Source organism: Chitinophagales bacterium, from assembly GCA_017303415.1.
Taxonomy (GTDB): Bacteria; Bacteroidota; Bacteroidia; order Chitinophagales; family Chitinophagaceae; genus SpSt-398.
Genome location: JAFLBJ010000001.1, coordinates 230,686 through 346,028 on the forward strand (window position 1 = coordinate 230,686; position 115,343 = coordinate 346,028).

95 protein-coding genes and 1 tRNA gene (2 of these 96 only partly in view) are annotated in these 115,343 nt (G+C 46.1%); 34 read left to right on the plus strand and 62 right to left on the minus strand.

The annotated features are described in order from the left end of the window. Positions 1–876 carry the 5' portion of a hypothetical protein gene (locus J0M30_00950; protein MBN8666037.1) on the minus strand. 384 nt of this gene lie to the left of the window's left edge, so the window shows 876 of its 1,260 coding nt (coding positions 1–876); it begins with the start codon at positions 874–876; its stop codon lies off the left edge, out of view. A gap of 4 nt (positions 877–880) precedes the next feature. Next, positions 881–2,221, minus strand: a complete 1,341-nt coding sequence (locus J0M30_00955) for a DUF4270 family protein (protein MBN8666038.1) — start codon at positions 2,219–2,221, stop codon at positions 881–883. A gap of 391 nt (positions 2,222–2,612) precedes the next feature. On the opposite strand from J0M30_00955, the gene J0M30_00960 reads away from it, so the two are divergent. The 5 genes from J0M30_00960 to J0M30_00980 all read left to right on the plus strand — a co-directional run bounded on the left by J0M30_00960 (position 2,613) and on the right by J0M30_00980 (position 8,495). Beyond that, complete coding sequence (locus J0M30_00960; GenBank protein MBN8666039.1) at positions 2,613–3,635, plus strand: hypothetical protein; 1,023 nt, start codon at positions 2,613–2,615, stop codon at positions 3,633–3,635. After that, positions 3,619–3,954, plus strand: coding sequence for a DUF4907 domain-containing protein (locus J0M30_00965; GenBank protein ID MBN8666040.1), 336 nt, complete (start codon positions 3,619–3,621; stop codon positions 3,952–3,954). Before J0M30_00960 ends, J0M30_00965 begins: the two co-directional genes overlap by 17 nt. Positions 3,955–4,070: 116 nt before the next feature. Beyond that, positions 4,071–5,060: a GTPase ObgE gene (obgE, locus tag J0M30_00970; GenBank protein ID MBN8666041.1), complete on the plus strand. Its 990-nt coding sequence runs from the start codon at positions 4,071–4,073 to the stop codon at positions 5,058–5,060. Between the two features lie 56 nt (positions 5,061–5,116). Further along, entirely contained in the window at positions 5,117–7,285 is a 2,169-nt protein-coding gene (locus tag J0M30_00975) for a S46 family peptidase (GenBank protein ID MBN8666042.1), read from the plus strand. A 103-nt stretch (positions 7,286–7,388) separates the two neighbouring features. Beyond that, positions 7,389–8,495, plus strand: a complete 1,107-nt coding sequence (locus J0M30_00980; GenBank protein MBN8666043.1) for a dipeptide epimerase — start codon at positions 7,389–7,391, stop codon at positions 8,493–8,495. Between the two features lie 85 nt (positions 8,496–8,580). On the opposite strand, the gene J0M30_00985 is transcribed toward J0M30_00980, so the two are convergent. The 11 genes from J0M30_00985 to rlmD form a co-directional block, all read right to left on the minus strand. Further along, a complete protein-coding gene (locus J0M30_00985; GenBank protein ID MBN8666044.1) occupies positions 8,581–9,180 on the minus strand; it encodes a DNA-3-methyladenine glycosylase 2 family protein in 600 nt (199 codons plus the stop codon). 6 nt (positions 9,181–9,186) lie between these two features. Then, on the minus strand, positions 9,187–12,432 hold the full coding sequence (locus J0M30_00990) for a T9SS type A sorting domain-containing protein (protein MBN8666045.1): 3,246 nt from the start codon (positions 12,430–12,432) through the stop codon (positions 9,187–9,189). A gap of 39 nt (positions 12,433–12,471) precedes the next feature. Further along, positions 12,472–13,236: a response regulator transcription factor gene (locus J0M30_00995; GenBank protein MBN8666046.1), complete on the minus strand. Its 765-nt coding sequence runs from the start codon at positions 13,234–13,236 to the stop codon at positions 12,472–12,474. A gap of 5 nt (positions 13,237–13,241) precedes the next feature. Continuing rightward, positions 13,242–14,270 (minus strand): histidine kinase, encoded by a 1,029-nt coding sequence (locus tag J0M30_01000; protein ID MBN8666047.1) that lies wholly within the window; start codon positions 14,268–14,270, stop codon positions 13,242–13,244. 78 nt (positions 14,271–14,348) lie between these two features. Next, a complete protein-coding gene (locus J0M30_01005) occupies positions 14,349–15,308 on the minus strand; it encodes a fasciclin domain-containing protein (protein MBN8666048.1) in 960 nt (319 codons plus the stop codon). Positions 15,309–15,434: 126 nt separating this feature from the next. After that, a complete protein-coding gene (locus tag J0M30_01010; protein MBN8666049.1) occupies positions 15,435–16,931 on the minus strand; it encodes a cysteine--tRNA ligase in 1,497 nt (498 codons plus the stop codon). A gap of 268 nt (positions 16,932–17,199) precedes the next feature. Further along, the gene (locus J0M30_01015; GenBank protein MBN8666050.1) at positions 17,200–18,309 is read right to left on the minus strand and encodes an endonuclease/exonuclease/phosphatase family protein; all 1,110 of its coding nucleotides are present in this window, start codon (positions 18,307–18,309) and stop codon (positions 17,200–17,202) included. 17 nt (positions 18,310–18,326) lie between these two features. Continuing rightward, positions 18,327–19,445: an endonuclease/exonuclease/phosphatase family protein gene (locus J0M30_01020; protein ID MBN8666051.1), complete on the minus strand. Its 1,119-nt coding sequence runs from the start codon at positions 19,443–19,445 to the stop codon at positions 18,327–18,329. 8 nt (positions 19,446–19,453) lie between these two features. Next, entirely contained in the window at positions 19,454–20,392 is a 939-nt protein-coding gene (locus J0M30_01025; protein MBN8666052.1) for a rhomboid family intramembrane serine protease, read from the minus strand. Positions 20,393–20,454: 62 nt separating this feature from the next. Continuing rightward, the gene (locus J0M30_01030) at positions 20,455–21,162 is read right to left on the minus strand and encodes a rhomboid family intramembrane serine protease (GenBank protein MBN8666053.1); all 708 of its coding nucleotides are present in this window, start codon (positions 21,160–21,162) and stop codon (positions 20,455–20,457) included. Then, complete coding sequence (gene rlmD / locus J0M30_01035) at positions 21,155–22,576, minus strand: 23S rRNA (uracil(1939)-C(5))-methyltransferase RlmD (protein ID MBN8666054.1); 1,422 nt, start codon at positions 22,574–22,576, stop codon at positions 21,155–21,157. The genes J0M30_01030 and rlmD overlap by 8 nt, the downstream gene beginning before the upstream one ends. Positions 22,577–22,671: 95 nt before the next feature. Between rlmD and J0M30_01040 the strand changes: the two genes are divergently transcribed. Both J0M30_01040 and J0M30_01045 read left to right on the plus strand, forming a co-directional pair. Then, entirely contained in the window at positions 22,672–24,111 is a 1,440-nt protein-coding gene (locus J0M30_01040; GenBank protein MBN8666055.1) for a DUF5106 domain-containing protein, read from the plus strand. 21 nt (positions 24,112–24,132) lie between these two features. After that, complete coding sequence (locus J0M30_01045) at positions 24,133–26,064, plus strand: peptidylprolyl isomerase (GenBank protein MBN8666056.1); 1,932 nt, start codon at positions 24,133–24,135, stop codon at positions 26,062–26,064. 8 nt (positions 26,065–26,072) lie between these two features. On the opposite strand, the gene J0M30_01050 is transcribed toward J0M30_01045, so the two are convergent. Further along, positions 26,073–27,158, minus strand: coding sequence for an Omp28-related outer membrane protein (locus J0M30_01050; protein MBN8666057.1), 1,086 nt, complete (start codon positions 27,156–27,158; stop codon positions 26,073–26,075). A 94-nt stretch (positions 27,159–27,252) separates the two neighbouring features. Between J0M30_01050 and J0M30_01055 the strand changes: the two genes are divergently transcribed. Further along, positions 27,253–29,256 carry a TlpA family protein disulfide reductase gene (locus J0M30_01055; GenBank protein MBN8666058.1) on the plus strand — a complete coding sequence of 668 codons (2,004 nt, stop codon included), beginning with the start codon at positions 27,253–27,255 and terminating at the stop codon, positions 29,254–29,256. Here the strand turns inward: J0M30_01055 and metF are convergent, their stop codons facing one another. Further along, the gene (metF, locus tag J0M30_01060) at positions 29,257–30,210 is read right to left on the minus strand and encodes a methylenetetrahydrofolate reductase [NAD(P)H] (protein ID MBN8666059.1); all 954 of its coding nucleotides are present in this window, start codon (positions 30,208–30,210) and stop codon (positions 29,257–29,259) included. A gap of 82 nt (positions 30,211–30,292) precedes the next feature. Here metF and lptB point away from each other — a divergent pair, with 82 nt between their 5' ends. Beyond that, positions 30,293–31,069 (plus strand): LPS export ABC transporter ATP-binding protein, encoded by a 777-nt coding sequence (gene lptB, locus J0M30_01065; protein MBN8666060.1) that lies wholly within the window; start codon positions 30,293–30,295, stop codon positions 31,067–31,069. Between the two features lie 265 nt (positions 31,070–31,334). Here the strand turns inward: lptB and tnpA are convergent, their stop codons facing one another. After that, positions 31,335–31,796: an IS200/IS605 family transposase gene (gene tnpA / locus J0M30_01070; GenBank protein ID MBN8666061.1), complete on the minus strand. Its 462-nt coding sequence runs from the start codon at positions 31,794–31,796 to the stop codon at positions 31,335–31,337. Between the two features lie 93 nt (positions 31,797–31,889). On the opposite strand from tnpA, the gene J0M30_01075 reads away from it, so the two are divergent. Continuing rightward, positions 31,890–33,413, plus strand: coding sequence for a GH3 auxin-responsive promoter family protein (locus J0M30_01075; GenBank protein ID MBN8666062.1), 1,524 nt, complete (start codon positions 31,890–31,892; stop codon positions 33,411–33,413). A gap of 60 nt (positions 33,414–33,473) precedes the next feature. Next, positions 33,474–34,229, plus strand: a complete 756-nt coding sequence (fabG, locus tag J0M30_01080) for a 3-oxoacyl-[acyl-carrier-protein] reductase (GenBank protein MBN8666063.1) — start codon at positions 33,474–33,476, stop codon at positions 34,227–34,229. A gap of 8 nt (positions 34,230–34,237) precedes the next feature. Here the strand turns inward: fabG and J0M30_01085 are convergent, their stop codons facing one another. The 3 genes from J0M30_01085 to paaZ all read right to left on the minus strand — a co-directional run bounded on the left by J0M30_01085 (position 34,238) and on the right by paaZ (position 37,903). Next, positions 34,238–34,873 (minus strand): DNA-3-methyladenine glycosylase 2 family protein, encoded by a 636-nt coding sequence (locus J0M30_01085; GenBank protein ID MBN8666064.1) that lies wholly within the window; start codon positions 34,871–34,873, stop codon positions 34,238–34,240. Positions 34,874–34,967: 94 nt separating this feature from the next. Then, positions 34,968–35,729 carry an enoyl-CoA hydratase/isomerase family protein gene (locus J0M30_01090; protein ID MBN8666065.1) on the minus strand — a complete coding sequence of 254 codons (762 nt, stop codon included), beginning with the start codon at positions 35,727–35,729 and terminating at the stop codon, positions 34,968–34,970. A 101-nt stretch (positions 35,730–35,830) separates the two neighbouring features. Further along, a complete protein-coding gene (gene paaZ / locus J0M30_01095) occupies positions 35,831–37,903 on the minus strand; it encodes a phenylacetic acid degradation bifunctional protein PaaZ (GenBank protein MBN8666066.1) in 2,073 nt (690 codons plus the stop codon). Between the two features lie 109 nt (positions 37,904–38,012). Here paaZ and J0M30_01100 point away from each other — a divergent pair, with 109 nt between their 5' ends. The 7 genes from J0M30_01100 (at position 38,013) to J0M30_01130 (ending at position 42,871) form a co-directional block, all read left to right on the plus strand. Next, positions 38,013–38,387, plus strand: coding sequence for a hypothetical protein (locus J0M30_01100; GenBank protein ID MBN8666067.1), 375 nt, complete (start codon positions 38,013–38,015; stop codon positions 38,385–38,387). A gap of 108 nt (positions 38,388–38,495) precedes the next feature. Then, positions 38,496–39,299, plus strand: a complete 804-nt coding sequence (locus tag J0M30_01105) for a hypothetical protein (GenBank protein MBN8666068.1) — start codon at positions 38,496–38,498, stop codon at positions 39,297–39,299. A gap of 70 nt (positions 39,300–39,369) precedes the next feature. Next, positions 39,370–40,413, plus strand: coding sequence for a c-type cytochrome (locus tag J0M30_01110; protein MBN8666069.1), 1,044 nt, complete (start codon positions 39,370–39,372; stop codon positions 40,411–40,413). Positions 40,414–40,440: 27 nt separating this feature from the next. Beyond that, entirely contained in the window at positions 40,441–40,815 is a 375-nt protein-coding gene (locus J0M30_01115) for a hypothetical protein (GenBank protein ID MBN8666070.1), read from the plus strand. Between the two features lie 13 nt (positions 40,816–40,828). After that, positions 40,829–41,449 (plus strand): DUF2911 domain-containing protein, encoded by a 621-nt coding sequence (locus tag J0M30_01120; GenBank protein ID MBN8666071.1) that lies wholly within the window; start codon positions 40,829–40,831, stop codon positions 41,447–41,449. Positions 41,450–41,451: 2 nt separating this feature from the next. Beyond that, positions 41,452–42,372, plus strand: coding sequence for a hypothetical protein (locus J0M30_01125; protein ID MBN8666072.1), 921 nt, complete (start codon positions 41,452–41,454; stop codon positions 42,370–42,372). A gap of 19 nt (positions 42,373–42,391) precedes the next feature. After that, entirely contained in the window at positions 42,392–42,871 is a 480-nt protein-coding gene (locus tag J0M30_01130) for a hypothetical protein (GenBank protein ID MBN8666073.1), read from the plus strand. A 57-nt stretch (positions 42,872–42,928) separates the two neighbouring features. Here J0M30_01130 and J0M30_01135 read toward each other — a convergent pair whose 3' ends face one another. Beyond that, complete coding sequence (locus tag J0M30_01135; GenBank protein MBN8666074.1) at positions 42,929–43,522, minus strand: adenylate kinase; 594 nt, start codon at positions 43,520–43,522, stop codon at positions 42,929–42,931. Positions 43,523–43,614: 92 nt separating this feature from the next. Between J0M30_01135 and msrB the strand changes: the two genes are divergently transcribed. From msrB to J0M30_01150, 3 genes are all read left to right on the plus strand, one after another. Next, the gene (gene msrB, locus J0M30_01140) at positions 43,615–44,187 is read left to right on the plus strand and encodes a peptide-methionine (R)-S-oxide reductase MsrB (GenBank protein MBN8666075.1); all 573 of its coding nucleotides are present in this window, start codon (positions 43,615–43,617) and stop codon (positions 44,185–44,187) included. 368 nt (positions 44,188–44,555) lie between these two features. Further along, the gene (locus tag J0M30_01145) at positions 44,556–47,801 is read left to right on the plus strand and encodes a hypothetical protein (GenBank protein MBN8666076.1); all 3,246 of its coding nucleotides are present in this window, start codon (positions 44,556–44,558) and stop codon (positions 47,799–47,801) included. A gap of 274 nt (positions 47,802–48,075) precedes the next feature. Further along, a complete protein-coding gene (locus J0M30_01150) occupies positions 48,076–49,332 on the plus strand; it encodes an aminotransferase class I/II-fold pyridoxal phosphate-dependent enzyme (protein MBN8666077.1) in 1,257 nt (418 codons plus the stop codon). A gap of 24 nt (positions 49,333–49,356) precedes the next feature. On the opposite strand, the gene J0M30_01155 is transcribed toward J0M30_01150, so the two are convergent. Further along, entirely contained in the window at positions 49,357–49,599 is a 243-nt protein-coding gene (locus J0M30_01155; protein ID MBN8666078.1) for a hypothetical protein, read from the minus strand. A 21-nt stretch (positions 49,600–49,620) separates the two neighbouring features. Continuing rightward, positions 49,621–49,764, minus strand: coding sequence for a hypothetical protein (locus J0M30_01160; GenBank protein MBN8666079.1), 144 nt, complete (start codon positions 49,762–49,764; stop codon positions 49,621–49,623). Positions 49,765–49,818: 54 nt separating this feature from the next. On the opposite strand from J0M30_01160, the gene J0M30_01165 reads away from it, so the two are divergent. Further along, on the plus strand, positions 49,819–50,856 hold the full coding sequence (locus tag J0M30_01165; protein MBN8666080.1) for a glycosyl transferase family 28: 1,038 nt from the start codon (positions 49,819–49,821) through the stop codon (positions 50,854–50,856). On the opposite strand, the gene J0M30_01170 is transcribed toward J0M30_01165, so the two are convergent. The 33 genes from J0M30_01170 to J0M30_01330 all read right to left on the minus strand — a co-directional run bounded on the left by J0M30_01170 (position 50,845) and on the right by J0M30_01330 (position 99,805). Further along, positions 50,845–51,339: a histidine phosphatase family protein gene (locus J0M30_01170; GenBank protein ID MBN8666081.1), complete on the minus strand. Its 495-nt coding sequence runs from the start codon at positions 51,337–51,339 to the stop codon at positions 50,845–50,847. The genes J0M30_01165 and J0M30_01170 overlap by 12 nt on opposite strands. A 13-nt stretch (positions 51,340–51,352) precedes the next feature. Next, positions 51,353–53,200, minus strand: a complete 1,848-nt coding sequence (locus J0M30_01175; GenBank protein MBN8666082.1) for an amidophosphoribosyltransferase — start codon at positions 53,198–53,200, stop codon at positions 51,353–51,355. A gap of 40 nt (positions 53,201–53,240) precedes the next feature. Beyond that, the gene (locus J0M30_01180; GenBank protein MBN8666083.1) at positions 53,241–54,605 is read right to left on the minus strand and encodes a peptidylprolyl isomerase; all 1,365 of its coding nucleotides are present in this window, start codon (positions 54,603–54,605) and stop codon (positions 53,241–53,243) included. Positions 54,606–54,794: 189 nt separating this feature from the next. Continuing rightward, positions 54,795–57,626 (minus strand): translation initiation factor IF-2, encoded by a 2,832-nt coding sequence (gene infB, locus J0M30_01185; protein ID MBN8666084.1) that lies wholly within the window; start codon positions 57,624–57,626, stop codon positions 54,795–54,797. 49 nt (positions 57,627–57,675) lie between these two features. Continuing rightward, positions 57,676–58,923 (minus strand): transcription termination/antitermination protein NusA, encoded by a 1,248-nt coding sequence (nusA, locus tag J0M30_01190; GenBank protein ID MBN8666085.1) that lies wholly within the window; start codon positions 58,921–58,923, stop codon positions 57,676–57,678. Between the two features lie 25 nt (positions 58,924–58,948). Next, positions 58,949–59,437, minus strand: a complete 489-nt coding sequence (locus tag J0M30_01195) for a ribosome maturation factor (protein ID MBN8666086.1) — start codon at positions 59,435–59,437, stop codon at positions 58,949–58,951. A 260-nt stretch (positions 59,438–59,697) separates the two neighbouring features. Then, the gene (locus J0M30_01200) at positions 59,698–61,935 is read right to left on the minus strand and encodes a glycoside hydrolase family 3 C-terminal domain-containing protein (protein ID MBN8666087.1); all 2,238 of its coding nucleotides are present in this window, start codon (positions 61,933–61,935) and stop codon (positions 59,698–59,700) included. Between the two features lie 143 nt (positions 61,936–62,078). Then, positions 62,079–64,367 carry a beta-glucosidase BglX gene (bglX, locus tag J0M30_01205; protein MBN8666088.1) on the minus strand — a complete coding sequence of 763 codons (2,289 nt, stop codon included), beginning with the start codon at positions 64,365–64,367 and terminating at the stop codon, positions 62,079–62,081. An 18-nt stretch (positions 64,368–64,385) separates the two neighbouring features. Beyond that, positions 64,386–65,441, minus strand: coding sequence for an alkaline phosphatase family protein (locus J0M30_01210; GenBank protein ID MBN8666089.1), 1,056 nt, complete (start codon positions 65,439–65,441; stop codon positions 64,386–64,388). A gap of 5 nt (positions 65,442–65,446) precedes the next feature. Next, the gene (locus J0M30_01215) at positions 65,447–66,106 is read right to left on the minus strand and encodes a G-D-S-L family lipolytic protein (GenBank protein MBN8666090.1); all 660 of its coding nucleotides are present in this window, start codon (positions 66,104–66,106) and stop codon (positions 65,447–65,449) included. 126 nt (positions 66,107–66,232) lie between these two features. Next, entirely contained in the window at positions 66,233–68,014 is a 1,782-nt protein-coding gene (locus J0M30_01220) for a family 43 glycosylhydrolase (GenBank protein ID MBN8666091.1), read from the minus strand. Positions 68,015–68,178: 164 nt separating this feature from the next. Further along, complete coding sequence (locus J0M30_01225) at positions 68,179–70,380, minus strand: hypothetical protein (protein ID MBN8666092.1); 2,202 nt, start codon at positions 70,378–70,380, stop codon at positions 68,179–68,181. 50 nt (positions 70,381–70,430) lie between these two features. Continuing rightward, complete coding sequence (locus J0M30_01230) at positions 70,431–70,847, minus strand: DoxX family protein (GenBank protein ID MBN8666093.1); 417 nt, start codon at positions 70,845–70,847, stop codon at positions 70,431–70,433. Between the two features lie 5 nt (positions 70,848–70,852). Further along, positions 70,853–71,701, minus strand: coding sequence for an MBL fold metallo-hydrolase (locus J0M30_01235; protein ID MBN8666094.1), 849 nt, complete (start codon positions 71,699–71,701; stop codon positions 70,853–70,855). A 6-nt stretch (positions 71,702–71,707) separates the two neighbouring features. Next, the gene (locus J0M30_01240; GenBank protein MBN8666095.1) at positions 71,708–72,436 is read right to left on the minus strand and encodes a glucosamine-6-phosphate deaminase; all 729 of its coding nucleotides are present in this window, start codon (positions 72,434–72,436) and stop codon (positions 71,708–71,710) included. Positions 72,437–72,512: 76 nt separating this feature from the next. Further along, positions 72,513–73,586 carry a hypothetical protein gene (locus J0M30_01245; GenBank protein ID MBN8666096.1) on the minus strand — a complete coding sequence of 358 codons (1,074 nt, stop codon included), beginning with the start codon at positions 73,584–73,586 and terminating at the stop codon, positions 72,513–72,515. A gap of 102 nt (positions 73,587–73,688) precedes the next feature. Continuing rightward, positions 73,689–74,465 carry an SIS domain-containing protein gene (locus J0M30_01250; GenBank protein MBN8666097.1) on the minus strand — a complete coding sequence of 259 codons (777 nt, stop codon included), beginning with the start codon at positions 74,463–74,465 and terminating at the stop codon, positions 73,689–73,691. An 82-nt stretch (positions 74,466–74,547) separates the two neighbouring features. Then, entirely contained in the window at positions 74,548–75,432 is an 885-nt protein-coding gene (locus J0M30_01255; GenBank protein MBN8666098.1) for an ROK family protein, read from the minus strand. Positions 75,433–75,597: 165 nt separating this feature from the next. Next, complete coding sequence (locus J0M30_01260; protein MBN8666099.1) at positions 75,598–76,371, minus strand: SDR family oxidoreductase; 774 nt, start codon at positions 76,369–76,371, stop codon at positions 75,598–75,600. Between the two features lie 18 nt (positions 76,372–76,389). Then, complete coding sequence (locus J0M30_01265; GenBank protein MBN8666100.1) at positions 76,390–77,559, minus strand: Gfo/Idh/MocA family oxidoreductase; 1,170 nt, start codon at positions 77,557–77,559, stop codon at positions 76,390–76,392. Positions 77,560–77,650: 91 nt separating this feature from the next. Beyond that, the gene (locus tag J0M30_01270; GenBank protein MBN8666101.1) at positions 77,651–79,036 is read right to left on the minus strand and encodes a beta-glucosidase; all 1,386 of its coding nucleotides are present in this window, start codon (positions 79,034–79,036) and stop codon (positions 77,651–77,653) included. Between the two features lie 125 nt (positions 79,037–79,161). Further along, on the minus strand, positions 79,162–80,493 hold the full coding sequence (locus tag J0M30_01275) for a beta-glucosidase (GenBank protein ID MBN8666102.1): 1,332 nt from the start codon (positions 80,491–80,493) through the stop codon (positions 79,162–79,164). Between the two features lie 65 nt (positions 80,494–80,558). Beyond that, positions 80,559–82,553, minus strand: coding sequence for a gliding motility-associated C-terminal domain-containing protein (locus tag J0M30_01280; GenBank protein ID MBN8666103.1), 1,995 nt, complete (start codon positions 82,551–82,553; stop codon positions 80,559–80,561). 25 nt (positions 82,554–82,578) lie between these two features. Beyond that, the gene (locus J0M30_01285) at positions 82,579–84,144 is read right to left on the minus strand and encodes an Ig-like domain-containing protein (GenBank protein MBN8666104.1); all 1,566 of its coding nucleotides are present in this window, start codon (positions 84,142–84,144) and stop codon (positions 82,579–82,581) included. Between the two features lie 239 nt (positions 84,145–84,383). Further along, the gene (locus J0M30_01290) at positions 84,384–85,844 is read right to left on the minus strand and encodes a glycoside hydrolase family 30 protein (GenBank protein MBN8666105.1); all 1,461 of its coding nucleotides are present in this window, start codon (positions 85,842–85,844) and stop codon (positions 84,384–84,386) included. A 22-nt stretch (positions 85,845–85,866) separates the two neighbouring features. Further along, positions 85,867–87,324 carry a glucosylceramidase gene (locus tag J0M30_01295; GenBank protein ID MBN8666106.1) on the minus strand — a complete coding sequence of 486 codons (1,458 nt, stop codon included), beginning with the start codon at positions 87,322–87,324 and terminating at the stop codon, positions 85,867–85,869. A gap of 71 nt (positions 87,325–87,395) precedes the next feature. Continuing rightward, on the minus strand, positions 87,396–90,683 hold the full coding sequence (locus J0M30_01300; GenBank protein MBN8666107.1) for a VCBS repeat-containing protein: 3,288 nt from the start codon (positions 90,681–90,683) through the stop codon (positions 87,396–87,398). A gap of 5 nt (positions 90,684–90,688) precedes the next feature. Continuing rightward, positions 90,689–91,918: a hypothetical protein gene (locus J0M30_01305; GenBank protein ID MBN8666108.1), complete on the minus strand. Its 1,230-nt coding sequence runs from the start codon at positions 91,916–91,918 to the stop codon at positions 90,689–90,691. 90 nt (positions 91,919–92,008) lie between these two features. Further along, positions 92,009–92,878 carry a LamG domain-containing protein gene (locus J0M30_01310; GenBank protein MBN8666109.1) on the minus strand — a complete coding sequence of 290 codons (870 nt, stop codon included), beginning with the start codon at positions 92,876–92,878 and terminating at the stop codon, positions 92,009–92,011. 33 nt (positions 92,879–92,911) lie between these two features. After that, positions 92,912–94,468, minus strand: a complete 1,557-nt coding sequence (locus J0M30_01315; GenBank protein ID MBN8666110.1) for a RagB/SusD family nutrient uptake outer membrane protein — start codon at positions 94,466–94,468, stop codon at positions 92,912–92,914. A gap of 25 nt (positions 94,469–94,493) precedes the next feature. Next, the gene (locus J0M30_01320; GenBank protein MBN8666111.1) at positions 94,494–97,850 is read right to left on the minus strand and encodes a TonB-dependent receptor; all 3,357 of its coding nucleotides are present in this window, start codon (positions 97,848–97,850) and stop codon (positions 94,494–94,496) included. Between the two features lie 192 nt (positions 97,851–98,042). Further along, on the minus strand, positions 98,043–99,149 hold the full coding sequence (locus J0M30_01325) for a FecR domain-containing protein (protein MBN8666112.1): 1,107 nt from the start codon (positions 99,147–99,149) through the stop codon (positions 98,043–98,045). 65 nt (positions 99,150–99,214) lie between these two features. Continuing rightward, positions 99,215–99,805: an RNA polymerase sigma-70 factor gene (locus J0M30_01330; protein ID MBN8666113.1), complete on the minus strand. Its 591-nt coding sequence runs from the start codon at positions 99,803–99,805 to the stop codon at positions 99,215–99,217. A gap of 147 nt (positions 99,806–99,952) precedes the next feature. Here J0M30_01330 and J0M30_01335 point away from each other — a divergent pair. Next, positions 99,953–100,026, plus strand: a tRNA-Ile gene (locus J0M30_01335). A gap of 88 nt (positions 100,027–100,114) precedes the next feature. On the opposite strand, the gene J0M30_01340 is transcribed toward J0M30_01335, so the two are convergent. Then, the gene (locus tag J0M30_01340) at positions 100,115–100,714 is read right to left on the minus strand and encodes a hypothetical protein (protein MBN8666114.1); all 600 of its coding nucleotides are present in this window, start codon (positions 100,712–100,714) and stop codon (positions 100,115–100,117) included. Positions 100,715–100,795: 81 nt separating this feature from the next. Here J0M30_01340 and J0M30_01345 point away from each other — a divergent pair, with 81 nt between their 5' ends. After that, complete coding sequence (locus J0M30_01345; protein MBN8666115.1) at positions 100,796–101,017, plus strand: helix-turn-helix transcriptional regulator; 222 nt, start codon at positions 100,796–100,798, stop codon at positions 101,015–101,017. 9 nt (positions 101,018–101,026) lie between these two features. Here J0M30_01345 and J0M30_01350 read toward each other — a convergent pair whose 3' ends face one another. The 6 genes from J0M30_01350 to J0M30_01375 form a co-directional block, all read right to left on the minus strand. Then, positions 101,027–102,043 carry a hypothetical protein gene (locus J0M30_01350; GenBank protein MBN8666116.1) on the minus strand — a complete coding sequence of 339 codons (1,017 nt, stop codon included), beginning with the start codon at positions 102,041–102,043 and terminating at the stop codon, positions 101,027–101,029. 166 nt (positions 102,044–102,209) lie between these two features. Further along, positions 102,210–102,662: a JAB domain-containing protein gene (locus tag J0M30_01355; GenBank protein MBN8666117.1), complete on the minus strand. Its 453-nt coding sequence runs from the start codon at positions 102,660–102,662 to the stop codon at positions 102,210–102,212. Positions 102,663–102,714: 52 nt separating this feature from the next. Next, entirely contained in the window at positions 102,715–103,509 is a 795-nt protein-coding gene (locus J0M30_01360) for an AAA family ATPase (protein ID MBN8666118.1), read from the minus strand. 178 nt (positions 103,510–103,687) lie between these two features. Then, complete coding sequence (locus tag J0M30_01365) at positions 103,688–105,334, minus strand: hypothetical protein (GenBank protein ID MBN8666119.1); 1,647 nt, start codon at positions 105,332–105,334, stop codon at positions 103,688–103,690. A 3-nt stretch (positions 105,335–105,337) separates the two neighbouring features. Continuing rightward, a complete protein-coding gene (locus tag J0M30_01370; protein ID MBN8666120.1) occupies positions 105,338–105,553 on the minus strand; it encodes a helix-turn-helix domain-containing protein in 216 nt (71 codons plus the stop codon). A gap of 199 nt (positions 105,554–105,752) precedes the next feature. Continuing rightward, complete coding sequence (locus tag J0M30_01375) at positions 105,753–106,745, minus strand: hypothetical protein (protein MBN8666121.1); 993 nt, start codon at positions 106,743–106,745, stop codon at positions 105,753–105,755. A 482-nt stretch (positions 106,746–107,227) separates the two neighbouring features. Here J0M30_01375 and J0M30_01380 point away from each other — a divergent pair, with 482 nt between their 5' ends. The 10 genes from J0M30_01380 to J0M30_01425 form a co-directional block, all read left to right on the plus strand. Further along, the gene (locus tag J0M30_01380) at positions 107,228–107,788 is read left to right on the plus strand and encodes a hypothetical protein (protein MBN8666122.1); all 561 of its coding nucleotides are present in this window, start codon (positions 107,228–107,230) and stop codon (positions 107,786–107,788) included. 232 nt (positions 107,789–108,020) lie between these two features. Further along, positions 108,021–108,668 carry a hypothetical protein gene (locus J0M30_01385; protein ID MBN8666123.1) on the plus strand — a complete coding sequence of 216 codons (648 nt, stop codon included), beginning with the start codon at positions 108,021–108,023 and terminating at the stop codon, positions 108,666–108,668. Positions 108,669–108,914: 246 nt separating this feature from the next. Continuing rightward, positions 108,915–109,460 (plus strand): restriction endonuclease, encoded by a 546-nt coding sequence (locus tag J0M30_01390; GenBank protein ID MBN8666124.1) that lies wholly within the window; start codon positions 108,915–108,917, stop codon positions 109,458–109,460. Positions 109,461–109,749: 289 nt separating this feature from the next. Further along, positions 109,750–110,310, plus strand: coding sequence for a hypothetical protein (locus J0M30_01395; protein MBN8666125.1), 561 nt, complete (start codon positions 109,750–109,752; stop codon positions 110,308–110,310). Positions 110,311–110,597: 287 nt separating this feature from the next. Beyond that, entirely contained in the window at positions 110,598–111,116 is a 519-nt protein-coding gene (locus J0M30_01400; protein ID MBN8666126.1) for a hypothetical protein, read from the plus strand. A gap of 214 nt (positions 111,117–111,330) precedes the next feature. Beyond that, positions 111,331–111,780, plus strand: a complete 450-nt coding sequence (locus J0M30_01405) for a hypothetical protein (GenBank protein MBN8666127.1) — start codon at positions 111,331–111,333, stop codon at positions 111,778–111,780. A 160-nt stretch (positions 111,781–111,940) separates the two neighbouring features. Continuing rightward, positions 111,941–112,702, plus strand: coding sequence for a hypothetical protein (locus J0M30_01410; protein ID MBN8666128.1), 762 nt, complete (start codon positions 111,941–111,943; stop codon positions 112,700–112,702). Next, complete coding sequence (locus J0M30_01415) at positions 112,699–112,977, plus strand: hypothetical protein (GenBank protein ID MBN8666129.1); 279 nt, start codon at positions 112,699–112,701, stop codon at positions 112,975–112,977. The genes J0M30_01410 and J0M30_01415 overlap by 4 nt, the downstream gene beginning before the upstream one ends. 225 nt (positions 112,978–113,202) lie before the next feature. Continuing rightward, entirely contained in the window at positions 113,203–114,261 is a 1,059-nt protein-coding gene (locus tag J0M30_01420; GenBank protein MBN8666130.1) for a hypothetical protein, read from the plus strand. Between the two features lie 232 nt (positions 114,262–114,493). After that, positions 114,494–115,343, plus strand: the 5' portion of a protein-coding gene (locus tag J0M30_01425; protein ID MBN8666131.1) for a type I restriction enzyme HsdR N-terminal domain-containing protein. Its footprint extends 29 nt past the window's final position; only the first 850 of its 879 coding nucleotides appear in the window; it begins with the start codon at positions 114,494–114,496; its stop codon lies beyond the right edge, outside the window.

The window sequence follows — 115,343 nt, forward strand, 5'->3', positions numbered from 1 at the left end:
GGCAAAAGTGTACCGTTTGTCCTTTACCAGGGCCATTCCAATACCCGCTGTAGTGGGTAGTGTAAACCGGTCACGATCGATCAGTTCATCGTCCACGATCACGGTTCCATTCTCTTCCACCGTCAGTGTTCGTTCAGATGCCAGTCTTGTTTGAGGAATATATTTTGCGCCTATTGACCAATCCCATTTTTTACTCAAAGCCGTTTTATATATTGCCCCAGCTTCCACTCTGAACTGACTGTAATAATCCTGCTGTTTGGTGGCAATGGTTGTGGCCAGCGAATTACCATACAAGGTTTCCTCCTGATTGATCGCCCCGGAAAGCAACGAGGTTTTTAAACCAATGGAAAATTTCTTGCCCAACGAAAAAGCATTGGCCCAATAGTATTCATTGATACCTCCATGCCCTTCATAGAGTGTAGCATAACTATCCTGAGTACCTTCAATAAAGCGGCTCCCCACCAGCGAATAACTGACCCGGCTAAATGGTTTTAACCCAACCCCACTGGCCCATGAATTATTGAGCTTTACATGTATCGAAGCCTCCCGTATCCACATATCGCGGTTATTGCTGTTATCTGCCGTAACAGGAGTGCCTGAATACCGTGAAAACTTTCCCGCCCCATTTAATTGAACCACAAAAAAACTCCGCTCCAACCCGGTGATCGATGCCACATTGTTATTGATTAGCAGATCCGAAGTGGAAGGGATGGCCAATCCCGCCCCGCCCATTCCACTTGTGCGGTTAACCGCTGCGCGGTCAATGTCGCCAATACCATAAATGGAATATGGGCTATTGATGGACTGGGAAAATATAGTTCCGGATAGGATAACCCCAAAGGGCAGCAGCGCCATTTTAATTGTGCGTTTTCTCATGCAATTAATTATTTATTGTGACCACGGATAGAACCAACTCTGATCTGAACTCATGCGAGACATTTCCAAATACCGCCCGGTGAAGGCTGAACTGGTTAGAAGGATTTTTTTGTAAAATAAAAAAGCCATCATCAGTAGCTCCTGAATTGGCCAGCATAGCTTTGATATAATTCGTAACCTCAAACCGGTAATAAGTATTGACACCATAGAGTTGATCGATCACCGGATAGGCATACTGCACATCTGTACCCGATGAATCAGCCACGGCATTCCCCGCCACATTTGACCCATCCGTTTGCACCATATATAAGGTATCGGGCAAAGGGAATCGCGCATCATCATAGGAAGATTTGACCGGACGTAAGAACAACTCAGCCTTTAACAGCCGAAGCGTTTCCTCCCGTTGCAAAATATTTCGCAGAGAAGGGAATATTACTTTTGAGTATATCCCTGCATTGCTCTGCATAAAAGACAGGTTGCCCGAAGCAGAAGAGGAAAGCTCACTTAAACCATTTGAAGAGGCAGGCCCATTCGCCAGAAAAGTGCCGCTTCGGTCAGTCTTAATTTGATTAAAGGCATAGTTATCATTAACCGATAAAAAATCCACTTGCTTTGACTCCGGATAAGGTACCGTGTGATGGTAGAACAACCGAATGGCGAGGCTTCCACTGCTGGATAAAATACCAAAAAGTACAGATTCGTCGGGATCAGAAGCAGACAACCGTAATCCACGCAGGTATTGTTGAAAGGCATCTGTGCTGGCCAGCTCAGATGCTACATTGTAAATTTTATTATACAGATCAAGCCCCCTGGCATCATCCAACCGGATCAGGAGCGAATCATCATAGGTAGGCCGGATGGTCAATGTGCGGCTGCCGAGCGCCTGTGGTTTTACCAAAAAATTGGTGGTGTTATACATATAGGTAGAAAAAGGGTATTGGAGTTCCTCCGCCAGTTCATGTACCTGGATGGTTAATGGTTGAGTGGTATCGCCCAGATAATATTCATTCAACCGAAGTACAAGACATATGGAATCATATACCGCTGTTACAGGTATCTCGGGAAGCGTTGCCGGTTTATCCATCTTAAAAAAACTGGCGGTACGGATCAAACCCAGGTAAGGATCCCGCAGGTTTCCAGCAAAAAAAGAGGCCGGGTTATTGGTGGTAAATGAATCAAGGAGGATAGTGGACAAAACAGGTTCCACACTATCGATGGCTATCAGCCGGGTGTACTCGTTTTCAGGCTGTGTACCAAACTGAATGGTGTTCTTATAACAGGAGAAAAGGCCTACTACAAAAAGTACAGGTAATATGATCTTGAATGAGGTAACATTTTTCATCATGCCGCAAATTATCCAGCCACCTTGCAGGCATTTTGTTAAGGTAGACCAATCGGGAAAATGTATCGGCGAAAGAGGCGGGAGGCGTGAGGCGGGAGGCGTGAATAGTGAATAGTGAATAGTGAATGAAAAGTAACTAATAGTTTGTAACTTAGTATTTAAAGAAATTTCACTATTCACTATTCACTATTCACTATTCACTATTCACTATTCACTATTCACTATTCACTATTCACTATTCACGTCTCACGCCTCACGTCTCACGTCTCACGCCTCACGCCTCACGCCTCCCGCCTCACGTCTCACATTGTCCGTCGGTTAATTCTCACGATTCATCTATTTTATGATACCCTTTGGAGACCCCCCGGGTACTTTTAACCCCAAAATTAATAGTATGCGAAAAGTGAACGTTTATGTTTGGGGTAGTATCATGCTCCTGGGGGCTGTGGTCCTGGGAATTGGTTGTGGTAAAACAAGTGACAGTACAGAAGATCTGGTTGGCAACTGGAGCCGTGCTTCGGATTTTGATGGCTATGCCCGAAGTGAATCCGTAAGTTTTGTGATCGGGAATTATGTGTATCTCTCAACGGGTATTACGGACCGTGACCGTTTCAATGACCTATGGGAATACAGCCATGCGCGAAAGTACTGGACCCAACGCGCCGATCTTCCGGGAACCGCCCGTAACTCAGCCGTGGCCTTTGCCATTGATGGTAAAGGTTACCTCGGCACCGGGTATGATGGCACGAACAAGCTCAATGATTTTTGGCAATATGATCCATCCTCTAATAGCTGGACACAAAAAGCCTCCTTTACAGGAAGTGCGCGGTATGATGCAGTTGGCTTTGCCCTGTCGGGTAAAGGATATATCTCGAGTGGATATGATGGAAATTATTTGAAAGACCTGTGGCAGTACGATCCGTTGACCGACAGTTGGACCCAGAAGGCCAGCATAGGTGGATCCAAACGAATGGCTGCCACCAGTTTTGTGATCAACGATAAAGCCTATGTGGTAAGTGGTGCCAATAATGGATCGGCCCTGAATGACCTTTGGGCCTATGACCCTGCTACAGATTCCTGGGATGAAAAAAGAAAGATCTCCAATGTTAGCGATGATGAATACGATGATGACTACTCCTCCATTGCCCGGTACAATGGCGTTGCCTTTCAAATGGGAAGTTATATTTACTTCACCGGTGGAGAGAACGGCAGTTTACTAAGCACGACCTGGGAATACAATGCAGCTACAGATATCTGGACACAACGTACCGGATTTGAAGGCACTGCCCGCACAGGTGCCATTGCCTTTTCACTGGGTGACCGGGGATTTGTACTGACAGGTCGCAGCGGCTCGCTGTCCTTTGACAATATGTATGAGTTTGACCCAACTGCGGAGCAAGATGACGATGACAACTAGGACCAGGATACTGGGGATATTTGGGATTGTATCGATTGGATTATTCGTTTTGATTCGATGGTACAACAGACCTGAAATTGATTACAGGGTCATAGAAATAGATAGAGCCTGGGGGTATGAGATCCTGGTGGATGACCGGGTGGTCATTCACCAGGAAACCATCCCGGCCATAGATAGCCTGATGGGTTTCCCCACCAAAGAAGCCGCCGAAAGAACCGCGAGCTATTTGGTAAAAAAAATAGAGAAAAAGGAAACGCCCCGGTTAACCTTAACGGAATTGGAAAAACTCGGTCTTATTCCACAGCACACGCATAGATAAGTGACTTAGTTGCAGATATCAGGTCACAACACTCTATCTTTGACCTGGATTTGAGGATTTTTAGAATAATTCCTGAAAATCAATCCCTTAAATCCTGGAAATCCTATAATCAAGGTATGAGTTTTGTTGACCAGATACGCATCTTCTGTAAAACCGGCCATGGTGGCGCAGGCAGCCGGCATTTTGCCCGAACCAAATTTAACCCCAAGGCAGGTCCCGATGGCGGAGACGGAGGCCGGGGAGGGAATATCATTTTACGTGGAAACCGTAATCTCTGGACCCTTTTGCACCTTCGTTATCAAAAGAATATTGCCGCCGACGACGGGGACAATGGTTTGAAAAATAATATGACCGGCCGCGATGGAAAGGACATCATCATTGAAGTACCCCTGGGTACGATCGCTTTTGATGAAACAACCGGCGCGAAAGAGATCGAGATCCTGGAAGATGGTCAACAGGAAATATGGCTCAAAGGCGGTAGAGGTGGTTTGGGAAATGCGCATTTTGCCACCCCCACCAATCAGGCTCCTGATTATGCCCAACCGGGCGAACCCGGAGTGGAAGGCTGGAAGGTACTGGAGCTTAAAGTACTCGCGGATGTAGGTCTTGTGGGATTCCCCAATGCCGGTAAATCGACCCTGTTGTCCGTCATCACCGCAGCCAAACCCAAGATCGCCGATTATGCCTTTACAACCCTGAACCCGCAATTAGGTATTGTGGAATACCGTGATGGGAAAAGTTTCTGCGTTGCCGACCTTCCCGGAATCATTGAAGGGGCCGCAGAAGGAAAAGGACTTGGACATCGTTTTCTCCGGCATATTGAACGTAACTCCATCCTGCTCTTTGTGATACCCGCCGACAGCAAGGACCACAAGGAAGAATTTGACATCCTGCTGAATGAATTAAAGGAATTCAATCCCGAACTGCTCGATAAAAAAATGCTCCTGGCCATTACAAAAAGCGATATGCTTGATGAGGAACTGACCCAGGCCATTAAAAAAGAACTCCCCACTACCCTCCCCCATGTATTCATTTCTTCACTGACCGGGCAGGGACTTACCTCGCTCAAGGATATCATGTGGCAAGCACTGACCAATGATCAATAATTTATAATGAAGAAGCAAGAATCTTAGTAGGTTTGCCTTTACAAAAAAGGCACTATATGAAAAAATTCTTTCTATCGTTCGTATTAGTGGTCGGTCTCTTTCTTCGCTCCATAGCGGATGAAGGTATGTGGCTACCGCTGTTATTGGGTCAGCAAGTGTACAATGACATGGTGAAAAGAGGGTTGAAACTGACCAAAGAACAACTCTACAGCATCAATAAAGCTTCGATCAAAGATGCCATCGTGATCTTCGGGGGTGGATGTACGGGTGAGATCGTGAGTTCACAAGGATTGATCTTTACCAATCACCACTGCGGATATGATGTGATCGCTTCAAGCAGTACACTGGAACACAACTACCTGCGGGATGGCTTTTATGCAAAGAATTTTGGGGAAGAGATACCCGGCGGACAACTTTCCGTCCAGTTCCTGCTGCGTATTGAAGATGTAACTGCAACAGTACTTGATTCCCTGAAAGGATTGAAAGGCGCCGAACGTGCCCAGGCTCAAACCCGGGTGATCAATGCGCTGAATGCAAAATACTCCGATGCCGCCAATGATATTGAGGCCCGTATCAGTCCGCTTTTTAAAGGAAACCAGTTCCTGGTTTTTGTTTACCAGCGTTACCGTGATGTAAGACTGGTAGGCGCTCCACCGGAAAGTGTAGGAAAGTTTGGCGGTGATACCGACAACTGGGAATGGCCCCGACATACAGGCGACTTCTCTGTATTTCGTGTGTACATGAGCAAAGAAGGCAAGCCCGCTTCTTACAGCGCCGACAATGTTCCCCTGAAACCAAAATGGTTCCTGCCTGTTTCGATCAAAGGTATCCGTGATGGTGATTATGCCATGATCTATGGCTATCCCGGTGGTACCAACCGGTATGAAACCTCCTATGGCATCAAACAAAAGATCGATATTGACAACCCCACACTCGTGAACCTGCGTGACATTCGTCTCAAGTTCATGTTTGAGGAAATGAAAAAAGATGCTGCGGTTAAACTCCAGCTGGCTTCGGATTATGCCGGTATTGCGAACTACTGGAAATTCTTTGATGGCGAAAGCAAACAACTGATCAAGTACGATGTATATGGGCAAAAGAAAAAAGCCGAAGAAGCCTTTATCCAATGGGCCAAAGGAAAACCTGAATACGAAAGCCTGATGAAGGATTGGGAAAAGGCCTATGCCGACTGGCGGCCCTATTCCAAAAACCGGGTATTCCTGATCGAAGGCATCATGGGTTCGCCGCTGCTTGCGTTTGCATCAAGCCTGCAACAGGTAGAAGCCGCCCTGGTTACACCAGGTAAAACCCCGGCCGACGCCAAAAAAGCCATCGAAGCAGCTTCTGAACAAAGGGCTGAATTCCTCAAAGGAGAGAATATTCCATCCGACCGCAATATCCTCGCGGCCGTAACCATGATGTATTATCAACAAGTGGAAAAAGACCAGCACCCTTCCGGTTTTTATTATAACCTGAAGGATAAGTATGGATCCCTGGATGATGAGGCCACTTTTAAAAAATACGCGGCCGATGTAATTGCCAACACGATGATACTGGATGATGCCAAATGGAAGGCCTTTACCGAAAACCCAAATGCAAATGCCCTGCAAAGCGACCCGGCTTATGCCCAGGCCAATGCCTTTGTTACCAATTATACCAGCAAATACCTGCTAAAATACCGCGCCTTTACCACCGCCAATGCAGAATTAGGTCGTCTGTACCTGAAAGGCATCATGGAAATGGATCCGGTAAAAGCGAAAAAAATGTACCCCGACGCCACCTTCACCATGCGTGTCAGCTTTGGGAATGTGAAGTCATATCGCCCGCGTGATGCAGTGTTCTATGATTATGTAACCACTTCAAAAGGCTTATTGGAAAAATATAAGGCCGGTGATTATGAATTTGACCTGCCGACCAGACAGATCGAACTGCTCAAGAAAAAGGATTTTGGCCAATATGCCGACCCGGTACGCAAAGACCTGGTGATCGGTTTCATCACCACCAATGACATCACAGGTGGTAACTCCGGATCGCCCGTGCTGGATGCCAGTGGTAACCTGATCGGTCTGGCCTTTGATGGCAACTATGAGGCCCTGAGCCATAAGATCGCTTTTGATAAAGACCTGAACCGGACGATCTGCGTAGATGTACGCTATGTGCTCTGGTGTATTGATAAATTAGGAGGCGCAAGCCACCTGATCAAGGAATTGAAATTAGTGAAATAAGACAATCGCATATTCCGTGCCTTCGGTGTATTCTGTGAAAGAAAAATAGCACGCAGAAAACACCGAAGGCACGGAATTTTTTTTACATTGGCCCATGAATAACATGGCCACGATCATTCAGACGGAAGTCTATAAATTCAACGTCCCGCTCAAAGCTCCTTTTATCACCGCATTTGGAAAGGAAGAGAATGCAGAGAATATCGTAGTTGTCATTCGCACCGACAAAGGTATCAGTGGATTTGGCGAGTGTAACCCCTTTCTGCCGATCAATGGCGAAAGCATTGATACCTGCTACTCCGTGGCCCGCTATTTCGCCACCTTGCTCAAAGGCGCCAATGCCCTGAAGATCGAAGACTGTCTGGCGAAGATGGACCATTTTATATACGCCAATCAAAGCATCAAAAGTGCTTTTGACATGGCGCTTCATGATATTGCTTCCCAATGGGCGGGTCTACCGCTGTATAAATTTTTGGGTGGCAAAAAGAATAAAGACCTCTATACTGACTATACCGTAAGCATCGGTGAAGTAAAAAAAATGGTTTATGATGCCATCAAGATAAAATCAGATGGCTATCCGGCCATCAAGATCAAAGTGGGTGAAGGTGCTGACCCAGATATTGAACGGGTAAAAGCCATTCGCGCCGCCGTTGGCAAGGATATCCCCCTCCGGCTCGATGCCAACCAGGGTTGGACCCCCGAAGATGCAAAAACGATATTAAAAGCATTGAAAAAAGAGGGTATCCAGTATTGTGAGGAGCCGATCGCCCGAAAACATTTTCATGAATTAAAGAAACTCAGAAAGAATTCTCCCATCCCGATCATGGCAGATGAAAGCTGCTGTGATCATCTTGATGCCCGTATGCTCATTGAGATGGAAGCCTGTGATAAATTCAATATCAAGGTTGGGAAAGCGGGTAGCCTGCAAATTGCCCGTAAGATCCTTAAGCAGGCCGAAAAAGCGGGAATGGAATGTCAGATCGGTGCCTTTATGGAATCCCGGTTAGGCATGACCGCCTTTGGACACCTGGCCTTGAGCAGCTCAGCGGTAAAATATTGTGATTTTGATACTCCGCTCATGCACGCCGAAGATTATGTCACCGGCGGAATTAACTATCATGAAAACGGACGCATGACCATGCCGGAAACACCGGGCCTTGGAGCAAGTATTGAAATAGAGATTTTGAAAAAAATGGAAGGGTTTGTGGCATGAACGGAAATAAGGAATAAGGATGTTATGGATGTTTAACCACAAATCGGGATGTCTATTATAACACGATCTATCACTTCCTTATCTCTTATTCCCCGTCTTTCCAACGCCACAAATACAAACACGCATACGTTCTGTAAGGCGCCCATTTTTGCGCTATTCGCTCAATCTCCCCTTTCAATTTTTTTCTATCCGACCCATCCAGTTTATACAGATCGATCATGGCGTTCTGCAAACCCAGGTCATCCAATGCAAAAAGGTCTTCCCGTCCCAACGAAAACATCAGTAACATCTCCACCGTCCATCTTCCTACTCCCTTAATTTCGGTCAGGTATTCAATGACCTCCTCATTACTCATTTTGTTCAACCGGGTATGTGACATTCCTTTTTCCAGTTCAAACCGGGCCACATTCTGGATATAGAGTGTTTTGGCATTGCTCAACCCAATACCCCGCAAAGTTTCAAATGGCGTATCTACAATAGCCTGCGCACTGGGCGATTTTCCGCCATAAAGTTTAATAAAGCGGTCCTGCAACACTGCCGCCACCCGGGTGGAGAGCTGTTGACTCATGATGGAGTAACAGAGGTGCAGATAGATATTTCTACGCCTGGTGGGGGCCAGTGGACCATAGGTATTGATTAATCTCTTAAGCTTCCGGTCTTTTGAAAGATGTGCGATTGCCTCCATTAATAACTATTGATTACTGATCATCTTTCGCAATTGCTCATTTGTTTTCTTATCCCGGATCACGATCACATAGGCCCCGCGTGCCCAGCCACGTGTATCAATATCAATTCGGCTGGTAAAGTTCATCGGTCCACTCACAGCCATCCCATTCAGGGCATATACCCGCAGTTCCATCGGATGTGTGTTATTTTGATACGTAATAAAAAGATCATTGACAGCCGGATTGGGCCAGATTTTAATATTTCGTTCGAGCACTGGTGAATTGATGGCCGTGATGAGGAAATTAAAATCACTAGACATGGGACTGGTACACCCATTGCTGGTCACTTGTACAGAAAAATTACCCGAAGCAGGGGGCGTATAGGTTTGACCTGTAGCGCCAGCGATCGGGTTACCATTGGTGTACCACTGGTTACCACTGGCTGAAGAAGATTGCAGCGAAGTGCCCACCTGTGTTATAGTGGGTTGTGTCGGAACAGCATTGACCGTAATAGCCATCGCATTGGAAACAGGTGAAAAACATGTACCTGCATTTACCCTGACGGTATAGGAACCCCCATTGGTTACCGTAAGACTGGTATTGGTGGCACCCGTGATCACCACATTATCCCTGTACCATTGGTTTCCGGTGGCGGAAGAAGAATTGAGCGTAAGGGATCCTCCCTGACAGAAATTCGTAGCCCCTGTAAACGAAATGGTGGGTGTAGGTGGCAAAGCAGTTACCTGAACATAGAGGGGTGAAGAGGCATAACTGGTCACACTGTTCACCGTGGTTTTTACCGTATAGTATCCGGTCTCTGTTGCCTGGTAAGTATTGGCAGTGGCGCCTGCAATCACTGACCCATTTTTATACCATTGATTTCCCGAAGAAGCCGAGGAGGTCAGCGTTATCGTTCCTCCCTGACAAAAAATAGCTGAGCCCGTTGTTGTTACTACAGGTGCGGCAGGCAGGGCATTGCTGAGTTTAAAATCCCAAATCCCCATACCATAGGTACCAAAGCGAACCGTATTGCTGGACTGGATATACTCTACCGTAACATAGGACTGAGTGGGATTTATCGCACTTGTCATGGAGTACCATTGATTATCGGCCACCACATATACATAGGGACCGGCTTCAGTAGCCGCAAAAAGTAAGGTCTCATCGGGATTGGCTACGATCTCATACACCAGGGTAGAAGGCAGGCCTGTGCTGATGGAAGTAAAACTTTGTCCTCCGTTTGTTGACTTATACACGGGCGGATTGGAGTATCCACTACCTGCCAACCAAACCAGGTTTGGGTTAAACCGGGAAGAATAAATACTTGAACCATACAGGTACCAGGGAGTGGGTCCATTGAAAGAGGCAGTCTTTGTCCATGATCCGCCTGCATCCGATGTGGTGAAAAAGGCGCCATCTTCGGTAGCAACGTAAATTCGGTTGGGATCGATACGAGACGCTTCAACGGCGGTAATGCCTCCGTTTCCGGTATTTGAATTGGCGCGGAAATTATAGGCCAACTGCGTAGCATTGATGGCAAAAGGCGCGCTTGTGGAAGCTTTGAGTTTGGATAAATAGGAACCCGTACCTCCGGATGTATTTCCACCGGCCATCCATACTTCATTTTCCGTTTCTGAAAAAGCTGTATTCACTACCGGTATCATCCAGCCATAATTGGGGAGTTGACTTCCGGGCATGGTCCAGGTGGAAGATAATCCCCCGGTTGGGTTATCATAATAGTATAGTGCGCCTCCCGGGTATTGTGTCCATAAGTGATGAGGCGTTCCCGTCAAAGCGAGATATCCATAGTCGCCACTGATTACCTGGGTAAATTCAAGTACACCAGGTGTGGTAGCGGTAAGGTTTCGTTGAAAGCCCTGGTCCTGCGAACCGGCAAACAACCGATTGGGTTGACGCTGATCGGTGATCACATCATAATATTGGGCCGTACGCAATCCAGACATGCTCAGGTTGGTATTGGTCACCATGCCATCGGTCGACACATAACATCCACCATGATTATTGATGATCAAAAACGAGCTGCCTCCTGCCTTGCGGAAATGAGCGATCTCCATGATATCTGCATGCAATTTGCTCTGTGGGTTGGCATAATACTCCGACCATACATTCACCTTGGTAAAACTCAATCCACCATTCAAACTCCGGTAGGCATCAACTCCGCCATAATATACTTTCTGGGGATCCTCATTGGAAACCTCCAACCTGTCCCAGGCCGTTTCGGTAAGCGTGCTTTGCAGGGTCCAGGTAGCACCATCATTGATGGACTGATACAACCGCTTGTTTTCAAACAACGCATAAAACACTGCCGCACCACCGGCATAGGTCGCTTTGAGGATACATTTTTTACCTGATTCACTATTGGGTACAGAATTGATGGTAGTGACCGTAGCACCATTCACGGTAGAGAGAACAATATTTCCGGTTACGGATTTGCCATCCAGAAAATAAACCTGGTTGGTGTTATACATCTTGGTCATCGATAACTGACCATCGGTACCATGATCAAAGGTGTGGATCTTGGTAAATGTTTGTCCAAGATCTGTAGAGCGGTACAACCAGTACCGGGGCGCCCAGGGAACATTGTCCCATAAATAGGCCAGACAATAAATACTTTTATTGGCATCATTCACCGCAGTCATGGCTACGATGGTATTTCCGCCCCAGGCTACAGGGAAACTGATTCCCGTTGAGGCGTTCATGGTCAATCCTTCATTATCGGTATAATAGACCTGGTTGTTCGCAAAAAGAAGAAGCCGTTCTGAATTATCGGGTTTGTGTACCAGGTTGATCACGGCATCACGAAAACGGAAAATATTGTTTTGCAGGGTCCAGCTGCCATTGGTCAGGGTCCGTTTCCACAAACTTCCTCCTGCACTCACCACATAGAGATTATCAGTCAAGGAATCATAGGCAACGGCTTTTACATTCCCCGCCTGGTTATCACTCCCTCTTTCTTCCCAGTTACCTTGTACCTGGCCATTGGCAAATACATCATCATTGACACGAGCACCACGATTGCTCAGGTATGTTTGCCGCCATGCCCTGCTCTCCTGGTCATTTGACTGTTCGATCATACGCCAGTCAGTACCCGGTGCGGCACGATGGATCAACTCAAAATACTTTTCTCTTTTCTTTTGATTCTCATCCCCCTCGGTAGGTGCGGGAGGCAGCTGCCTGGCAGGGTTTTTAAAAAATGAAAATCCGGCTAAAAGGATAAGGCCGATCAGAATGGATGGTAAATATTTTCTCATGATGTGGTTCCCTAAAATTAAGAGAAAAACATCAGACGATCAGCATTGACCGGCGGCCCAATTTCTAAATTCAGCCACACGTTCGCGACTGATAACCAGGTCCTCTGACCGATCTTCCCCATTTCCTTTCACCGCTACTTTCAAGCGGTTATTGTAATAGGGCTTTACATGCTCAATGGCGGAGATTCGCACAATAACGCGACGGCTTAACCGAAAGAACTGGCGGGGATCCAGTTCATCCTGCAATTTGTCAAGCGTATGGTTGACAATGAATTTGTTACCCTTTTTATCCACGAGGTAAACGATCTTGTTGTCTGCCTGAAAATAGGCCACTTCATCCGCTTCAATGAAATAGAGTTTAGACCCGGATTTACCCAGAAATCGGTCTTTGTAATTTGGCTTCTTCAACGCTTCCACCAGACGGGCATAATCAGGAGAGGCCTGAACACCCGTGATCGTCCTGAATTTTTGAATGGCCCTTGCCAGGGATTCGCGACTTACAGGCTTTAGAATATAATCGATACTGAAAACCTTAAAGGCTTCCAGCGCATATTGATCAAAAGCGGTAGTGAAAATAACGGGACCGGTATAATTGATGCGGCGGAAAATCTCAAAACTATGCCCGTCAGACAAATGAATGTCAAGCAACAACAGATCCGGGTGTGGGTGTACCTTCAACCATTGCACCAGATCTTCTACACTATCCAGCGATGCTACGATCTGAATCGTGGGATCAAAGTCCTTTATCAGCGTATGCAAACGCTCTACCGCCGGTAACTCATCTTCGGCTATGACCACTCGCATAAGGGCTAATTTAAATTCAGCAATGGAAGTTCCACCTCGAAATACTCTTCGGTTCTCCGAACGATAACGTCATTCTGACCGATAAGTTCATAGCGTTTGATAATATTCTGCAGCCCGATCTGGTTGGAAGAGGCAGGCTCCTGCCTGGGTTGTAAATTATTTCTTACGACCAAAGTTTGTTTCCCATTGGCATGCAATTCGATACGCAGTGGTTTATTTCTTGATACAATGTTATGTTTTACGGCATTCTCGATCAGCATTTGCAAAGCCACGGGCACCACATAATAGCTATTATATTTTTCCGGAATATTTATCTCCACCTCCAATGCCGAGGCAAATCGTTGCTGAAGCAGAAATATATAGGGCTCAATAAACTCCAGTTCAGATCGAAGCTCAACCACTTCTTTTTCGTGATTATTGAGTACATAGCGGTAAACCTTTGAAAATTCCTCAATGAAGCGGTTGGCATCCGGGTTATCCTTCATCACCATATTGGACAACACATTGAGGCTATTGAAAAGAAAATGCGGGTTGATCTGGCTTTTCACCAGTTGGATCTCGGCCTGGCTTCGGGCCTTTCTCAATTCTTCCGACTCGGCCCATTGTTTCTTATACGCCTTAAAAAATAAGAAGATCGCATGAAGCAGGTGAAAAAAGAGATTGATCAGGCCGGCATAGATCAGGTTTAATTTCAGCGGATTGGCATTTTGCGCCCAGGTATAACCGTGAATCACATTTCCCACCAGGTACACAACGAGGAAGGTTGCAATGCTGGAAAGAAAAAGACCTGTCCCAAACAGGGAGCTAAGAAATACCCAACGATTCGCGTGTACCGGAAATTTTTTCCTCACCAGAGGTTCTGCCAATCGATTGAGTTCCCAGGAAAAAAAAGTAATCGCTCCAATGGTCAGGAAGGCATAGTACCACTCGATATCGATTTGAAAATAGTGATACACATCGCACAAAACCGTATTCAGGAATGTGTACGAGGCCAGTAGCAATATGAACAGATATCGGTGTTTATGCTGGAACATGTTAGTTTCGAATTAAGTCAGTCCCGCCAATGGCGGGACTGACTGGTTTTCCACAGGGGTATATAATGGACCGCCCAATTATGACGGGATCAGAACACGGTCGATCAGGTGTACAACACCGTTGCGACATACAATGTTCGTGGCGGTAATATTCGAACCATTACCTCCGTTTCCGCTACCAGTTACGGTAGGTCCACCCCCTGTACCATTGGTCAGGTTGATAGTGGTATTGCCACCGGCCAGCATGCCGAGGTTGCCATTGGCCAGATCGGAAGAGAAAGCCCTTCCAGCCACCACATGGTAACGTAATACAGCCAACAAGGTAGGCATGGGGATATCATTGATATTGGTGAGCGACAGAGCACCAAGCAGTTGTGTAAAGGCTGCATTGGTAGGAGCAAATACGGTCAGGGTAGCCGTGCTAAGGGTACCTGCCAGGGTAGGATCTCCACCGGGGCCATTGGTAGCACGCAGTACAGCTTTCACCAGGGAATCCAGTCCGGAAGCAACCGCGGTTTCCACGATATTTCCCACCGGGGGATTCAATACACGGCCAATGCTGTGGATCACACCATTATCGGCGTCAATATCAGCGGTTTGCACCTTAATACCGTTGATGTATACACCAGAGGCATTCCGGGTAACGAATACAGAGTCGCCACTGGCAGTGGTTACTTTGGCATTGGGTCCGGCAGGCACACTGGCAGCCTTGATCTCGGAACCCAGGGTATGATAAAGCAGGAGGGTCTGCAACTGGGTCGGTGTAAGTGCCGTGATGGCGGCTGCGTTAATACCCGAGGCAGCAAAGGCGGCATCATCGGGTGCAAATACGGTAAATGGTCCGGTTCCACTCAGCGTAGCAGCAAGATTGGCTCTTACCACAGCTTGCTCCAGCAAACTGTAATTGGCATTACTTACTACAATATCCGCAATGGTGTTGGAGGCAGGGGTTTCATCATCTTTATCACAGCTGGTAAGGATAAAGGCGCTCCCCAGCAGGATTAAACCGGCGCGGAGGAAATGCTTTTTCAGATTCATAGTTGTTGATTTTTTTGTTTAATCTATCAACAACAGCCAAAAGAAAAAGGACGGCTACAAGGAGTGAGCCGTCCATATAAGGTGTGAACTGTCAGTATGGGGGAGTGAATCTGTGGAAGCAGGTTCTCAGGATTCGATGGAAAAAGAGGTTCCACCGTCCTTTTCATCCTTCAAAAGGATACCTACCTCAGACAATTGGTTCCGGATCTTGTCCGACATGGTAAAATCCTTTCGCCCTTTGGCCTCCTTGCGAATATCCATCAGCAACTGCAATACCTTTTCCAACTTGTCATTGTCCGAGCCGGAAATTGACTGTAAACCAAGGATGTCTTCCAGATAAAGCCTGAGCTGAACCTTTAACCGCTGAAAACTTTCAGGAGAAATCACCCCGGTCGAAATGGTCTTATCTTTCATTGAATTGATCAGAGGTACCAGTTCAAATATATTGGCCAACACCTTGGCGGTATTAAAATCATCATTCATGAAATCATCCAGCTCATCCAATAAGCGGTTGATGCGTTTGTCCTGTTCGGCATCGGAACCAGTCTCCGTTTTTTCGTAGGTCAGCCCCTGTAATTTTTCGTAAGCGTCCCACAACCGTCGCAGTCCCTTTTCAGCAGCCTGCAGGGCTTCATTGCTAAAGTCCAACGTACTGCGGTATTGGGTTTGCAGGATAAAAAAGCGGATCACCATGGGGTGATAGGCTTTTTCAAGCGCCGGATGGTCGCCGCTAAACAATTCGGTCAGCTTGATCACGTTGTTATAACTCTTCCCCATCTTCTTACCGTCGATGGTGATCATATTATTGTGCATCCAATAACGAACAGGATTGGCATGATTGCAAATGGTACTTTGTGCGATCTCGCTTTCATGGTGGGGAAACTGAAGATCCATCCCGCCACCATGAATATCAAATTGAACACCCAGGTATTTGGTGGCCATGGCCGAGCATTCAATATGCCAGCCGGGAAAACCAACACCCCAGGGGCTTTGCCAGCGCATGATGTGTTCGGGGGCTGCCTTTTTCCATAAGGCAAAATCCGCTTTATTGCGTTTCTCCTCCTGGCCTTCCAGGATCCGGGTAGTCTCCAGCAGGTCATCCATCACACGGCCACTCAGTTTGCCATAGTCGTAGGAAGAAGCGTATTTGCTCACATCAAAATAAACAGAGCCATTTGATTCATAGGCATACCCTTCCGCAATGATCTTTTTGATCATTTCTATCTGCTCTACAATATGACCGGTGGCGGTTGGCTCAATACTGGGTTCAATATTATTGAAACGCTTCATGGCCCAATGAAACAGATTGGTATATTTCTGTACCAGCTCCATGGGTTCCAGTTTTTCCAAAACAGCCTTCTTAGAGATCTTGTCTTCAGCCTCCCTTCCCTCCTCCTCAAAATGACCGGCATCGGTAATGTTGCGTACATACCGCACTTTGTACCCCAGGTAATTGAGATAGCGGTAAACCACATCAAACGTTATATATGGGCGGGCATGACCCAGATGGCTTTCTCCACTCACCGTGGGTCCGCACACATACATCCCCACATGACCAGGCACCAGGGATTCAAATGGTTCTTTAGTACGGGAATAGGAATTATATATTTTAAGCGAGGACATACAAAAATGGATTCAGGTGAAAAATCGAGTGCAAAAATAGAAAAGAATGGGGGTTCGGGGTTGTTTTAACAACAACAACATCCGTTAGCGAAGGAGCGGTGTAAATGATAAGTGATGCCCATGCATCAAATATAGGAATTTTTCTCTTTGTGCCCTTTGTGCCTCCTTTGTGTCCTTCGTGTCCTCCTACGCCAGACCTGCGTAGGAGGACACGAAGGACACAAAGGAGGCACAAAGGGCACAAAGGGTGCACAAAGGGCACAAAGGATTATTTTAATTTCAGATCGGCGACAAGGCCATAGTGATCTGACAACCGCTGTTTGAGCCGGTACACCCTGTTTACTTCAAATGCCGGATCGGCGAAAATATGGTCGATACGCAGGGTGGGCGATATCCGGGTAAAGGTCCTGCCCAGGCCCTTGCCCTTTGCCAAAAATGCGTCGATCCTGTCCTGGCGAACAGTAAAATAGGTATTTGAAGCGGGTACATCATTCAGGTCTCCGCAAAAGATCGTGGGATAAGGGCTTTTCTTCATTTCATCCCGTATCATCCGGGCCTGGATACCGCGGTGCTCAGTGGCCCATTTGACCTTCCTGATCAACCTGACCTTCTTCACCGAGCCCTTTTTTGCCTGATTAATGTCTTCATAATCGCTGGAACTAAAGCGAAATGACTCAAGATGCCCGGTATAAACGCGAAAGGTATCCTTCCCTTTTTGGATATCGGCATAGATCAGGCTTTGCGGGGTGGTGGGAGCGGGAAATCTTATCCGGGCCGAATCAAGTATTGGGAACCGGGAAAAAATAACCACCCCTTGATGGATAGTTCCATCAAACCATTCAAAGTCGGGAGCAAAAACCATATAGGGATAGCCGGCCGAATCCTTCATATAGGGCAGGATGGAAAAAGCCGTATGGGCTGCGCCGTTTACAAATTCCTGCAGACAGATCACATCCGGTTGCTGGGACAAAATAAGCTTCAGGGCCTTTTGCTTGGTCTGGTTCTTTTCTTCCTGGCTTCCTTCTATTCCTACCATTCGCATCACATTCCAGGTAAGTACCCGTATGGATGAACTATCGCGTTCGGTAGTGGGTGCATCGCTGCCTCCAAAGGCATAGATTGAAAAAAGACTTTTCCACCCAAACAGCAGCACCAGCAACCCGGCAAGAGCCGGTATCTTTCTTTTTAACAACAACCAGTATACCACAAAACAAAGGAGGAGCAGCGTTAAAAAAGGAAAGCCGTAGGTAAGTAAAGAAGGAAACCACCAATAATCGCCCAGATAGGCCACCAGCAAAGTGGCAATATAGAGGAGCAGGACAATTCCATACCCCAGCAGGGCAAGCCACTTGAACAGGTTTCGGATTCGCTGAAACATGATACAAGATACGGAGATCAGTCCTTTTGCAAAACCAGGTCGGCCCTTAGCATGTAATGATCAGAAGTGGGTTTGATCAATCGCTGTACCTGTTTTACTTCAAATTGTTTATCGGCCAGGATATAGTCAATACGTAAAGTGGGTGACAGGGAGGAATAGGTACGCCCGATCCCCCTCCCTTTTTCCAAAAAGGCATCCTGCATTTCACCACGTATGGTATGATAGGTAAATGAATTAGGTATATCATTGAAATCGCCACAGATCACCGAAGGATATGGACTATTATCCATGATGCTGCGGGCCACTCGGGCCTGACTGCTCCGCAATACCAGGGCCTTCTTAACTTTCCCCAATACGGTTCGGCTATAGAGTAAAAGACTGTCCTCCACCTGGGTTACTTTTTCTATGGCCTCATAATCATTTCTCCGAAATTGAACGGATTGCAGATGGGTGGTAAAAACGCGTATGGTATCCGCGCCGGTTTTTACATCCACATATAACAAAGCTTCGGGCATGGATGGCCTGAAATACCGAACCAATCCAGAATCCACGATCGGGTATTTGGAAAATACCACACACCCGATATATTGTCTCCAACCATCGGGGTCATAGGAAAAATAATGATAGGGATAACCCATTTCACGTATCTCAGAAATATTATCGTAATACATGGAATCGGGGGAATGAAAAAACTCCTGCAGGCAAACAATATCTCCACCGTATTGCTTTATTTGATCCAGTATCTTCAATCGTTGCTGACTGCCTTTGTTATTGTTTCTTTTCCATTCAGTAAACCTTGCCACATTCCAGCTGACAACCCTTACCGAGGCAGGCTCCTTATTTTCCTGAAAGGCCCCGGATGAATGAAAGGCAATACTCACCCCGACACTTTTCCAACTCAGCAGTAAGGCCACCAAACCCACCCAGGCAACTCGTTTGCGAAGCAGGGCCCAGAATAAAGTGGCGAGAAACACCATGGCAAAGAGGATTGGAAACGCAAGTCCAAGGACACCTATAACCCAATATTTGGAAGGATTAGAAACTGGCGCCAGAATGGAAAGCAGGAAAAGCAGCAATAAAATGAAGTAAAGCAGGTAGAGTATGCGCTTAACCGACTTGCGGAGAAAAGGGGCCATAGGTAAAGTTACAAATCTTCTTTACTGGCGCGCTTGAGCAATTCCTTTTCTTCGTTGGTAAGTGAATCATATCCCTTTTGATGGATCTTCTCCAGAATTTCATCCACCCGTTGCTGGGTAAGGTTCAGGGTTTTGGAATAGGGAGCAGAACCAGATTTGTAAAATAACTGCTCTTTCATTGGTTTCGCCTTACGGGAAGGTTTATCGGGGTTAAACAGATTGAGAACCCAGTCATACAGATTATTCATCCACACACTTCCATCATATCCCCTTCGGTAAAATACCATGAACAAATAACCGGTAAGGGCACCACCAATATGCGCAATGTGGCCCCCATGGTTATTACGCGGCAACATGGCCAGGTCGATTACGATAAAGATGAGGGTGATAACCCAGAGAGGAATCCCCCCGTTGATGAATGTAAACAAGCGATATCCGGGGGCTATGACCGTGATGGCAATAGCGATGGCCATGACACCGGCGGATGCGCCAACCATATTCACATTCCCGATCCCTTCCCCATAAAGGGCCGGGATGAAATTATAGGTGAGCATAAAAGCCAACGCGCCACCCAGTCCGCCATAAATAAAAATGGGAATGACCTTTCTGTTTCCGGTAAGGTCATGAAGTAAATAGCCAAAAACCCAAAGCCAGATCAGGTTGCCGATCAGGTGCCACACTTCAAAATGATAGAGCATGTAGGAGATCAGGGTCCAGGGCTTACGGATAAACTCCCCAAAGGAAGCGGGCAAAGCCAGGTTTACATAAATATCGTTATAGAAATGAACCCGGGCTTCAGACACCGGATAGGAAAAGAAATAAAAAATATTCACCATACTAAACATCACGAACACCACCAACAGGATGCTGATTAGCATGATCAGTGAATTATTCCCCAGGTCACCCATAAACCGGCTACGCCGGCTCTTTTGCTCGTAATAGTTCATGCGTTCGATTTTCCAGCTACAAATTTAGAAATTCGGGAGTGCTTCCCTGGTAAATTCTTTCTTTAGTATAACGTATTGCGATTGGTTTTGTTCCAGTAAAGGACAATGATAAAACCCGCAACCGCCCCACCCAGGTGGGCCCAGTGGGCGATATTGTCTCCGGGAACCCGGTAAATACCCCCAAACAGGTCGATCGCCACCAAGCCGGGGATAAAATACTTGGCCTTGATGGGTACAGGAAAGAAGAGCAACATGAGTTCTGTATTAGGAAACAGATAGCCAAAAACCACCAATACCCCCATTACCGCCCCTGAAGCGCCCACCGCAGGTGCAACGGGGCCCAGGATGGACCTGATCTGGTCGATCTGGGTTTCGGGGTCATACTGAACAGCCTGAGCCCAAAGCGCATCAAAATCATAGACAAAATACTGGATTCCGAGGTGCAGGGCCGCTGCCGACAGTCCGGAAATGATATAAAGTGTCAAGAACTTCTTGGAGCCTACATAGGTTTCAATCACCCGTCCAAACATCCACAACGAAAGCATATTGAAAAGGATATGCATAAAGTCATGTGCATGCACAAACATGTGGGTCACCACCTGATAGATCCGGAAATAAGGTGACTCGATGGGATGGAGGGCCAGGAGTTGGGTCAGACTTCCATCCTTATCATAGATCATTTGCGCAACATAGAACAGAATGTTGATGATGATCAGATTTTTCACCACGGGCGGAAAGGCCTCCGGACGTGTATATCGAAAATTACTCATTGGCTAAAAGGCTTTTCAGTTTTAATTGTACCACATTTTCAATATGATGGGTATGGGGAAACATATCCACCGGTTGCACTTTGGTAACTGCATATTTCTCATCCAACCATTGCAGGTCGCGAGCCTGCGTGGCCGGGTTACAACTTACATAAACCACTAAAGGGGCCTCCATATCCAGGATCTTACGCACCAGTTTTTCATGCATACCGGCACGGGGAGGGTCAGTTATGATCACATCCGGCCGGCCATGGGCAGCAAAAAAAGCATCATCACAAACTTTGATCACATCCCCGGCAAAAAATTTCGCATGGGCGATACCGTTTATTTCCGCATTGATACGCGCATCCACAATGGCTTCTTCCACTACTTCAACACCGATCACCTGCGCTGCGCCCTGACTGACAAAGATGCCGATGCTTCCGGTACCACAATAAAGATCATATACCGTTTCCTTTCCGGTAAGTTCGGCAAATTCACGCGTTACCTGATAAAGTCTTTCCCCCTGTCGTGTATTTGTTTGAAAGAAGGATTTAGGACCGATACGAAACTGAAAATTTTCCAGCGTTTCGATGATATGTCCTTCTCCTGTATACACCTGTGGGTACAGGTCATAGATGCTGTCGTTGAACTTGGTATTGATAGTAAACAGCAGGGTGTTGATCGCCGGTACTTTTTCCAGCAGATAGTCGAGCAGTCCGGTCCGGATGGAAACGTCTTCATAACCCAAAACCAGATTGACCATCACCTGACCTGTGCGGGTGATGCGCACCATCACATTCCGGAGTAAACCTGTATGCGCTTTGAAATCATAGAAGGTCAACCCATGCTGTTTGGCATATCCCTCAATGGCTTTGCGAATTTCATTGGTAGGCTCGGGTTGCAGGTGACAGGTATCAATCTCTACCACCTTATCAAAAAAACCACGGGCATGAAAACCCGCAGCGCCTGTTACCGATTGTTCCGCATCGGGATCAAAATCTGGCCCGGGAACATATCGCCGGGTGCTAAAAGTATATTCGAGTTTATTGCGGTAATAACGGGTATCCGCGGCACCAACAATCGGCATTAAAGCAGGTATTTCCACCTTCCCGATTCGGCGCAAGGCCTGCTCTACCTGCTGTTGTTTGTAGGCCAGCTGCCGCTCATAGGGGAGCATTTGCCATTGGCATCCACCACAAACCCCAAAATGCGTACAAAAAGGCTCCACCCGGTCGGGGGAGTAAGCATGAAACCGGAGTGGGTGGGCTTCCGCCCAATCTTTCTTGTTCTTACCCAACCGGATATCCACGATATCGCCGGGCACAACCCGCTCTATAAAGATCACTTTCCCCTCCACCCTGGCCAGGGATTTACCCTCCGCCGCATAATCCTCTACCAATACCTTTTCCAGGACAATATTCTTTCTTTTTTTCACCCGGCAAAGCTACACTTTTCGCCCCAAGCCCATACAACCCTTCCCGGCTAATTCTCATCTTTTTGAATATCTTTACCCGTTCAGAATCAAACCCCATGCAACGACTCGTTACGCTCTTATCTCTGTTCCTTTTAACACTCGCTGTGCAGGCCCAAGGCCCGGCCTATGAGATCACGATCACGATCAAGCCCTTTCAAAATCAATATATCTATCTCGGTTATTATTACGGTAAAACAAAACCCATTGTCGATTCTGTACGGCTCGATGAGAAAGGGACCGGGGTATTTAAAGGAAATAAAAAACTCGATCAGGGGCTGTACCTGATCGGTTATCCAGATAAGACCAATTATTTTGAATTGATGGTAGGGGCTGAACAGAAATTCAGCGTCATCACCGATACAGCTAACCTGGTCAATTCGATCCAATTCATCGGCTCTCCAGAGAACCAACGGTTCAATGCTTACCAAAAATTCACCAACGAAAAAGGGATGGCCATGGACAAGGCCAAACGGGATCTGGCCGCTGCCACAAATAAGGCAGATTCCACCCGTTTGACTCAATTCATCAACGAAACCAATACAGCCATTCAGGATTACCGGTTAAAATATGTAAAGGATAATCCCAAAGACCTGTTGACCCTGCTCTTTCATGTGATGAAAGAACCCACCGTGCCGCCGGCCGATCAACATCCCGGAGGGAAATACGATTCAACCTTTGCCTTCAATTATTTCAAAGACCATTTTTGGGATGATGTTTACTTCTTTGATGACCGCGTAGTGCGCACCCCCGTATTTGAACCCAAACTGGATAAGTATTTTGATCAGCTGATCTACCCCAATCCCGATTCGGTCATCAAAGAGATCGACTGGATGCTTGGTTACGCTTCTGCCAATGCAGAGATGAAGAAGTTTCTGCTGGTCAAATTTGTCAACCGCTATCTCAACCAGAAATATATGTGGGAGGACAAGGTATTTGTCCATTTATTTGAAAAACATTTCTCCCAACAGAATTACTCCTGGCTGACCGAACGTGGTCGCAAAACGATCTTCGATCGCGCCTATAGCCTGATGGCCAATTTGCTTGGCAATCCCGCACCCGGTGTCGAATTACCCGATACAGCCGGAAAACTCCGGCCCTTACAGGAAGTCAACAGCCCTTATACGGTGGTTGTATTCTGGGACCCTACCTGCAGCCATTGTAAGGAAACCCTGCCCCGACTGGATTCCATTTACCAGGCCAAATGGAAAAAGAACCAGGTGGCCATGTATGCCATTGCCAAGGAATCGGAAGGCACAAAGAAAGATTGGATGGAGTTTATCAAAGGACACAATCTTTGGGACTGGACCCATGTTTACTACTCCAAACAAGAGGAAAACAACCGTGTGAGCGCGGGAATACCCGGCTATTCTCAGTTATTTGACATCATCACCGTGCCCACCCTCTACCTCCTTGACAAAGACAAACGGATTCTGGCCAAGAAAATACCGCTCGAACAGATTGATGAAGTACTTGCGTTTAAGTTAAAAGGTCAGTAATTTTCGCCTTTGAAAATATTTATGAAAACTATCCTCCTATCCCTGGCGACACTATTGATCGTGTCCAATACAGGGGCACAGACCTTATTCACCTATGGCCCCTACTCCGTAGACGCCAAAGAATTTCTGGCCGCTTATAAAAAGAACAATACCGGTCCGGTAACGGACAAGGCCAAATCCATGCGTCACTACCTCGATCTGTTTATTCAATCCAAGATCAAAGTACGCGATGCCTACGACCGTCACCTGGATACAATGCCCGCCTTTACAGAGGAATTGGGTACCCTTCGCAGCCAGGTGATCCAAAACTATCTGACCGATCCGGAAAGCTTCAATAAACTGATGAACGAAGCCTTTACACGCAGTCGTAAGGATATCCGGACCGCCCATATCTTTTTGCCCAGAAATGGTAAGCAGGATACAGATTCGAACTGGAGAAAGATCCAGGAAGCCTATAAGATGTTACAAAAAGGCCAGCCATTTGCAAGCGTGGCCAAATTGTATTCCGCCGATCCAAGCGTGGTAAACAATGGCGGGGATATTGGTTATCTCACGGCTTTTTCCCTGCCCTACTCCCTGGAGAATGTACTGTATGGCACGCCGGTAGGTAAGTATTCAGTTCCCTTTGTCTCTGCCTCGGGGTATCATATTTTCAAAAACCTTGGAGAACGCAAAGCCGTTGGACGTATCCGTACCGCTCAAATACTACTCGCCTTCCCTCCCGGAGCCGATGCCAGTACTAAAAAACGGATCGCTGCGCTGGCCGACTCTTTATATCAACGGATCATAAAAGGCGCGGAATTTAGTGATCTGGCCAAACAGTACAGTAATGATTATCTCTCTGCAGCCATGGGTGGGCAAATGACCGAATTTGGCCTGGGCACCTATGACCCCGTTTTTGAAAATGCTGCCTTTTCACTGGCAAAAGACGGCGCCGTGAGCAAACCGGTATTGACAGCACATGGCTATCACATCATAAAAAGAATTTCCAAATCGGAAGTGCCTGCCTCTTTTGCCGACAAAACATACGCCGAGAACCTTAAGTACCGCGTGCAGAATGACAACCGGATTGAACAAACCAAGGAACTCCTCTATAACAAGATCGTTGCCAAAGCAGGACTGAAAGATGCCGCATTCGATATGACCGATCTGGGTCTCTATACCGATAGCTTACTGGATGGAAGACTTTCAGGTAAACACCTTTCGGTTCAATCGGAAACACCACTCTTTAAGATCGGTAACCGAATGATCACCGCGCTGGATTTTATGGGCTATGCCCAAACCAACAGGCACAAGCGTGATGGTTCCGGACTGAAAACCTACCCGGAGATCTTACAGGATTTCAAGCGCTTTGCAGCGATGGAATATTATAAAGAGAACCTGGAACAATTCAATCCTGAATTCCGTCAGCAAATGAATGAATTCAAAGATGGCAACTTGTTCTTTGAAGTGATGATGCAGAAGATATGGACGCCTGCCCAAACGGATACAGCCGGACAAGCGCAATACTATGCCCTTCATAAAAAGGACTATGTATGGAAGGAAAGCGCCGGAGGTATTATCTTTTACTGCGGAGATAGCAAGACCGCGGAAGAAGTTCGTACCGCCATTGTCAGGAACCCTTCAGACTACGAAAACATATTGAAACAGTTTGGTGACCGCATTACAGCAGAAACCGGACGCTACGAATATGGACAGATTCCCCGGGCAAAGAACGAGGTCATAAAACCCAATATGGTAACCTCTATTGAAAAGAATGCCGCTGATGAAAGCGCTTCTTTTGCCTACATAAAGAAAATTTTCGCCCCGAACGAACCAAAGTCATTTGAAGACGCCAAAGGCGCGGTCATCAACGACTTTCAGGCCGAACTGGATGCCAACTGGGTGAAAGAATTGAAGAAGAAATACCCGGTTAAGGTGGACGAAGCAGTGTTTGCGAAAATCAGCAAGTGATTTGCAAATCAATCAAAGTCCTTATTACTACCTACGGCTACACTTTGTATATTCGACACTCCTTTCTTTTGAAGGAAGTTGCCGTCTCCGTAAACCACAAAGGCAACAACCCGAAGCTTGGAAGTATTGTACCCGGCGCCGGTAATTGAGATCGTTTGTGATTTTTCGTAAGTGGTACCTTTTACCTGTTTGCTTTTATCGATGGCATCACCATACACATCGGTAATGGTTTTGCGCAGCACCGCATTATGTACGTAGTTGTTGATGGGGCTTCCGGTAAATCCATTATAATTGTAGCCATAGTTTACCTGGGGATAGACCAGACCATCCTCCAATAAGTAAACAATCAGTTTCAGGTCAATCGAGGTGGTCACATCAAATTTCACCTTGGTGTTGACAGTGATATCATTTCCATTCAGGCTTGTGTTCAGGGCAAGACCCAGCGGTGCCCGTTTCGCGAATTCAAGGTCAAGCTGACTATTGTTCTCATTCCAAAAAGAAACACGGCTCAACAATGCACCCGGGTAACCAGGAAGCTGAAACGCACTGGCCATACTGGAATGGTACTGGAAAAGATAGGGATCGGCTGTACCCTGTCCGCCATGGTTGGCAACCACGATACAATTGGGTTTGGTCGCCGTATATTCTTCCAGTTTTATACCGACACGGGGACAATAGCCACACCAGGTACCGGTAAAATCTTCCACCAATATTTTTTGACTAAATGCTGAATTACCCGGATCTACCGCTGTTATGGTTACTTCGGGAGAAATGATGGTCCCTTTCTGGGCTTTTACCTTATAGGTGCCAGGGGTTTCTGTCCAGAATCGTTTGGCAGGACGATTCATATCATTGACAAACACAGAAGCACTGGCTGTTACATCCGCGCCATTCTGGTCTTTTACTGTTACCACCACATCTTCAAAGCCATCGGCATTGATGGTGGTTTTATCCAGCACAACGGTCAGTGTTTGATCAGGTGGAGGAGGATTGCCACCAGTATCGGTGCCACCACTACCACCTTTGGAACAGGAAATTAAAGTCAGGGAGAGCAGGACGAATGTCCAGGCAGACAGGTTGAAGTATTTTCTCATGTTTCAGCAGTATGAGGGTCTAAATTATTGAATTTTTGATGTGTTTCCATTTCTTCTTCGGATAATTGCACATATTTTATAGATACAACGGGTTATGAGAAAGATCTGTCTGCTTATGTTACTGGCCCTTCCTGTGTTGGGCCTTTTTGGTCAGAATGAATTACCGGATGTACGAGTTCGTGACCTTCGGGGTGAAGAGTTTCCCTTCCAAAGTCTTGTTTCTTATGGAGATACGGCTGTCATTGTCAGCCTCTGGGCCACCTGGTGCGTGCCTTGTATTCAGGAACTGGAAGCCATTCATGATCAGTATGCGGACCTGCAAAAAAAGCAGCCCTTCAAGTTGATCGCCATTTCGGTAGATGATGCCCGCACAACTGCCCGGGTAAAACCCTTTGTGGCCGGACGTGGATGGCCTTTTTTAGTTTATCTCGATCCCAATCAGGACCTGAAGCGTGCGCTCAATGTCAATGATATCCCTCATGTATTGGTGATCCGCCAGGGAAAGATCGTGTATCAACGAAATGGTTATCTGCCTGGAAGTGAGGCCGATCTTTTTGCTCATCTGAACGAAGAAAAGACCGACAAGATGGTCGGGCAACTGAGTGGAAGTTTTGAAACCATCACCCAGTTTTACCAAAAGGACAACAAGATCGGTGCAGTTTTACCAGCAGACAGGGTAGGCTCGAATAATTATCTCAAACTGGATTATTCCTATAAACAATTTACCGCCGGGGTACAATTTGAATCCTATCTCCCTTCCCTGCCCCAGTTCTTTGATCAATTCACCATTCTGCAGGAAAGCAAATTGGTAAATAAGTACTTCCGTTACCAAAATCAAACCTTTGGGGTAATGGTGGGTAATTTCTATGAACAATTCGGAAGCGGACTGATCTTCCGATCCTGGGAGAACCGGCAGATCGGCATCAACAACGCCCTCGAAGGCGCAGCCTTTTATCTGCAACCCCTTCCCTTTATTCACCTGAAAGGGGTGTATGGCAAACCAAGAAAACTCTTTCAGCAAGCCAATGGCATTGTTCGGGGAATAGATGGAACCATTGACCTGACCGGTACAGGTACGGAGAAAAAAACCCGTGTTTCGATTGGCGGAAGCTATGTTTCCCGCTATCAGGAATACACGGGCCCTGATCCGGATTTTCCTGCTACCGTTAAATCAGGTGCCGCCCGGTTGGAGATCGCCGGGGCCTCTGCCTCCCTGAATGTGGAATACGTTGGAAAAGGAAGTGACCCTCATTTGCTCAATGGATATGATAAGGCAAAAGGAAAGGCTCTATTGATCAATGGAAACTGGACCCGGAAAAACATTGGCCTCAGCCTCACTTACCGTGGTATTCAAAACATGGATTTCCGCGGCGAACGCGAAGCAAGCGGTTCTCTGTTGCCGGTCAATTTCATTCCCGCCCTTACCAAACAACATGACTACCTTACTACCAATATTTATGTGTACAATGCCCAGTCACTGGGTGAAACAGGAGGTCAGTTTGAACTCTTCTTTCTACTACCCGAAGGGTCTGCACTTGGTGGTAAATCAGGAGGGCGATTGAGCCTGAATTTCTCCCATTACCAGGGATTGAACAGTGATGGCAGTCTCTTTGCTGGTGGCGGCGAAAAATATTTTCAGGATATGAGTATAGAATGGAAAAAGAAATGGAGCAGCCGTTTTCACAGTACCTTATCCCTGCATAAACTGTTTTACAATAAATCGGTCATTGAAGGAGGTATAGATCCCGATATCAATGCGGCCATGGTGGTATGGAACAGTACCTATCAATTTGCCCCACAGAAAGCCCTTCGGTTTGAGTTGCAACATTTGTTTACCAAAAATGACCGGGGTAATTGGGCGGCTGCGGTAACGGAATTCAGTTTTGCCCCTAAATGGATCTTCTTTTTATCCGATCTATATAATTATGATGTAACCGATATTCATTACCCCACCATCGGTGGTGTGTACACCAAAGGAGGAACCCGGTTAGGGGTTACCTATGGTCGTCAGCGTGCTGGCTTGTTCTGTGTGGGTGGTGTTTGTCGCTCGGTACCCGCAACGAGTGGGGCAACGGTTACGCTAAGCACGAGGTTTTAATTAAAACACCCCTTTCACTACATCTACTACCACCTGGGCCTTGCCCAGTGTATAATAGTGAAGTACGGGGACACCGTATTTTTTTAATTCTTTGGATTGCTGGATCAGCCATTCCACCCCGACCTTGGTTACTTCATCATCCTTTTTACATTCTGCAATAGCACTGGAGAGGTCATCGGGTATATCTACATGAAATGTTTTGGGTAAAACAGTCAGGTGCTTCTTGGACGTTATGGCTTTTAGTCCTGGAATGATCGGCACATTGATACCGGCTGCTTTGCAACGATCCACAAAGTCAAAATACTTTTTGTTGTCGAAGAACATCTGTGTCACGATGTACTCGGCGCCTTCATCTACTTTGGCCTTCAGGTAGCGCAGATCGGCATCCAGATTGGGTGCCTCAAAGTGTTTTTCGGGATAACCTGCCACGCCTGCGCAGAATTTGGTGTAAACGGCACTTTTCAGGTCCTCTTCCAAATACTGGCCCCGGTTCATGCTCATTACCTGTTTCAGCAGGTCGATCGCATATTTGTGTCCATGGGGATCAGGTTCAAAAAAACTCATGTTTTTGGGGGCATCGCCTCTAAGTACCAGCACATTATCTATCCCGAGGAAGTTCAGGTCGATCAATGCGTCTTCGGTCTCCTGGCGGCTAAAACCTCCACAGATCAGGTGGGCAACGGCATCGATCTTATACCGGTTCATGATAGCCGCGCAAATACCAACGGTTCCGGGGCGCTTGCGGATCTCCACCTGCTCAAATGTGCCATCCGGTTTCTTTTTAAACATGCTTTCGCTCCGGTGGTAGGTAACATTGATAAAAGAAGGCTTGAATTCCATCAAAGGGTCCAGGTGGTCGTAAAGGGCCTGGATGCCTTTTCCTTTCAAAGGGGGTAGGACCTCAAATGAAACAATGGTTCCTTTGGCTTGCTGTATATGGTCGGTGACTTTCATTCTTTGTTAAAAAATTGAATGCAAAGCTAATCAGGAGCGGGGATTAGTCAAATACTGAGGCAAAGTTTTTAATTTGCAGGCTATGAAAGTCACTATTCGCACTCAGGACCTTGTGAAACGCTACCGGAACAGGACCGTGGTCGACCATGTGTCCGTATCGGTAAGCCAGGGAGAGATCGTGGGATTGCTGGGCCCGAATGGTGCGGGGAAGACGACCACCTTCTACCAGGTGGTGGGCCTGATACGCCCGGATGAGGGGAATGTGTACCTGGATGACCTGAATATCACCAAATTGCCCATGTATAAGCGGGCAAAAATGGGAATAGGTTACCTGCCACAGGAAGCTTCGGTATTTCGTAAGCTGAGTGTGGAAGATAATATCTCCGCGATCCTGGAAATGACCAAACTCACCCGGCAACAACAAAAGGAAAGACTGGAATCGCTTTTAAGCGAATTCAGGCTAACCCATGTACGCAAGAACAATGGGGATGTATTAAGCGGTGGTGAAAGACGCAGAACCGAGATTGCCCGCGCCCTGGCGGTAGATCCAAAATTCATTTTACTGGATGAACCCTTTGCCGGTATCGACCCGATCGCGGTAGAGGATATTCAGACCATTGTAGCCAAACTCAAGTTTAAGAATATCGGTATCCTCATCACGGATCATAATGTTACCGAGACCCTCTCTATTTGTGACCGCGCCTATCTCCTTATCGAAGGCAAGATCTTCAAACATGGCAAAGCCGAAGAACTCGCCGAAGACGAACAAGTCCGCCGCCTCTACCTTGGCCGAAACTTTGAGTTAAAACGCAAGGACTACCTGTACGATGAGATACAGCAGGAAGAGGGAGAAAGGTAAGGCCTCAAAACGCAGTTCCCCCAAACCGAGGCTGTTTGACCAAAAACTGAAAACCGCTCACCCTGCGCTCCTACGGAGCGCAAATGCAATTTCGATTTCGTGGGCTACCGGCCCGGTGCTCCTAGGGAGCACATTTGAATTCTTGCATGCCAATTTTCAACATTAAATAACGAATGAGCATCAACAAATCCCTTTCACCGACCCACGAAGACCTTTTTTCCAGTGCTCCGTAGGAGCACAGGGTAGGAAGCACAAGGTCGATGCCCTAATCAGGTTTTGTGAATAAATATTTCTGCTCGTAGTCAATGCCTCTCTTTTGAAGTATTCGCTCAAACTCCGCGTTAAAGTTCACTTTCGAGTGGTGCGCTTCCTGATTGATAATATAATTGATCACTCTATTTAGTTGTGATTTTGAATAGCTAAATGCCCCAAATCCCTCCTGCCAAGCGAATCGGTCTTCACAGAACCCATTATCTTTAATCCATACCGTGCTTCTTGTCTTGATCAATTTAACCAAATCAGAAAGAGATTGGTTCGGGCGCAACCCTATCAGGATATGTATATGATCGGGCATGCTATTCACCTGAATAACCTTATGCCCACTTTGTCGGATAATACCGGAGATATATTCATGCAACCTCTCTTTCCACTCGGTTGCAATCATCGCTCGACGATATTTCACCGCAAAAACCAAATGCACATGCAATTGTGTAAAGGTATTGGCCATTAGTTCAAAAATAATAATGAACCTGCTTGAAGCCTGTGTATTCCCCCCACTCATTTCACGTTTTTTTCCCAAATAATTCTATCTTTCCACCACATGAAATTGCTTAGCCCCGCGATATCTTCCCTGGCCCGTATGCGCATGTGGCGTATTGAAGCCTGGATGAATAATCCCATCAACGCGCAACGGGATGTATTGCAGGGATTGGTTACCCAGGCCCAATACACAGAATTCGGACGACAGTACAATTTCCCTTCCCTTTTCTCGATCAGTGAATTCAAAAAAACTGTCCCGATCCATGAATACACTGACCTTAAGCCGCAAATCCAACGGATCATGGAAGGGGAACAAAATATTCTCTGGGATACACCGGTCTTCTGGTTTGCCAAAAGCAGCGGCACCACCAGCGAAAAAAGTAAATTCATCCCCGTCAGCGATGAAAGCCTGAATGACTGCCATTACAAAGCAGCCAAAGATGTGCTGACCATTTACTATAATTCAAATCCCGATTCTGAATTATTAACCGGTAAAGGACTGGTCATCGGCGGCAGCCATACCATTAATCCCATGAACAGCGATGCCCAGTATGGTGACCTTAGCGCTGTGCTACTCCAAAATTCTCCTTTCTGGGGACATTGGCTCCGGACCCCTGACCTAAGTATCGCACTCATGGAAGAATGGGAAAGTAAGATCGAATACCTGGCACACAACACCATCAATGAGGTGGTGACCTCCATATCGGGTGTACCTACCTGGACCCTGGTGCTTTTCAAACGCATTCTGGAGATCACCGGTAAACATACCATCAGCGAAGTGTGGCCCCATCTGGAATTATACATGCATGGTGGCGTATCCTTCACTCCCTATCGTGAACAATTCCGAAAGATCATTGGAAAAGAAATTCACTACCTGGAAATGTACAATGCCAGCGAAGGGTTCTTTGCTGCTCAGGATATTCCGGGTGATGAAGGCATGCTCCTTTTCCTGGATCATGGCATATTTTATGAATTCATGCCTGTGGGGGAATACGGCAAAGAAAACCCGGAAACCATTGGCCTTGACCATGTGGAGATCGGTCGGCATTACGCCCCGGTGATCAGCACCAACGGCGGCCTCTGGCGTTACCTGGTAGGAGATACTATTCAATTCACCTCTACATATCCATTCAGGATCAAAGTAAGCGGGCGGCTCAAACATTTTATCAATGCGTTTGGCGAAGAAGTGATCGTAGATAATACCGATCACGCCATTGCCGAAGCCTGTAAAAAAACGGGGGCAGTGATCAGTGATTATACAGCAGGACCCGTTTATTTCTCCGATCAGCACAATGGTTGCCATGAATGGCTGATTGAATTTGAGAAAGAACCCGCAGACCTGCATCAATTCACCATCGAAATGGACGCTTCCCTCAAAAAGATCAATAGCGATTACGAAGCCAAGCGCTACCGGGATATCGCCCTTGAACTTCCCCTGGTTAAATCGATTCCCGTGGGCACCTTCAAGGAATGGCTAAAAATAAAAGAGAAATTAGGCGGCCAACATAAAGTGCCAAGACTGAGCAATGACCGGAAAATCCTTGAGGAAATCCTCGCTTTAACCAATAACTTCGCGCATCCGTGAAATCCGTGTAATCCCCTGGATTATTGGATTCCACGGATCAATTAGATTAAAATTCGAAAAATGAAACTGCTCTCTGGAAAAACAGCCATCGTTACTGGTGCCGCCCGTGGAATCGGCGAAGCCGTTGCCCTGAAATTTGCCGAACATGGCGCCAACATCGCTTTTACCTATGTAAGTGATAGCAGCCGCGACCGGGCCGCCCAATTAGAAGCCCGTCTAACCACCCTGGGCGTAAAGGCCAAAGCCTACCAAAGCAATGCCGGTGATGCCGCCCAATGTGAATCACTGGTCAATGAAGTGATCAAAGAATTTGGTACGGTTGATATCCTGGTCAATAATGCCGGTATATCCAAAGACAATCTTCTTCTTCGCCTCACCCCCGATCAATGGGATGAGGTGATCCGTGTGAACCTGAATAGCGTATTCTACATGACCAAACAGGTGATACGACCCATGATGAAGGCCCGCTCAGGTTCCATCATCAATATGAGCTCCGTGATCGGCGAAATGGGAAATGCCGGCCAAACCAGCTATGCTGCGTCCAAAGCAGGTATTCTTGGTTTTACAAAAAGTGTAGCCAAAGAATTGGGAAGCCGTAACGTACGGTGCAATGCCATTGCCCCGGGTTTTGTTGAAACCGATATGACCAGCTACCTGAAAGAAGGTGAAGCAGGTGAAAAATACAAGGCCGGCATTCCGCTTGGACGGTTCGCCTCCGGGGAAGATATTGCGAATACCGCGCTTTATCTGGCCAGCGATATGTCATCCTATGTCACCGGACAAACGATCAGTGTTTGCGGAGGGCTGAATATTTAATTCTAAAATTATCCCTCAATTCGCAACCCTTTCCGATTGATATAATGATGCCAGAATAGCATCGTGGCAATGGTGCGATAAGGTTTCCATGCCTGACTAATGTCCTCCAGCTCATTTTTTGTGGTATGCGGAGCCAATGCTTTTACATGCTTGATGCTGTTCACCAGGGCAATATCTCCCAATGGAAAAATATCGGGGCGTTGTAAAACATGAATAAGGTAAATGTCAACGGTCCAGTCGCCAATCCCTTTAAGTGATTTCAGCCGTTCGCGAATGGAAGCTTCATCCTGCGTTGCCAGTTTACGCAACGAAAGCGCGCCTGAATCAATCTCCTGTGCCAGGCCTCTGACATACCCGATCTTTTGCCGGCTGAAATAACAAGCCCTCAATTCTTCATCAGTCAGGGATAAAATCTTTCCGGGAGTTACGCGGCCTGTTTTTTCTTTTAATTTTTTATACGCCGCATAAGCAGCAGCTAAGGAAACCTGTTGCTCAAGAATAGTAAGTACAAGCGTTTGAAAAGTATTGGGGCGCGACCACATGGGTGGGTAGCCATAAGTATCCAGGATCAATTGCAAATGTGCATCCTTTCGGGCGAGCTTGCGACATAGGGCGTGAAAATTGGCGGCAGAGAAAGGAGACATAGCGTATGAAATTAGGAATAAAAAATGAAAAATCAGGAATAAGGAAACCGATTAGAAATGTTCTCTCAGTTCCTTATTCCTGATTTTTTATTCCTTAGCTTTTACTCTTCACGGCTGCAATCGCTTTTCGGGTATGCTCGCTCAATACTAATTTGCCGCTGATCATCGCTCTTTCCAACAGAAGTTTGTCCCAATGTTCTGTCCCCTTCCAAAAAACCTTTTTCAATTCCGCCATCGCTTCAGGGTTCGAATGAACCAGCTTATCCGTTAACCGACGTACAGACTCATCCAGATTTTCCACCGTGCTATGCACTTCGCTATATAATCCTCTTTTTCTGGCCCACTCCGCATTACGCCACATAGTGGCATCAATGGCCAATTGAGAATAGGCAGAAACGCCGATCTTTCTTTCTACCACAGGTCCAACCACAAAAGGTCCTATTCCCAATGCCAACTCACTCAATTTTACTTCTGCGGTATCAAGGGCAATGGCATAATCCACCGCCGCGGCAATACCCACTCCTCCTCCGGCACAACGGCCATGTATGCGCCCGATCACAAACTGAGGCACGATGCGGATGGCATTGATCACATGCGCAAACCCACTGAAAAACCGGTATCCTGATTCCGCATCATCAATGGCCATCAATTCATCAAAACTGGCTCCCGCGCAAAAAGCTTTATTCCCTCCGCTTTTTAAAACAATCACTTTGGTGTCCTCATCGTTCCCTGCTCCATGGATGGTTTGTGCCAGTTTCTCCAATACGGCTCCCGGCAGGGAATTACTCTGCGGATGAAAGAACTCTATGGTGGTTACCCCACCATGAAACGTGGAGTGTACATATGCTTCTGACATGGTATTAAATATTAGTAATTTGTTTTTTAATTTACCGCCATGGCGCAAAGAAACGCAAGGTCTTAGCACTCCCTTGCGGCTTGGTGTCCTGGGGGTTAAGCCTACGCCTTTCGTGCGACCATCGTCAATATCGTTCCAACGCCTGTCACCTCCCCTTCTCCATCCAGCATTTCCACCAACCATTTCACAATACCCTTTTCAATATCATCACCTCTTCGGGCATCTTCCGGATTATTGACCACCCGTTTGTCAACCGGAACTTTCTCCTTACAAGTAAACCGTACCTGCATTTCGGCGCCGGGATATACGGGTTTGGTAAACCGAAGTTCATCAATTCCATAATTCAGCAATACCGGGTTCTTCTCGTAGCTGTCAACAAACAAACCCGCAGCACGGCTCATCAGCAAATACCCATGCGCCACCTGTTTTTCAAACATCGTGCCTTCAAAATCGGTGGTATCAATATGCGCATAAAAATGATCGCCACTCAGGTCGGCGAAGCGGTCAATATCTTCCGATGTGATCAGTATTTTTTCAGTAAGTATCTGATCCCCGATCTGCAATTCCTCGTAATATTTCTTAAACGGATGTTTGCCCGGATCTTTCCCGGGGGCATTGGTCTGATATACATTCGTGATGGCCGTGATCATCGCCGGTGATCCCTGAAGCGCTGTACGCTGCATATAATGCTTTACCCCACGTATACCACCCATTTCTTCTCCACCACCAGCACGGCCAGGGCCACCATGCACGAGCAAGGGCAGTGGTGAACCATGCCCGGTATTTTCCTGCGCACAATCACCATTCAACACCAGGATACGTCCATGGTGAGAGGCTGCACCAACTACATAATCCCGCGCAATCTTTTCATCATTGGTTACGATGGTAGTTACCAGCGAACCCCTACCCAGTTTGCTCAGGGCAATGGCTTCTTCGGTGGTCTTATACTGCATCAGGGTGCTGACAGGCCCAAAGGCTTCCACTTCATGCACCACCGTTGTATCCATAGGGCTTTCGTTCAGTAAAAGCATAGGAGAAACAAAAGCGCCCTTCTCTGCATCCGCATCAATCAGCTCCACCGTGTCCAATGAACCATAGATCATTCTTGTTTCGCTCAGTAATTTCTGCACCTGAAAACCTAATTCCTCCCGCTGCGATTGCCCGGCCAGTGAACCCATCCGAACTTTTTCATGAGCTGGATTACCGATCGTGGTTTTTGACAAGGCACCGATCAATGCCGTTGCCACATCTTCCAATTTATTCTCCGGAACAAATATGCGTCTGACACCCGTACAACGCTGCCCGGCCTTGAGGGTCATTTCCCTTCGTACTTCTTTTACAAAGGCTTCCCATTCGGGCATACCGGGTTCTACATCGGTACCCAATACAATACAGTTCAGTGAATCTGCCTCCATATTGAATGGCACATTGTTCTCCAGAATAGCCGGTGTCTTTTTCAACATCAATCCGGTAGAGGCCGAACCGGTAAAGGTCACCACATCCTGCGACTCCACCCGGTCGAGTATATCGCCTGCAGAGCCACAAAGAAGTTGCAGGGCTCCTTCGGGTAACAATCCGGAAGCAATGATCTCTTTGACCACCGCTTCAGCCAGGTAGGAGGTGACGGTGGCCGGTTTTACAATGGCCGGCATACCCGCCAACCAGTTCACGGCACATTTTTCGAGCATTCCCCATACCGGGAAATTGTACGCATTGATATGGACAGCCACTCCTTCTTTTGGGACCAGAATATGGGTGCCCATAAAGGTGTTCATCTTACCAAAGGGATGCGATTCGCCATCCACACAAAATGTTTCATCCGGAAATTTCCGTCGCAAGGAAGAATTAGTGAACAGGTTTCCCAACCCGCCTTCCAGGTCTACCCAACTATCATTTCTGGTAGCCCCAGTTTGCGCAGATACAATATAAAAATGAGGCAAATGTTTTTGCAAATGCAAAGCCAGGGCCTTGAGCATGCGGCCGCGTTCATGAAAGGTCATTTTGCGTAAGGCGGGATTGCCCACATTCCGGGCATAGTCTAAAACTTCCTGAAAATCAATCCCTTTTGTGGATGCAGTGGCAATGGGCTCCCCCGTCACCGCATTGAATAACCATTGACCTTCCCCTTCCCCATATACCCACTGACCGGTGATATAATTCGATAACTTTTGCATAAGACAAAGCTAACGATTGTTCAGCATTGATACATTTTGACGAGTGACGAAAATCAGGTGAGGTTTCTCACGATGAAACAACTCCCCGCCTATATCTTTGCGGCTCCGAATGTCGTTTATCAAAAAAATAACTGCCTTTATACTCTTGTTGGCTTTTATGGCCAATACCTTTAACCAGGCCAGCCTGGTATTGGGCTACCATTTGAATAAAGCGGCATATATTAAGAATTGCGAGAATAAGTACAGACCTGAATTGAAGTGTAATGGCCAGTGCCAGTTGATGAAGAAACTGGAACAGCAGCGAAAAGAAGAACAGAAGTTTCCTGAATTAAAATTGGAGAACAAAACGGAAGTGGTTTGTTTCCATACCGCATTTCCGGAGAGCCTTTCCATAAACACAGGTACTACACCTGAATATTTTACCTTATCTGACACCCGTACATTCGATCAACCTTCCCTTGTATTCCATCCTCCGGGATGCTAAGGCATTCCCCAAGCCCAATCTATTTTATTGTCTATTTCTTTTTAACCGGAACAAGATCGGTGTCCCTTAATGGGATCTGACTGTCCCTATCTCAAATTATTTTAATCCATGAAGATGTTTTATTCCTTGCTTATAACACTCGTGACTTTTACCTCAGCCTGTAAAAAAGAGGCTCAGCCTGAATTCCTACCCGGAGATAAAGGAGAGCTGGTACTCGAGTTTGATAATATCGTTGGTGGAACAGACCTGCAACTGAATACCGGAGTATATACCAATGCTGCCGGAGAAGAATTTAAAATAAGCATGCTGAACTATTATATCAGCAACATTGTACTCACCAACGAAGATGGAACTACCTATACCATGCCCCGCGATAGTAGTTATTTTCTGATCAAAGAAGAGAACCCAAGCCGGGAGATCGAACTGGGCAATGTGCCTGCTGGTAACTATACCGGCATCTCCTTTCTGCTGGGTATTGACAGCACCAAGAATACAGCACCAGTGGGCGAACGTACTGGTTGTCTTGACCCCGCTGGTGATGGCGCGGGTATGTACTGGACATGGAATAGCGGTTATATCTTCCTGAAAATGGAAGGTCCCGCCGATGCGGCCACCAGTGCGGATAAAAAATTCCGCTACCACATCGGTGGCTTTGGTGGTTATTCTTCCACAACCATCAATAATATCAAGAAATTCAACCTCGCTGTACCTGCCGGATCCAGGGCAGAAGTGAGAAAGGACAAAGCCCACGGACCAGTTATCCATATCCTGGCCGATGCCGCAAAAGTGATGAATGGTTCAACCAATGTTAGCATTGCCGCCAATACCACGGTCATGTTCAGTCCCTATTCGGTGAATATCGCCAATAACTACGCGGGCATGTTTAGTGTGGATCACGTGCACAATGATTGATCTTATTCGTGCCCCGTCCCGTTATCTGACGAGACGGGGCTATTTAAAAATTTCTATCATGAGACCGATCATTCAATCAAGGATATTTCAGGTGCTGACCATATTGGTGGGGTTGGTATTAATGGGAGCTGCCTGTAGCAAGAACGGCACCGAGGCCCTGACGCCCATGCCCCTGAAGATTCCTTCCAATTTTCCGGCTGCCACCTATGCACTTGACCGAAACCCGATCACAAAAGAAGGCTTTGAATTGGGCAGAAAACTTTTCTATGATGGCCTGCTCTCCCGCGATGGCACCATCAGTTGCGGAAATTGTCATATTCAGGGAAGTGCCTTTACCCACCATGGACATGATGTGAGCCACGGTATTGATGATCGCCTGGGTGTACGGAACTCACCGGCCATCATGAACCTGGCCTGGAACCGTTTCTTTTTTTGGGACGGCGGCGTATTCGACCTCGACCTTCAACCACTCGGTCCGATCGAAAACCCGGTAGAAATGGATGAACATATGCCCAATGTGATCACTAAGCTGAAACAACACAAGGACTATCCGGCCCTTTTCAACCGCGTATTTGGTCCAGGGGAAATTAATGCGGAAAAAATGCTAAAGGCTCTTTCGCAATTCATGTTGCAATGTGTGAGCGCAGAGTCAAAATACGATAGGTATATCCGCAATGAAGGCGTACAGTTGACAACGGATGAACTGGCCGGACTAACCATTTTTAAACAAAAATGCGCCACCTGTCACAGCACCGATCTCTTTACAGATAATGCCTTTCACAACAATGGCCTTATACCTGCCTGGCTCAACGATAGTGGCCGTTTTCGGGTTACCCTGCAACCACAGGATATGCACCTCTTTAAAACACCGAGCCTGCGCAATGTGGCCAAGACCGCACCTTATATGCATGACGGACGATTTCTGAATCTCCAGGCAGTGCTCGATCATTATAGCAGTGGCATACAAAACAGCCCAACACTCGACCCGTTATTGAAACCCAATGGCCTTCCCGGCTTACCTTTGTCGGATACGGAAAAAGCGCAACTGATCGCCTTTCTTCAAACGCTGACAGATGATGCTTTTCTCCGCAACCCAACATTGGCTGAACAATAATTTTTTTAAAAACAAAAAAGAACACACATGAAAAAAGCCCTTTTGCTGATCGCTGCCTTTGGATTTGTTTTACTTGCCCAGGCTCAGAAAGCTACCTGGAAAGAAATGGAAGATTTTCACCATGTCATGAGCCCAACCTTCCACCCTGCGGAAGAGAATAACCTGGAGCCCTTGAAGAAAAATTCCGCCGACCTGCTGGCAAAAGCACAAGCCTGGCAAAATTCCACTGTTCCTGCTGGTTTTAAAGCCGATGTTACCAAACCGATCTTGAAACGATTGGTAAAACAATGCAAACTCGTCAACAAATCAGTAAAAGCCGGTAAATCCGATGCTGAACTGAAAACATTGATCACCACCGCCCATGACATTTTCCATGAGATCACGGAAAAATGCAGGGAGTAATTAAATTATTAAAATGAAAAAAATCACGTTCATTCTCTTCCTCGGTATGGCATTTGGCTGCAACAATGCCGATAAGCCCGCCATGAAGGAAGACCATTCCAAACATAACATGGCCAGCCAGAACCTGGACGGCTATGCGGATAGTGTAAATGCCGGGTTGATCACCGATGACACCCTGAAGGGAAGCCCTCACCGGGTAGTGATGAAAAATATCGCCGGTTCACATGTACATGTGGAATATGGCTCACCGGGTGTTAAAGGAAGAATCATCTGGGGTGGATTGATTCCATTTGATCAGGTTTGGGTCACCGGGGCACACTCCGCCACCCAGATCAGCTTTAGCAAGGATGTCCTTTGGGGTGGTTCTCCTGTTCCGGCAGGTACCTATGCATTCTTTACCATCCCGGGCAAAGAAGAATGGACCGTGATATTGAATAAAAATTTTGAACAACACCTCGCCGATGAATACAGTGAGCAGGAGGACCTGCTCCGTATCAAGGTAAAACCCACCACCTTGACGGAACAGGTACCCCGGCTCACGTATTCGTTGGAAGCAGATGGCCCGGAGAGCGGAGAACTGATCATGGCCTGGGAAAAAATAGCGATCCATGTCCCTATAAATAAGAAAGGATAGCTATGAAAAAATGGTTCGTGCTCGCTGTCCTTCTTTTTATACTAAATGAGGCCAGCGCCTGTGAAATATGTGGCTGTTCTGGTAATGGATATCACCTCGGTATCCTTCCTCAATTCAAAAAGCATTTTATCGGGCTGAGAAATACCTATCGGGTGTTCAATTCCCAACACCTGATATCGGAACAGCTACATATACTGGGTAAAAAATCGGTGGAATATTTCAATACCACCGAAATATGGGGGCGTTACCAGGTTGGTAAAAAGACGCAACTTTTTGTGCTGGTTCCCTATAATTCATTTACCCAAAAAGAAGAAGGATTACCCGCGCAAAAAGTACAAGGATTGGGAGATATCAGTATTCTGGCCAACCGCATCCTGTTGACCAAAAATGCAGGGAAGATGGATAAACTCCAGCAGACCTGGCAGGCCGGCGGAGGAGTTAAACTACCTACCGGAAAATATGATTCCGACAACAGCGATGACCTCAATGCCAGCATGAATGCCGGCACCGGAAGTCTCGATATTCTGCTGAATACGATCTATACCATTCGGTACAATCATTTTGGGTTAAATGCAGATGTGGGGTATCGCATCAACACAGCCAATACCGATGAATTTCGCTATGGCAACCGGATCACAACCGGGGCCAGGCTTTTTTACTGGAAAAACCTGGGCCGCGCCATGAAATGGTCCATTCTTCCCAATGCAGGTATCCTGTATGACCGGTCGGCGAAAGACTACCACCATCAGGAGGAACAAACCTATAGCGGTGGAAGCATTACCAACTTAGTTGCAGGTACAGAGATCTATGCCGGAAAATGGACACTGGGCGCTTCCTGGTTTCATCCGCTGAAACAGGAACTGTCAAAAGGTTTGGTAAAAATGAAATCACAGGTTACGATAAATATGGCCTGGGTATTTTAAAAAAATAAAAACAAAAACGATGATTAAAAAGATAGCATACACCATCATGGCCTCCTGGCTATTCATTGCCTGCAATAATGGAACAGATCATTCCGGACACGAAGGGCACAATACCAGTATGGAACCAAAAACAAAAGAAGATTCGCTGTACAAAGATGTCATGGATGGCCACAATGAAGTAATGCCAAAAACAGGTAAGGTAAAAGGATATATTGCTCTGGCTCAACAACAATTGGATTCGCTTAATAAATTGCCCGAAAAGGCCAAAGCCGCTGCATCAGGTTACAAAGCAACCCTTGATAGCCTGATCGCCGAACTGACCACCGCCAACCAATCCATGACACAATGGATGGATGAATTTGTTCCGGATTCATTGTCGGAAGAAGTGGAAAAAAGGATCGGCTATCTCGAATCAGAAAAAGTGAAGGTGGAAAAAGTGAAGTCGAATATCCTGGGAAGTTTGGAGAAGGCGGAGAAGCTATTTGGAAAGAAAGAATAACTAGTTCACCGCAGAGAACATGAGAAAGCTGCTTTCTCTTGTTCTCTGCGGTGAATATCACTCCTCCTCAATCGCCGCCATCGCATGATCGATAGCCTGACGTAAGGCAGCAAAGATCTCATCTACAGATCCCTCACCCTGAATGGGTTTGAATTTCTTGTGTTTTTTATAATATTCAGCTACGGGCGTAGTTTCATTGCTGTACACGGCAAAGCGTTTCCGGATCACGGCTTCATCACTATCATCACTCCGGCCAGAGGTTTTACCTCGGTTAAGGAGACGGGACACCAATTCTTCTTCAGTTACCTCCAGCGCGAGTACCTGCCGGATATTTGTCTTGCGCAGGTCAAGCAGTCTGTCAAGGGCCTGTGCCTGGGCAACAGTACGCGGAAACCCATCAAACAAAAAGCCGGGAGCGTCTTTGTGTTTATCAAAAAAGGAGTCGACCATACCGATCACTACTTCATCGGGAACGAGCTGGCCATTGTCCATGAACTTCTTGGCCTCAAGACCAAGCGGGGTCTTTTCCCTGATCTCCTCGCGGAGGAGATTGCCAGTGGAGAGATGGATAAATCCATACTTTTCTACAAGTCTTTCAGATTGAGTGCCTTTGCCACTGCCCGGAGGGCCAAATAAAACCAAATTAAACATATGCGGTTGCCTGGTTGCGTGAACGACAAATATAACGGTCGAGGAGGAGAAAACCAATCGAACCCTATTTACGTACATTTGTTAAACATTACATGAAGCCGATACGGACATACTTTTTACTTTTTTTGCTGACCCCTTTTTTTCAGCAATGCAGTTATTCTCAATCATCCACCGCGAAAACCCCTACCATGGACAGCACTGATAAAAAAAACCCGGCCTATTCCCGTACCGATACCAGCAAAGTGACCATCAGCGATGAAGAATGGCAGAAAATGCTCCCTAAAGAGGTTTATTACGTAGCCCGGCAAAAGGGCACCGAAAGACCCTGGACCAGCAAGTTTGAAAAGTTCAGCGAAATTGGCACCTACTATTGTGCCGTTTGTGGCAATGCCCTTTTTAAAAGCGATACCAAATTTGAAAGCGGTTGCGGATGGCCCAGCTTCTACGAACCCATCAGCAAAGGCAGCATCATTTATACCCCCGATCACTCACACGGTATGACACGCACCGAGGTACAATGCGGTCGTTGCAAATCTCACCTCGGACATGTTTTTGAAGATGGTCCTCCCCCTACCGGATTGCGGTATTGTATCAACGGCGTAGTTCTCGACTTTGAAAAAGCAAAAGAAGCGGAGAAAAATTATTCGGAGAAGAAGGAGCAGTGAGTGGGTGTTGGATGACAGATGACGGATGACAGATGACAGAGGCTTGCTGTGCGAGACCTCTGGTCTCGCACCATTCTCCCGTCGCCTCTGGCGACAGGCATTTAAGCGCTAATTCAAATATTAAATGAACTAAACTCGAGTCGCCAGAGGCGACAAGACAATCGTGCGAGACCAGAGGTCTCGCACAGCAACCTCCCCCATCCAACATCCAACATCCAACATCCCTCCTCCGTCATCTGTCATCCGTCATCTGTCATCCAACACCCAACATCCAACATCCGTCATCTGTCCCCCCACCCCCCACCCATAAAACTCTTTTCCCCCAATCCCCTATTTTAAGTAAGTTTAAGACCCAAAACTACCAAGCAATGAGAAAGATCCTATCGATCCTGACCATCTCCCTTTTTGTTATTTCTACTACCCAGGCGCAAAAAATAAGCCTGGCTGATTTTAAAGGCTGGAAACCCCGCAATATCGGGCCTGCCGGTATGAGCGGTCGTATTACCGCCATCGATGCCGTAGCCAACGATCCCGAAACAATTTATCTGGGTGCCGCCTCCGGTGGTGTGTGGAAGACCACCAATGCCGGAGCCAACTGGACCCCTGTATTTGATGACCAACCCATGCTGAATATCGGTTCCGTCGCCATTCAACAATCCAATCCCAATGTGATATGGGTGGGAACCGGGGAGGGAAACCCCCGCAACTCCATGAACCTGGGTGGGGGTATTTACCGTTCGCTGGACGCCGGTAAAACCTGGAAAATGATGGGCCTGGAAAAAACCATCTGTATCCACCGGATCGTGATCGACCCCAATAACCCCAATGTAGTATATGCCGGTGCTATCGGTAACCCCTATGCCCCTCACCCGGAAAAAGGGGTATGGAAAACCACTGATGGTGGAGATACCTGGAGCCAGATCCTGAAAGTGAATGACAGCACGGGTTGCGCAGACCTCGTGATCGACCCCTCCAATCCCAATAAACTCATTGCCAATATGTGGCAGTTTTACCGGACACCCTACAGCTCAAAAAGTGGAGGCCCCGGTAGCGCCTTGTATATCACGGTAGATGGTGGCCGTAACTGGAAAAAACTCACTAGCAAGGAAGGCCTGCCCACAGGTGACCTTGGACGAATCGGTATCGCCTTCGCCCGCAGCCTGCCCGATCGTGTGTATGCAAAAATCGAAGCATCTAAAAATGGTTTTTATAAAAGTGATGATGGCGGGTTCACCTGGCAGCTCGTCAATAGCAATGCCACGGAGGTGACCGACCGCCCCTTTTATTACCAGGAAATCTATGTGGACCCCAAGAATGAAAACCGCATTTATGATATTCACTCCACAGTCACCCTGAGTGAGGATGGAGGAAAATCCTTTTCTACCCTCATCCCTTATAGCGGCATTCACCCCGATCACCATGCCTGGTGGATCAATCCCAATGACCCTAACTTTATCGTTGAGGGAAATGACGGCGGTATTGGTATCTCCCGTGATCGGGGCAAGACCTGGATCTTTGATGAAAAAATTCCCGTTGGTCAATTCTATCATGTGAATGTAGATAACCAGACCCCCTATCGGGTCATGGGTGGTATGCAGGACAATGGTAGCTGGCATGGACCCGGCTATAGCTGGAGCTCGGGTGGTATTCGCAACTATGATTGGGAGAATGTAGGCGGTGGCGACGGATTTGATGTTATGCCCGACGCGGAAGATCCAAGCTGGGTGTACAGCATGAGCCAGCAGGGAAATGTGGGCCGCCGCAACTGGAAAACCGGTGAAAGCTGGTATATCCGTCCGGTGGCTGCCGATACCTCCATCAAACTTCGTTTTAACTGGAACTCGGCAATCGCTCAGGATCCATTTGATAAAAAGACCATCTACTTTGGCAGCCAGTTCGTACACAAAAGCACCAACAAAGGAGCTGCCTGGGAAATGATCTCCCCCGATCTGACCACCGACAACAAAGAACAACAGAAACAAAACGAAAACGGAGGTTTGACACTCGACATCACCGGTGCTGAAAATTATAATACCATCCTGGCCATTGAACCCTCTCCCGCTGAAAAAGGCGTGATCTGGGTGGGAACCGATGATGGAAATGTTCAACTGACTCGTGATGGCGGTAAGACCTGGACCAATTTCCGGGGAAAGATCCCCGGAATGCCCGTCGGTGCCTGGGTCCCTCAGGTAAAAGCCTCGCGTACCAATGGCGGCGAAGTATTCGTCGTAGCCAATGATTACCGCCGGGGTGATTTCAAACCCTATATCTTCCGTACGACCGATTATGGTAAGACCTGGACCAGATTGGTAGATGAGAAAAAAGTAAAAGGCTATGCGCTCTGCGTATTGCAAGACCCCACAGAGAAGAACCTGATCTTTGTTGGCACAGAACATGGGCTCTGGATCAGTTTTGATAATGGGGCCAGTTTTGAACAATGGAAAAACGGATACCCCTCTGTTTCTACCTATGATCTCGCCATACAGGAAGCCGAGGCCGACCTGGTGATCGCCACGTTTGGACGCTCACTCTGGGTGCTGGACGATATTCGTCCGCTCCGCAAATTGGCAGCCAACAATGGCAACAAACCCACAGCCCCCATTACCGCTTTTGCCGCACCCATAGGCTGGCAGGCATTTTATAAATCACCCGCCGGATATGAGTGGAGTGTGGATGGAATCTGGGATGCAGAAAATAAAGCCCGTGGAGCCGCCATTTCTTTTTATCTCAATAAACCAACCCGGACGACCCCGGCAGCGGCACCTGCCACAGAAGCAGCTCCCACAGCACCCATGATGCGCCAGGGAGGCGGTGGAGGAGGTGGACGCGGACAGTTTGGTGGTGGTGGTGGCCGAGGTGGAAACCGCGGCGATACCGTGATGGTGCGGATTTATAACGCAAAAAATGAATTGGTACGCAACCTGCGTTGGATGGCTGATTCGGGCTTTAACCGGATGTATTGGGGTATGGAAGAAAAAGGGTTCCGTCAACCCGGTGGACCCAAACCTGCACCAGGCTCTCCCGAACCCGGAGGTATGTCCGTTGATCCCGGAACCTACAAAGTAGTGTTGAACTATGCCCGCACATCGGATAGTGTATGGGTGGAGGTTAAAGCTGACCCACGTGCAGACAGAGATCCATCTGTTATTGCAGCTCAAAAGCAAATGTTTACCCGTCTTCAAAAATCATCCGACAAACTCAATGATGTATTGGACCGGATGACAGAAGCGGATGAGGCCTGTAATAAAATGAATGCCCAATTGAAGGACGTAAAGGGCAAGGAAGCGGATACACTCCGTAAAGCAACCAGTGCCATTCAAAAAGAGATCACGGCCTTACGCGAGCGTATTTCAGGTAAAACAGATTCCCGTCAGGGATTGACCCGCTCATCAGATGTAACAGTCCTGAATATGTTGCGGAGCGCACGCCAATACATCGCCGCCAAACCCGTAGCACCAGGAAGCACCGAAGAAGCACTGACCGTAGCCGCTGAAAATGCTGTCAACACGATCGTAAGAGATGCCAATACGCTGTTTACTGGCAAATGGAAAGAATACAAAAAACTGGTGGAAGAAACCAAGATCGAATTGGTGAAGGAGTATAGGGAGTTGTAGTTTGTGGGATGTTGGATGACAGATGACGGATGACGGATGACGGATGACGGATGACGGAGGTTGGATGATGGATGTTGGATGTTGGATGTTGGATGACAGATGACCGATAATGATTGTCTTAAGGCTAATGAATTTAAGCCGGACTTCCGACCCCGGACCTCCGTCATCCGTCATCTGTCATCTGTCATCCGTCATCCAACATCCGTCATCCGTCATCTGTCATCTGTCATCCAACAACCAACCTCCAAACCCCCAAATCGGCTATCTTTGCCGCATGAAACTATCTCAATTAGCCGAAACACTGATCGGGTCGGAGATTGTGAAGCTGGGAGGAGAAATCCGCGAGAAGATCAGACAGGGAGAAAAGATCTATAATTTCACGGTGGGTGATTTTGACCCCTCCATTTTTCCTATTCCAACGGAATTAGAAGAAGCGATCATTGATTCCTATCGCAAGCATTTTACCAACTACCCCGCTGCCGATGGCAACCTCGACCTGCGGGAAGCTATTTCGGCATTTAGCCGGGAAAGACAAAAACTGGATTATTCCCCCAAGGAAATATTAGTCTCCGGAGGCGGACGCCCACTGATCTATGCAGTGTACCGCTCCGTTTGCGATGCCGGCGAAAAAGTGATCTATCCGGTGCCTTCCTGGAACAATAACCACTATACGCATTTTGTACAAGGCAATCATACGGTGATCGAAACCTCGGCCGAAACGAATTTCATGCCTACGGCCTCCGCCATTCGCCCTCACCTGGATGGAGCCACCCTGATCGCCCTTTGTTCACCCCAAAACCCTACCGGGACCACCTTTCGTAAAAAGGAACTGGAGGATATCTGTGACATGGTACTGGAGGAAAATGCCAAAAGAGGCGATGATGAAAAAAAGCTCTTTCTGATGTATGATCAGATGTACTGGCACCTTACCTATGGAGATATCCGTCACTATGACCCGGTATCACTGCGCCCGGCGATGCGGGAATACACCATTTTTATTGATGCGATCAGTAAGGTATTTGCCTCTACCGGTGTGCGGGTAGGTTGGGCCATGGGTCCCGAAAAGGTTATGGCCAAAATGCGCGCCATCCTCACCCATGTGGGTGCCTGGGCACCAATGGCTGAACAAAAGGCCGTAGCAAAATTCCTTCCCAATGCAGGGGCCATTGACAAATTTCTCCAGCATTTCCGTACCGAACTATTGGAAAGGCTGCATCGTATTCACGCCCATTTTATCGCCATGAAAAAAGCGGGGCTCCCGGTAGATGCCATAGCCCCCGAAGCAGGGATCTATCTCACTATACAGATCGATGCGGCCGGCAAAACAACCCGCGATGGAAGTCTGCTCGCCACCCAGGCCGATGTTACCGCCTACCTGCTAAACCAGGCGCGGCTGGCCGTGGTCCCCTTCTATGCCTTTGGCGCCAGCAATACATCCTCCTGGTACCGGTTAAGTGTTGGCACCTGTAAAAAAGAAGAAATTGATGAAATGGCGGGAAAATTAGAGCAGGCGTTAAGGGAGCTATCCTGATAAAAAGTTAATAGCAAACAGCTATTAATTCTTATTCAACAGAAAATAAAACGGCTTTAATTCAGACTGGCGGCGGACGCGTAAGATCTTGCTTTTACGTTGAGTGATGCGGGTATTGGCCACTAACTCATGGGCCTTGCAGAAACGATCATCGTGAAAGGAGTATTTCAATAACCGATTGATACCGGCTACTTCCAGTTCCAGTTCCTCTTTGCTCATTAAAGCTGTACGCAAGAGGACAAGCAGTTCCCTGTTTACTCTTTTCATTGGTTCGTTACAATCGATGTTTCAATATCCAACCATGCCCTTTTTATTGGGGCATCCGCAATCACTACCCTTCGCTTTGGATGTGTAATAATTGCGTTGACAGCCTGATGCTATGATCATTCCCATCAATAACACGATTAACCAGATATTGTTTCTTCGCATCATACTAAGATTTCTAAATTAAACTATTTTCGGTTCAAATTAGTATGTTTTTGACCGATGGATGAAAAATTTAACTCCGATCAAAGGGGCACAAAAACCGTGCTGGTCGCCCCGCTCGACTGGGGCCTCGGTCATACTACCCGTTGTATCCCAATTATTAATGATTTATTGAATAGTGGAAACCGGGTAATCCTTGCGGGAAACCCCGTACAACAGCAAATTTTCGCTACCGAATTTCCCGGCCTGGACTGTATCCCACTGGAAGGCTATGGAATCCGTTATGGCCGGGGTAAATGGAACACCATATTCAGACTTATCACCCAATTGCCAAAACTAACCCGCGCGATAAGCCGGGAAAATGCCTGGCTTAAAGAGCAGGTAAAAAATAAAGGGATTGATATGGTCATTTCCGACAATCGGTATGGCCTGTATAACCCGGCCATTCATTCCGTGATACTCACTCACCAATTAGCGATTAGGCCTCCCTGGGGAAAGTTGGGAATGGGTTTGTTGCAAAAATGGAATTACCGTCACCTGGAAAAGTTCAACGCATGTTGGGTGCCTGATTGGGAGGAGGAAATGGCATGTCTGGCCGGTGAACTCTCGCACCCGCAAAAACTACCCGCGATTCCCCTGCGGTACATCGGCCCGCTCTCGCGGTTTACATACAATGCGGCGGTACCTGAAACCAATCGCCTGCTCATCATCCTGAGTGGACCAGAGCCTGGTCGTACAATATGGGAAGAAAAGTTAATGCGTGAAATCGCAGCCTATACGCATCCCATCACCTTGATCAGGGGTTTACCTCGGGGAGGAAAACCGCTAACCTCATTTCCCCACTTAGAGGTGTTTGACCATTTGCCTGCGCATCAATTACAAACAGCGATCGAAAAAGCGGAGTGGATAATTGCCCGGGCAGGGTATAGCACCATCATGGACCTGACAACCTTGCAAAAAAAAGCGATCCTTATTCCTACCCCGGGACAAAGTGAACAGGAATATCTGGCAAACTATTTACAGAAGAAAGGAATTTTTTTTAGCGAAAGGGAAAACTCATTTTCACTAAAAGACTTCTTTAATAAATCAGTCCGCTAGTTTGGGGTAATCGAAGAAAAGGAATTCTTTCTCCGCCTTCTGATATTCCTTCCATTTCTCCGTGTGTATCTTCACGGCAAAGATGCCACAGGTGGGCATGTTGTCGAGTCTTGTGCGTGTAAGGGAATTGACAAAATCGGTAATACCAGGGTTATGGGAAAACAATGCAATTGTTGAGAACTCATCCGGACATTCATCTACCACTCTCCGGAAAACATCCGGCGTGGCATGATAGAGATCGGGTTCTTTGATTATTTTTTCGGGTTCCAGATCAAAGGCCCGGGCAAAGAATTCTGCCGTGGTAAATGCCCTTTTAGCCGTACTTGAAATAAAAGCATCAATCGGCATCTGACGCTTCTTCAACCGCTCTGCCATACGCGGGGCGTCTTTCAATCCCCGCTCATTCAAGGCACGATGAAAATCCCCCAGACTGGGAACCGACCAATCGCTTTTGGCATGCCGTATAAGCAGAAGCGTTTTCAAATTTCTTATTTCTTTAATACCCTCTCACATCCTTACCCTCATAATAATTCATAAAGGCTTTATTCACCACCTTATTCCCACCCGGAGTAGGATAATCACCGGTAAAATACCAATCACCCAAATTGCCAGGGCAAGCTGCGTGCAACGACTCAATGGTTTGGAAAATAACCTGTACCGGAATGGTAAGTCCGACAGGAGTGATCAATTGCGCGATCTTATTGGTGATCTCTTCGACAGTAAACAGCGAATAGATGCGCTTTACGAGATTTTCTTCATGGAGTTTATTGCTGCGCAAACGTTCGCGACATTCATCATATGTACGTTTCATCTGGTCTTCCATTCCTCTTTCTTTGATCAGGGAAACGACAGCCTGAAAAGCGACAAAATCACCCATTTTACTCATATCGATCCCATAGCAATCCGGAAACCGTATCTGGGGGGCGGAAGAAACAATGATGATCTTCTTGGGTTGCAGGCGGGCCAGCATACGTACAATGCTTTCCTTGAGGGTAGTTCCGCGTACGATAGAGTCATCCATCACCACCAGGGTATCCACGCCAGGTCTTACGGTGCCATAGGTGATATCATACACGTGCTGCACCATTTCATTCCGGCTACTGTCCTCGGTAATAAAGGTCCGCATCTTCACATCCTTGATGGCGATCTTCTCCACCCGGATACGACGCGTGATCATCTCCGTAAGTTTCTCCTCATCATACTCTCCTTTCCAACTAAGTATCCGTTCAACCTTTACTTTATTGAGAAAGAATTCCAATCCTTTTTGCAAACCGAGAAACGCCGTTTCCGCGGTATTGGGAATAAAGGAGAAAATGGTATTCCGCAGGTCATTATTTACCGCAGAAAGTACCTGTTCGCTCAGGTTATACCCCAGCGCCTTTCTCTCTTTGTAAATCTTTTCGTCACTGCCGCGTGAAAAGTAGATCCGCTCAAAACTGCAGGCCTTTCTTTCCTTTGGCTCAAGTATTTGAGTAACCACCGCATTTCCGAGGGGATCAACGATGAGTGCCTGACCAGGCATAAGCTCCTTTACGACATTCTCCCCCACATTGAAAGCGGTGCGAATGGCTGCCCTCTCCGAAGCTGCTACTACCACCTCATCATCCATATAGTAATACGAAGGCCGGATACCATGGGCATCACGGAAAACAAATCCGGTGCCATCACCGGTCATGCCACCCACGTGAAACCCTCCGTCAAATAAAGGGACCGCCTTCTTTAATACATTCTTTATATCAGGGGCAGCGGGTGATTCCTCATCCGCCTTGCACAAAAACGTGTACATCACTTCGATCATCGCCGCCAGATCACTGAACCGCTCTGTTTCATTGGGTTGTTTACCTATAATGGCAAACAACTCATCGGTATTGACAAGATTGAAGTTTCCCGCCAGTGCCAGGTTGCGGGAAGGAATTGTATCGCGGTTGATAAAGGGATGACAGTATTCGAGTTTATTCTTTCCCTGGGTACCATAGCGAAGATGGCCCAACAGGATCTCTCCCAGAAAACGAACATGGCCTTTCATCAGACCGGGATGGTTGCGTATATCGGGGTGGTAACGTTCCAGTTCCTGTATCTCTTCGCCGATTTGGCGAAACAGATCGGCTATGGGCTGATTGGCATTGGACCGAATTCGGTGAAGAAAGGGGTAACCAGGTTCTGTATTGAGTTTGACCGCCGCGATCCCCGCCCCATCCTGCCCGCGGTTATGCTGTTTCTCCATCAGGAGGTAGAGCTTGTTAAGGCCCCAGGTTACGGTGCCATACTTTTGCTTATAGTACGGGAAGGACTTGCGTAATCGAATGAATGCCAAGCCGCATTCGTGCTTGATGGAATCGCTCATTATTTTGCCCCTTGTAAAGGAACGGCGAAGTTACGGAATTTTAAAACGCTTTTTTGGCTGAAGCTTCGGCCCATTTTTTCACCTGGTCACAACCCTTCATGTCATCGGCGATCATGAGATAGTAGGTGGGAATTCGCTTCATCAGCCATTTCTCCAATTCGAGTTGTTTCTTTTCTTCCAAGGCGGCCTGTGAGATACGGCTATAATCATCCCGCAGGTTAAGTACGTGCGGTTCAGTGCGGGATTTATAATAAACAATGCGTACAGCTTTCTTTCCATTCTCCTCATACACAACCGGCTGTGAATATTCCCCCACTTTCATCTTGCTCAGCATCAATACCAGGTCTTTATCCAACTGGTCAATGGTCACAAAAGAAGATCCATCACGACCAAGGATACAAGGCCCCTGAAACTTAGCCGACTCATCTTCGGTATTCTTGATCGCTGCTTCGGAGAAACTGCTTGTACCGGCAAGGATACGGGCACGGATCGTGTCTAATTTATTGACGGTTTGTTTGATCTCTTCATCGGTGGGAATTGGAATCCGAAGGATATGACGCACAATGGCATCATCTCCATTTCGCTCTACCAATTGCATGATATGGTAGCCAAATTTGGATTTAAAGGGCTGACTGATCTCTCCTGGTTTCAGGCGAAAGGCCATGGCCATAAAGGACGGATCCCAGGCTCCTTTTTCATTTCTGTTCAGTTGATACTCCCCTGCTCTGTCCTTACTTCCGGGGTCTTCAGAATAACGGCGGGCCAGGGTTTCAAATGTGGCCATCCGGGTCTCAAGCTGCCGCTTGTAGTTATTCAATTCATCAATGATGTATTTCTCCAGGTCACGGTTCGCACGGGGGTACTGAATGATCTGGCAGATCTCCAGTTCGGATTCAAAATAAGGCAGACTGTCCTTGGGAATACGGTCATAATAGGCTTTCACCTCATTGGGTGTAATGTGCACATTCTCCACGATCTTCCGTTGCATGGCCTCCGCCAGTTTGTTCTCGCGTACAGATTCACGGGCCTCGTCTTTGATCTGATAAATCGTTTTACCCGCGATCTCTTCCAATACCTGCTGTGAACCATACTGACGGATGAACATCCGCACCCGCTGATCCAGATCGGCTTCCACATCTTCATCACTCACGGGCAAAGAATCCTTCTCCGCCTGTAACATCAATACTTTAGATATAAGGGCCTGCTCCATGATCGAACATTCCGCACCGGCAGGAATTTCACGACCCTGACGCTTGGCATCGTCAATGGTGTTCTTGATATCCGAATACAGGATGACCCTGTCTCCCACTACCCCAAGAATCTTATCCGCCACAACTTTGTATTGCTGCGAAAAGGAAACCAGCGTAACACACACAGTAACCAATAACAAAAGGGTCTTTTTCATGAATCAACTATTTTACCAAAATCAAAAGTAAAGGCCTGCTTTTCGAGAGAGGCTTTTATGGGGGATTTTTAACAAAGAATTAGTTTTAACGTGAGACGTGAATCGTGAGACGTGAGACGTGAGTAAGAAATTACTTATACTCACGATTCACGACTGACCTCTCACGTCTCACGACTGACGCCTCACGTCTCACAACGTCCTCTTCACTTCCTCCTCCTCATACGCTTCCACCACATCGCCTACTTTCACGTCATGGTAGTTTTTGATGGTCAAACCACATTCCATACCTGACAGTACTTCTTTCACATCATCCTTAAAGCGTTTGAGCGAAGCGAGTTCGGCGCTGGCGCCTTCGCCAATGGGGTAGACCACGATACCATCGCGGATCAGGCGGACCTTGGAATCGCGTTTGATCTTTCCATCGCGTACAAAACAACCGGCCACAACGGCCTTGTCGAATTTGAACACTTCGCGTATTTCCACATTGGCCACGATCTTTTCTTTGACGGTAGGTTCCAACATCCCTTCCATCGCGCTCTTGATCTCTTCGATGGCGTTATAGATCACCGAATAGGTCTTGATCTCAATGGCTTCCTGATCGGCCAGTCGGGCCGCTTGCAGAGAAGGTCTTACATTAAATCCAAGGATGATGGCATCGGAGGCGTTGGCAAGGGTCACATCGGTTTCGTTGATCTGACCAACGGCCTTATGGATCACTTTTACCACGATCTCTTCGGTGCTCAATTTCTGCAAGCTATCACTCAGGGCTTCCACAGAACCGTCCACGTCACCTTTGATGATCACGTTCAATTCTTTGAAATTACCCAGGGCCAGGCGGCGACCGATCTCATCCAGGGTGATATGTTTCTTGGTCCGCATACCCTGCTCACGCAGGATCTGCGCACGGCGGTTGGCCACTTCTTTGGCCTCGGACTCGTCTTCGTACACTTTGAATTTCTCACCGGCCTGTGGGGCACCGTTCAAACCCAGGATCAGGGCAGGAGCAGAAGGGCCAGCTACATCGAGCTTTTTGTTACGCTCATTGAACATTGCTTTCACGCGTCCATAGTACTGACCGGAAACGATCAGGTCACCAACTTCCAATGTACCATTCTGTACCAGGAGTGTGGCCACATAACCACGGCCTTTATCAAGGGTGGCTTCAATGATCGTACCGCTGGCTTCCCGGTCGGGATTGGCTTTCAGGTCGAGCATTTCAGCTTCCAGCAATATTTTTTCCAATAAAAGATCTACGTTCAGTCCCTTCTTGGCGGATAATTCCTGACTTTGGAACTTACCTCCCCATTCTTCTACAAGAATGTTCATGCCGGAGAGCTGTTCATAAATCTTCTGCGGATTGGCACCATCCTTATCGATCTTGTTCACGGCAAAGATCATGGGAACACCTGCCGCCTGCGCGTGGCTGATGGCCTCGCGGGTTTGGGGCATCACCGCATCATCGGCTGCTACAACGATCACCGCAATATCCGTCACCTTCGCACCACGTGCACGCATCGCCGTAAAGGCCTCGTGACCGGGTGTATCAAGGAAGGTGATCTCTTTTCCATTGGGCAATTTTACCTGGTAGGCTCCAATGTGCTGGGTGATACCTCCGGCCTCACCGGCAACCACATTGGCACTCCGGATATAGTCAAGCAAAGAGGTCTTACCATGGTCAACGTGACCCATGATGGTCACGATCGGGGAACGGAACTGGAGCTCATCTTCTGTATCCTCCTCATCATCCTCCTCCATTTCCATTTGTTTCTCCATATCGATGAACTCTACCTGGAAGCCAAATTCTCCGGCTACCAGCTCGATCACTTCCGCATCCAGTCGCTGGTTGATGGATACCATGATACCCAATCCCATACACTTGCTGATCACTTCGGCAAAGCTTACATCCATCAGGTTGGCCAATTCGCTCACGCTGATGAACTCCGTTACCTGCAGGCGATGATCATCCTCCATTTCTCCCATGGACTCGGCCATTTCCTCACGCTTCGCCTTGCGGTATTTTGCTTTCAGGCTCTTGCCACGCCCACCGGCGCCGGCCAGTTTAGCCTGAGTCTGCTTGATTTTTTCCTGGATCTCTTTCTCGTCGATCTCTTTTACTTCCCGGCGACGGTCACGGCGTCCGCCAGAAGTGGCCCCACCACCATGTTGTCCGGGACGTGTACCGCCTTTATTATCCACCCCGGTGCGGCCAAAACGACCATCTTTCCGGTCCTGACCTTCGTCTTTCTTCCCTTCATCCTTCTTCTCAATGGGGATACGTTTGCGTTTGCGTTTTTCGTCTTTCTTCGGACGTGTATCGCTGTCCACCGGCAGATCGATCTTACCCAATACTTTGGGTCCTTCGATCTTTTGTGCGCGGATATTTTCTACAACAGGAGGTTGATCAGATACGGGCTCTTCTTTTTCTACCGGCTTCTCGGCCACCGGCTCTGCTTTCTCTGTCTTCTTCTTCGTAACAGGTTTCTCGGGCTTTTCTTCTTCTTTTTTCTTGATCCCTTTCTTTGGACGTGTTGAAGAGTCGATCGTAGAAAGATCGATCTTGTCCACCACTTTGGGGCCTTCGATGCTTTCGGCCTCCGCCTTCACTACTTCTTTCTCTACAGGGGGTTCTTCGATCTTTACTTCGGGTTGTGGTTCTACCTTCTCTACCGGTTTTTCCTCTACGATCTCCACGGGTTTCTCCACCACAGGCTCTGCTACTTTCTTCTCTTTAACAGGCTTCGCCTCTTCTTTCTTGATCGAGAGGTCTTCTTCCTCCCGCTTCTTCCGGCCTTCGGCACTGCTGCCCTTCGGAAGATCGATCTGATCGCTCTTCAGCTTGGCTACCTTATCGCTTTGGAACTCCTGTTGCAAAGCACGGTACATGTCCTCCGTAAGTTTAGCGGTAGGCTTCAGTTCATTTTTGTCAAATCCCTTCCCCACCAAAAAGTCCACCAGCGTGTCCTTACCGATGTTGAACTCTTTGGCCGCGGCCATTAACCTGGGTGTTGTTGTTTCTGCCATTCCAATTTTTTGTTTATCAAAGATGAAGCCTACTTTGTACTACATAGGCTTATTCTTTATCAAATTCTTCTTTCAATACCTTGCGTACTTCCTCAATGGTTTCACGCTCAAGGTCGGTTCTTCTTTCCAGTTCTTCCATGGTCAGATCGAGTACACTCCGCGCGGTATCACAACCTACGCGTTTGAACTCATCGATGACCCATGTTTCGATCTCATCACTAAATTCATCCAGATCGATATCAAATTCTTCAACTTCGCCTTCATTATCGCGGAACACATCCAGTTCATATCCGGTGAGTTCGCAGGCCAGTTTGATGTTCACCCCGCGGCGACCGATGGCCAGGGATACCTGGTCAGGCTTCAGATACACATTGGCATGTTTGCCCTCATTGTCGAGGTCCATGCTGGTGATCTTGGCCGGCGTAAGCGAACGCTGGATCAGAAGTTGAATATTATTGGTCCAGTTGATAACGTCGATATTCTCATTCTTCAACTCACGTACAATACCATGGATACGGCTTCCTTTCATACCCACGCAGGCACCTACGGGGTCGATACGGTCGTCGTATGATTCCACGGCTACTTTGGCACGCTCTCCCGGATCGCGAACGATCTTCTTGATGACGATCAGGCCGTCAAAGATCTCCGGCACCTCGATCTCCAGCAGTTTAGCCAGGAATTCGGGGGAGGTACGGGAAAGGATGATCACCGGGCTGTTGTTCTTCATGTCCACTTTCTTCACCACCGCACGGATACTCTCTCCTTTTTTGAAATAATCCTGCGGGATCTGCTCGCTCTTGGGAAGGATCAATTCATTGCCTTCCTCATCGAGTAAGAGAATCTCTTTTTTCCAAACCTGGTAAACTTCTGCGCTGATGATCTCACCCACACGTTCACCATATTTTTTAGCCAGTGCATTCTTTTTCAGGTCGCTGATACGGCTGGCCAGGGTCTGCTTGGCTGCCAGGATCGCGCGACGTCCAAAATCATACATATCCACCTCTTCATATAATTCTTCACCAACCTCAAAGTCAGGTTCAATTTTCACAGCATCCGTATAGGCGATCTGTGCCAGGGGGTCTTCCACTTGTCCATCTTCTACAATGGTCCGGCGGCGCATGATCTCCAGGTCACCCTGCTCGGCGTTTACAATGACGTCGAAATTCTCATCGCTCCCGTATTTTTTACGAAGGAGGGTCTTAAATACGTCTTCTACCACCTTCATCATCGTCGGGCGATCGATGTTTTCCGCATCCTTGAATTCCTGGAATGCCTCAATTAGATTTATACTTGCCATACTGCATACTGTTTACGTGAAAAGGTTAAAATGTAACTTGAATTTTTGTTGTTTTTATATCAGAAAATAAAATGCTGTGCCGTTTCAACTCCTTCCCGGCCTTGGGACTTTTTCCGGGCTTTTTAGCCGGCTGTTCCTCCAAAACCACCCCGTCTTCCCCTACCTCCACCAAATTGCCGGTCACAATGCGACCGTCCGTCAACACCACTTCGGCCAACCGCCCCTTGTTCTTGGTATATTGACGGTACATTTTGAGGGGTTCATCCACACCGGGAGAGGATACCTCAAGCGAAAAATCATCGCCGGGAAACAAACCCGATTCTTCCACTTTTTTATAGAGCGAGCGGTTGATGGAGGCAAGTCTGCCAATTCCAACTCCTTGATCTCCATCTATATATACTCTCACATTATTGGTGGGCTTAATACGTACGCTGACCAGGAAAAGGTCCGTTTCGGAGCCGATCAGCTCACCCACCATTGTCTCTAAAGTCTTTATTTGTTCGTCCAAAGTCATAGTTCCGGGAAAAGAAGAAGGGAACGAATCCGTTCCCTTCTGTTTGTCTTTACGCTGGGGCAAATGTAAGGAAAAATATATCACAAAAAAAGAAAAACGTCAGCCGTGAAACGTGAGACGTCAATCGTCAGTCGTGAGAGGTGAGACGTCAATCGTGAGGCGGGAATCGTCAGTCGTGAGACGTGAATCGTGAGATGGGCCCTCACGACTTACGATTCACGTCTCACGCCTCACCTCTCACGCCTCACGTCTCTCACCCCCTACTTCATGCCGAACCCCACTTCCTTCACATTCCGTGAATCTGTTCCGATAAACAAGGTAAACTCCCCGGGTTCAGAAATGTACCGCAATTGATCGTCGTAAAAACGAAGATCCTTTTCAGTAATCGTAAACTTCACTTCGCGTGATTCACCAGGCTGAAGATGTATTTGCTGAAACCCTTTTAATTCCTTCACCGGACGTACAACCGAACCCACCAGGTCACGGATATACAACTGAACCGTTTCGGTACCCGCCACATTCCCGGTATTGGTTACGGTGATGGTAGCTGTAAGTGAGCCGGTTTTTGTAAAGGAAGGGGCGCTGAGTTTAATTTCGCTGTACGCAAACTTTGTATAACTCAATCCATAGCCAAACGGATAGGCCGGATAAAGAGAAAGATCGGTATAGGCGGAACGATAAAACCGATCGCTGTCATTCTTCGCCGGACGGCCGGTATTATAATAATTATAGTAAATGGGAATCTGCCCTTCAGAAAGCGGAAAGGTCATGGGCAATTTGCCTGAAGGATTATAATCGCCAAACAATACATCGGCAATGGCATCACCCGCTGTAGTACCCAGCCACCAGGTATAAAGAATGGCGGGCACATGCTCACGGGTCCAGTTGAAAACAAGCGGACGACCGGCACTGATCAATACCACCATGGGTTTACCGGTGGCATGCAGGACTTTGACCAATTCTTCCTGTACACCGGGCAGGTGAATATTGCTCCGGCTCTTGGCTTCACCGGTCATGTCGCGTGCTTCCCCAATACTAAGGACAATAACATCTGATCGTTGTGCAATGGCAATGGCTTCGGCAAACCCGGCAGTAGAACTGTCGGTGATACCACAACCCTGTGCATATAATAATTGGGTAGCGGGTTTGTCGATCTTTCTTTCAACAGCCTCCCATATGGAAGAAATGCGGGTACTATCATCCGGCCAATCATAACTCCAGAAACCCAAATGATCACTTTTGGCTTTGATAAAGGGCCCGATCATAGCGATCCGTCTGATCTCACTATCCTTATGGCTTTGTTTTGCCAAGGGGAGTACATTCTCATTTTTTAATAACACTATACTCTTGCGTGCCATATCAAGGGCCGCCTGGATATGATCGGGATTATTCCACTGCTCTTTCTCCCGTTCTTCACTGGAAAAACGATAGGGATCATTAAACAACCCCATCTCAAACTTCTTCCGCAGAATTCGGCGAACCGCATCATCCACCACTGTCATCTTCACCTTTCCTTCGCGTACCGCTTTGGCCAGGTATTGAATATAGCTCCGGCTTTCCATATCCATATCGCTACCGGCATTGGAGGCCAGTATGGCGGCATGAGCATTATCACGGGCATAGCCGTGGGGAATCATTTCCCCGATACTACCCCAGTCACTCACCACAAAACCTTTGAACTTCCATTGTCCTTTGAGGATATCACGTTGCAATAACTTACTTGCAGAAGCCGGTATGCCGTTGATATCATTGAATGAATTCATATAGGTGGCCACCCCTGCTTCAGCAGCCGCCTTAAAGGGAGGGAGATATACTTCGTGTAATTGCCGCAGGCTCATGTCCACGCTATTGTAATCGCGCCCCCCAACAGCCGCTCCATAGGCGGCAAAATGTTTGGCGCAGGCCATTACCGCATCGGTATGACCAAGGCCTTTCCCCTGAAACCCTTTTACCCTCGCCACTGCGATCTTTGAACCCAGCCAGGGATCTTCACCAGCGCCTTCCATTACCCGTCCCCATCTGGGATCACGGGCAATATCTACCATGGGGGCAAAGGTCCAATGAACACCCGCAGCGGATGACTCAATAGCCGCTATACGGGCCGAACGCTCGATGGCAGCCAGGTCCCAACTGGCGGCTTCAGCAATGGGTAAAGGGAAAATAGTGCGGTAGCCATGTACTACATCCTGTCCAAAAAGCAAAGGGATCTTTAACCTGGATTTGAGCGCCAGTTCCTGCAACTCGCGGGTGCGTTTGGCCCCGGTTACATTGAGCATGGAACCCACCTTGCCTTCTTTTACCTGATCGAGGAGTTTATCATCATTCGTCAGCGGACCCGTCGCTCCCCAGGGACCATTGTACTGGTTCATCTGACCTACCTTTTCATCGAGGGTCATCAACCTGAGGACAGAATCTACTTTTTGGTCAATGGTCTTGGTTTGCGCAAGGCCCACAAAAGGAAGAAAGGCTACAGAAATGAAAAAAATACACTTATTCATTGTGCTAATGTTTTAAAACCACAGAGGCACAGAGAAACAGAGTTGGTTTTTTCAGTTGATCCATATCATCCCTGATAGCAATGAATGGGTCCTCAAAATTCTCTGTGTCTCTGCGCCTCTGTGGTTAATCTTCTTAGATATTTTTACTTCACCCAATTCACACTCTTCATCTTCACCTCCTTCGAATTCCCACCAATCATGATCTGAAACTCACCCGGCTCCCAATCATATTTTAAAATATAGTTGTAGAACTTCAGGTCTTCCGGAGTAATGGTAAACGTAACTGTTTTGCTTTCTCCTGCTTTTAATTCAACTTTTTGGAATCCTTTCAGCTCTTTCATGGGCCGTGTCACTGAACCTACCACATCGCGGATATAAAGCTGCACCACCTCTTTTCCATCCAATTTGCCACTATTGGTCACCGTTACACTGGCTGTCAGCTTCTGGTTGCCCTTCAGGTTGGTGCTGCTTACCGTAACATCGCTATAGGTAAATTGTGTATAGCTAAGTCCGTATCCAAAAGGATATACGGGATCATTGGAAACATCCAGGTAATTGGAACGGAATTTGGAAAACCAGCCCCCTTCAGCAAGTGGACGACCGGTATTCTTGTGATTATAGAAAATAGGAACCTGTCCTACATTCTGCGGGAAGGTCATATTCAATTTTCCCGAAGGGTTTACATCACCAAACAATACATCGGCAATGGCATACCCTGCTTCGCTACCGGGGAACCATACATTTAAAATAGCCGGTACATTTTCCGATTCCCATTTGATGGCCAGGGGACGACCAGTGAACAATACCAACACCACTGGTTTACCGGTTTTTAATAAGGCCATCAACAATTGGCGTTGTGATTCGGGGATTTCAATATTGCTACGGCTGCTGCTCTCACCACTCATTTCAGATGCTTCACCCAGGGCGGCAACGATCACATCGGCTTTGGCAGCTACATCAAGTGCCTCTTTGATGATCTCTTCAGCCGGACGGTTATCACGCTGGAGGTTTTTACCAAACATACCCGCTCTTTCTTCAAACTTGGGATCATGATCCAGGTTGGAGCCTTTGGCATAAAGTATATTGACCTTATCCCCTACTACTTCTTTCAAACCCGCCAGAATGGATGTGGCTTTGGAAAAATTGGCGGCTACACTCCAGGTACCGGGCATATTTTCTTTGCTGTCGGCCAGAGGTCCTACCAGTGCGATGGTACCTGATTTTTTAAGGGGAAGAATATTGCCCTGGTTGCGAAGCAACACAAAACTTTGGGCGGCAATGCTACGGGCTTCTTTACGATGGGCATCAGTGAAGATCTCGGTTTGGGCACGTGTATCATCACAATATTTGTATGGATCCTGAAACAATCCCAGTTTGTATTTGGCTTCCAGAATGCGGCGACAGGCCAGATCGATCTGGGCCAGGGTCACTTTTCCTTCTTTCAGCGATTGCTTGGTGGTGGTCAACAATCCTTCGCCCACCATATCCATATCAATACCGGCCATCAGGGCGCGGGCAGATACGGTTTTCAGGTCACCAATACCATGGTCTACCATTTCATTGATGCCTGTATAGTCGGTCACGACGAATCCATTGAAACCCCATTGTTTTCTCAATACATCCGTAAGCAGCCATTTATTTCCTGTGGCAGGAACTCCGTCAATTTCATTGAAACTCGCCATTACCGAACCTACCCCGGCTTTAACGGCTGCCTGATAGGGAGGAAAATACTCGTTGTACATCCGGATACGGCTCATGTCAACCGTGTTGTAATCGCGACCGGCTTCACCGGCACCATACAAGGCATAGTGTTTTACACAGCTCATGATGGTATTGTTCTTTGACAGGTCTGAACCCTGATAGCCTTTAACCATGGCCGCGGCGATCTGTGATCCGAGATAGGCATCCTCACCGGCGCCTTCAGCGGTACGACCCCAACGGGGGTCACGCGAAATATCCACCATCGGGGAGAAGGTCCAGTTAATGCCATCGGCACTGGCTTCAATGGCGGCAATACGCGCACTGCGTTCCACCAGGCTCATATCCCAGGTGGCGCTTAAACCCAGAGGAATAGGAAATACCGTTTCGTATCCGTGGATCACATCCATACCAAAGATCAGGGGGATCTTTAATCGGGATTCTTCCACCGCTACTTTTTGTACATCACGGATCTTGGCGGCGGATTTAATATTAAAAAGTCCACCCACTTTTCCTTCTCTGATCTTACGACCGATATCGGAGCTTTGGGCCTGGCCTGTTACAATATCCCCACTACCAGGAAGGTTGAGCTGACCGATCTTTTCGTCAAGGGTCATTTTCTTCATCAGGGCATCGATGAAGGTTTTCATTTTGGCATCAGTGGCCGACTGGGCCATTACACGCTGGCTGTTGATCATCAGAAAGGCCAAAAAGAAAAAGACTGCTTTTTTCATCTGCTTATGTTTAAACGATTATTTATTAAAACGTATATCACTCTGGTGGATCGTGTACTCGATCCGCTGGTTTTTATATTTATCAATGATCTCCATTTTGATCTCGGGGTCCTTCTTCCATTCCACCGTCAGTAAACCAAAATGATTATCCATGATCGGACCTTCGATCCGGTTTTCATTTAGCGTAGCAAAATCCCAGGTAGAGGTGATACCACTGGCGGTAACATCATAGATGGGATAGCCATCCGGCACTTTCATTCTGGATATCTCGGCATAATGAACATCACCGGTCAGAAAGATAACGCCACTGGCCTGTGTGGACTTGATCAGATCAAGCATGCGTTTTTGTTCATGTGGAAAATTGGCCCAGGCTTCATAGCCATTGTACTCAATACTGAATTGGGAACCGCTGCACACAAGGCGCAGATCGGCGGGTTTTTTTAATTCTTCTTCCAGCCATTTCCATTGGGCTTCGCCTAAAAGTGTGCTATCTGTGCTGGTATGCGGAACATAATCCGGGCGATAGAAATAGTGCCCGCGGGGCAATTTGGCGCTGCTGTCAAATAATAAAAGGTCATTTCTGAATGTGCGCACATCCAGCAATAATAACTGGATGGTCTTACCTCCCGTTCTCAGGTATTCGGTATGATAAATACCTTCGTGTTGCCGGCGGGGGCTGTTCTCCGGTTCACGGAAAAAGGAAAGAAAGATCTCTTTGGATTCTGCCTTAAACGGATAGTGCTTGCCTGCATCGTTACGGCCAAAATCGTGATCATCCCAGATAGCGAATAATTTGGTGCTGTTGCGCAGCAATTGAAATTCTGGTTTAGCCGCCAGCCGGTTGTACTTGGCCCGCAGGGTATCCATTTCATCCGTATCGCCATAAATATTGTCACCCAGGAAAATAAAGGCATCCGGTTTCTGTTCCGCTGCGAGGGCCAACACAGGCTGAGGTTCGTCCTCATGTCCACAGGAACCAAATGCGATCCTGGTAACGGGTGCCTTTTCTTCCTGGCAGGAATAGAGCAGAAGCGCCAGAAAAGGCAGGCAGGCGAATCGGGCAAGTGATCTCATGTATGTTATTTAATAAGTAAAGGGTTCAAAATTCCTTTCCAGATAGCATAGCCTTTGGCATTCATGTGCAGCCGGTCTCCGACAAAAATATCATCCATCGGGCTGCCATCTGCTTTTAACATAGCACTATATACATCGGCAAAGGAAGTATTTTTTTGTTCACTCAAATATGATTTTATCTGGTCGTTGGCTGACTTGTAATTGGTCATCAGGTGGGCACGGGAGGGACTTGGTTTCATGGAAACATAGAGAAAGGGCACCTGGGGATAGCGGGCGCGGATCAGGGCAAAAAGTGCCTTGAATCTCCCCACTACGGTCTCCACCGTCACCGTATCACTGGCTGCAAAATCGTTCTCCCCACAATACATCACGATCTGCTTGGGTTGATAGGGAAAGATCACCTCGTACCGGTACCGGGTCAGGTCAACCAGGGTGGACCCGCCAAAAGCCCGGTTCAGGATGGGTTTACCGGGAAAATAATCCTGCGCATCCTTCCATAAGGTAAAAGAAGAACTGCCAATAAACAATATCTGCTTCTTTGCCGGAAAGGAAACACTGTCCGCTTTCTTGAATTGCTGAATATCGTTCCAATACGGAAACGGCTCCTGCCCTTGCGCTATACATGAAAGCAGAACCACCCAAAAGAAAAACACCAATTTTTTCATACAACACTCATTTTAATAAAATCAAAAAAGGTTAACAACTCACTATTCACCATTCACTATTCACCATTCACTATTCACCTCTCACGCCTCACGCCTCACGCCTCACGTCTCACGTCTCCCGCCTCCCTACTCCACCTTCATCACCTCCGTCCTTTCACTCGTACCATTCTCATTCACCGCCTCAATGCTGAAATAATAAGGTTTCAACAGGTCCATGCTCTTCATCCAGTATTCATTATTGGCATGTACCATGATGCTGGTATAGAGTTTATCGGGAGCAGTTCCGTAATAAATATTATAAGCAAAGGCATTGTCCACCGGTTTCCACTTGATAAAGGCGCTTCGTTTGTCCTTTTGGGTACGGAGTACGATAAAGCCTTCCACCTTATCCGGTTTGGCCCCATTGCCATTTCCAAATACGCGAAACCCACTGATGGCAAATTTGCCGGTAGGCATTTGAATATTTTCCAGTTTGATATAACGGGCCTGCACAGGTTTGGTCAATTCTACGTAATCGTGAGGCACATCGGTTTTATTCTGACTCTTATCCACCAACAAGGTCCATTTCTTTCCATCCAGTGAGGAATAGAGTTTGTACTGATGATAAAGGCCGAGCGATTTACCTAAAAAGATCGTATCCATTTCTTTGGGAAAACTCACATCCTGATCAGCATAGTTCAGTTGGATGGCATTAACGGTGGATACATTGCCCAGATCGGTTTGAATCCATTCACCTTTGTTTCCTGTTTTGGCGCTCCAATAGGTTTTGGCCAGTTCATCCACCGCATGATTGGGCACATAATTTCCAAGTGTGGAAGATACCTGTACGGGTTTATTATAGTTCAGGAGCATCCATCCGGTAAAGTATTCGGAATGTCCTCCATTACCATAATTATTTCCTTTAAAACCTGGTCCGGGTATAAAATGTGGGTAGTCACCAAATGTGGTGTTGCAAAACATCTGGTCATCTTTATCAAATCCGGTGGGCCAGATACCCAGGCGGCGCTCAAAGGTGTTTTTAACTGAAATCACCGTGGTGGAGATATGCCAATATTGCCCATAGAGGTCCTGGAAAGTAGCACCATGTCCGGCGCCTCTGACAAACCCACCGAGTTTCATGCTTAGTGGGTCCGACTGGGCTTCAAAGGGCCCCAATGGACTTTTTCCGATAATCAAACCATCAGCATAGCCACTGAACTCAGTCCCGGGCGCACCATACTGCAGGTAATATTTATCCTTGTATTTGGTCATGTGTGATCCTTCGATAAAAGGATCAAGAAACGTATTGTCCATGTGTTCGCCAAAGCGTTGCCAGCCAAAACGCCAGGGTTCCAGCAGGTACATTTCTTCGCGGGTACCGATGGGGTCCATGGTCTTCCGGTTGAGCTCAATACCATACATGGGAAAACGGTTGCTGCTTCCGTTGTACATATATAACCGTCCATCGTCATCGGTAAAGAAACTTGGGTCCCAACCACCGATCTCAAAGGAATCCACCAATGGTTTCCATTCGTTGGCCTTGGGGTTCGTGCTCATCCAGATACTAAACTGGCGGGTATAGGTAGAGCCAAACACGATCATGGTATCGCCAATGATGCCGACGGCAGGTGCACAGAGTTCGTCATATGCCTTATTCCAGGGGCGGAGAAACTTGCGGGAATGAAAGGTCCAGTTAAGCATATCGGGGCTGGTCCAATATCCCCATTGGTTGGTGCTAAAAAGGTAATAATCCCCTTTAAAGGTGACCACTACCGGATCGGCAGTGGCGCGATGGCGACCCCAGGTGCTAAAGTTGGGAATAGGAGAATAGCCATAATCAATATTGATGGGGTTGCAATAGGTTCTCTGTTGCGCTCCGGATACAAAGGCACTCATACTGAACAGAAAGAAAAACAGAATTTTTTTCATCGCCTTTTTTTAAAGTTTATTGATCAACCACAGAGACACAGAGGCACAGTGTATTTTGTTTCTCGCAGCGCTCGCTGCGTTAATCGCTGCGGCCGCTGCGAGAAACTGTAAATCGATAACTCAATAAATTTTCTGTGCCTCTGTGTCTCTGTGGTCATATTCATTTATTTATAATAATCGATCAATGCTAAAATATACGCCCCCGAACCATATCCCACCATGGGTATCGCACCTTTAAAGATACCCATATCATTGCTCAATATCTCCGGTACCTGGTTGTGGTTTCGGCTGGCATAGATCGTCACCCGATCGATCAGTTTCTTTGCTTCAATACGGCTGCCTAGTTTTGTTTGTGCCACGGCTACACGCAACCCGGCAAAGGGCCATTCCTGATTCTCATAACTGTCACTGCTATTGAAACGGATATATCCTCTGTTGGGATCGCCAACCGCCCGGTTATGTTTGTTATACTCCGCCATATGTGAAAGGAAAAGTGTGCGGTCACTCACCAACCCGCCGGCAAATAATTCAAAGGTGGCGGCATCAAAGTAATGATGATCGGTGGGTGATTGTTCAGTGGCATTCCCTTTGATGTATTTTCCATTGACCAGCGCATTCATCATCATGCCCCGGTACAAACGGGTAGCTGTTTCGCTGGTTTCTTTATAGGGTAACCCGTATGTTCGCTCCAGGGAAGCAAGTAATTGTAAACCCAGTGCGCAGGTGCCGGTTGACCACATGAATTCTTTCCCGGGTAAATGATGTTCCCAGGGACCACTATCCCGGCGCAGGATATCCTTCTCATTCATATTATGCGCGATAGCACGGGCAATGGTTTGTAGTTCCGTATGATGAGCGCGGAAAAAGGCACTATCGCCGCTCTGCTTGACATAATGGTAAAAGGCGGTGAGAAATAAACCGAGTCCGTCCAATTCAATATTAGGGCCACCATCCGAAGTATAATCACATTCTTCACGCCCATTGCCAAAATAGCGGGTCATGGAAATGATATACGGTACACCCAGGCCATAATCTTTCCCATCGGTATGGATATAGTGAATGAATTGATCGGTGGGTTTGGCATTTAACATAAAGAGTAGGGCTTTCCTGGCTTCTTCATACATCCCTACCTTGCTCATAGCTTCAATTGCAAAGGCTCCATCGCGTACCCAACAAATGGCCCATACACCCGGACGAAGAGAAGCCATCACCTGACCGTGCGAAAGCGGGAATATCTCCTTATCCCCCACCTGACTCATTTTAAGAATGGAAATACCTTGCTCAAATACGTTCTTCTCCAGCGGTGTCAACCCTTTTGGATATACGCTGCGCGCAAATACTTTCTTCATAAACCCTGCTTCCGTTTCCACTGTAGGCAGATCGGTAAGGGCGTGGTTTAAATCCGGCATAGCATGAAGCGTATCGGAGAATCCAAACAACACATAGCGGGTGGTTTGTCCGTTCAACGTTTTGCTTTGCTCCTTCATAGATATCGTGCCGGCACCTGTTGTAAAATGAAACCGGAGCGCCTTTACCTTATCCGTTTTCCCTTTTAGTACTGCATAGAGGATCTTATTTGCTTTGGTAAAAGAGGCAAAATAATAGATATGATAGGAAGGGTATTTGACATCAATAACATGGGTATTGGATAAATAGCCAACCGATAGAGGTTTTTCTCCACCCGAAGCGCCGATCTCACGGGCTACGGCCTGTACCACCTGTCCTGAATCATAATAGGAAAAAATATGCGGGAAGAAGTTTTCGATATGGCCTGTCTGTTCATTATATACAGCAGCGATCAGGCCATTGGAACTCGTGAGTTGATAATACGATTTCTTGCTTTTGATCTGCTCGGCGACCTGTTGATCATAAGCGGCCTTGGTCATGATCATAACCCGTCCGCCATATAGTCCTCCATCACCCACCCCGTTATACACCCGAATAGCCAGCAGGTTATTCTTCTTTACAAGTGTCTTGGGAATTGTGTACTTCCGCTCAACATCCCAGGCCGATTCATCACCGGGGGGAAATTTTCCTGTGGCGCCAATTTGTTGGCCATTAAAAAAACAAATATCCGCGTCATCAATGGTCCCGGCGATCAGGACCAGATCCTTGCCCACCATATTATCAGGTACCTGGATGTTGGTGCGATACCAACCCACCGCTCGCTCTTTTAATACCCCGAGTTTGGTCCAACCGGATGGAACGGTTACCGTGGCCCAGTCCTTATCATCCAGGTTTACCTGTGAAAATGAAGGATCATCCTGCATATTGAATTTCCACTGCCCGGCAATAGAAATATGCTGTGCAGCCACAAGCATGGTGCAAACTAATCCTGCCAATAACCCAAATACTCTTTTTTTCATCATCGTATATTTTACCGCAATGGCGCCTTGAAATCTTTGCGCCCTCGCGGTTAATTTTTCCCTCTTAAAGAATCTACACTCCATTTACCAGCACCCAAAAACCAATACAATACACAAAACACCACAAACAAAAACGGATGCTGGTCGCCATGAAAGATCTTGCCCTTATCTCCCAATAAAAAAATAATCCCCAAAAAGGCCATGGCTGCAATTACACAGGCCCACCGAAACATGAATCCCAATACAAACCCGATACCCGCTACCAGCTCGGCGATCTTACCGGCATAGGCCCAAGCCGCAGGATAGGAATATTGCTTTCCGATGAACCAACCCGTATACATGTTCATCTTCTCCGGTTCAAATACTTCGCTTCCATGTACTACCATCATGACCCCGATCAGGATCCGGACCAGGGCGATAACGGCAGGCGCATGGCCCTGGGTAGTGATCGTTGCTTTTGTTTGCACAGGCATTATTTTTTAAAAGTGAATAAACTACCTCCGGAAAGCACGGCATGCTCCTGTCCCAGATCGGTTGCTGCTTTCACAAAGTCCTTTACATCGGCCGTATTAAAGGTGAACATATCATAATGACAAGGAATAACAGTTGTTGCCCCTAAAGCCTTTCCCATTTCTGCTGCTTCTTTTACATTCAGGTTGCCCGCTACCTTACGGGCCGGGTCATTTCCATTGATGGGTAACAGGGCCAGGTCAACCGAAAAAGGCCTTACCTGATCAATAATGTCATCCAGCCAGAGGGTATCCCCACTGTGGTAGATGCTGTATCCCCCAAATTGAATGACATATCCCATATACCGGCAATTCCCTTTCTCATCGCGGTCCACTTCATTGTGTTTGGCCGGCACACCCGTGATCCGGAATCCATCTATCTCCAGTGACTGTTTTTCATTGAGCCCATCCGGAAAACCAGGCGTACAGCCTACGCGTTCCGCAACAAATGCCCTGTTTGCTTCGGGTATGACAAACCGGATATCGGGGTTATGCTTCAGAATGGGGACCAGGGTCTCCGCATCCAAATGATCGGTATGGTTGTGGCTGGAAGTAACAAACTGAATGTCCCTGAACGCCGCAGGATCGATCACTAATTCACTCATCCGGGTGTGGGGCTTATCGGTTCGCAGGTATTTCTTTGTAAGCGAATCGGAGAGATAGGGATCCAGCAGGAACTTTTTACCCTGCCACTGCACCAGGTAACCGCTCTGCCCCAGCCACCAAAGCTGAAAACCCTCAGGCTCCGCCCGGTGGGCTTCCACAGAGGCCAGGAGTTCTTCACTTTTTCTTTCCGCTTTGATGAGGTTCATTGCCAATCAATTTTTGAGTAAAGAGGCTGCTGCTTCATCGAGCATCACAATCCCATCGGTATGTTGCCTGATCAAACTGATCGGCACCTGGTTACTGATCGTTCCTTCTAAGGCAGTTTGTATGATGCCGGCCTTTTTCTCTCCGTTGGCCATGGCCAATAAGGTTCGGGCACCCATCACCTGTTTCAATCCCAATGTCATCCCTTTTTGTATAGGCGTTTTGCCATCAAAATATTTTTGTCCTACCTGCAGCGTCACGGGCTCAAGCTGGGCCACATGCGCTTCGTTCTCCAGGGAGGCTCCAGGTTCATTAAATCCAATATGGCCATTCATACCAACACCAACCACCATCAGGTCTATTCCGCCTTTGGCGGAGAGCACTTGATTCATTTGCTGGCAGTCAGCCTCGGCTGTTTCTCCGGCAGACTTGAAGAGATGGTATTGTGACGCTGACAGTTTCAACGGCGAAAAAATATACTGGTGCAGGAAAAAATGACAACTACCCGGATTGGTGGGCGGTACATCTACCCATTCATCCAATCCGGTAAAGAATGCCTGGCTGATATCAATCCTATGCTGGATCACCTTTTCTACAAAAAGCTGATAGGCGCGTTTGGGTGAATCGCCGGTAGCTAATGTGATCACCGCCCCGGGTTTGTTAATGATGGTTTCGATCATCAACTCGGCCGCGGAGTTGGATTGCTCTTCGTGGTTATGGTAAACTTCGAGTTGCATAATAATTAAGCTTTTGGCTATTAGGTATTAGCGATTAGCAGCTAAACGCTAATGGCTAACGGCTGGAGACTTACGATCACAAGCCTTCCCGAACTTGTTTCGCGCCGGCAACCATATTGATCAATTTCTTGCGCGCGGCCCAACGGGCGGTTTGACTTAACCCACAATCGGGGGCTACACTTAATTTTTCCGCCGGAACATATTTCAAACAACGTTTGATCCGCTCCACCACATCCTCCACTGTCTCTATATAGTAGTTCTTTACATCGATCACCCCTACGGCCACATGCATTTTTTCGGCAAAGGGTTGAAGTAATTCGATCTCAGCAAACTCTCGGTTCGCCATTTCAATATGTATCTCATCCACCGTCATATCCAGAAAATCGGGCAACATGGGTTTGATGCTGCGATATCCCACTGGTCGGCCTTTGAAATTACCAAAGCATAAATGCGTACTGAGATTGCATTTTCCAACAATGGGTTTTACGGTGCGGTTGAAAATGTCCACAAACCGTTTGGTATCTTCTTTGTACGCATAACAACTCATTGAAGGTTCATCTACCGTGATCTCGGTGCAACCTGCCGCCACCAGTGCTTCCAGCTCTTTGCTGATGATGGGTAATAAGGCCTCTGTGATATCAAAGCGGTTCTTGTATTTATCATTGGGTAATAAACGTCCGCTCAGGGTATAAGGCCCTGGGATACTGGCTTTGAGTACCGGACCGGCAGGGGCTAATTTTTTTAACCGTAAATATTCTTTCACTGCACCCAGTCCGTTCGGGGCCTTTAGTTCACCGGTGATATTGTTCTTTCCACGCTGGTCGTGGGCAGGCGGACCAAACTTTCGGGTCTCGGTCTCGTTGTTTTCAATATTCTCAATATATCCGTAAAAGGAAAGATTGAAATCAAGACGGGTTTGCTCCCCATCGGTGATGACATCAAGTCCGGCGGTTACCTGATCATGGATCGCGGCGATGACCGCGTCTTCGATCATTTCTTCAATATCGGCTGCGCCAAATTGATTCATATTCCGGGAGCCAAACTCAAGCCAGCCGGGAAAGGGATAGGAACCTACAACTGTGGTGCGAATGGGGTGCATGGGGGTGCTTTTGGTTTTAGGAAGGGGCTGTTTGCTTTTAGCTGTTAGCATTTAGCCATTAGTTTTTTAGATTATTAAAATATATTTTAGAATTCAAACCTGTCTTTATTGTTCATTTCAAAATCAAAACTTCAATGTCACTCAAGTTGAGAGCTAATAGCTAATAGCTAATAGCTGGCCAAGCCGTCTTCCGTGCTCATCATACGCCGCTTCAAACAATGCCGTTGCCTTCTCTGCACCTACCACCGATGCAGCGGTAAGCACTTTAGGTGGCTGACCGGCGGCAGTAAGCAAGCGCGCCACTTCGGCCTTGATGCAATTCACGATCATGGCGCCACCTACGGTAGAACCTGGTGATACTGGTGTCTCCAATCCATCTACATATACCATGGAATCACCGGATGGTGCCCCTGTATCAAGTACGAGATCGGCAAAATCACTCAGCTTCTTTCCATCCTTTCTTTTGCTGGTACTGGTTTTCAAATGATCCGTGGTGACCAGGGCCACGACCTTGATCTTTTTTTGCTGAAACAATTCAGCTATTTCAACCGGAACAATATTGCACCCACTGGAAGAGACCACCAGGGCGCAATCTTTTTCATCTAATGAAAAATTTCGGAGGATACGTTCGGCCAATCCGGATACATTCTCCAGGAACATGGCCTGGCGCTGTCCATTTGCCCCCACCACATTGTTGTGATAAGTAAGCGATAACTCCACAATAGGATTAAACCCGGGAAAGGAACCATACCGTGGCCACATTTCCTCGACCATGATGCGGCTGTGGCCCGAACCAAAGGTGTGTACAACCCGCCCGGCGAGTATGCTATCGGCAAACCACCTGGCGGCCTGCTGAATTTGATCTTGTTGCGCGCGTATCTTTTCGAGGATCGTTACGCAGTGATCTAAATATTGTATTGTTGGTGTCATAGTTATTTTTATTTCTCGCAGCGGGCACAAAGATTGAGGCGGCCGCTGCGAGCGTCTGATTCTTTGCGCTCGTTGCGTGAAATCAAGGTTGTTGAGATGCAAAATAGCCTGCCCCGATCGCACCGGCCATATCCCCAAATCCTGCCTGCACAATTTTCGCGCTATGTCCCCCTGCCCTCCACTCGTATGTGGCCATAAACTTTTCCAATGGTTCAAAAAGATCAGCACCGGCGGTAGTGATGCCTCCACCCAATACGATCAACTCGGGTGAGAGGATATTTGTCACCGAGGCCAATCCGATCGCCAGTTGTTTGATCGACCGCAACCACACTTCTTTTGCCCACTCATCTCCGGCCCGATAGGCTTCCACCAATTGTGCGGTAGAACTAAATTTTCCCTTACTTCTTTTCTCTACGGTGCAATTACCGATACAGTCTTCCAGACTCCCGGGCATACCGGTTACATCACAATCACCTTCGTCATCAATAACCATGTGCCCAATATGTCCGGCTTTGCCAAATGCTCCCTGGTAAGGACGGCCATCAATCAAAATGGCGCCACCAACACCTGTACCCAGGGTCAGCATCACCACATGTTTTTTTCCCTTGGCCACTCCAAAACCCGCCTCAGCCATCATAGCCGCTACAGCATCATTCAATACCCACGCAGGTGATTGCAGATGTTGGCTCCAGTTAAATCCTTCCAACCCATCCATACGTCCGGGCATATGCGCGATAGCCGTATTGTCGGCATTGGGCAGTCCTGGCGCGGAGATACCAACGGGTATATCCTTTTCGCCTACGACAGCCTTTAGTTCTGCGACCGTTTCTTTTACCACCTGCTTCCACACCGCATCAGCTCCATCACGTGTTTCGGCATAGCGCTGATGCAGGAGCTTTCCCTCCCGATCAATGACCACCGCTTTGATGCGGGTGCCGCCTAAGTCTATGCCGATAGTTGTGTGCATATAGTAATCTTGTGTTAAGGTGAATTGTGAATGGTGAATAGTGAATAAGAAATGTCCTATTCCAGATAAATAGTTCTTTACTCACAATTCACCATTCACAATTCACCATTCACTATTCACCATTCACTATTCACTATTCACCATTCACCATTCACTATTCACCATTCACCCCCCAATCCCCCAGCCTCCATCCACCGCCACCACCTGACCTGTAGTAAACTTTGAATACTCACTCATAAAATACACCGCCAATCCATCCAGGTCCTCTGGTTGTCCGATACGTCCTCCATCGAGGGGTTGTTTATTTTTTATAAAATCCAATATCGCTTCATCATTGGCTGCCCGCTGCGCCATCGGTGTTTCCACCAAAGCCGGGGCAATTACATTCACCCGGATATTTTGATGGGCATAATAGGCCGCAATGGATTTACTAAATCCAATGATGGCCGATTTGGCCGCGGCATAAGCATGCGTTGAAAAAAACTGGGGGGAAGGCGAATATCCCAGTACCGATCCCATATTGAGTATCGTTCCTCCACGTCCCTGTTGTAAAAAGGCACGTACCGCCGCCTGGTTTGACAACATAAGGGAAGTGAGGTTCAACTCAAGTGTTTTGTTCCAACCTTCCAGCGTAAGTTCATGCAAAGGCCCATCCCCCATTTTGCGGCCACTTCCTCCGGCTACATGATAGAGTCCGTCAAACCCGCCAAAGCTTTGTTCGCAGAGCGCGATGGCCTGTTCAGCCGTATCGGAATGGGTAGCGTCTGCGGCTAATCCTTTGGCATGCGCACCCAATGCGGCAAGCGCCTCTTTTACACTTTCCTCTTTTCTGCCTACTACGACCAGGTGGGCACCCTGTGCCGCAAAGGCACGGGCTGCTGACAAACCAATACCGGTAGTGCCCCCAATGATGACGATATTCTTATTCTTAAGTTGCATATAGATTCTTACCCCGGCCTATACCATGGGCCATTTGAATTTACTCTTAAGATTGATCCGGGTACCGGTCGCTGACGATTTTCTCGCTGCTTCTATCACTTCCAGTACATGCAGGGTATGTTCTACATTGATCCGGGGTTCGATGCCTGTTAAAATGGATTCACCTACTTTGGTCGCTCCTTCCTGCCATACATATCCTTCTGAATCCACCTGGTGGATTTTGGCAGGCTCGTCCCAGGAATCATCGAGATACACACCATTAGTTTCCCAATCATATCCGATCAATCGCAGGTTTCCATAATCCCCATAGATCTGTACGGAATGAAGTTTCTGATCCTTGCCCACATGCCCATGTGGATCAAAATAACAGAACCCGCACATCACATGACTGATCACATTCTTATCATGCATCATCAGGATATGCGCATTGTCCTCCGCCACTACCTTGATCTTTCCTTTATCATCCACGGTTCTCTCCGGGTTTACGATACTGGTCATGGACATTACTGATCGGGCAGGTCCAAGTAACCCGGTCAATGTGGCGATATTGTACACCCCGAGATCGGGCATGCTTCCACCATCTTTCTCATAAAAAAATGCACTCCAACCCGGACCGGTATGTCCATACTGTCCGTGGGCGCTGGATACACGGCCGAGTTTACCTTCCTGAATACATTTACTCATAAAGGCGAATTGTGGACTATTCACCACAGCCGGGGCTCCCCACAATTTGAGTTTTTTGCTACGCGCCAGATCAAGCAGGGCTTTGCCTTCGGCATAGGTATTGGCCATCGGCTTTTCACTCCATACATGTTTACCGGCCATCAGGGCCTTACGGTTGAGTTGACCGTGTTGCTGCATATCGGTCAGGGTGACCATCATGTCAAATGGCACACCTTTGAGCAGGGCATCGATATGCGGATATACCTGGGCGCCCACTTTGTACTCCTCATTCCGTGATACCGCCCGCTCGGGTTTGATATCACAAAGGCTGACGATCTCAATATGTGGTGATGACTGCAAGTGGGGAATATACCGGCCACTTACACTACCGCAACCAATGATGGCTACGCGAAGTTTTTTATCGGGTCGGCTCTGGGCAAAACCCTCGAGGGAGGACAAGAGTACAGCAGCACCTGCCATGGCGGTTTGCTGAAGGAATTTTTGGCGAGAGATCGTTGGGGACATGATGGTAATATTTGAGTGTTGATGATTTTGAGATGTTGGATGTCGGATGTTGGATGTTGGATGCAAACCACCAACATCCAACATCCAACATCTATTTTATCCACGGACTGGAAAACCCTAACCGCTTCAATCCATTCTGCACATCCGGGATCTTCATGAATAATTTCCACAGCATCTGTGTACGGTGGTTCTCGATCATGGTAATGATAGGCCCCTGATCGATGGCCAGGTGGCTCTTGGCATACCAGTTATGGTGAATACTATACCCATCTACAAATCCATACTTGCTCCATATCTTAGAACCGAGTTCTTCATAGAAATAACGCAAAGCCTCCATACTTTCTTTGGGCGTATAGGGCATGGAGGAAATGGCGGCCGTGGGTTGTATCACGCCAAAATCTACTTCGGGACAATGCGCCACATAGCCTTTATAACTGTCTCCCGCTGTCAGCCCCCATCCTTTTTCACTATATCCCTTATACTGCTTGGGGTTTTCGATGCAATAGGCCCTATTGATCAGGGTATGATTTTTCCCCTGCTCAAAATAATTGATTCCAAGTGAATCGACGAGGCCATTGGGGTCAATTCCCTGAAAAGTATATTGAACAAAAAAGAGCGGGCCCCCTTTGTCAAAATTCCCCAGGGGAAGTTTCATGCCATAATATTCTTTGCCATTCTTGAAACCAAAACTCCCAGCCCAGCTACCATCGTAGACGGCTTTGGAAATAGGATGCCGGGGAGAAGCCGCGGCCATGATATAGGTAATGAGACATTCATTCCAGCCCCATACCGGGAAGTTCATATCAAACCCATTGTTGGGGCTCCAGTGCCAGTACAGTTTATTTTCGCCATTGGAATGCCAGTTCCAGTTTGCCGCACCCCACATCTGGTCAACGCGTTTGCGGAGATACACTTCGCGGGGCGTGTTACCGTTAAAATACTCGCGGGCACAGAGAAATCCCATCAGCAGATAGGAGGTCTCTACAATATCAGCCCCATCATCCAACCGATCGAATTTGATGGTCTTCCCCGTACGGCCATTCATAAAATGCGGATAGATGCCATGATAACAATCAGCATTGATCAGAAAATCCGCGATCTGAATCAGCCGGCGCACCGCAGTGTCCTTTCCTATCCATCCCCTTTCTACGGCAACAATGGTACTCATGATGCCAAATCCGGTACCCCCGATAGCACCCGCATCCGGGCCAAATTTGGTCTTGCTGAAATTGGGTTCATCCCAGGCTTCATTGATATAATCCCAGTAATGCTCAGCCAAAACGGTATTGCTTCTCTCCAGAGCCAATCCGCTTACCGGATGTGCCCCATGCCAGAAGAACCGGAAGGTTTGCCGTTGTACTGTTTCCAGCAAGGCATCATCACTCAATCCCTTAATTACCCCCACAGGGGCTATGCTATCGGGACCATCGCCGTATTTGCCTTTTGTAAGGGAACGGGATTTGGTTTGAGCACTCATAACGACTGTAGCAAGTACCCAAAAACCAAAAAACATTACTTTTTTAATCATAATTTTGTTTTTTCTCTGTGCCTCTGCGCCTCTGTGGTTTTTTGACACTACAGAGGCACAGAGACGCAGATGAATTATTTATAGTAAGGGCTCGTAAAGCCAAGCCGGCCCAACGAACTTTTTATCTCCGGACAGCTCATGAATAATTTCCACAACAACCCACTTCGATGGTTTTCAATCATCACAATGATCGGCCCCTGGTCAATCGCCAGGTGGCTTTTCGCATACCAATTTTTTGTTTCATTAAAAGCATCAATAAATCCGTATTCTGACCAGAGCTTATCGCCCAGGTCAAAATAAAAATGTTTCAGTGCCTGCATGCTGTATTCAGGTGTATAGGGAAAAGCACTCAGGGCCGCGGTCGGGGATATCGTCCCCAGGTCTTCCGTAGGTGAATGTGCCGCGTATCCATTATAGGTATCACTGGCGGTAAGTCCCCAATTATTCGCCCCATAGCCTTTAAACCCATTGGGGTTGCGAATACAATGTTCTCTGTTGATCAATGTATGGTTGCGATTCTGCTCCCAGTAATCAGCATAGCGGTCTTTCAATCCATGGGGATCAAGCCCGAGAAAGGAATAATGCGAAAAGAACAATGGCCCGCCATAATCAAATCCCAGAGGAAGTTTTATACCATAAAATTCTTTCCCGTTCTTAAAGAAACTGCTTTGTACCCACCCATTGTGATAAACATCGGGACTGACGGGATACTGTTCTGTATCCGATAAGGCCAGTATATACATGATCAGGCACTCATTAAATCCCCGTACAGGAAAATTCATTGCCCAGCCATTGTTGGGGCTCCAGTGCCAGTATAGCACTTCCTGGTTATTGGTAAACCAGTTCCACTCGATCCCCTTCCATAACCATTGTATCCGTTGACGAAGTTCCCTTTCTACCCGATCGCTTGTATTAAAATACTGTCGGGCACAAAGCAGTCCCTGGAAGAGATAAGAGGTCTCTACCAGATCAGCGCCATCATCTTTGCGGCTGAAGGGAATGGTCTTCCCTGTTTCCCCGTTCATCCAATGGGGAAATACACCATGATAGGCATCAGCTTTAAGCAGGAAGTTGACCATCTTTAATAAAAACTTAGCCGCTGTATCCCGGGTGATCCATTTGCGTTCCGCCGCTACAATTACACTCATCACACCAAAACCGGTTCCACCAATGGTACAGGTCTCCGAGCCATATCCATAGCTAACATTGCTCCGCTCGCGTGATAATCCACTCACCGGGTGGGCAAAGTCCCAGAAATACCGAAAGGTTTGCTTCTGCACCAGATCAAGCAGCGCTGAATCCGACAAGTCCTTCGGCCGCTTGGTCGGGTCAAATCCAACCGGGGCTTTCTGGGCATGTATACCCAGAGAAAATAAAAGTGCAAATAATAAAATCCACTTTTTCATATACCGTCCATTTAATTCCGTGCTTTCTGTGTCCCGAAGCTTCGGGACACAGAAAGCACAGAAGTTTATCTGATCAAAAGAACCGTCCCTCGCTGAAGGATACGTTTCCCTAAAGTATCTGTATACGTTAACAACCAAACAAACACTCCTGTATTTTGCTCCTGCCCTCCTACCCGGCCATCCCAACGTTGTGCATAATCACGGCTTTCAAATACTTTCTGTCCTGCCCTGTTGTAAACCGTGAAGGTCAGGTCCCTGGCCTTAAAGGCATTGGTAGGGCCAAGCAGGTCATTCTTTCCATCTCCATTGGGTGTAAAGGCACTGGGCACAGCGATATAACAATTATCATGTACTTCCAGGGAATGATAGGCTGTATCCACACAACCGGCGGTATCCTGTACAGCCAATCGCACGATCCGATCGGGTTCACCGGGGTAGGTAGAATAATATTGCATCGCGGGTTTGGCCAGGGTATCTGTTTGGCCATTGCCAAAATCCCACCAGCGTTTGGTGATCACTCCACTGCTTTTATCTTCAAAGGATGCTGAATCGTAGGTAATACACAGGTGGCTTATTCCATCGATCGCCGCTTTAAGGGTAACGGCATTGCGTACCCGAATTTGAACTTGCGCCGTATCCTGACAGCCGTCGGCACTCGTGACCGTTACGGTATACAGGGTACTGCTTTCAGGACGCGCAATGGGTTGGCGGGTAAAAGAGGAACTCAGCCCGGTGGAAGGGCTCCATTCATACCGGGCCCCTGCAGCGGCAAATAGCGGAACAGGCTCTCCTTTACAGATCACTGTATCGGGGCCTGCATCGACATCGATACCATTGATACGTACCCGTACACTATCTTCGCCCCAGCATCCACCCAATGAAACAGCTTCTACCCGATAAACCCCGCTATCGCGCAGGGATGAAAAATAGATATGCGGTTGTGCGATATTATCATAGAACCCATTTGGCCCCGTCCAGGTATAGGAAACGGCCCCTTCAGCCTTGAATTGCAAGGGCGATCCGGCGCATACGGGTGAATTGGATTGCACCGTAAAAACAGGCGGGCCGTCCACATTTACCCGGATCACATTGGATACAACGCGGCAGGCAGGGTTGGCGATATTGAAGGTTTCTCCAGCACTCAACCGGTACAGGAATGAATCAGGCGCTGTGTAAACCGTACTGTACTGAAGGGCTGTGGCCCCGGGAATATCACTCCAGGTCAAACCGGAATCCACACTCTGTTGCCATTGATAAGAGGTGTTGCCGTAGTAGGCGCCCACCATACCCGACATCGGAACTGAACCATTTTCCTGATAACACAAGGATTTTATAAAGGTGGTGGGAGGTTCGTTGTCGTACCAGATTGAAGCCGTTGGTCCCACCGCAGAAATGAAAACCCGGTCAAAAGCAAAATCATCGCCACAACGGGCAAGTGTAGGATCCAGCTCAATGGACAATTGAATCTTATCCACCCCGGCAGGTACAACAAAATCCATCCAATATCTCGCCAGTCGGTATCCTTGATCAGGGGGAGCAACAGGGCCGTAATTTATTTGCGGAGTTACTGCATGCCGAATGAGGTTTCCATTACGGTCCATGATATTCATGTGGAAAATCGGCAGGTCCACCGAATTCGGACAAACCTCAAGTGGATTATCCAGGTTATATGTGGCAAATCCAAACCGATAGGTAGTACCCGGACATACGGAAGCGGCCACCGTGTCGGCATACACGATCTTTTTTGTGGTACTGGCTATGCTGTTCACGATCATCATATTCCCAAAATCCATATCATAATCGTCATCACGTCGTATATCGATCCACTCATTATTGAAACAACTGTTGACATTCGTTCTTCTCGCCAGGCAATAGGAACCCGGAGGCGGGCATAACTGATCGCTATAGGTATATGAGGTGAGTCCGGCAGCCAGGGGTGGCCCGGGCAGGACGGCAGTACCGATCCCCTGCCCAAAATTTTGCAGGTAAACCGGCGCCCCCAGCTGGGCATTGGCTGTGTAGACAAAACTCATCAACAACGCTATGACGATTCGTTTCATTTATTAATTAAACCACATCCCTGCTCTATAGATAGGGTGCGATAAATCCAAGGTTCAACATCCCTGATTTTACTTCGGGACAACTGGTAAACAGATCCCATAACAACCCTGTCCGATGATTCTCGATCATCACAATGATCGGTCCCTGGTCAATCGCCAAGAACGATGGCGCAAACCAGGGCTCCTGAACGGAAAAGGCATCCACAAACCCATATTCCTTCCAGATCTTATTTCCCAGTACATAATAGAAAAACTTCAAGGCCTTCATGGACTCGGTCGGTGTGTACGGAAAAGAGGACAGCGCCGCCGTAGGCGCAATCACGCCAATATCATTCGTGGGCGAGCTGGCTGTATATCCCGCCGGGATATCACTGGCCGTCAATCCCCAGCAACTGTCACTATACCCCTGCCATCCTTTGGGGTTGGTTTTACAATATTGATAATTGATCAGGGTATGGTTCTTAGTCTGTGTGGCATAATTGGCATATACATCACTCAATCCATTCGGGTTGATCCCCATAAAGGAATAATGTTCAAAGAACAGGGGGCCACCCTGGCTTGGCCCAAGCGGAAGGGTGTATCCGTAATAACTATTTCCATTGATAAACCCGGTGCCTCCTGCCCAGCCGCCTGTGTAAACTGCTTTTGGAATCCCATGCGTAGGCGAAGAAGCAGCCAATACATAGGTGATCAGACATTCATTCCAACCACGTATGGGCATGTTCATGATCCATCCCTTGTCGGGGCTGTAATGCCAGTACAATACATTCTGATTGCTGTTCCGAAACCAATCCCACTCCACATTCTCATACAACGTATTGATATCTGCCCGAAGACTGATCTCGGCCGCATTGGTTCCATCAAAATACTGCCGGGCCGTGAGCAGACCCATGATGAGATAAGAGGTTTCCACCAGATCGGCGCCATTGTCATTCGTACTAAAAGGAATGATGGCCCCGGTGGCGCCATTCAGCCAATGGGGATAGGCCCCTTTTACTTTAACGGCTGTATTGGTTAAAAAACCAACGATCTTTTGCATACGGGCCAATCCTTCCGCACGGGTAATAAACCCTCTTTCAATGGCAACAGGTATGGTCATGATGCCAAAACCCGATCCACCAGAGGTAACGAGATCACCCGAGGTATTGCGCTCGCGGGCCAGTCCACTTACAGGGTGGCCAAAATCCCAGAAATATTTAAAGGTTTGTTTTTGTACCAGCGTCATCAATGAATCTTCCGTGATCGCCGGAAACTTGCGGGAAGAATCAATACCCGTCATAAAGTTGCGCGGAACGGGTGCATAAAGCGCCCCACCTGTGGAAGATTTTACGGCCGTGCTCACCGTTACCCGGTATTTGGATAAAAAAAGCAATGGCGTACTCACCTGTACCTGTATAACCGAATCCTGATTGGTAAGCGTACTGGTTATCGCTGCCGTACTGCCGCTCACCGACTCTGTTAATGAAACGGCATTGGCGATCGTTGCCGGATCCAGTGGCTCACTAAACTTGATCCGGATCACCGGCTGTGAGCGCACATTGTACACCACCTCACTCCCCGCTACAACATTATCAATCGTCACCTCCCGCATCAGCGGCACTTTCGGATTGGGCGGTGTGCTGCCTTTGTCGCTGCAGGAACCAACCAGGAGGGTTATTGCGAAGAATAGGGCTTTATAATTTGATTTCATATTTATATTTTTTCGTGAGACGTGAGACGTCAGTCGTGAGCTGTTAACTCACGTTTCACGTCTCACGTCTCTCACGTCTCTCTCGCCTCACGTCTCTCACGTTTCACGCCTCACGCCTCACGTCTCTCCCGCCTCACGTCTCAAAACACCACCGTCGCTATCGACCTCGCCATCGCTTTCACTTCCACAGCCTTTCCCTTCACCCAAACAAAATAAGACGCAGGCTTATCCGACTGGTTCATCACCACGGTCACGATCTTGCCATTGGGGTTTTGGAAAGCAGTCGCCAGCAACTGGCTCCGGCTCGGTGCGGCTGCAATACGCTTGGCTCCTGGCTGAATGAATTTGGAAAAATGACCAATATAGTAATAGGCATTCGTGTAAATTAATTGGCCGGAACGGGTATCGCCATGTACCGGTGCAAAACAGAAATTCTGTACATGGTTGGGACCGCCTGTTTCATCCAACAGAATATTCCAATCGGTAAAGCCTACCATGCCATTGTTGAAATCATTGATCATGGAACGGCCATACTCTTCACCTAAAACCCAGGCATTGTACCGGGTGCTGTCAAAACTCTCGGCACAACCTTCAGTAAAGAAAATGTTCTTGTCAGGGAAGGATTCATACACCCGACGTACATTATCATACATCGGCGTCCCACCACTCCAGTCTTCATACCAGTGAAAACCGATACCCCAGGCATACTTGGCCGCTTCAGGGTCGCTGAAATAGGTCTGTGCACGCTGGTACATCAGGTCGCGGTTATGATCCCACACGATGATCTTCTTTTCTTTCAACCCTTCGCGTTCCATCACCGGACCAAGATGATTCTTTAAAAAATCTCTTTCTTCTTCGGCTGTATAGATACAGCTTTCCCAACGTTGCGTGGCCATGGGTTCATTTTGAACGGATATGCCCCACACGGGTACACCATCCGCTTCATAAGCCTTGATGAACTTGGTATAATACATGGCCCAGGTATCATAGAAATCCTGCTTGAGTTTGCCACCCTGCAGCATATTATTGTTGTTCTTCATCCAGGCTGGAGGACTCCAGGGACTCGCAAACAGATTGAGCGAACCTCCGGCTGCCTTCATGGCTTCTTTGATAAAGGGGATCTTGTATTTCTTGTCATGGGAAATATCAAAGCTTGCCAGCTCTTTATCATCCTTTTTTACATAGGTGTACATATCGCTGCTGAAATCGCAACTGTTGATATTGGTACGCGCCACAGTATAGCCGATGCCTTTTTCCTTATCAAAATAGGCCCGCAGCAATTCTTCCTGTTTGTCTTTAGGAAGTTTGTAAAAAGTTTCTGCCGATGCATCGGTCAGTGCCGCACCAATACCAAAATAGGTTTGGTAGGTTTTATCGGGATCCACAAACACACAGATCTGTGTTTCGAAAGGTTGGCCCATATCCTTGAACGAAAGTGAATCGGTCAGGGATAAACGAAGGGAACTGCTGTCGGCTGTGGCATATACATACGCTGTTTTGCCATCAACGGAATAGTCAGATGCAACAGGGGTCTTGCTTTTTTGCTGCTCGCTGCAGCCTGCAAAAATGACCACGCCGAGGATCAATAATCTATATTTCATAATTGGTTGTTTTTGGGTTTGATCAATTCCACAAATAGGTACCTACCGCTCCCTTGGTGAGCGAGGCTTGTACCGTGCTGCCTTTATACTTGATCACAAAAGTGGTGTTGGAGGCATTATCATTCACCGCTACCAGCACTTTCTTACCATCCGGACGAACAAAGGCCGCCGTATAAATCCCTCCCGCATCATTACTGCCAATACGCACCGACCCCATAGGTACAAATTTGGAGGCATGCGCTATGATGTAGTAACTCACATTACGGGTAAAATTGGTGGTCGTAGCAGTGATCGCGCCTTTACACTCACTGCAACCACCGGGTGTATGTGGATCGTAATTGGGGTCGCTGGCCAGGTTCCATTCAATGATGGCTTTGGCATGATTGCGCGCAGAACCAACGAGCACATTCTTTACATGCCATTGCAGATCACCGGAAAAACTACTATTAGCACCCGTCCATTGCTCCGTGAAATAAAGGTTCTTATCAGGATGGGCATTCTTTACTGTTGACAGGGCAGAAATATCTCCCCCGTACAGGTGAAAAGCGGTTCCATCAATATAGGCCTTCGCTGCAGGATCACTCAGGATCGTAATGGGATAATTGGGGTTGTCACAGTTATGGTCCCAGATGATGATCTTGGCCGTAACCCCGGCTGCCTGAAATGCGGGCCCTAAATGATTTTTCACAAAATCACCCTGCTGACCGGCGCTCATCACCATGCTGGGATTATTCCCTCCGTGCTGGGGTTCATTCTGTACAGTTATGGCATCGATCGTAATGCCCTTTGCCTTCATGGCCTGAAGGTATTTGACAAAATACTGGGCATAGACCGAATAATACTGGGTTTGTAAACTTCCCCCAATGGAACTGCCATTATCCTTCATCCAGACCGGAGCACTCCAGGGAGATGCCATGATCTTGATAGAAGGATTAATGAGAAGAATTTCCTTTAATAAAGGAATCAGGTCCACCGTATCTTTTGACAAACTGAATTGGGCCAAAGTGGGATCGGTTTGCCCGGTAGGAAGATCATTGTAACTAAATACTTCGGGGCTCAGGTCGGAAGCACCGATACTGATCCGCAAATAACTCACCGAAATGGAATTGGCAGCAGTACCAAACAACTCCTGTAACAAACTGGCCTTTTGCGGAGCCGGAAGTTTATTGATCACATAGGCACTGCTTCCTGTCAAAGCAAATCCAAACCCATCCATTGTTTGGTATCGGCTCGCCGAATCCACATCAATCGTGGGCATACCGGCCGTCACTGTACCCGAAACCAAATTACCCTGCTTCTCAACCAATGCGGTCTGGTCACCTCGCGTCACCCAATTCTCCAGGGTGATCGTGGTGGCTACCGGATCGGGTGGATCTCCACCATTTCCACCACTACCCTTCTTACAATTCGAGTTGATCGACACAGCTCCTGTGATCAATAACAGGTACATCATACGCTGCACCCCGCCTTTTCCCTTCATCATAACAGTATATTTATAATTTAAAAAAGCATCATAAAAACAAATCCAAAAATTCAATCCCAAAATCCCGGTTAATCTTTGTTAATCCTGGTCAAGACAGCCATCCTTTCATTATTCCTCCCCACCATCAACTCCTCCACGCCTCCTCTTTTAATCCATTGCAAATCCCGCACTTCTCCTTTTACCGGCGTAACTGAGCCAATGACAAAGGTTTCCTTTTTATTATCATAGTAAAACCGGGTTGGCAACAACGCGTCATATTTTCCTTCATAAGGCAACACGCCATAAAAATTCCCCCCGGCTATATAGGTCGGTTGCTTGGCCGACGGATCCTGCAAGATGGCCATCATCGGTGCCAATTGCAGTTCTCCCGGCAGATCGATGCGGCGGAAACCTCCTTTGCCATCTCCCAGAAAACAGGAAGACCCCAACACTTCCGCTGTTGCTTCTGTATAATTCTTGAACAGGTCATAGAACACGTACTTCACATCCTTACCGGCTACTTCGCTGTACGAGAGGTAGGCCTTTTTCAAAACAGGCAAGGCCCTTTCCAATTCATCCTTGGCCAGAAAGGTGTATTGCTTATCATTGATGGTATAACACATGATCTGCTCAAAAGAACCATTGTTATCATAATCCCGGGTGTAGAGTTTCACAGGACCATTCTTACCGGTCCAGAGTTTACTATTATGTCCCCAGTTACCAGCGAGAAAATCCATATTACCATCGCCATTCACATCGGTCATCAGCAAACGTTGCCAGATGCCTGAACTTCCGGGAAGATCAGTGGTTTCAAATATCCCCTTATTATTCATGTACACTTTAATGGGCATGAACTCACCTGCCACCACCAGGTCGGGCCAGCCATCTTTATTCAGATCTGTAAACTGTGCGTCGGTAACCATACCGATCTTGAGCAGGTTCATTGTGGGTGTAGGTGCCACCTTGAATTTACCCTTGCCATCATTCAGATAGAGATATGAACTCTGCGGCATCCCGTATTTACGTATGTCCGACAAAAACCCAACAAACACATCCAGGTCACCATCCTTATCAATATCGGCCGTCGTTACACAGGATTTATTCTCGGTCATGAATGGTAGGGCTCCCGAAGCAATCTTGAAATGCCCGGTCCCATCATTAAGGTAAAGATGATCGGCTGACGCGTTTTCATTGGCTGGCATTTCATTGCCGCCGCTTACAGTCCAAAGATCAAGGTATCCATCTCCATTGGCATCAAAGAATTCAGCATCTACTTCTTCGCAAACGGCAAAAACTTTGAACAAGGTAGTATCTATGGCCACAAATCGGCCTCCCGCTTGCTGAAGCATCATAGCGCCGGGTTGTCCCTTGGCACCACAAACATAAAAATCATCCAACCCGTCTTTATTCACATCGGCCACGGCTATGCGCGGACCACGTGTACTTTGTTTATGGGGAATGAGGTATTGAATATTAAAATCCACAAATCCATTCTCCTTATGCCGCCAATCCAGGGCCACTTCATCTGTCACGTCTTTGAAGGGAACTTCGTGTGGAGTAAAATAGGTGCTGGCATCAAATATACCTGTAGCATTCTTCTGCTCCAGGTTCAACCGCTGATTGACCGCTACATTTCGCAAAACTTCAAAACGTTGATCAGGCCACACCACAAGAAGGCTATCCACAGTGGTAAGTGAATCCAAGCCAAAATGAAGCCTCGTATCAGAAGAAGATTGAAACCCACGGGTCAGCATCAACTGCTGATACTGCATCCCGTTTTTGGTAAATAGCCAGGTCTTCGCACCAATACCTGTTGTATTTAAGCTATCTCCTTTCAGGGTGAGCGAAAGAAAACTCTTTTTCGCCATCTTGTTCTCCATTACAAAACTGGTGGCATTCAGTACATTGATCACCATGTCCAGGTCACCATCATTGTCGAGGTCGGCATAGGCAGAGCCATTATAAAAACCTTTAAGGCCGCCCGTTCCCCATTCTTTGCTTACTTCGGTAAAACTCAGTTTTCCATCCCCTTTAAAAAAGAATGGGTGTATCGCTCCATCGGGCATGGCCTTGATGGCTTCATCATCAAATTTATCAGTAGCATCCATCCCCTTGGCTTTGAGATCGGAAGCAAAGCGAACATAGTCGAGGTCAACCGGCCGCTTTACGATACCACTGGAAATAAACAGGTCTTTATTTCCATCATTGTCAAAATCCGCCATCAGCGGACACCAGCTCCAGTCGGTAGCGTGCATACCGGCTTGTAAAGCGATATCGCTAAAATAGGCGCCGTTGTTATGGTTTAATTGTAAACAGTTGCGCGACACCTGGTCCTGATAACCATTACCGGTCAGTTTCAGATTGTAGATGTCGTAATTCTCATCGCTACCATAGGTCTTCATGGTCTTCTCATCCGGCGGAAGCATGTCCACCGTAACAATATCGATCATGCCGTCGTTGTTGAAATCGGCGGCATCATTTCCCATGCTAAAGCGGCTGTAATGCCCAAAATGTTGGGCGCCTTCATCCACATATTTGCCATTTTGCTGGTTGATATAGTAGTAATCGTTTTCGTGAAAATCATTTCCCACATAGATATCTTCCCATCCATCATTATTAAAGTCTGCGATACTAATACCGAGACCATAGCCCAGGTTACCCTGATAAATTCCGGCTTCTGCCGATACATCGGTGAATTTTCCTGTTGTCTTCAGATCATTACGATATAACCGGTCCCCCGCCAGTGAATCAGTACGGGTACGATTGGCCGCGGGAACGATATTCGCGTTGGGTTGATGCGATTGATTGAGGATATAACAATCCAGATCGCCATCGTGGTCATAATCAAAAAATGCAGACTGCGTAGTAAAAGCGGATACATTCAATCCGTACGCAATACTTTTATCGGTAAATGTATTGTCCTTGTTATTGATGAAAAGTTGGTTATGACCGGTTAAACCATATTTGTTATTCACCGATGATACATAGATGTCAAGCCAGCCATCGCCATTCACATCGGCCATGGTGGAACCGCTACACCAATCGGAAACACCTTTCACACCTGCTTTCTCACTGATATCTTCAAAGACCATATTGCCTTTGTTGAGATAGAGTTTATTATTCCCTTTCGTATTGGCGGTAAAATAAATATCCGGCAATCCGTCGTTGTTGATATCGCCGGTAGATACACCTCCACCATTATAATAATAGAGATAATATAAAATGCTAAAAAGGTGTTTGTTCTCGAGCTTATTGGTAAAGTCGATCTTTGTTTGCGACGCAGGAAGAATATTGAAAAGTGCAGGTTTTTGTTTACAGGAACTGATCCAGATAAAAATCAATAGAACAGGAAGTATCAGTCTCAAGTGTCGTTTCATAAAATTTATTTGTTACCCAAAACCTTATCGGTCAATTCCGGATAGATCGAGATAAAATGTGTATGCATTCCAGCCTTGGTTGGCACTTGTTCGCCTTGTCGTATCACCATAATGGAGCCCGAAGGCAACTCCGGCATATGACAGCTGGAGCAATTGCTTAAAATTACGGAACCTTTAGTGGCTTTTAGCTTACATTCATTGACATGTAATGTATTATGACAACTTTGACAACGTTGCGCATAAACGGCTGTGTTACCCTTTTCTTTGTCATGCGGAGCATGACAACTCCCACAGGTCATCTGGCTCTTGATAAAACAGGGACTGGCCGCCATCATTCCGTACTGGTTGCCATGTACATCAATATCTGCCACCGTTTTATGTATAGTATCTAAACTAAAGTGATCCCCTAATTTATCCCCTGCTAAAAAGGAAAAGGAGGGGCTGGTCTGTTTCAATTTGCCACCATGACAAACGGCGCAGAGGTCCAACTGCTGCTGTCGGCTAAAGCGGGCGGGATTCAGGGTGAATTTTCCAGCTGTATCCCCTGGATTGCTTTGGTGGTACTCTACATGTTTCAGCGAAGGGCCATGGCATTTCTCACAATCCACTCCGTAAATGATCTCCTTTTTATCAAACAGGTCTATTTTGGCACCCATCCCTGTGGTCACGGTAGCAAAGGTGGAATGACATTCCAGGCATCGCGCGGTCACCGGGCGGCCAAACCTCACCCGGTTGGAATAACCAGGGCTGTTTGTCCATTCATGTACAGAGGTAAAATAGGAGATCGGTAATTGGGCCAGGGTATCTTCCCACCAATACAGATAGGTTTGTCCACGCGTGCCTGAGCCCACCGAAATATCAAAACGACGGGCTCTTTTTTCTACGCCGTGAACGTATTCAACCTGATAGAAGCCATCTTTTCGCTCCTCCATTTTGACCTGGATTAAAGGATTGAAGGAGAAAGAATTGGTCCCCTCTTTGAAGGAGCCAAGGATTGATTGCGGGGATGCCTCGGCGCTGGTTTTAAAATGGGCCGTGTTTATATGCGCGTCATGTATATCGGCATGACAGGACTTACAGGCAGCAGATCCGGCAAAATCGGAATATGCCACCCGGGATTCTTTCTCTTTTTCTTTTGATCCACCCGGTATACAACGGGTTAGCAGAAATACACCGGAGATCATCAAAAAAAGCAAGACATAACGACGACGAAAAGTGGGCAAGCCGGTACTCATGAAAGCGTTCAGGGTTAAGAAAAAAAAGGGCTGACATAATAAATATGTTCAGCCCTTAGCACTGCTTATGCTGCTTGCTTGAAAAAAACGTTACAGTTTGTTCGTATAAAGAGCCAACACCTCAGCATCACTCAGAGCCTTATTGTACAAACGGAACTGGTCGAGACTTCCTTTCCAGGAGGCCATCCAGCTATCCTGGGGACCAGGAAGCGATACGTGCTTGTTCATACCACCCACCACTGCATTGAATACGCTGGAGGGGGTTACTTTGAACTGGCCGTGACCGGTCCACTCAAGGGCTTTGTACAATACACCATCACGATAGATGCTCATGGTCGAAGTGGTTTCGCTATATGCGAAAGCCAGGTGGTGCCAGTTACCATCATAGATGTTAGGCATCCGGTTGGCACCTACAAGCTCAAACCATTTGTCACCGCTGTTATCATTCACATAGAATTTCACAACAGCCGAGTCGGTGGTAGCACCAGAACCCGTGTGGTCAAACAGGATGAACATACAGGTATTGGACCAGTAGTCTTTGTTTGGCAGGGTAAAGGCAAACTGTGCGTTTCCGCCAGTAGGTACCGAGTTCTTTTCCCAAAAGGCAACCGTAAAGCTGGTAGCTGATGAAAAGTCATTTGCACTCAGGTAGTTCAGGGCCGCACCATCAGCACCTTTCAAACCCGTACCGCGCACACCAGGTGTAATACCCAGGGAACTGTTGGGGAAGAAGGAGGGATAACCAGAGATACTATCCTTAAACCGGATATTGATCTGCTTGTCATCCGCTGTGGTTGAATCAAAGCTGGCATAGAAACGCAACGGCGTGGTTGGCGTCACCGGAACATCCTCCGGATAGTCTCCCAGGGCCGGGCGCGAAAACTTCTGACAACCCACCAGCGATACAAAGGGTATCCCGATGAGGAGGAGTTGTGCTATCTTTTTTGTGTTAAGTCGCATATGGACAAGTTTTATGAGTAACGATTAAAGGATTTACCATAAGGGGTTTTGAACCAGAACACCGCCAGACAGATCGATCGCTTTTTGAGGGATCGGATAGTAGTTACAACGAGCGGTATATCCCAGAGGACCCAGAACAGAAAGGGCATCACCCCAACGTACGAGGTCATTGAAACGATAACCTTCCATCGCGAACTCCCAACGTCTTTCATCCTTGATCGCCTGACGCATCTGCGCCTGACTTACAAAGGAAATATGAGGGAGAATACCGCTGGCACCACCACGGGCGCGGGCGCGGATCAGTTCGAGCATGGCTTCGGCAGTAGCGCCATCACCCAACTCGTTGGAAGCTTCCGCTTTCATCAGGATCACATCCGCATAACGAAGCACACGGTGGTTGATCCAGGCGGGATAGCCAGAAGTTTGTGTACCAGTTACCTGACGAACAGCCGGGTCAGAATATACTTTCTTGTTCCAGTATTTCTGATCAAGTGATGTACCAGGACCGTAGACAGGCAGGGTTGCACCAAAACCACCGGTAGCAGGGCCACCATCGAACTGACCAGAATAAAGGATCGTAGCCGCTTTGCGGGGATCGGTATCATCCCAGTCATTCTCCAGTTTATCCGTGGGTGTGTTCCATCCCCAACCCAGGTTCCATTCTTGTGCGGCACCACCCTGACGTACGTTTTGGGAAACACCATAGAAAGAACCATAATCAGGCGTACCACCGGGCCCGAGATAGGCCTGCATTTCCAGAATGGACTCAGGACCGTTTTTACCGGCACCATTCAATCCTTCTTTCCATACATCGATGAACTTGGGAGCCAGTGAATACTGACCGGATCCGATCACGAGGTTACACTGAGCCAACGCTTGTGCCCAGTTCTGACGCCACATATAAGTCTGCGCCCACAAGGTACGAGCCGCTCCATAGGTCAGACGACCAGGGAAAGGGTTGTTGTTTGTGGTACTGTTGAACCAGTTGATGGGGAGCAATTTAACCGCAGAATCCAGATCCTTATCAATGAGGGCAAAGATCACAGCCTCGGTTGATTTGGGTTGAATACCGTCCGAAGCTACAGTATAGAAGTAGTCGATCTTCGGAACAGGACCATAAGCCCTTAACAGTTCGAAGTACGCATATGCGCGGAAGAAATAAGCCTCACCCATGTTCCGTAAGGAGGAGGGATCGGACAAATTATTGATCGAAGCAGTGTGTAACAACTGGTTACACTTGTTGACCATGTAAAAGTGGTCATCCCAATAGGAGTTGGTAGCCCAGTCGTCTTTGGTGTACTGGAAGGTCTCAAACTCTGTTACAACCTCGGCACCATCCGTAGCACTACTTCCCTTTTGGGCATCGTCATCGCGAATACTGTTGAAATCTATCCAAGGCAGGGTATTAAAACCTGCATAGGTATTAAAGATCGCATACAGACCTACTGCCTGGCCATCCAGCTCACTGCCATAATCGTCCAGGGTAGCGGACAAAGGCTTCCGGTCAAGAAATTTCTTACAGCCGGTCACAGTAGCAAACCCAAGGGTCACCAGCAGGAGGCTCCAGAAGATTTTATTGTATTTTTTCATATCCTGTTTCTTTAGTAGTATTAGATTAGAACGTAACATTCAGGCCAAAGGTTGTCACTCTCGGAATTGCACCACCGGCAAAGTCGAAACCAAAGCCGATCGCATCTCCACCATATTCAGCAGTGTATCCTTTGTTCTTTTTCCAGGTCTTCAGGTTCTGCACGTTAGCAAATACTCTCAAACCTTTGATACGGGCTTTGCCCAGGATCTTAGGATCGAAATCATAGCCCAATTGCAGGTTCCGGATCCGGAAATAACTACCATCTTCGATATTGTAGGTAGAACCATTGTAGTTGAAACGGTCAGCCTGGCTGATGATAGGCTCCCAGTTCGAAGTACCCGGTCCATTCCACCTTTCGGTTTTGAAGGCAGGATAATTCACACGCTGGAAGGGAGATTCAAGAGAACCCCATACACGGAACACTTCGTTGCCGTATACTCCACCAAAGTCAACACCCAGGTTGAAACGCTTGTAGTTTGCACTGATCGAACCACCATAGATGAAGTCAGGAGAAGGGTTACCGATTACCACGCGGTCACTTGCATCGATCACACCATCACCATTGGTGTCTTTGAATTTAAAGTCACCAGGACGATATGCACCGAGGGAAGAAGCAGGAGGCGACAGAAGAACATCCAGGTTGGTTTGATACAAACCTTCAACCACATAGCCAAAGAACGAACCAATGGGATTACCCGGCATGGTGCGGGCTTCAGCAGATCCATTGTTGGCATAGGCGCGGATGATCAATCCACCAGGAAGACTCGAGGCCACACTCTTCACTTCATTATCCATGAAGGTGATATTACCCGAGAAATTAATGGTAAGGTCGTTGTTTACTTTCTGTACCCAGCTGGCGGACAATTCTGTACCCCAGTTGCGGATCTCACCACCATTTTCCAATTGGTCATCCAGACCCAATGAACCTAAAGATACATAGGTCATCATGTCTCTGGTGGTTTTGTTATAGTAGTTGGCTTCAAAATGCAGGCGATTATCAAACGCGTTCACTTCCACCCCTACCTCGGCAGCGGCTACAGTTTCCCAACGCAGATCAGGGTTCACCCGATAAGCAGGAAGGGCACCGGTAACGATGTTGTTGCCAAAGGGCACCACCGTACCACCACGCAGACCAGGATAAGAAGGATAGTCACCCGACAAACCGTATGTACTTTGGTTACCCAGTACACCAACGGAAGCCTTTAATTTCAGGAAGTTGATGATGTTCTGATCCATCATGAAATCTTCACGGGTAAGCTCCCAGGCAGCACCTACCGACCAGAACTGCTGATGGCGGTTTTTCTCAGGGATACGTGAAGAGGCATCATCACGGAAAGAAGCATTCAGGTAATATTTGTTCTGATAGTTATACAAGATACGGGCCAGGTAAGAAACCGTTGTGTACTCACTCTGAGTAGAGGAAGCAGCACCCTGGTTTACATAACCAAATCCGTTGCTGATATACCAGAAGCGCTCATCATTCGGGATCGGACGATCCGTAGCACCAGTACCCTGACTGGAAGTAGCGCTCCGTTGGAATGTACCATAATAGAAGGTAGTGAAACCGGCTGTAGCATTGAAGTTATGGCTGCCAAAGGATTTTTTGTAGTTCAGGATATAATCCTGCTGATACTTTTTCCAATCAGCATCAAACTCGCTTACACTGGTACGGTTGCTGTACAGCACGGGAAGGCTGGTACCGGGATCGTACGCATAGAAAAGCGGAGAATAGGTCCGGGAGTTCACATTGCTGATATCGGCATAGAATGTAGAACGGAAATTCAGGTTGCGGAGCAGCGTGATATCGGCATACACACTTCCTACATAACGGTTCTCATAACTAATGTTCTTGTCATATCTGTTTTCCAGTTCCAGCAAAGGATTGACCACACCCGAGTTCTGGAGGGCGCGGAATACATCGGAATACAGGTTTACATTCACGCTATCCGAACCATATGGGTTCTTCACGCGGAAAGGTTTTGTGCCTGAAGAAATATGAGGCATCACTTTGCGTGCATCATCCAATACCGCTGTGGCATTGTAAGGGTTACGCTGGCGGGAGGCATTCAGGTTTACACCGAGTTTGATGCCTTTGCTTACGCGGAACTCATCGTTCAGAGAAAGCGTCATACGCTGAAGGCGCTCATGTTGAATGATCCCTTCATCAGAGATATAACCCAGTCCAAAGTTGAACTTGTTGGTTTCGCTGGCGCCGGCAATGCTCAGGTTATTGGTGCTGAACTTACCGGTGCGGGTTACCGCATCGATCCAGTCAGTATTGTTACCGCCTTTGATTGCATTGTAGTTAGGAGTAGGAATACCGTTGTTGGCATTTTCCTCGTCAAACAACTCATCAAAAGTATTGGCATCTACCATTTCGATCTTATCCACCAGGGTTTTGAAACCGTAAGTGGTATTGAAATTGATAATGGTTTGACCTGCCTTTGCACGTTTGGTAGTGATCACGATCGCACCAGTGGCACCGCGTACACCAAAGATGGCGAGTGAAGAAGGATCCTTCAGGATCTCCATCGATTCGATATCGTTCGGGTTCAGGTAATTGATATTGTCTTGCAAAACACCATCTACTACATACAATGGTTTCAGGTTACCGATCGAGGTGGTACCCCGAATCCGGATATCCGGTTCAGCACCCGGTGTACCATTGTTCACTACATACAGACCAGCCACTTTTCCTTGCAGGGAAGCTACGGGGTTGGTATTGGGTTTATCGGCCACTTCTTTACCAGATACTTTCACGATCGAACCGGTCAGGTCACGCTTGCTGGCGCTACCATAGCCGATCACAACCACCGCATCCTGGATCTTTACAGAAAGGTCAAGAGATACATTGATGGTTGATTTACCTACTACAGAAACTTCCTGGTCCTCATAGCCCACATAGCTGAACACCAAAGTGGCGTCATCGGGAACGGTGAGGGAGAAATTACCATTGGCATCGGTGGTTGTCCCGGTACGTGAACCCTTGATCGTTACGGATACACCCACCATCGGGTCACCCGTCGCGCTGGTCACCTTACCGCTAACCGTCTTGTCCACTACATCAATGTCCGTGGAATTCAGGTTCGATTTTAAAACCACCAGGTTGTTATTAATGATTTTGTACCCAATGCCTGTATTTCCCAATACCTCTCTCATCACTTCGTTAAGAGGGGCGTTGGAAACGTCCACGCTGACACGGGGTTTATTGCGGACCACATCCTCACTGAAAAGGAAACGATAACTCGTCTTCTTTTCAATGGCGAACAAAACCTTTTTCAATTCGGCTTCGTTCATTTTAAGGGTGATCTTATCCTGCGAAAACGTCCTGGCGGAAAGCTGCATGCAGAATAACGTCAAGAAAGCAAGCGTCAGTTTCATAATGCGGACAGTTTTAAGAAACACAGAGTGGGCAGGAGAAAAAGCTACATTCTCATAATTTTTCATACATTTAAATTGTAGGGTTAATGCGTATTCCAATTAGTGTTAACCTGTGAGGGTCCCGCTGCAACGGGCCCTCTTTTTTTCCCTGTTCCTAAGATGTGTTTTGCGTTTTGGTCATATGGCATAAGCTTATTTGTGAACAAAGATTCTGTCGTTTACTCTTTCATACTTGAACGGCGCGGTGAACGTCAGGGCCTGCAGTGCTTCATCGATCGTTTCATCACTAAAAGTGCCCGATAATTTCATGTCTGCCAGTTCAGGGTCACGGATCTCAATAAATACATTGTACCATCTTTCCAGTCTTTTCGCCAGATCGCTAAAGGTTTCTTCCCTGAATACCAACCGGTTCTCCACCCATACCGTTTCCACCAGTGTACTATCTTCTATATTGTAGCGCAGTGGGCGGATCAGGATCTCGGGACGAATAGCTGGTCTTTTGCTCGCGATCTTCTCGGCTTCCTGTTCGCGGTGGTTTTGAACGACCAGCTTCTCGTTTGGCGAGAGGATGATCTTATCATTTGGCCGGTCTTTCACCGACACTTCCACGCTACCGCGGATCAGGCTTGTCTCTGTCGTCTTGTCTTCGGGGTAAGCTTTTACATTAAATACGGTTCCCAGTACCCGGATGTCGATCGTTTTGGTGTGGATGAGGAAGGGTTTCGAAGGATCCTTTACCACATCAAAATAACCTTCTCCGGTCAGCTCTACTTCCCGAAGGGTTTTGCCAAATTGCTTGTCGTAGGTCAGTTTCGATCCGGCATTCAGCCAAACGATCGACCCATCGGGCAGCTGCACTTTTGATTTCGAACCCGGACGGGTTGAGATCACATTTTGGTCGGCTCTGGCCAGCGGGGCGGCTTCTTCGCTGTCTCTTGACTGAAACAACCAGTAAGCGCCCAGGGTAAATACCAGCACCGCTGCGGCGGCTGCCATCCACCGGAACCAGCGGGGGTTCCTGGTTTCATTGTCAAAGAAATAGGCGTCAGAAGGGTTGGTTTCCGTTTCATTATTGAAGAGTTGGCTTTCCTTAAGTCTTTGAAGATGAAGTAAGTATGCGTCCTCTCCCTCTTGTGTAGGTTGTTCAGCTTTAAGTTTCCAAAGGTCTTCCAGGTTCTGAATCGCAAACTGCCATTCAGGGTGTTCCAGGATCATGGATTCCAGATCCTGAAGCTCCTCCGTGGAGGCTTCCTGGGCAAGCTTTTTCGACAAAAGAATCCAGAATTTTTCCTGGCTCATGAACCTTTGGTGTTGGTAGTAAAGAGGAAAGACAGTAAAACTCAGTAGATACCCCTAAAGGAATTTTAACTTTTTTTTGCGGGTGCCGTTTTCTCCTCCTCTTTTACCTCCAGTTGCATGCATTTGCCGATCCGGCGAAGCGCTATAGCCATTTGAGCCTCAACGGTTTTCACTGAAATTCCGAGCAGCTCGGCCACCTCTTTGTAGCGGAGTCCGTCTTCTTTAATTAATTTAAAGACCATCCGGCATTTAGGCGGTAGCGTATTAATGGTATTATTAATGTATTTGAGCATTTCCGCCGTCATCATCAACTTTTCCGGGTTGAAATACACGGAGTTGAGTTGAACCATCCAGTGTTCGGGGGATATCTGGCGGTTCTTTTTATCGCTGTTGAGGCGATTGATGCTTTGGTTTTTAACGGCGGTAAAGAGGTAGAACAGGGGCGATTCGACCTGGGCCAGTTGGACACGTTTTTCCCAGATCCGCATGAAGACATCGGAGACAACTTCTTCGGCGTCGTATTTTGATTTGAGTATGGAAGTGGCGAACGAGCTTAAGCGGCCGTGCATCATCAGGAAGAGCTCCTTATATGCAGACTGGTCATCATGCACGGCAATCTCACTAAGCAAACGCTTTATTTTATCATTCTCTGGCATTAAGCAAGCAATAAGCAGTAAACAAGCAATAAGCGCTATAAAAGTAGTTATTTATTAATGAATTGGACAAGCAAATACCGTAATTTTTCTATTTTTGCCCTCCGCGAGGTATTCAGCGTCAAACCAGACACTTGAATCTTTTTCGCCGGACCCTTAGCTCAGACGGTTAGAGCATCTGACTCATAATCAGAGGGTCGTTGGTTCGATCCCAACAGGGTCCACTTAAAAATGAGGCAGTTACACTTGTTAAGTTTGTAACTGCCTTTTTTGGTACATACAGCGTACATACAACCAAGAATTTCCCGGTTATTACAAACAAACCTTCACATTCTTAAACTCCCCCTCGGTAATTGTGTTCTGAGTAGAGGTTCCCTCCTTTACCAGCGTCCCTGAAAACGTTCCATCAGCATAACCACCCGCTAGCTTGCTTATAGTTACTGTGAATTGTTGCCCAACATACCCTGTTGGCGAGCAAGAAGCACAAAACCCAGTTTTGGTTGGATACCAAGAAACGACGTTTCGAATCCCGGTTGTGTTAGAATAAGTCTGTTGAGTTAACCCTCCTGTATTTAGAATAATCTTCAATAAGGTTTCCCCTTCATCATTGTAATAATAATTTTTGGTTGCATGGAGGGTAACCGCATAGCTTGTATTCAACAATGGATTTGGATTGGTTGCTGACCCCCCGGTTAGCTGTTCAATTCTGATAACTGAACCTTCCTTGCTACTTTTGGTGAGTGACCCAGTACATTCGATTAACTCCCCGTTAATCCTATACTTAAAATATGTTTCGGGCTCATCACAGTTTGAACTAAGTCCGCCAGAGTTGTTTTCGTTCTTTGAACAGGAAAATACAAGGAACATACCCCATGATAAGGCTAATAGAAGAAAAATCTTGCTTCTTTTCATAAAAATGTTGTTTAGGTAAAAATACAAAAATGTGGGCTATAACTCACTTTTCTAATTCTACTTATACCTGACCTTTTAATCATGGAAAGAAAGTACCAGGAGCAATTTAAGGTTCTAGGTGAAAAAATAAGAGATCTTCGAAAATCCAAAGGACTATCTCAATTGGATTTGGAACTTGAATCAGGAATAAATCGAACAGAAATTAGCCGCATTGAAAACGGAATAAAAAATATAGAGCTCTTAACTTTATTCAAAATAAAAGATGCATTAAAAATAGAAATTCACGAGTTATTCGTAAAATAGGATATAAGATTAATCACTAATGTTTAAAAAGTCGTTCTCCACAATTTTAGTCACTTGCCTATTTTTTACATAAGTCCAATTTCTTCCTTCCCTAATTATTAATCTTGTTTGCTTTTCATTAAATGCCCTTGTTATGAATGATATCTCAGTATCCCCGTATTTTACAATTGACATTCTATTATATTCCAAATGAAGAAACCAATTATTTAGTTCTTTAATACTAAATATTTTGTACTTGTTATGGTTGTGAACTTTAACATCAGAGAAATAATGATGTAAGTCTAAAATTACACTATCTTTTAGAAAAATGACTGTAGCTGTAATGCTAGTATCCTCAAGATAGTTACCAGAAGCACAATTCAACCAGATATTGTCTACATCTGCTGTGCTCATATCGATTTCTTGAAACTTCCGCTTACGAAATGAAATGAAATACGGAAGATTGAGCATTTCATAAAGCTTCTTAAAAGGCACGTTACTCTGAGTTATTGTAAATGTATATACATTGCGTTGGTCTGTTCTAGATACGAAACTCGCAATATTTGTCCCCCCTAATACTTTACCTATAAATTTGGGAGCAATTGAATCAAAGGAGTTTTTCGATAATAGGAAATTCTGTTTAACTAATATATCAAGAGGCAATAAGGGATACCTTCTTTCTGAAACATTCTTAAGCTCGATCTTTTGAGAGAACTTATTTGAGAAAAACAAAAAAGAAACTGCCAATACCCCTGTAAATACAATATTTTGTTTAGACAGGACTTTTGTTGATTCAAGATCTAAAAATGAAACTACTCCAAAAGCAACGGATGAGATTATTCCTAATGTATCAGCTATAATTATTGCAATCTCAAGAAGTTCATTATTTACTGAATTTAGTACATAATAAGAAATGAATAAAAGGAGAGCCAAGATCAAAACCAATATTATTGAATAAATTCTATTTATCCTTCTAGAGGAATTCTTTTCAGCATTGTTCCTTCTGAATTGTATTTGCTTTTTTGCTCTGTTAATATTCCTTTTCATCTTCAAACAAAATTAAATCAGTCTATTATTCTTAAATAGTTATTTAGATGGTATTTACATGAATGAAGTCGAACTATTTCAATATAAATTTAAAGAAATAGGGGACTGGTTGTCGCCCCCCTCCCATAATGCCAAATTTTAATAATTTATAAACTTCCCAGATTTCCTATATCCTACCATCATCGGCAAAGCTAATGTATGCACCTTCCTTTGGTGCTAATATCAAATGGTCCAGTACCTTTATGTCCATGAGATTGGCAGCTTCTTTTACCTTTTCGGTAAGGTTGATATCCGGCTGAGATGCCTTTAGGTTTCCAGATGGGTGATTATGGGCTAAAATTATGCCGGTAGCAGCTGATTTTAGGGCCACCAGTAATATCAATCGTGGATCCACTACAGTACCTGTAATTCCACCCAAAGACAATTTATAGACACCAATCACCTGATTAGCCCGGTTTAAATACATGGCGTAAAACTGCTCCTGCAGGCCTATGGTATCATGATCGAAAAACTCCCTGAAAATCTTCTCAGCATCTTGGGATTGGGTGATGGGGGGACCACATTCCTTTTTGGGGGTGTAGGAAACCTTGATTTCAGCAATGGATAATAACTGTTTCATAAATAAAAAACCCCTCACATTGGAGGGGCTGAGTTTACTCGGTTAAAAATGGTTACATCATCTGGGTTTGGAGAAGCTCTGCTTTCCGGCTGGTGAAATCTCCTTTCAATAACTGCTGAAACCGGGGGTTCTGGTCATACAGTACCCTTAATGCTGCATGGCTTGGGGTGCGTTGAATAATGGAACGGAATTCCTCTATCTCGTCAACCAGTTCACCTTCCATGCACCAGGCTTTGATCGTTGAACCAACAGCCTCGTTAAGCCCAATAACACCATTCTTGGTAAATAGCCCAGTACGATCCTTGGAAGCTACCCCCATCCCGTTGTTCTGCAAGTCGAACACAAGGGTAAACTCATAGTCCATGCCATCCCGGGTTATTCCTTTCAGCCCCACTTTTTCTGGTACCATCTTCCCGTTCTTCTCCGCAATTACATAATCCTGCTTTGTGCGGATAGTACTAATGATATGCGCCTTGGATTGAAGCATCCGCTGAACGAATGCGTTGTGGCGCGGGGTTAACTTCCCCCAATTAGTGAAGGAATTGCCCACCATTTGGCTATGGGAATCCAGCACACCGCCCGCACCCTCCCACTCATGAGAAATAGAATCAATGATAATGGCCTCCATACCCGCATTCTCACAGAAATTAAGGGCTGAAATGTACCGTTCCGGGGTAAACGGTGGTTCTAAATTGAGGACGTTGTAGGACCCCAAATGAGCGTACAGGGAGGCTGAATGATTCTCCGTATCGATTACGGCCACTCTTCCCCAATCACCAGTCAATCCAAAGGCAATCATAAGAGCCCCCATGGTTTTACCCGAACCACTGGGACCCTGCAATGCCATCTTCATACGCGCCTGGTACCGTTTTGCTTGTTTTAATTCCATAAAAAACAAATTTTAAAAGTTTGGTGAATAAAAAAGCCCCGGGAGAAATTGACCCCGGGGGTGCATGGGATAATTCAAAGTGCCGGCCTGTTGTTGCTAAGATTCCTCTGAGAGATCGGAATACAACTATGAATTTCTATTGATGAGGGCCCATTACCTCATTCTTTATCACTTCACGGATAGATTCGAGCCTTTTTCTTAATGGCTCCAGATAACTTTCCTCTAACTGCTCTACCGTTTCTTCAAAGAGGCTATTTAAGTCCATGCCTGGGTCTTCCTGATAAATTTCCGTGGCAATAAACTTGCCTTCCTGAACGAGATCATCGTCAGGCTTGATTAAATTGTTCATTTTGTTGTTTTTTTGTATTTTAAGAAAATTGTTAAGCTGATGTTCAAGCCCCATCAAATGCACGTTTGCATTTTCCGGTGACCAACACTCCGATTTAATTTGCGGAGAATAACCAATAAGATTTGTTAGAACGTCCAACATAAGGACTTTAACATCTGAGGCTTTTTCATCCAGTGTAATAATTGAATCATGAAGCGTAAAAAAGGGTAAATCAGGGAACTTACATGTAATCTGGTTGGCAATATGATTCAAGAAAATACTGCTTTCCAGCCGCTGCAAAGACACCGGAAATCGAGTGTAATCCTTCGATTTCAAGAGAGTAATTAAATCAAATATGTTGGGAAACTCATCCCGGAATACCCGCCTAAATCCTGTTAAATTTTTCCTGTTTTGATCATACATTCCTACCAAAAACCTACTTTTGACTTCATTCCTAGTATATGTCCTTCTGCCATTTTCTGACATTAGTTTGGCAAAATGTTCATACAATTCTCCACTTGCTGCTAGCGAAGCATACCTCTGAAACTCACCTCTGCACTGGATTTCATTGATTATTGGACGACATAATGATGTATCTATATCCTTGGTAGCATACTGTATGGGTGGTGGTAGCCTCCTACTCTCCCATGCCTCTGGGTTTAGCATTCCAATTAATAGGTATGGTTGGCTATTGCTCAGGTCTAATGATGTGAGACCTTTTCCTTCATAGGTAATAAAATTCCTTACCCCTCTGGAGGCATTTGTGATTGGAGTATGGAGTCTTTCTCCGCTTCGGTCTCTTGAAAATCGTTGAACTTTGTTCGAAATCTCGAATATTGTCCTTAAGTTATGCTTGTACGATGCATCCGGGTCTTCCTTGAATATTTCTCCATCCTTTACTCTTGCACCTTTCTCAAGGGCTTCCTGGTAAATACAGTATTCCTTCTCAGCTATTTCTATGGCCTTTCCTTCGTCTATTGTTGCACCGGGTAGCCATTTTAATATGCTGGTAATGCTTCGATATTTTCCAAGTCTTCGTACATACCCCCTTCTTAGTGCCCGACGTACATCTTTATCCTGCACTGTATAGATTGTGGGTTCACTAAAATAATCTTCTTTGATACTATATGCTTTTGAGTACTTCCCCTTTTCAAAGCTTTCCTTAGCATTACTTCTCGAATAATACTTTTTAAAGACATCAAAATAATTCTTCCTTTTCCCTAAATCGATTATCCTTTTATAGTCATTACCAAGAAGTCTCTTAAACTTATCGGAATGAACATGTGTATAGCGGCCATCCTCTCTGTGAGAATAAATTAAGCTTGCTGCGACCATCCACTTGTCAAGCTCTTTTTGCTTATTCTTAAATAAATGGCCGCCTTGGTCCCATAACTCATCTTTAAGCGCACTTGGTACCACCAACTGATAATAATTCTGTGCATCAATTTCATTCATATGTTATACTTTTTGTTTACTGAGTAATGAGTTATCCCGAACTTCCGCTGCTGTTGGTACCGAGTTTGCCAAAATGAACTCATCCAGGTCTTCCTTACGAAATACATTGGTCCGACCTACCTTATAGTACTTTATTTCCCGACGATGGGTCATTTTGTACAACTTAGATTGGCTGATGCAGAGGTATTTTGCTGCATCTGCAAAACGCAAAAAATCCATAAACCCCTTTTTTATTAAGAAAACACATCTTCCATACAATAGTCAGGAAAGCCCAGCTTACTGACTCTTGAATTACTTCAAAAGTACTCAACAGAATAGCCTAATATACTTATGGTTATGAGGAGGTTATAGTAAGGTTACCATAGTAACCTATGGGTAACAAATGGAACAATGCTCAAAAAAAATGGGGTAAATAGAGCTAGGGAATAAGCTTATATCTTCTTGCCCAGGAGTCAATTATTTGCTTGGCTGTTTCACATGCTTCCCGCGAATATTGCCACAGATATTTGTAGTTGTAGTAGAAGGAGGAATTATATTTCAAGCTAGCGTCATCATTTCTTCCGCCGATTCGTTTAAAATTAAGATTGCAGTGATTTACTAAAACACCAATCAAATAGTATATGGTTTTCCCTTGTTTTAATTCAATTGATAGCCCTCCCGTAAAAGCACTATCAGTAAGAATTGAATAAAAATAATCAGCAAATTTATTTCCGTCACTAGAATCATTTATTAATATCTCCGATACCCTTAGACTCGAATATAAATCCAAAAACATTCCCTTACTAAATTCTACAGCGTTATTTGAATGCTTAGTTACCTGAAATAATCCCAACTCAGGCTCGAACTGGGCTTCCAATTGAATTTTTAAATGCTGAATCGATCGGTTTATTGAATTAAAAACTTCCTTTTTAATGCGATTACTCCCTTCCGGCCTACTTTCATCTATATAATCCAGCTTTCCAACATTTTGTTCAAGCCTTTTTAAGTCATCATAAACTAAAAGCAATCTGGACTTATGTGTATCCGGTGAATGGAATTTCAAATTCTGCAATAAATTTACAATCTCGATATTAAAGACACTATACGCACCCTCAACCATGTCCCCAAAGGAACACACTATCCAACCATAATCAGGTTCATCTTTATTTAAAAAATTGCCTGTTTGATTCTGCACACTCCAATACTCATAAGAGAGATTTTCAAAACTCACGTTTCGATACATGGAGTTAGATGGGTGAATTCCTAAACAGTCAGATATGCCATATCCCTCGTTGTCACGAGGTAGGAATTTGTGAATTAAATTTCCTAACCTTCCCAAATGAATCAGGTCCGTATAGGGAAACAATGGATTCCCCTCAAAAGGCTTATGAATAGTGTCAAACAAATCACCGGGAATTGGACCAAATTTCATATTAATGTGCAAACTTTACTTACGTAATAAATTCCAAATTATTAGCTTGATGCAAATATCGGTATCAAGAAAAGCAGTCCATATATAAGTAAAAACACTTATCAAAAAAAGGGTGGACCTTTGAGTTACCGTTCTACAAAAACACTTAAATTTATTCAACCTTATCCAGTTCCTACCAAAAATTACCTCCTCCCAGAAAACATTAATAATGAACTTCTTAAACACTTGGTCTGTGACTGAGGGGCACGAAGTGCGCAATTTCCAAAACTGAATTTTGAACCAGAAATTCTTTTTCATTGAAAACGAATCATGCCCAATTGTAACAATAGGAAATACAACAATCCAACCAGCAAATGATTGATAATTAATAGATTCATTTTTTCGAACTGACAGCTAATTACATAAATCAAAGCGTTAGCGGTTATTGTATTGACAGCTCAAGTATGTAACGACACGACCGACTGCATCTTATCCCTAAACTTATGACACGACAATTGTTGACACTCTGCTTTTTTGTTCTTGTAGTTTTTAAAGGACAAGCACAAACAGACAGCTTGAATTTTCCTGACAATGCGAAACTCCCTGACAAATTTCAGAAAGCTATCAAAGAGCAAACAAAAGAATATGACCGTCTTTTTTATCGAGACAGTGCGACAACCAAACATTATTCAGTTCCCTTCATGCTTGACAAAATTGACAACGACAGCAATTATCACTACATTTTCTTAGCGGAATATTGGATTGCATTTCATTACAAAGACATCATTCCTGACTTAATCAAACGGTTGACAAATAAAAAAGAAGTCGGGCTTGCCAACTCCGCCGACTTAATAATTTGGGAAAGAGTTCAAGCTAAACAGATGCAATTCTATGGACACGGCGGTATCTCTAACGATGACCTCTTTACAATTGCAGGACGAGCAAACAGACTACTAACAGAAATAACCGGAGAAGATATTGGTCATGTTTCAATGTACTCAACACAAGAACAATTGAAGACACTTCAACAAAATTGGATTAAGTGGCTAAAGAAATTGAAGTGACGAACAACAAACCGCTAACATGGGGTTTGCTGCTATGCTGGCAGACGAATAAATCCTCATCTTTTTGTTCGCTATCAGCAGCAGTTCGGTCAGACGTAATTCTATTCGGCTTTACTTCTTATCTTCATCATCAGTAATTCTATTGGGCTTCAGTTCTGGGCTGGACAATATAAAATACCAGCACAGCAGCAAGCCCTCAACGTTGGCTGTAAGTTTCAATTCTCAATTTCAAATGACCCTTCAAATAGACACTTCAAAAGGATGGACAGAAGCAATCATTGACAACGACTGTGAGTTTTATAAATTTGAAAAAGTAGCATTTGTTTTAAAGACAAAACTTAATCTCACCTTCGCCGACCAATTAAATGACTTTGACACTTACTATTGGGACTTCGTTTATGATGACTCAAACCTATGTTTACACTATAACATCCATTTAGGGGTTTCAATTTTCCCAAAACTATTCAAGGACGCTACGAACGTTGACAATGAAAATGTAATTAGGGTTGCTGCCGCACTAATGACAGAACTTGAAGAATACAACTGGATTCCGTTTGACGATTCAAAAACTATCGGAACAAATGGCAGCGAAGGAGGTAATATAATTGAGGACATAGAGAACATTGATGGCGCAAGAATTACCTTAGAGAAAGACTGTGGCAAGATTCCCTTTGCAGTTACATTAGGCATTTACGGACTTATGTTTCATACTCATTTTGACAGCAACCTTGACAATGCACACATATTTATTAAGTATTCAAAAGGCAAAATCAACAAAGTTTTTGAATTGTATCAATTACCAGGGGAAAGACGGACAGAATTATGGCAATCAAAACATGACAAACTAATTGAAGAACTTGCTGAAATGACAAATGCCTGATGCTACGAAAACCTACAGCCAACATTCAGTTTTGCGGCAGCAGGGGGCGACGAACAAATCCTCATCGGCTGTGTTACTATCAGCTACATATCCGGCTGACCGAACACAGATGAGCAACAGAATATATTTTCATCTTTTGTATCTTTAATCGGCTGCAGTTCCGGGCTGGAAGTTTTCCAATTGCCCTGCCGAACGCAAAGCTGTGGCCGTTAGCGGCAATGCAGTTGTAGAATCATTAATTTTAGTATGAGACAAGAGCCACCCGATTTTTTAGATATTTCTCCGACAGAATTTGAACTTACCGTTTTAGAGTTTTTAAAGGATCTGGGATCAAGGTTAGAAAATTTTCAAATTACGCATAACTCAATCGAGACTTCACATGACGGAAACTATCAGATTGACATTAAGGCGACCTTTGAGGCATTGGGTATTAAAATGGCAATTATCGTAGAATGCAAGAAACATAATTCACCTATAAAGAGAGAAGTTGTTCAAATTCTTAAAGACAAATTGCAAACTCTCGGAGCACAAAAGGGAATATTATTTTCCACAGCGAAATTTCAATCCGGTTGTATTGAATATGCAGAAAAGCATGGTTTAGCACTCGTGCGTTTAATCGATGGCAAATTCACTTATGAGGTAAAGTCGATGGATAAAGAAAATATTTGGTATCCACCAGATTTGCCAAAGTACGTCGGAGAATATATCTATAACATAACTGACACAGGTTATACAACATATAACCTTTCACCCGGATACACCGATGGACTGTTGGAATACCTACAAAAGTGAGGATGTACTGCCGCTAACATTGGTTTGGCGCTATGGCGGCGCGACGAATAAGTCCTCGTCGTCCCGTCCGCTTATCAACTTCAGCTCAAACTGATGAATAACGCCGAGCAACAGAATATATCATCAACTTCATAACTTTATTCATCGACAGGCCCGGCTGAGGTAACACAGAATTTCGCCACAGCGCCAAGCCCCGGTCGTTGCCTGCAAGCTTATGACGACCCTACTATTCATAACGACAATATCAATTTTGCTTTCCGCTCTTTGGTTCTTTAAAAAACCAAAGACAATGTATTTGGAGAAAACGATTACAAAGATTCATTTCATCTTTTTGGGTTTAGCAATTTTGACAATTTACCTTTTAGTTAACCAATTAAGGTTTGTTGGTCAATACACAAATTCAATGATTGGACTGACGTTTCTAAGCAGCGGAATAATTCTATTTGGACTAACAACATCAAAACTTATAAAAATTTACAGTGGACTTATTGCAATTCCTGCATTGCTAACTGAAATTTCATTGTTATTTGGTGCGACACCGTTTGTACTTCCTGCTTTAATCGGCTATCTAATGTTTGCAGCACCGCTTAAAAAAGAAAAAGTAAATGACAGGTATAATTTTGAAATCCATGAAGGGGGAATTATGGCACCACCAAATCACTTTTATTTGACAAGGCAAACATGTTTTATTTTTGATAAACAAATTCGCTTGACACCGTCATTAGAACATTTTTCAGAAATATCCAAGGTTGAAGTGATTGGTTTTAAAGAGAATGAAATTGTTATTTGCAAAATTTATATCGAAGACAAAAATGAATTTTCTGTTGACACCCTTCAGTATGACAAATAATGTCGAGAAGAAAGCCAGCAGGCAACATTGGGTTTTATGCGTGTTGGGCTTGACCGTATAACATCAGCTACTTACAAGTCCCAGCTTCAGTTCCAGCAGACGAATATCTATCAGCTTTTTTACTTAACTTCATCAATATATTTTTAGTCAGCAGCGGTTATGGGCATACAGAATACTAATTCCCAACCTGCATAAAGCCCAGCTCGTTGTAGGCAAGCTTAAAGCGACATCCGTTTCCCAAATAAAATCTTGACAGACACTTCCAAAAAAGTAGTAGACGACCGACAATGAACAAATTAAAGAACATACTCTTTCTGTTACTCGTTTTTATTTTGGCAGTTGTTGTTGCTTTTTATTTTGAGAATAATTACCGAGTACTTGTTCAACATTTCTTTAAAATCATTCAAGGTGACAAAATAAATTTTGTTGGAAAAGACTTTCATTTATTCGCAAGTCCCTATATGCTTGTTGCGTTTGGACTGTTTTGCGTATTGTTGACAGTCACATTATATGGACTAAAGACAAAAAGGAAAATAATTTATTTCGTCTTGACCATCTTGCTTTTCTTCATCACAACATTTGTGACAAATTATATTGACAGTTTGGGTTACGTTGTTGAGTGTAAAGCTTGTCAAGACGGAGTAAGAAATTTGCACTACAATGAAATCAACTACGATTTTCATTTTATCACAAGTTTGGCAATTGGACTATTGCCATTACTTTGGACATTTCTGAAAAAGCAAATCTCAAAAAGACGACATAGAAAGCCTGCCTACAACATTGGTATTGCCAATAGTGGGGCTTGACATTGAAACAATCAGCAGCGGTAATTCTGCTGTGCTGCGGTTCGGGGCTCGACGAATAAAGCCCAGCTTTAGTTCTTAATATTTAACTTTATCAAAAAGCCAGGCTTCGGTTCCGGCGGACGGAATTCTAATTCCCCACCATCGGCAATACCTGCTCGTTGTAGTTAACTTTGCTGGACACCTTTAACTCAGTGACACAACCCAAAATTTGACAATGGCTGGACCTGCATTAGCATTAGAATATTTATTTATTATCGGCTTTTGGTGCTTTTTAATTCTCTTATTGTTTTACACTATCTTGAGAAGACGGAATTTTAAAAAATCAATACCAGCCGGACTTCTATTTCTACTGTTGACAGGATTTGGTGTTTATATTATTCACAGGAACAATCAAAATGAATACGAAGCCTCAAAAACATTTTGGGGCGACTACAAGCTTGAAAGGTTAGACGGAGAAAAATGTGACAGTTGTAAGGTCAGACTTTATGATGGTTATACTTACGACATTCTTATGCAAAATAAAGTTATTGGACACGGCAAATGGCACACAGAAACTGCTATTGACATACCAGGACACTTTCTAAAAGTTGACAATGGACCAACTTGGGTTGTTTGGGAACATGACAGACTTATTGAGTACATTGACAGAAGACAAGACAAATAAAGCTGCCTACAACATCGTATTGGCAATAGTGGGGCTGATAGTTGAAAATCAACATTTGTGTTTCTATTGGGCATTTGTGCAAATGTTGGGCTGACGTTTTTCAAATACCCCACCATCGCCAATACGTAAACCGTTAGCGGTAATACAATGAGACTTCAATATGGCAAAAAGTATAAAAAAGACAAAACCCAAAAATAAGTCTGAAGATGTTCAGGCTATAGGAATTGGGAAACGTCTAAAAAAATCATCAAGCGGTGAAATTTCAAAAACTGAAGCGTCTTCTTCACCACCAACTATCAAACCACTAGCTGAGCCTACTGCTTATGATATTTTTCTTAAAACAATCAAAAGAGCAAGCAATTTAGTTAATGTACATAAAGATGGTACAAAATGTGACGAGCAGCATTATGACAGTTTCAGAGCAGCAGTTGTACTCTCAATTTCTGCGCTTGACGCTTACGTAAGAACTCTTGTGGTTGACAAGATATTAGGTAAACTGTCTGACAAAGATAAAGCATTGTCTAACGAATTAAAAGATTACATAAAAAACCTATTAAATCAGGAAGCGTTATTAGAGGCTGGAAGAAAATATGAGTTTAGAGAAAAGGTAGAAAAAGCTATTAGAGCAGATTTTGAGACTAAGTCTTTTCAAGGTGAATATAAAATTAATGTTTACATGGAACTGGCAGGTTATAAAGATATATTTGAGGAAGTTTCACATAGTGCTAATGTAAACAAGAACCGACTACGGGGTGACATGGAAAAATTTACAAAACGTCGTCATATCATTGCACACTGTGGCGATTTTGACTTAAACCAAATTCCGCATAGCGAAAACACAATTGAAAAGAGTTATACAACCGAGTGCATTGAAGTGGTACAACGTTTTGCTGAACATTTACATAAAGTGACAAACAAATGAAAAAAGTATATATAATATCATACGATTTAAAAAACCCAGGACAGAATTATGAGAAAATTTTAGCTCTAATTAAGAGTTTTGGGAAATGGGCAAGATTAGGTGGCTCCGCTTATTTAATTGTTTCTACACAAACAGCAGTTCAAGTACGAGACAATCTCAAAACTGCTTTGGACTCTAATGATAAACTTTTCGTTGGGACATTGACATTGCCGGCTGCATGGGTGGGTATGCCAGACGAGGTATCTAATTGGATAAGAAATAATCTTACTGAGTAAATGTACTACCGCTAACAATGCATTGGCAATATGGCGGGGCGACGAATATATTCTCAGCTTTTTGTTCGCTATTCAGCTTCGGTTTCGGCAGACGAATAACGATGAGCTATACAATAAACAATGAGCTTTTGTATCTTTAATCAGCAGCGGCTTCGAGCGGACGGAACACAGAGTACCGCCACATCGCCAATGCTTTAACGTTAGCTGCTACTTTATCGATACACTATGAGTACCGGACACACCAAAGAAGACAGAATTAGTACAGTTTACGGAGGTGGAGGACATGTTGTTATTTTAGGAGCTGGTGCTAGTGTCGCATCAACATTAAGAAATCCATCTACAAATGGTAAACAACTTCCCTTAATGAATAATTTCATAGAAGTTGTTGGCTTAGGCGATATTGTTGCGAAAATTCCTGATGAATTAAAATCTGAAAATTTCGAAATACTTTATAGCAATCTGCATCAAGACAATCCAGAATCAGAAGAAATCGGGGAAATTGAAGATAGAGTTTACGAATATTTCAAAGGCCTTCAGTTACCGAATGAACCGACAATTTATGATTACTTAGTTCTGTCTTTACGTCCAAGAGATTTAATTGCAACATTTAATTGGGATCCTTTTCTGTATCAGGCATGGACTAGAAGTGGGCATGTTGGCGACAGACCTTACATCGCATTTTTGCATGGGAATGTAGCAATTGGATATAGCAAAACAGATAAGAGATGTGGACCAGCCGGCATGCGTTCGAAAGCGACTAGAAATTATATGTTACCAACTCAGTTACTATTTCCGGTGACAAAAAAAAATTATAACGACGATGAATTCACAAAAAGCCAATGGGATATGCTAAAGTATTTTTTGGCCGATAAAAATGTAAGGCTCGTAACAATTTTTGGTTATGGAGCACCTGACACAGACGTTGAAGCGGTTAAACTTATGCACGATGCATGGGGCGGGAACAAAAAAAGAAAAATGGAACAATTCGAGATTATTGACATAAGAGATGAAGATGTAGTCGTTAAACAATGGGGTAGGTTTATTGAAACGCACCATTACGACTACTCAAAAGACTTCTTTGATTCATCTATTGCTGCTAATCCTCGACGAACGAGTGAAAGTTATTTTCAACACATAATGCCAATGACAATTGATGAGGCGTTTAGTGCTTCAAATCCTGTCCCCAACAATTTTAAAACACTTGAAGAGTTATGGAACTGGTTTAAACCGTTAGTTGATGCCGAAGAAAAGTGGAAAAAGGAAAATTCCGATAAAGAAAAGTAGCAGCTAACATGGGGTTTTCTGCTATGTTTGCTGAAGAATATATACTGATCGTTCCGTTCGCTTATCATCTGCAGTCCAGGCTAAACCAATAAAATCAAACAACAGAAAATAACATCAACTGCATTAACTTTACTCAGCAGTGGTTCGGGCTGATGAATGACAGATTATCAGCACAGCAGAAAGCCCTGGCCGTTGTGCGTCACTTTTAACAAACCCTCTCCTTCTTTGAAGTATGGAAGCCAAACTTTTTAAAGACTTTAATTTTTCACTATTAGAAGACCCTAGATTCAAAGAAGAAAGTGTTAGAGAAGAATTGATAGCTCCAATAATTAAAGACCTCGGATACAGCAATTCGGGAAACACTCAGGTTATTCGAAATAATCGATTAAAGCATCCTTTTGTTTCAATTGGTTCAAGCCGAAAAAATGTAACTGTAATCCCAGACTATTTAATGGAAGTCAATGAAAAGCCAGCTTGGATATTTGAGGCAAAGTCACCTACGGAAGATATAACCGACACAAAACATATTGAGCAAGCATATTCTTATGCTATTCATCCCGAGATTAGAGTGAATTACTTTGCTCTGTGCAACGGACATCATTTTGTCCTATATAATATTAGCAGACCAAAGCCAATATTCCATTTTTCACTAAGAGCAATTGACTTATACAGAAGTATGCTAAAGGAGTTACTTAGTCCGACAAAGGTATTTACTTACCCAGACGAAGCACTAAGTAAAGATTTAGGACTACATATCAAAAGGTTAGGCTTTAAAAGTTCTGACACAATTTTAATTATAGGAAGCAACCCTTTGTTTCTTATGAAGTATGATGACAACCTATTCAGTTATTCTTCTCCCGTAGGTGACGAAAAGACCGAATATTTAGGCACGTATGACTTTGACTTAGAAGTTGCAAAACAGCTTAGACCAATAGTTGGTGAAAAAAACTTCACACAATTAATGCAGCCAACAAATGGTAGACAATTGCGTTTTAATTTAGACAGAAAACTTAATCTCAACATCAGAATTGCATTACCCGAGCAAGAAAATCTCATTGAAAATGACAAAGAGATTTATCTGC

What these genes read in the sequence shown, in the direction of transcription:
- J0M30_01380 (MBN8666122.1), top strand. Translation starts at nt 107,228, where the DNA reads ATGACACGACAATTGTTGACACTCTGCTTTTTTGTTCTTGTAGTTTTT.
- J0M30_00980 (MBN8666043.1), top strand. Translation starts at nt 7,389, where the DNA reads ATGGCCACGATCATTCAGACGGAAGTCTATAAATTCAACGTCCCGCTC.
- J0M30_01100 (MBN8666067.1), top strand. Translation starts at nt 38,013, where the DNA reads ATGTCGTTTATCAAAAAAATAACTGCCTTTATACTCTTGTTGGCTTTT.
- lptB (MBN8666060.1), top strand. Translation starts at nt 30,293, where the DNA reads ATGAAAGTCACTATTCGCACTCAGGACCTTGTGAAACGCTACCGGAAC.
- J0M30_01255 (MBN8666098.1), bottom strand. Translation starts at nt 75,432, where the DNA reads ATGCACACAACTATCGGCATAGACTTAGGCGGCACCCGCATCAAAGCG.
- J0M30_01310 (MBN8666109.1), bottom strand. Translation starts at nt 92,878, where the DNA reads ATGCGACTTAACACAAAAAAGATAGCACAACTCCTCCTCATCGGGATA.
- J0M30_00995 (MBN8666046.1), bottom strand. Translation starts at nt 13,236, where the DNA reads ATGCGAGTGGTCATAGCCGAAGATGAGTTACCGGCGGTAGAGCGTTTG.
- J0M30_00990 (MBN8666045.1), bottom strand. Translation starts at nt 12,432, where the DNA reads ATGAGAAAATATTTACCATCCATTCTGATCGGCCTTATCCTTTTAGCC.
- obgE (MBN8666041.1), top strand. Translation starts at nt 4,071, where the DNA reads ATGAGTTTTGTTGACCAGATACGCATCTTCTGTAAAACCGGCCATGGT.
- J0M30_01270 (MBN8666101.1), bottom strand. Translation starts at nt 79,036, where the DNA reads ATGAGTGCTCAAACCAAATCCCGTTCCCTTACAAAAGGCAAATACGGC.
- J0M30_01155 (MBN8666078.1), bottom strand. Translation starts at nt 49,599, where the DNA reads ATGAAAAGAGTAAACAGGGAACTGCTTGTCCTCTTGCGTACAGCTTTA.
- J0M30_01290 (MBN8666105.1), bottom strand. Translation starts at nt 85,844, where the DNA reads ATGAAATATAGATTATTGATCCTCGGCGTGGTCATTTTTGCAGGCTGC.
- J0M30_01115 (MBN8666070.1), top strand. Translation starts at nt 40,441, where the DNA reads ATGAAAAAAGCCCTTTTGCTGATCGCTGCCTTTGGATTTGTTTTACTT.
- J0M30_01390 (MBN8666124.1), top strand. Translation starts at nt 108,915, where the DNA reads ATGAGACAAGAGCCACCCGATTTTTTAGATATTTCTCCGACAGAATTT.
- J0M30_01125 (MBN8666072.1), top strand. Translation starts at nt 41,452, where the DNA reads ATGAAAAAATGGTTCGTGCTCGCTGTCCTTCTTTTTATACTAAATGAG.
- J0M30_01130 (MBN8666073.1), top strand. Translation starts at nt 42,392, where the DNA reads ATGATTAAAAAGATAGCATACACCATCATGGCCTCCTGGCTATTCATT.
- J0M30_01200 (MBN8666087.1), bottom strand. Translation starts at nt 61,935, where the DNA reads ATGAATAAGTGTATTTTTTTCATTTCTGTAGCCTTTCTTCCTTTTGTG.
- J0M30_01405 (MBN8666127.1), top strand. Translation starts at nt 111,331, where the DNA reads ATGGCTGGACCTGCATTAGCATTAGAATATTTATTTATTATCGGCTTT.
- J0M30_01250 (MBN8666097.1), bottom strand. Translation starts at nt 74,465, where the DNA reads ATGACACCAACAATACAATATTTAGATCACTGCGTAACGATCCTCGAA.
- J0M30_01305 (MBN8666108.1), bottom strand. Translation starts at nt 91,918, where the DNA reads ATGAGTACCGGCTTGCCCACTTTTCGTCGTCGTTATGTCTTGCTTTTT.
- J0M30_01000 (MBN8666047.1), bottom strand. Translation starts at nt 14,270, where the DNA reads ATGTTCCAGCATAAACACCGATATCTGTTCATATTGCTACTGGCCTCG.
- J0M30_01275 (MBN8666102.1), bottom strand. Translation starts at nt 80,493, where the DNA reads ATGAAAAAGTGGATTTTATTATTTGCACTTTTATTTTCTCTGGGTATA.
- J0M30_01325 (MBN8666112.1), bottom strand. Translation starts at nt 99,149, where the DNA reads ATGAGCCAGGAAAAATTCTGGATTCTTTTGTCGAAAAAGCTTGCCCAG.
- J0M30_01195 (MBN8666086.1), bottom strand. Translation starts at nt 59,437, where the DNA reads ATGACTTTGGACGAACAAATAAAGACTTTAGAGACAATGGTGGGTGAG.
- J0M30_01045 (MBN8666056.1), top strand. Translation starts at nt 24,133, where the DNA reads ATGAAAACTATCCTCCTATCCCTGGCGACACTATTGATCGTGTCCAAT.
- J0M30_01400 (MBN8666126.1), top strand. Translation starts at nt 110,598, where the DNA reads ATGAACAAATTAAAGAACATACTCTTTCTGTTACTCGTTTTTATTTTG.
- J0M30_00965 (MBN8666040.1), top strand. Translation starts at nt 3,619, where the DNA reads ATGACGATGACAACTAGGACCAGGATACTGGGGATATTTGGGATTGTA.
- J0M30_01285 (MBN8666104.1), bottom strand. Translation starts at nt 84,144, where the DNA reads ATGCGGGAGGTGACGATTGATAATGTTGTAGCGGGGAGTGAGGTGGTG.
- J0M30_01020 (MBN8666051.1), bottom strand. Translation starts at nt 19,445, where the DNA reads ATGGCCCCTTTTCTCCGCAAGTCGGTTAAGCGCATACTCTACCTGCTT.
- J0M30_01365 (MBN8666119.1), bottom strand. Translation starts at nt 105,334, where the DNA reads ATGAATGAAATTGATGCACAGAATTATTATCAGTTGGTGGTACCAAGT.
- J0M30_01180 (MBN8666083.1), bottom strand. Translation starts at nt 54,605, where the DNA reads ATGAAAAAGACCCTTTTGTTATTGGTTACTGTGTGTGTTACGCTGGTT.
- J0M30_01370 (MBN8666120.1), bottom strand. Translation starts at nt 105,553, where the DNA reads ATGGATTTTTTGCGTTTTGCAGATGCAGCAAAATACCTCTGCATCAGC.
- J0M30_01235 (MBN8666094.1), bottom strand. Translation starts at nt 71,701, where the DNA reads ATGAACCTCATCAAAGCGGAAAGAAAAAGTGAAGAACTCCTGGCCTCT.
- J0M30_01345 (MBN8666115.1), top strand. Translation starts at nt 100,796, where the DNA reads ATGGAAAGAAAGTACCAGGAGCAATTTAAGGTTCTAGGTGAAAAAATA.
- J0M30_01085 (MBN8666064.1), bottom strand. Translation starts at nt 34,873, where the DNA reads ATGTCTCCTTTCTCTGCCGCCAATTTTCACGCCCTATGTCGCAAGCTC.
- J0M30_01280 (MBN8666103.1), bottom strand. Translation starts at nt 82,553, where the DNA reads ATGAAACGAATCGTCATAGCGTTGTTGATGAGTTTTGTCTACACAGCC.
- J0M30_01355 (MBN8666117.1), bottom strand. Translation starts at nt 102,662, where the DNA reads ATGAAACAGTTATTATCCATTGCTGAAATCAAGGTTTCCTACACCCCC.
- J0M30_01320 (MBN8666111.1), bottom strand. Translation starts at nt 97,850, where the DNA reads ATGAAACTGACGCTTGCTTTCTTGACGTTATTCTGCATGCAGCTTTCC.
- J0M30_01090 (MBN8666065.1), bottom strand. Translation starts at nt 35,729, where the DNA reads ATGTCAGAAGCATATGTACACTCCACGTTTCATGGTGGGGTAACCACC.
- J0M30_01330 (MBN8666113.1), bottom strand. Translation starts at nt 99,805, where the DNA reads ATGCCAGAGAATGATAAAATAAAGCGTTTGCTTAGTGAGATTGCCGTG.
- J0M30_01025 (MBN8666052.1), bottom strand. Translation starts at nt 20,392, where the DNA reads ATGAACTATTACGAGCAAAAGAGCCGGCGTAGCCGGTTTATGGGTGAC.
- J0M30_01415 (MBN8666129.1), top strand. Translation starts at nt 112,699, where the DNA reads ATGAAAAAAGTATATATAATATCATACGATTTAAAAAACCCAGGACAG.
- J0M30_01150 (MBN8666077.1), top strand. Translation starts at nt 48,076, where the DNA reads ATGAAACTATCTCAATTAGCCGAAACACTGATCGGGTCGGAGATTGTG.
- J0M30_01135 (MBN8666074.1), bottom strand. Translation starts at nt 43,522, where the DNA reads ATGTTTAATTTGGTTTTATTTGGCCCTCCGGGCAGTGGCAAAGGCACT.
- J0M30_01160 (MBN8666079.1), bottom strand. Translation starts at nt 49,764, where the DNA reads ATGATGCGAAGAAACAATATCTGGTTAATCGTGTTATTGATGGGAATG.
- J0M30_00960 (MBN8666039.1), top strand. Translation starts at nt 2,613, where the DNA reads ATGCGAAAAGTGAACGTTTATGTTTGGGGTAGTATCATGCTCCTGGGG.
- metF (MBN8666059.1), bottom strand. Translation starts at nt 30,210, where the DNA reads ATGAAAGTCACCGACCATATACAGCAAGCCAAAGGAACCATTGTTTCA.
- J0M30_01210 (MBN8666089.1), bottom strand. Translation starts at nt 65,441, where the DNA reads ATGAGATCACTTGCCCGATTCGCCTGCCTGCCTTTTCTGGCGCTTCTG.
- J0M30_01375 (MBN8666121.1), bottom strand. Translation starts at nt 106,745, where the DNA reads ATGAAATTTGGTCCAATTCCCGGTGATTTGTTTGACACTATTCATAAG.
- J0M30_01265 (MBN8666100.1), bottom strand. Translation starts at nt 77,559, where the DNA reads ATGTCCCCAACGATCTCTCGCCAAAAATTCCTTCAGCAAACCGCCATG.
- J0M30_01145 (MBN8666076.1), top strand. Translation starts at nt 44,556, where the DNA reads ATGAGAAAGATCCTATCGATCCTGACCATCTCCCTTTTTGTTATTTCT.
- J0M30_01315 (MBN8666110.1), bottom strand. Translation starts at nt 94,468, where the DNA reads ATGAAAAAATACAATAAAATCTTCTGGAGCCTCCTGCTGGTGACCCTT.
- J0M30_01040 (MBN8666055.1), top strand. Translation starts at nt 22,672, where the DNA reads ATGCAACGACTCGTTACGCTCTTATCTCTGTTCCTTTTAACACTCGCT.
- nusA (MBN8666085.1), bottom strand. Translation starts at nt 58,923, where the DNA reads ATGGCAAGTATAAATCTAATTGAGGCATTCCAGGAATTCAAGGATGCG.
- J0M30_01300 (MBN8666107.1), bottom strand. Translation starts at nt 90,683, where the DNA reads ATGAAACGACACTTGAGACTGATACTTCCTGTTCTATTGATTTTTATC.
- J0M30_01410 (MBN8666128.1), top strand. Translation starts at nt 111,941, where the DNA reads ATGGCAAAAAGTATAAAAAAGACAAAACCCAAAAATAAGTCTGAAGAT.
- J0M30_01360 (MBN8666118.1), bottom strand. Translation starts at nt 103,509, where the DNA reads ATGGCATTGCAGGGTCCCAGTGGTTCGGGTAAAACCATGGGGGCTCTT.
- J0M30_01005 (MBN8666048.1), bottom strand. Translation starts at nt 15,308, where the DNA reads ATGAATCTGAAAAAGCATTTCCTCCGCGCCGGTTTAATCCTGCTGGGG.
- J0M30_01010 (MBN8666049.1), bottom strand. Translation starts at nt 16,931, where the DNA reads ATGTCCTCGCTTAAAATATATAATTCCTATTCCCGTACTAAAGAACCA.
- J0M30_01015 (MBN8666050.1), bottom strand. Translation starts at nt 18,309, where the DNA reads ATGTTTCAGCGAATCCGAAACCTGTTCAAGTGGCTTGCCCTGCTGGGG.
- J0M30_01105 (MBN8666068.1), top strand. Translation starts at nt 38,496, where the DNA reads ATGAAGATGTTTTATTCCTTGCTTATAACACTCGTGACTTTTACCTCA.
- msrB (MBN8666075.1), top strand. Translation starts at nt 43,615, where the DNA reads ATGAAGCCGATACGGACATACTTTTTACTTTTTTTGCTGACCCCTTTT.
- J0M30_01395 (MBN8666125.1), top strand. Translation starts at nt 109,750, where the DNA reads ATGTATTTGGAGAAAACGATTACAAAGATTCATTTCATCTTTTTGGGT.
- J0M30_01165 (MBN8666080.1), top strand. Translation starts at nt 49,819, where the DNA reads ATGGATGAAAAATTTAACTCCGATCAAAGGGGCACAAAAACCGTGCTG.
- J0M30_00985 (MBN8666044.1), bottom strand. Translation starts at nt 9,180, where the DNA reads ATGGAGGCAATCGCACATCTTTCAAAAGACCGGAAGCTTAAGAGATTA.
- J0M30_00955 (MBN8666038.1), bottom strand. Translation starts at nt 2,221, where the DNA reads ATGATGAAAAATGTTACCTCATTCAAGATCATATTACCTGTACTTTTT.
- J0M30_01175 (MBN8666082.1), bottom strand. Translation starts at nt 53,200, where the DNA reads ATGAGCGATTCCATCAAGCACGAATGCGGCTTGGCATTCATTCGATTA.
- tnpA (MBN8666061.1), bottom strand. Translation starts at nt 31,796, where the DNA reads ATGGCCAATACCTTTACACAATTGCATGTGCATTTGGTTTTTGCGGTG.
- J0M30_01340 (MBN8666114.1), bottom strand. Translation starts at nt 100,714, where the DNA reads ATGAAAAGAAGCAAGATTTTTCTTCTATTAGCCTTATCATGGGGTATG.
- J0M30_01245 (MBN8666096.1), bottom strand. Translation starts at nt 73,586, where the DNA reads ATGCTAACAGCTAAAAGCAAACAGCCCCTTCCTAAAACCAAAAGCACC.
- J0M30_01420 (MBN8666130.1), top strand. Translation starts at nt 113,203, where the DNA reads ATGAGTACCGGACACACCAAAGAAGACAGAATTAGTACAGTTTACGGA.
- J0M30_01385 (MBN8666123.1), top strand. Translation starts at nt 108,021, where the DNA reads ATGACCCTTCAAATAGACACTTCAAAAGGATGGACAGAAGCAATCATT.
- J0M30_01350 (MBN8666116.1), bottom strand. Translation starts at nt 102,043, where the DNA reads ATGAAAAGGAATATTAACAGAGCAAAAAAGCAAATACAATTCAGAAGG.
- infB (MBN8666084.1), bottom strand. Translation starts at nt 57,626, where the DNA reads ATGGCAGAAACAACAACACCCAGGTTAATGGCCGCGGCCAAAGAGTTC.
- J0M30_01120 (MBN8666071.1), top strand. Translation starts at nt 40,829, where the DNA reads ATGAAAAAAATCACGTTCATTCTCTTCCTCGGTATGGCATTTGGCTGC.
- J0M30_01240 (MBN8666095.1), bottom strand. Translation starts at nt 72,436, where the DNA reads ATGCAACTCGAAGTTTACCATAACCACGAAGAGCAATCCAACTCCGCG.
- bglX (MBN8666088.1), bottom strand. Translation starts at nt 64,367, where the DNA reads ATGAAAAAAGCAGTCTTTTTCTTTTTGGCCTTTCTGATGATCAACAGC.
- J0M30_01260 (MBN8666099.1), bottom strand. Translation starts at nt 76,371, where the DNA reads ATGCAACTTAAGAATAAGAATATCGTCATCATTGGGGGCACTACCGGT.
- J0M30_01050 (MBN8666057.1), bottom strand. Translation starts at nt 27,158, where the DNA reads ATGAGAAAATACTTCAACCTGTCTGCCTGGACATTCGTCCTGCTCTCC.
- J0M30_01215 (MBN8666090.1), bottom strand. Translation starts at nt 66,106, where the DNA reads ATGAAAAAATTGGTGTTTTTCTTTTGGGTGGTTCTGCTTTCATGTATA.
- J0M30_00975 (MBN8666042.1), top strand. Translation starts at nt 5,117, where the DNA reads ATGAAAAAATTCTTTCTATCGTTCGTATTAGTGGTCGGTCTCTTTCTT.
- J0M30_01295 (MBN8666106.1), bottom strand. Translation starts at nt 87,324, where the DNA reads ATGAAGGGAAAAGGCGGGGTGCAGCGTATGATGTACCTGTTATTGATC.
- paaZ (MBN8666066.1), bottom strand. Translation starts at nt 37,903, where the DNA reads ATGCAAAAGTTATCGAATTATATCACCGGTCAGTGGGTATATGGGGAA.
- J0M30_01055 (MBN8666058.1), top strand. Translation starts at nt 27,253, where the DNA reads ATGAGAAAGATCTGTCTGCTTATGTTACTGGCCCTTCCTGTGTTGGGC.
- J0M30_01225 (MBN8666092.1), bottom strand. Translation starts at nt 70,380, where the DNA reads ATGAAAAAAAGAGTATTTGGGTTATTGGCAGGATTAGTTTGCACCATG.
- J0M30_01220 (MBN8666091.1), bottom strand. Translation starts at nt 68,014, where the DNA reads ATGAAAAAAATTCTGTTTTTCTTTCTGTTCAGTATGAGTGCCTTTGTA.
- J0M30_01075 (MBN8666062.1), top strand. Translation starts at nt 31,890, where the DNA reads ATGAAATTGCTTAGCCCCGCGATATCTTCCCTGGCCCGTATGCGCATG.
- fabG (MBN8666063.1), top strand. Translation starts at nt 33,474, where the DNA reads ATGAAACTGCTCTCTGGAAAAACAGCCATCGTTACTGGTGCCGCCCGT.
- J0M30_01030 (MBN8666053.1), bottom strand. Translation starts at nt 21,162, where the DNA reads ATGAGTAATTTTCGATATACACGTCCGGAGGCCTTTCCGCCCGTGGTG.